The 115,343-nt window shown below is 44.3% G+C and carries 103 protein-coding genes, 1 riboswitch and 2 other annotated features (2 of these 106 only partly in view); of the genes, 62 read left to right on the top strand and 41 right to left on the bottom strand.

Translation table 11 applies throughout. The annotated features are described in order from the left end of the window. Window positions 1-1,087, top strand: partial view of an NAD(P)/FAD-dependent oxidoreductase gene (locus tag OCV44_RS09575; RefSeq protein ID WP_139684500.1) — the 3' portion only. It extends 203 nt beyond the left edge of the window; only the last 1,087 of its 1,290 coding nucleotides appear in the window; its start codon lies beyond the left edge, outside the window; the stop codon is at window positions 1,085-1,087. Window positions 1,088-1,200: 113 nt separating this feature from the next. Here the strand turns inward: OCV44_RS09575 and OCV44_RS09570 are convergent, their stop codons facing one another. The 4 genes from OCV44_RS09570 to OCV44_RS09555 form a co-directional block, all read right to left on the bottom strand. Beyond that, window positions 1,201-1,746, bottom strand: a complete 546-nt coding sequence (locus tag OCV44_RS09570) for a GNAT family N-acetyltransferase (RefSeq protein WP_139684501.1) — start codon at window positions 1,744-1,746, stop codon at window positions 1,201-1,203. A 151-nt stretch (window positions 1,747-1,897) separates the two neighbouring features. Then, on the bottom strand, window positions 1,898-2,665 hold the full coding sequence (locus tag OCV44_RS09565) for a peptidoglycan binding protein CsiV (protein WP_139684502.1): 768 nt from the start codon (window positions 2,663-2,665) through the stop codon (window positions 1,898-1,900). Between the two features lie 63 nt (window positions 2,666-2,728). Then, window positions 2,729-6,190 carry a transcription-repair coupling factor gene (gene mfd, locus OCV44_RS09560; protein ID WP_139684503.1) on the bottom strand — a complete coding sequence of 1,154 codons (3,462 nt, stop codon included), beginning with the start codon at window positions 6,188-6,190 and terminating at the stop codon, window positions 2,729-2,731. A 6-nt stretch (window positions 6,191-6,196) separates the two neighbouring features. After that, window positions 6,197-6,766, bottom strand: coding sequence for a PilZ domain-containing protein (locus OCV44_RS09555; RefSeq protein ID WP_139684504.1), 570 nt, complete (start codon window positions 6,764-6,766; stop codon window positions 6,197-6,199). 227 nt (window positions 6,767-6,993) lie between these two features. On the opposite strand from OCV44_RS09555, the gene lolC reads away from it, so the two are divergent. From lolC to lolE, 3 genes are read left to right on the top strand one after another with little or no spacing between them, the layout of a single operon-like run. Beyond that, a complete protein-coding gene (gene lolC, locus OCV44_RS09550) occupies window positions 6,994-8,202 on the top strand; it encodes a lipoprotein-releasing ABC transporter permease subunit LolC (RefSeq protein ID WP_170213711.1) in 1,209 nt (402 codons plus the stop codon). Continuing rightward, entirely contained in the window at window positions 8,195-8,887 is a 693-nt protein-coding gene (gene lolD, locus OCV44_RS09545; RefSeq protein WP_065112160.1) for a lipoprotein-releasing ABC transporter ATP-binding protein LolD, read from the top strand. The genes lolC and lolD overlap by 8 nt, the downstream gene beginning before the upstream one ends. Further along, window positions 8,888-10,132, top strand: a complete 1,245-nt coding sequence (gene lolE / locus OCV44_RS09540) for a lipoprotein-releasing ABC transporter permease subunit LolE (RefSeq protein ID WP_139684506.1) — start codon at window positions 8,888-8,890, stop codon at window positions 10,130-10,132. A gap of 212 nt (window positions 10,133-10,344) precedes the next feature. On the opposite strand, the gene OCV44_RS09535 is transcribed toward lolE, so the two are convergent. Next, a complete protein-coding gene (locus OCV44_RS09535; RefSeq protein WP_139684507.1) occupies window positions 10,345-10,857 on the bottom strand; it encodes a DUF2062 domain-containing protein in 513 nt (170 codons plus the stop codon). Window positions 10,858-11,072: 215 nt separating this feature from the next. Between OCV44_RS09535 and OCV44_RS09530 the strand changes: the two genes are divergently transcribed. The 11 genes from OCV44_RS09530 (at window position 11,073) to pyrF (ending at window position 22,463) form a co-directional block, all read left to right on the top strand. Beyond that, window positions 11,073-13,205 (top strand): DNA internalization-related competence protein ComEC/Rec2, encoded by a 2,133-nt coding sequence (locus tag OCV44_RS09530; RefSeq protein WP_390903458.1) that lies wholly within the window; start codon window positions 11,073-11,075, stop codon window positions 13,203-13,205. 31 nt (window positions 13,206-13,236) lie between these two features. After that, complete coding sequence (msbA, locus tag OCV44_RS09525) at window positions 13,237-14,985, top strand: lipid A ABC transporter ATP-binding protein/permease MsbA (protein ID WP_139684509.1); 1,749 nt, start codon at window positions 13,237-13,239, stop codon at window positions 14,983-14,985. Between the two features lie 14 nt (window positions 14,986-14,999). Next, entirely contained in the window at window positions 15,000-16,007 is a 1,008-nt protein-coding gene (lpxK, locus tag OCV44_RS09520) for a tetraacyldisaccharide 4'-kinase (RefSeq protein ID WP_135444826.1), read from the top strand. After that, the gene (locus OCV44_RS09515; protein WP_139684510.1) at window positions 15,988-16,167 is read left to right on the top strand and encodes a Trm112 family protein; all 180 of its coding nucleotides are present in this window, start codon (window positions 15,988-15,990) and stop codon (window positions 16,165-16,167) included. Before lpxK ends, OCV44_RS09515 begins: the two co-directional genes overlap by 20 nt. Beyond that, on the top strand, window positions 16,167-16,913 hold the full coding sequence (gene kdsB / locus OCV44_RS09510; protein ID WP_009847141.1) for a 3-deoxy-manno-octulosonate cytidylyltransferase: 747 nt from the start codon (window positions 16,167-16,169) through the stop codon (window positions 16,911-16,913). Before OCV44_RS09515 ends, kdsB begins: the two co-directional genes overlap by 1 nt. 278 nt (window positions 16,914-17,191) lie before the next feature. Beyond that, window positions 17,192-17,872, top strand: a complete 681-nt coding sequence (cmk, locus tag OCV44_RS09505; RefSeq protein WP_017104105.1) for a (d)CMP kinase — start codon at window positions 17,192-17,194, stop codon at window positions 17,870-17,872. A gap of 106 nt (window positions 17,873-17,978) precedes the next feature. Then, on the top strand, window positions 17,979-19,649 hold the full coding sequence (rpsA, locus tag OCV44_RS09500; RefSeq protein WP_012604398.1) for a 30S ribosomal protein S1: 1,671 nt from the start codon (window positions 17,979-17,981) through the stop codon (window positions 19,647-19,649). 121 nt (window positions 19,650-19,770) lie between these two features. Then, window positions 19,771-20,055, top strand: a complete 285-nt coding sequence (gene ihfB / locus OCV44_RS09495; RefSeq protein ID WP_010439923.1) for an integration host factor subunit beta — start codon at window positions 19,771-19,773, stop codon at window positions 20,053-20,055. Between the two features lie 129 nt (window positions 20,056-20,184). After that, entirely contained in the window at window positions 20,185-20,457 is a 273-nt protein-coding gene (locus OCV44_RS09490; protein WP_012604397.1) for a LapA family protein, read from the top strand. Between the two features lie 12 nt (window positions 20,458-20,469). Then, window positions 20,470-21,645: a lipopolysaccharide assembly protein LapB gene (gene lapB, locus OCV44_RS09485; protein ID WP_122046370.1), complete on the top strand. Its 1,176-nt coding sequence runs from the start codon at window positions 20,470-20,472 to the stop codon at window positions 21,643-21,645. Window positions 21,646-21,767: 122 nt separating this feature from the next. Further along, window positions 21,768-22,463: an orotidine-5'-phosphate decarboxylase gene (gene pyrF / locus OCV44_RS09480; protein ID WP_008224291.1), complete on the top strand. Its 696-nt coding sequence runs from the start codon at window positions 21,768-21,770 to the stop codon at window positions 22,461-22,463. A gap of 101 nt (window positions 22,464-22,564) precedes the next feature. Here the strand turns inward: pyrF and miaE are convergent, their stop codons facing one another. Together miaE and OCV44_RS09470 are read right to left on the bottom strand one after the other, a co-directional pair. Further along, window positions 22,565-23,359, bottom strand: a complete 795-nt coding sequence (gene miaE, locus OCV44_RS09475) for a tRNA isopentenyl-2-thiomethyl-A-37 hydroxylase MiaE (RefSeq protein WP_281279098.1) — start codon at window positions 23,357-23,359, stop codon at window positions 22,565-22,567. A gap of 103 nt (window positions 23,360-23,462) precedes the next feature. Next, entirely contained in the window at window positions 23,463-24,227 is a 765-nt protein-coding gene (locus OCV44_RS09470) for a hypothetical protein (protein WP_009848859.1), read from the bottom strand. 322 nt (window positions 24,228-24,549) lie between these two features. Here OCV44_RS09470 and cysB point away from each other — a divergent pair, with 322 nt between their 5' ends. Then, complete coding sequence (gene cysB, locus OCV44_RS09465; RefSeq protein WP_009848858.1) at window positions 24,550-25,524, top strand: HTH-type transcriptional regulator CysB; 975 nt, start codon at window positions 24,550-24,552, stop codon at window positions 25,522-25,524. Window positions 25,525-25,693: 169 nt separating this feature from the next. After that, on the top strand, window positions 25,694-26,896 hold the full coding sequence (locus OCV44_RS09460; protein WP_139684511.1) for a methyltransferase: 1,203 nt from the start codon (window positions 25,694-25,696) through the stop codon (window positions 26,894-26,896). Between the two features lie 194 nt (window positions 26,897-27,090). Here OCV44_RS09460 and ald read toward each other — a convergent pair whose 3' ends face one another. Beyond that, window positions 27,091-28,215, bottom strand: coding sequence for an alanine dehydrogenase (ald, locus tag OCV44_RS09455; protein WP_017107652.1), 1,125 nt, complete (start codon window positions 28,213-28,215; stop codon window positions 27,091-27,093). A 156-nt stretch (window positions 28,216-28,371) separates the two neighbouring features. On the opposite strand from ald, the gene lrp reads away from it, so the two are divergent. The 5 genes from lrp to serS all read left to right on the top strand — a co-directional run bounded on the left by lrp (window position 28,372) and on the right by serS (window position 35,691). Continuing rightward, window positions 28,372-28,866, top strand: a complete 495-nt coding sequence (gene lrp / locus OCV44_RS09450) for a leucine-responsive transcriptional regulator Lrp (protein WP_004734558.1) — start codon at window positions 28,372-28,374, stop codon at window positions 28,864-28,866. 163 nt (window positions 28,867-29,029) lie between these two features. Beyond that, window positions 29,030-32,149, top strand: coding sequence for a DNA translocase FtsK 4TM domain-containing protein (locus OCV44_RS09445; RefSeq protein ID WP_139684512.1), 3,120 nt, complete (start codon window positions 29,030-29,032; stop codon window positions 32,147-32,149). Between the two features lie 75 nt (window positions 32,150-32,224). Next, entirely contained in the window at window positions 32,225-32,821 is a 597-nt protein-coding gene (gene lolA, locus OCV44_RS09440; protein WP_139684513.1) for an outer membrane lipoprotein chaperone LolA, read from the top strand. A 64-nt stretch (window positions 32,822-32,885) separates the two neighbouring features. Further along, entirely contained in the window at window positions 32,886-34,241 is a 1,356-nt protein-coding gene (locus OCV44_RS09435) for a replication-associated recombination protein A (protein WP_281279099.1), read from the top strand. 142 nt (window positions 34,242-34,383) lie between these two features. Then, window positions 34,384-35,691, top strand: a complete 1,308-nt coding sequence (gene serS / locus OCV44_RS09430; RefSeq protein WP_139684515.1) for a serine--tRNA ligase — start codon at window positions 34,384-34,386, stop codon at window positions 35,689-35,691. Window positions 35,692-35,801: 110 nt separating this feature from the next. Here serS and OCV44_RS09425 read toward each other — a convergent pair whose 3' ends face one another. Together OCV44_RS09425 and bioA are read right to left on the bottom strand one after the other, a co-directional pair. Next, complete coding sequence (locus tag OCV44_RS09425; protein ID WP_139684516.1) at window positions 35,802-37,469, bottom strand: response regulator; 1,668 nt, start codon at window positions 37,467-37,469, stop codon at window positions 35,802-35,804. A gap of 465 nt (window positions 37,470-37,934) precedes the next feature. Beyond that, window positions 37,935-39,218, bottom strand: a complete 1,284-nt coding sequence (bioA, locus tag OCV44_RS09420) for an adenosylmethionine--8-amino-7-oxononanoate transaminase (protein ID WP_139684517.1) — start codon at window positions 39,216-39,218, stop codon at window positions 37,935-37,937. 158 nt (window positions 39,219-39,376) lie between these two features. Here bioA and bioB point away from each other — a divergent pair, with 158 nt between their 5' ends. From bioB to bioD, 4 genes are read left to right on the top strand one after another with little or no spacing between them, the layout of a single operon-like run. Further along, entirely contained in the window at window positions 39,377-40,429 is a 1,053-nt protein-coding gene (gene bioB, locus OCV44_RS09415) for a biotin synthase BioB (protein WP_009848820.1), read from the top strand. Then, the gene (gene bioF / locus OCV44_RS09410; RefSeq protein WP_139684518.1) at window positions 40,416-41,627 is read left to right on the top strand and encodes an 8-amino-7-oxononanoate synthase; all 1,212 of its coding nucleotides are present in this window, start codon (window positions 40,416-40,418) and stop codon (window positions 41,625-41,627) included. Before bioB ends, bioF begins: the two co-directional genes overlap by 14 nt. Beyond that, window positions 41,628-42,431: a malonyl-ACP O-methyltransferase BioC gene (bioC, locus tag OCV44_RS09405; RefSeq protein WP_139684519.1), complete on the top strand. Its 804-nt coding sequence runs from the start codon at window positions 41,628-41,630 to the stop codon at window positions 42,429-42,431. It begins immediately after the preceding gene. Continuing rightward, the gene (gene bioD / locus OCV44_RS09400) at window positions 42,428-43,111 is read left to right on the top strand and encodes a dethiobiotin synthase (RefSeq protein ID WP_139684520.1); all 684 of its coding nucleotides are present in this window, start codon (window positions 42,428-42,430) and stop codon (window positions 43,109-43,111) included. The genes bioC and bioD overlap by 4 nt, the downstream gene beginning before the upstream one ends. A gap of 114 nt (window positions 43,112-43,225) precedes the next feature. On the opposite strand, the gene OCV44_RS09395 is transcribed toward bioD, so the two are convergent. Further along, window positions 43,226-43,432, bottom strand: coding sequence for a hypothetical protein (locus OCV44_RS09395; RefSeq protein WP_139684521.1), 207 nt, complete (start codon window positions 43,430-43,432; stop codon window positions 43,226-43,228). A gap of 237 nt (window positions 43,433-43,669) precedes the next feature. Here OCV44_RS09395 and htpX point away from each other — a divergent pair, with 237 nt between their 5' ends. Further along, the gene (gene htpX, locus OCV44_RS09390) at window positions 43,670-44,533 is read left to right on the top strand and encodes a protease HtpX (protein WP_139684522.1); all 864 of its coding nucleotides are present in this window, start codon (window positions 43,670-43,672) and stop codon (window positions 44,531-44,533) included. 333 nt (window positions 44,534-44,866) lie between these two features. Here htpX and purB read toward each other — a convergent pair whose 3' ends face one another. The 3 genes from purB to mnmA form a co-directional block, all read right to left on the bottom strand. After that, a complete protein-coding gene (purB, locus tag OCV44_RS09385; protein ID WP_139684523.1) occupies window positions 44,867-46,237 on the bottom strand; it encodes an adenylosuccinate lyase in 1,371 nt (456 codons plus the stop codon). 143 nt (window positions 46,238-46,380) lie between these two features. Beyond that, window positions 46,381-46,998 (bottom strand): high frequency lysogenization protein HflD, encoded by a 618-nt coding sequence (gene hflD, locus OCV44_RS09380; protein ID WP_009848813.1) that lies wholly within the window; start codon window positions 46,996-46,998, stop codon window positions 46,381-46,383. Window positions 46,999-47,045: 47 nt separating this feature from the next. Beyond that, the gene (gene mnmA / locus OCV44_RS09375; RefSeq protein WP_139684524.1) at window positions 47,046-48,182 is read right to left on the bottom strand and encodes a tRNA 2-thiouridine(34) synthase MnmA; all 1,137 of its coding nucleotides are present in this window, start codon (window positions 48,180-48,182) and stop codon (window positions 47,046-47,048) included. Between the two features lie 203 nt (window positions 48,183-48,385). Between mnmA and OCV44_RS09370 the strand changes: the two genes are divergently transcribed. Together OCV44_RS09370 and OCV44_RS09365 are read left to right on the top strand one after the other, a co-directional pair. After that, window positions 48,386-48,655, top strand: a complete 270-nt coding sequence (locus OCV44_RS09370; RefSeq protein WP_004734567.1) for a hypothetical protein — start codon at window positions 48,386-48,388, stop codon at window positions 48,653-48,655. 102 nt (window positions 48,656-48,757) lie between these two features. Beyond that, the gene (locus OCV44_RS09365; protein ID WP_009848810.1) at window positions 48,758-50,062 is read left to right on the top strand and encodes an inosine/guanosine kinase; all 1,305 of its coding nucleotides are present in this window, start codon (window positions 48,758-48,760) and stop codon (window positions 50,060-50,062) included. A gap of 166 nt (window positions 50,063-50,228) precedes the next feature. Here OCV44_RS09365 and OCV44_RS09360 read toward each other — a convergent pair whose 3' ends face one another. Beyond that, window positions 50,229-50,639 (bottom strand): H-NS family histone-like protein, encoded by a 411-nt coding sequence (locus OCV44_RS09360; RefSeq protein ID WP_139684525.1) that lies wholly within the window; start codon window positions 50,637-50,639, stop codon window positions 50,229-50,231. A 376-nt stretch (window positions 50,640-51,015) separates the two neighbouring features. Further along, window positions 51,016-51,193, top strand: a riboswitch (Lysine riboswitch). 112 nt (window positions 51,194-51,305) lie between these two features. On the opposite strand from OCV44_RS09360, the gene OCV44_RS09355 reads away from it, so the two are divergent. The 9 genes from OCV44_RS09355 (at window position 51,306) to hisIE (ending at window position 60,583) form a co-directional block, all read left to right on the top strand. After that, window positions 51,306-52,898: a Na+/H+ antiporter NhaC family protein gene (locus OCV44_RS09355; protein ID WP_139684526.1), complete on the top strand. Its 1,593-nt coding sequence runs from the start codon at window positions 51,306-51,308 to the stop codon at window positions 52,896-52,898. A 189-nt stretch (window positions 52,899-53,087) separates the two neighbouring features. Further along, window positions 53,088-53,223: a sequence feature (His leader region), on the top strand. Window positions 53,224-53,276: 53 nt separating this feature from the next. Continuing rightward, entirely contained in the window at window positions 53,277-54,173 is an 897-nt protein-coding gene (gene hisG / locus OCV44_RS09350) for an ATP phosphoribosyltransferase (protein WP_004734571.1), read from the top strand. Next, complete coding sequence (gene hisD / locus OCV44_RS09345; RefSeq protein ID WP_102420519.1) at window positions 54,173-55,492, top strand: histidinol dehydrogenase; 1,320 nt, start codon at window positions 54,173-54,175, stop codon at window positions 55,490-55,492. Before hisG ends, hisD begins: the two co-directional genes overlap by 1 nt. A 9-nt stretch (window positions 55,493-55,501) precedes the next feature. Beyond that, entirely contained in the window at window positions 55,502-56,542 is a 1,041-nt protein-coding gene (gene hisC / locus OCV44_RS09340; protein WP_139684527.1) for a histidinol-phosphate transaminase, read from the top strand. Window positions 56,543-56,672: 130 nt separating this feature from the next. Next, window positions 56,673-57,761 carry a bifunctional histidinol-phosphatase/imidazoleglycerol-phosphate dehydratase HisB gene (gene hisB, locus OCV44_RS09335; protein ID WP_017098159.1) on the top strand — a complete coding sequence of 363 codons (1,089 nt, stop codon included), beginning with the start codon at window positions 56,673-56,675 and terminating at the stop codon, window positions 57,759-57,761. A 24-nt stretch (window positions 57,762-57,785) separates the two neighbouring features. Next, a complete protein-coding gene (gene hisH / locus OCV44_RS09330; RefSeq protein ID WP_008223538.1) occupies window positions 57,786-58,400 on the top strand; it encodes an imidazole glycerol phosphate synthase subunit HisH in 615 nt (204 codons plus the stop codon). A 43-nt stretch (window positions 58,401-58,443) separates the two neighbouring features. Continuing rightward, window positions 58,444-59,181 carry a 1-(5-phosphoribosyl)-5-[(5-phosphoribosylamino)methylideneamino]imidazole-4-carboxamide isomerase gene (hisA, locus tag OCV44_RS09325; RefSeq protein WP_012604374.1) on the top strand — a complete coding sequence of 246 codons (738 nt, stop codon included), beginning with the start codon at window positions 58,444-58,446 and terminating at the stop codon, window positions 59,179-59,181. Then, window positions 59,163-59,936, top strand: a complete 774-nt coding sequence (gene hisF / locus OCV44_RS09320) for an imidazole glycerol phosphate synthase subunit HisF (protein ID WP_004734577.1) — start codon at window positions 59,163-59,165, stop codon at window positions 59,934-59,936. Before hisA ends, hisF begins: the two co-directional genes overlap by 19 nt. Further along, window positions 59,933-60,583, top strand: coding sequence for a bifunctional phosphoribosyl-AMP cyclohydrolase/phosphoribosyl-ATP diphosphatase HisIE (gene hisIE / locus OCV44_RS09315; protein ID WP_017098160.1), 651 nt, complete (start codon window positions 59,933-59,935; stop codon window positions 60,581-60,583). Before hisF ends, hisIE begins: the two co-directional genes overlap by 4 nt. Before the next feature lie 209 nt (window positions 60,584-60,792). Here hisIE and OCV44_RS09310 read toward each other — a convergent pair whose 3' ends face one another. The 4 genes from OCV44_RS09310 to OCV44_RS09295 all read right to left on the bottom strand — a co-directional run bounded on the left by OCV44_RS09310 (window position 60,793) and on the right by OCV44_RS09295 (window position 64,077). Then, the gene (locus tag OCV44_RS09310; protein ID WP_017098161.1) at window positions 60,793-61,305 is read right to left on the bottom strand and encodes a YchJ family protein; all 513 of its coding nucleotides are present in this window, start codon (window positions 61,303-61,305) and stop codon (window positions 60,793-60,795) included. Window positions 61,306-61,423: 118 nt separating this feature from the next. Then, a complete protein-coding gene (locus OCV44_RS09305; RefSeq protein ID WP_139684528.1) occupies window positions 61,424-62,641 on the bottom strand; it encodes an EAL and HDOD domain-containing protein in 1,218 nt (405 codons plus the stop codon). Window positions 62,642-62,764: 123 nt separating this feature from the next. Beyond that, window positions 62,765-63,499: a UDP-2,3-diacylglucosamine diphosphatase gene (gene lpxH, locus OCV44_RS09300; protein WP_139684529.1), complete on the bottom strand. Its 735-nt coding sequence runs from the start codon at window positions 63,497-63,499 to the stop codon at window positions 62,765-62,767. Window positions 63,500-63,582: 83 nt separating this feature from the next. Then, complete coding sequence (locus OCV44_RS09295; protein WP_004734582.1) at window positions 63,583-64,077, bottom strand: peptidylprolyl isomerase; 495 nt, start codon at window positions 64,075-64,077, stop codon at window positions 63,583-63,585. Window positions 64,078-64,267: 190 nt separating this feature from the next. Between OCV44_RS09295 and cysS the strand changes: the two genes are divergently transcribed. Together cysS and OCV44_RS09285 are read left to right on the top strand one after the other, a co-directional pair. Next, the gene (gene cysS / locus OCV44_RS09290; RefSeq protein WP_139684530.1) at window positions 64,268-65,653 is read left to right on the top strand and encodes a cysteine--tRNA ligase; all 1,386 of its coding nucleotides are present in this window, start codon (window positions 64,268-64,270) and stop codon (window positions 65,651-65,653) included. A gap of 97 nt (window positions 65,654-65,750) precedes the next feature. Further along, window positions 65,751-66,329 (top strand): thymidine kinase, encoded by a 579-nt coding sequence (locus OCV44_RS09285; RefSeq protein WP_086049696.1) that lies wholly within the window; start codon window positions 65,751-65,753, stop codon window positions 66,327-66,329. A 165-nt stretch (window positions 66,330-66,494) separates the two neighbouring features. Here OCV44_RS09285 and OCV44_RS09280 read toward each other — a convergent pair whose 3' ends face one another. The 3 genes from OCV44_RS09280 to OCV44_RS09270 form a co-directional block, all read right to left on the bottom strand. Next, window positions 66,495-67,175 carry a YdcF family protein gene (locus tag OCV44_RS09280; protein WP_139684531.1) on the bottom strand — a complete coding sequence of 227 codons (681 nt, stop codon included), beginning with the start codon at window positions 67,173-67,175 and terminating at the stop codon, window positions 66,495-66,497. Continuing rightward, on the bottom strand, window positions 67,168-68,022 hold the full coding sequence (locus OCV44_RS09275) for an NAD(P)H-binding protein (RefSeq protein ID WP_139684532.1): 855 nt from the start codon (window positions 68,020-68,022) through the stop codon (window positions 67,168-67,170). The genes OCV44_RS09280 and OCV44_RS09275 overlap by 8 nt, the downstream gene beginning before the upstream one ends. Window positions 68,023-68,136: 114 nt before the next feature. Next, window positions 68,137-68,367: a TIGR02647 family protein gene (locus OCV44_RS09270; RefSeq protein ID WP_017060280.1), complete on the bottom strand. Its 231-nt coding sequence runs from the start codon at window positions 68,365-68,367 to the stop codon at window positions 68,137-68,139. Window positions 68,368-68,626: 259 nt separating this feature from the next. Between OCV44_RS09270 and OCV44_RS09265 the strand changes: the two genes are divergently transcribed. Further along, complete coding sequence (locus OCV44_RS09265; protein WP_139684533.1) at window positions 68,627-69,931, top strand: ATPase; 1,305 nt, start codon at window positions 68,627-68,629, stop codon at window positions 69,929-69,931. Between the two features lie 362 nt (window positions 69,932-70,293). Beyond that, window positions 70,294-71,136 (top strand): formate transporter FocA, encoded by an 843-nt coding sequence (focA, locus tag OCV44_RS09260; protein ID WP_009848790.1) that lies wholly within the window; start codon window positions 70,294-70,296, stop codon window positions 71,134-71,136. Window positions 71,137-71,471: 335 nt separating this feature from the next. On the opposite strand, the gene OCV44_RS09255 is transcribed toward focA, so the two are convergent. After that, entirely contained in the window at window positions 71,472-72,266 is a 795-nt protein-coding gene (locus OCV44_RS09255) for an ABC transporter permease (RefSeq protein ID WP_139684534.1), read from the bottom strand. Between the two features lie 436 nt (window positions 72,267-72,702). On the opposite strand from OCV44_RS09255, the gene torE reads away from it, so the two are divergent. From torE to torA, 3 genes are read left to right on the top strand one after another with little or no spacing between them, the layout of a single operon-like run. Further along, window positions 72,703-72,882 (top strand): trimethylamine N-oxide reductase system protein TorE, encoded by a 180-nt coding sequence (gene torE / locus OCV44_RS09250; protein ID WP_135382786.1) that lies wholly within the window; start codon window positions 72,703-72,705, stop codon window positions 72,880-72,882. Between the two features lie 53 nt (window positions 72,883-72,935). Further along, window positions 72,936-74,120, top strand: a complete 1,185-nt coding sequence (gene torC / locus OCV44_RS09245; protein ID WP_135382787.1) for a pentaheme c-type cytochrome TorC — start codon at window positions 72,936-72,938, stop codon at window positions 74,118-74,120. Window positions 74,121-74,144: 24 nt separating this feature from the next. Beyond that, window positions 74,145-76,604 (top strand): trimethylamine-N-oxide reductase TorA, encoded by a 2,460-nt coding sequence (gene torA / locus OCV44_RS09240; RefSeq protein ID WP_139684535.1) that lies wholly within the window; start codon window positions 74,145-74,147, stop codon window positions 76,602-76,604. 296 nt (window positions 76,605-76,900) lie between these two features. Here the strand turns inward: torA and OCV44_RS09235 are convergent, their stop codons facing one another. Next, on the bottom strand, window positions 76,901-78,115 hold the full coding sequence (locus tag OCV44_RS09235) for a putative manganese transporter (RefSeq protein WP_086049689.1): 1,215 nt from the start codon (window positions 78,113-78,115) through the stop codon (window positions 76,901-76,903). Between the two features lie 201 nt (window positions 78,116-78,316). Here OCV44_RS09235 and OCV44_RS09230 point away from each other — a divergent pair, with 201 nt between their 5' ends. Together OCV44_RS09230 and OCV44_RS09225 are read left to right on the top strand one after the other, a co-directional pair. Next, window positions 78,317-79,222 carry a manganese-dependent inorganic pyrophosphatase gene (locus tag OCV44_RS09230; RefSeq protein ID WP_086049688.1) on the top strand — a complete coding sequence of 302 codons (906 nt, stop codon included), beginning with the start codon at window positions 78,317-78,319 and terminating at the stop codon, window positions 79,220-79,222. A 149-nt stretch (window positions 79,223-79,371) separates the two neighbouring features. Further along, the gene (locus OCV44_RS09225) at window positions 79,372-79,761 is read left to right on the top strand and encodes a DUF2750 domain-containing protein (protein ID WP_004734596.1); all 390 of its coding nucleotides are present in this window, start codon (window positions 79,372-79,374) and stop codon (window positions 79,759-79,761) included. A gap of 122 nt (window positions 79,762-79,883) precedes the next feature. Here the strand turns inward: OCV44_RS09225 and OCV44_RS09220 are convergent, their stop codons facing one another. From OCV44_RS09220 to pspF, 7 genes are all read right to left on the bottom strand, one after another. Further along, window positions 79,884-80,663: a DUF2927 domain-containing protein gene (locus OCV44_RS09220; protein WP_139684536.1), complete on the bottom strand. Its 780-nt coding sequence runs from the start codon at window positions 80,661-80,663 to the stop codon at window positions 79,884-79,886. A 35-nt stretch (window positions 80,664-80,698) separates the two neighbouring features. Continuing rightward, complete coding sequence (locus OCV44_RS09215) at window positions 80,699-81,481, bottom strand: peptide ABC transporter ATP-binding protein (RefSeq protein WP_086049686.1); 783 nt, start codon at window positions 81,479-81,481, stop codon at window positions 80,699-80,701. After that, on the bottom strand, window positions 81,478-82,479 hold the full coding sequence (locus OCV44_RS09210; protein WP_139684537.1) for a peptide ABC transporter ATP-binding protein: 1,002 nt from the start codon (window positions 82,477-82,479) through the stop codon (window positions 81,478-81,480). The genes OCV44_RS09215 and OCV44_RS09210 overlap by 4 nt, the downstream gene beginning before the upstream one ends. After that, a complete protein-coding gene (gene sapC, locus OCV44_RS09205; RefSeq protein WP_139684538.1) occupies window positions 82,479-83,366 on the bottom strand; it encodes a putrescine export ABC transporter permease SapC in 888 nt (295 codons plus the stop codon). The genes OCV44_RS09210 and sapC overlap by 1 nt, the downstream gene beginning before the upstream one ends. Further along, the gene (locus OCV44_RS09200) at window positions 83,353-84,315 is read right to left on the bottom strand and encodes an ABC transporter permease (RefSeq protein ID WP_086049684.1); all 963 of its coding nucleotides are present in this window, start codon (window positions 84,313-84,315) and stop codon (window positions 83,353-83,355) included. The genes sapC and OCV44_RS09200 overlap by 14 nt, the downstream gene beginning before the upstream one ends. Continuing rightward, window positions 84,315-85,937: an ABC transporter substrate-binding protein SapA gene (gene sapA / locus OCV44_RS09195; RefSeq protein WP_139684539.1), complete on the bottom strand. Its 1,623-nt coding sequence runs from the start codon at window positions 85,935-85,937 to the stop codon at window positions 84,315-84,317. Before sapA ends, OCV44_RS09200 begins: the two co-directional genes overlap by 1 nt. A 102-nt stretch (window positions 85,938-86,039) precedes the next feature. Next, window positions 86,040-87,062, bottom strand: a complete 1,023-nt coding sequence (gene pspF / locus OCV44_RS09190) for a phage shock protein operon transcriptional activator (protein ID WP_139684540.1) — start codon at window positions 87,060-87,062, stop codon at window positions 86,040-86,042. A 316-nt stretch (window positions 87,063-87,378) separates the two neighbouring features. On the opposite strand from pspF, the gene pspA reads away from it, so the two are divergent. The 9 genes from pspA to OCV44_RS09145 all read left to right on the top strand — a co-directional run bounded on the left by pspA (window position 87,379) and on the right by OCV44_RS09145 (window position 96,304). After that, window positions 87,379-88,050, top strand: a complete 672-nt coding sequence (pspA, locus tag OCV44_RS09185; protein WP_010440091.1) for a phage shock protein PspA — start codon at window positions 87,379-87,381, stop codon at window positions 88,048-88,050. 14 nt (window positions 88,051-88,064) lie between these two features. Further along, on the top strand, window positions 88,065-88,298 hold the full coding sequence (gene pspB / locus OCV44_RS09180) for an envelope stress response membrane protein PspB (RefSeq protein WP_139684541.1): 234 nt from the start codon (window positions 88,065-88,067) through the stop codon (window positions 88,296-88,298). After that, window positions 88,291-88,677: an envelope stress response membrane protein PspC gene (gene pspC / locus OCV44_RS09175; protein WP_139684542.1), complete on the top strand. Its 387-nt coding sequence runs from the start codon at window positions 88,291-88,293 to the stop codon at window positions 88,675-88,677. The genes pspB and pspC overlap by 8 nt, the downstream gene beginning before the upstream one ends. 158 nt (window positions 88,678-88,835) lie before the next feature. Then, window positions 88,836-89,870, top strand: a complete 1,035-nt coding sequence (locus OCV44_RS09170; protein WP_139684543.1) for an efflux RND transporter periplasmic adaptor subunit — start codon at window positions 88,836-88,838, stop codon at window positions 89,868-89,870. Between the two features lies 1 nt (window position 89,871). Beyond that, the gene (locus OCV44_RS09165; protein ID WP_139684544.1) at window positions 89,872-90,957 is read left to right on the top strand and encodes an efflux RND transporter periplasmic adaptor subunit; all 1,086 of its coding nucleotides are present in this window, start codon (window positions 89,872-89,874) and stop codon (window positions 90,955-90,957) included. Beyond that, window positions 90,950-94,060, top strand: a complete 3,111-nt coding sequence (locus tag OCV44_RS09160) for an efflux RND transporter permease subunit (protein ID WP_139684545.1) — start codon at window positions 90,950-90,952, stop codon at window positions 94,058-94,060. The genes OCV44_RS09165 and OCV44_RS09160 overlap by 8 nt, the downstream gene beginning before the upstream one ends. Before the next feature lie 78 nt (window positions 94,061-94,138). Beyond that, window positions 94,139-94,705, top strand: a complete 567-nt coding sequence (locus OCV44_RS09155) for a DNA-3-methyladenine glycosylase I (protein ID WP_139684546.1) — start codon at window positions 94,139-94,141, stop codon at window positions 94,703-94,705. Window positions 94,706-94,814: 109 nt separating this feature from the next. After that, the gene (locus tag OCV44_RS09150; RefSeq protein WP_139684547.1) at window positions 94,815-95,840 is read left to right on the top strand and encodes a winged helix-turn-helix domain-containing protein; all 1,026 of its coding nucleotides are present in this window, start codon (window positions 94,815-94,817) and stop codon (window positions 95,838-95,840) included. After that, a complete protein-coding gene (locus OCV44_RS09145) occupies window positions 95,831-96,304 on the top strand; it encodes a hypothetical protein (RefSeq protein ID WP_139684548.1) in 474 nt (157 codons plus the stop codon). The genes OCV44_RS09150 and OCV44_RS09145 overlap by 10 nt, the downstream gene beginning before the upstream one ends. A gap of 85 nt (window positions 96,305-96,389) precedes the next feature. Here OCV44_RS09145 and OCV44_RS09140 read toward each other — a convergent pair whose 3' ends face one another. Both OCV44_RS09140 and cls read right to left on the bottom strand, forming a co-directional pair. Next, on the bottom strand, window positions 96,390-97,574 hold the full coding sequence (locus tag OCV44_RS09140; protein WP_139684549.1) for a cystathionine beta-lyase: 1,185 nt from the start codon (window positions 97,572-97,574) through the stop codon (window positions 96,390-96,392). 182 nt (window positions 97,575-97,756) lie between these two features. Next, window positions 97,757-99,211 carry a cardiolipin synthase gene (cls, locus tag OCV44_RS09135; protein ID WP_139684550.1) on the bottom strand — a complete coding sequence of 485 codons (1,455 nt, stop codon included), beginning with the start codon at window positions 99,209-99,211 and terminating at the stop codon, window positions 97,757-97,759. A 367-nt stretch (window positions 99,212-99,578) separates the two neighbouring features. Between cls and OCV44_RS09130 the strand changes: the two genes are divergently transcribed. The 5 genes from OCV44_RS09130 (at window position 99,579) to OCV44_RS09110 (ending at window position 106,137) form a co-directional block, all read left to right on the top strand. After that, window positions 99,579-101,012 (top strand): sodium-dependent transporter, encoded by a 1,434-nt coding sequence (locus OCV44_RS09130; RefSeq protein WP_012604350.1) that lies wholly within the window; start codon window positions 99,579-99,581, stop codon window positions 101,010-101,012. Between the two features lie 188 nt (window positions 101,013-101,200). Further along, window positions 101,201-102,817: a methyl-accepting chemotaxis protein gene (locus OCV44_RS09125; protein WP_139684551.1), complete on the top strand. Its 1,617-nt coding sequence runs from the start codon at window positions 101,201-101,203 to the stop codon at window positions 102,815-102,817. Between the two features lie 203 nt (window positions 102,818-103,020). Then, the gene (locus OCV44_RS09120; protein ID WP_139684552.1) at window positions 103,021-103,719 is read left to right on the top strand and encodes a TIGR01621 family pseudouridine synthase; all 699 of its coding nucleotides are present in this window, start codon (window positions 103,021-103,023) and stop codon (window positions 103,717-103,719) included. Window positions 103,720-103,727: 8 nt separating this feature from the next. Then, on the top strand, window positions 103,728-104,681 hold the full coding sequence (locus OCV44_RS09115) for a class I SAM-dependent methyltransferase (RefSeq protein WP_139684553.1): 954 nt from the start codon (window positions 103,728-103,730) through the stop codon (window positions 104,679-104,681). Between the two features lie 133 nt (window positions 104,682-104,814). Next, window positions 104,815-106,137 carry an IS4-like element ISVbsp1 family transposase gene (locus tag OCV44_RS09110; RefSeq protein ID WP_261900919.1) on the top strand — a complete coding sequence of 441 codons (1,323 nt, stop codon included), beginning with the start codon at window positions 104,815-104,817 and terminating at the stop codon, window positions 106,135-106,137. Window positions 106,138-106,198: 61 nt separating this feature from the next. Here the strand turns inward: OCV44_RS09110 and OCV44_RS09105 are convergent, their stop codons facing one another. From OCV44_RS09105 to OCV44_RS09070, 8 genes are all read right to left on the bottom strand, one after another. Beyond that, entirely contained in the window at window positions 106,199-107,518 is a 1,320-nt protein-coding gene (locus OCV44_RS09105; protein WP_390903446.1) for a dicarboxylate/amino acid:cation symporter, read from the bottom strand. A gap of 309 nt (window positions 107,519-107,827) precedes the next feature. Next, on the bottom strand, window positions 107,828-108,634 hold the full coding sequence (gene trpA, locus OCV44_RS09100; RefSeq protein WP_065204853.1) for a tryptophan synthase subunit alpha: 807 nt from the start codon (window positions 108,632-108,634) through the stop codon (window positions 107,828-107,830). Continuing rightward, window positions 108,634-109,824 carry a tryptophan synthase subunit beta gene (gene trpB / locus OCV44_RS09095; RefSeq protein WP_010438034.1) on the bottom strand — a complete coding sequence of 397 codons (1,191 nt, stop codon included), beginning with the start codon at window positions 109,822-109,824 and terminating at the stop codon, window positions 108,634-108,636. The genes trpA and trpB overlap by 1 nt, the downstream gene beginning before the upstream one ends. 166 nt (window positions 109,825-109,990) lie before the next feature. Beyond that, window positions 109,991-111,442: a bifunctional indole-3-glycerol-phosphate synthase TrpC/phosphoribosylanthranilate isomerase TrpF gene (gene trpCF / locus OCV44_RS09090; RefSeq protein ID WP_139686147.1), complete on the bottom strand. Its 1,452-nt coding sequence runs from the start codon at window positions 111,440-111,442 to the stop codon at window positions 109,991-109,993. Window positions 111,443-111,462: 20 nt separating this feature from the next. Then, window positions 111,463-112,458 carry an anthranilate phosphoribosyltransferase gene (trpD, locus tag OCV44_RS09085; protein ID WP_065608541.1) on the bottom strand — a complete coding sequence of 332 codons (996 nt, stop codon included), beginning with the start codon at window positions 112,456-112,458 and terminating at the stop codon, window positions 111,463-111,465. A 9-nt stretch (window positions 112,459-112,467) separates the two neighbouring features. After that, a complete protein-coding gene (locus OCV44_RS09080) occupies window positions 112,468-113,058 on the bottom strand; it encodes an aminodeoxychorismate/anthranilate synthase component II (protein ID WP_010438041.1) in 591 nt (196 codons plus the stop codon). Window positions 113,059-113,060: 2 nt separating this feature from the next. After that, the gene (locus OCV44_RS09075) at window positions 113,061-114,650 is read right to left on the bottom strand and encodes an anthranilate synthase component 1 (protein ID WP_139686146.1); all 1,590 of its coding nucleotides are present in this window, start codon (window positions 114,648-114,650) and stop codon (window positions 113,061-113,063) included. Between the two features lie 125 nt (window positions 114,651-114,775). Continuing rightward, window positions 114,776-114,890, bottom strand: a sequence feature (Trp leader region). Next, the gene (locus tag OCV44_RS09070; protein WP_009848753.1) at window positions 114,837-114,962 is read right to left on the bottom strand and encodes a trp operon leader peptide; all 126 of its coding nucleotides are present in this window, start codon (window positions 114,960-114,962) and stop codon (window positions 114,837-114,839) included. (Overlaps the previous feature by 54 nt.) Before the next feature lie 120 nt (window positions 114,963-115,082). On the opposite strand from OCV44_RS09070, the gene rnm reads away from it, so the two are divergent. Further along, window positions 115,083-115,343, top strand: partial view of an RNase RNM gene (gene rnm / locus OCV44_RS09065; protein ID WP_139686145.1) — the start only. 609 nt of this gene lie beyond the right edge of the window; the window shows 261 of its 870 coding nt (coding positions 1-261); it begins with the start codon at window positions 115,083-115,085; its stop codon lies off the right edge, out of view.

The raw sequence follows: 115,343 nt of genomic DNA, 5'->3' as shown, positions 1-115,343 counted from the left end.
AAAAAACCATTGCTTTGATTTCCAAATGGGCAGCCTGAACGATATCGATCGTGAACGTAAAGTGATTGCGTTGAGCGAGTTGACTGATGAGCACGGTGAGTTGCTGATGCCAAGCCGTGAACTTGAATACGACATTCTTGTAATGGCGTTAGGTTCAACGTCAAACGACTTCAATACTCTAGGCGTTCGTGACAACTGTATTTTCCTAGATAGCCCAGAGCAAGCACACCGTTTCCGTACAGAAATGAACAATCAGTTCTTAAAGCTTCATGCTAAGAACGGCCAAGGTACCGTAGACATTGCTATTGTTGGCGCTGGCGCGACCGGTGTTGAGCTTTCTGCAGAACTGCACAACGCGGTTAAAGAGCTTCGTACTTACGGCTTTGGTGATCTAGATTCAAGTAAGCTGAACGTTAACCTTGTTGAAGCGGGTGAGCGTATTCTTCCAGCTCTACCTCCTCGTATTTCTAGCGCGGCACATTCTGAGCTAACAAAGCTTGGCGTAAACGTGCGTACAACGACAATGGTTACACAAGCTGATGCTGACGGTCTAACGACCAAAGATGGTGAGAAGATCCCAGCACAGATCATGGTATGGGCTGCGGGTATCAAAGCACCAGATTTCATGAAAGATATCGGTGGTCTTGAGACGAACCGTATCAACCAGTTGGTGGTCAAAAATACGCTGCAAACTACGCTTGATGACAACATCTTTGCTATCGGTGATTTGGCGCAATGTACACAAGCGGATGGTTCGTTTGTTCCACCGCGTGCACAAGCGGCTCACCAAATGGCAAGCTGCGCATTTAGCAACATCATTGCTAAGCTGAACGGTCGTGACCTGAAAGACTACATCTACAAAGACAAAGGCTCACTGGTTTCACTCAGCCGTTTCTCTACGGTAGGTAGCTTGATGGGTAACCTGACTAAAGGTTCGATGATGGTTGAGGGGCGTATTGCTCGTATGGTTTACATCTCTTTGTACCGAATGCACCAGATGGCACTGCACGGCTTAATCAAAACATCACTGATGATGTTGGTTGGTCGTATTAACCGTGTCCTTCGTCCAAACCTAAAGCTTCACTAATCAGTTAGGCTATTTTAAATAGCATTACGCTGATAATAAAAAAGAGCTCTTCGGAGCTCTTTTTTGATCGTGTCGCTTACGTGCTATCAGTAGTAGTGAGCCAATTGAAGCTGTTAAGATATTGGAGGTAGCACAGAATAAACCACGCCATCTTTCGGTTTACCGTTAAAGATAAAGCGATTCTTAGCAATGGCTTCACGTTCAGCGCCACACTTCTCGATCAGCTTTTGGCTGGGTAGATTCTCTGTATCACAGATAATCTCCAAACGCGTCAACTTGAGCATTGCGAAGCAAAATTCAAATAGGGCAAGCATGGCTTCTTTCGCAATCCCTTTTCTCTGAAATGGATCACCCACCCAATAACCTAAACTGGCCATATTAAAGGTGTGGTAAAGCTCATTTATAGCCACCATACCGACTAACTTTTCGCTTTTTCGTTCGAAAATACCAAAGCCAAACGCATCGGCTTTCACCCAGTTTAAGCGAGTCGCCAGAATGAATTTCTCGGCCTCGACGGTAGAAAATTCGTCGTGGCACCAGTCGAGCCATGGCAATAAACTCGGGGAAGATTTGACCAGTTGAGCAAATTCTTGAGCGTCCGAGGCTTCAATGATTTTGAGGTTGAGGTGTTGCGTATTTATTTGAAAGTCAGGGCTCATAGGACGTACCAAGTAAATGCTAGGATAGTAAGTACCGCGTGAATATAGCCTGTACTAATAAAACGCCCTCACAGTGGAGGGCGTATTGAATGCATCAAGTTCCGTTCTCTATAAGAATAGCGGAGTTACTCAGCTATTCTTATTACACTAATTATTGCGCCACGCGTCGAACTTGAATCACCATTCCAAGAAGTGGGTGGTCAAGATAGTGAGTTTCTGTACTGCGCATACGACGTTTTTGGTCCATGCGGTAGCTCTTAAGGAACTCTTCGACTTCAACGGTCGGAGAAATCTCAGTTAGGTTGCCCACTTGAACGTTGCTTTCGGCGCCACTTACGGGTGAATCTAGCTCGATTTGTTGCTCTTGAAGAGTCACTTCACGAACGCTTGGCGCTTTTAAGTCCAAGGTCGTTTCAGCGTATAGGTAGTGCTGAACATAGATTTGCAGCTTGCCATCTAACTCGTAAAGCGGCTTATCGATAGTCTCTTCTTGAAAACCATCCGGATTTGATGCAGTTACTGCACCTTTCTCAGAGCCGTCGGCATTAAATTGTTTAGAGAAATCTTTACCTGCTTGAATGTGGAAAACTGGTGCTGAGCTCTTACCTTGGTCACCTTGACGCCAAGCGGTATGCATCAGAACTTCAAAGCCTGCGTGTTTGCGTAGCTTATCTTTCTGAGGTGTTAACTTGTATTCCGAGTAAGGCAGCATTTGTACGCCTTTCTTTGCTCGGTATTGGATATCTTGAAATGAACCAACGCGCTCAAGTGAAATCTGAGGCTGTGTGTTTGGCCAAGATTCGTTCACCTTCTCTGCATCAACAGCGCGCTTAAAAATGATCACTTCTATATCAAATTGTCTCTGCGCCAAACTTGGCAGTGAGACGAACAATAGTAGCAGTGGGATCAGTCTTTTCATTTTTACTCCGTCTTCCAGCCGATTTATCGGCTGGATAATTTATATGTGCAAGTGGATTGGGTCTTATGCTGAAGGCAGCAAGTTCTGTCTGAATTCGCCCAATAAATCACTAACAAATTGAATTCGTTTCCGTCTGTCGACCAATGGTATCGTAAACTTGAACTTTGTTGGTCCTTCCATTGAAAACTTTTGCGGTTGAGATTGCAACAGTTTAACAAGGTAGGCCGGGTTTATGTCAGCATCTGGGTAGAATTCTAAGAATCCGCCCTTATCGTGAGCCTCAATTTTCTTCGCTTTGATAGAAGCCGCGGCTAATTTTAGCTCTGAAACTGACAACAAGTTCTTGGTAGCATCTGGTAGAAGGCCGAAGCGATCAATTAACTCGACTTTCAACTCGGCCAATTCGTCGGTGTCACTCACACTCGCAATACGCTTATAGGTAGACAAACGTGTATTGATGTCTGGGATGTAGTCATCAGGCAACAGTGCTGGCAGGCGCATCTCAATTTCAGTTTGTTCACGCAGTAGGTCATCAAGCGATGGCTCTCTACCTTCTTTCAATGCTTCAACCGCTTGTTCAAGCATCTCCATGTAAAGCGTAAAGCCAACCGACTGGATTTGACCACTCTGTTCATCACCGAGTAGTTCACCTGCACCACGAATCTCTAAGTCATGGGTTGCTAGCGTAAAGCCTGCACCTAAGTCTTCAAGGGAAGCAATGGCGTCTAATCGCTTGACGGCATCTTTGGTCATTGCTTTCGGGGGAGGTGTTAACAAGTAGGCATAAGCTTGGTGGTGAGATCGACCCACACGCCCACGCAATTGGTGCAGTTGCGCTAAACCAAGGTTATCGGCTCTGTCCATTAATATGGTATTTGCCGTTGGTACGTCGATACCTGTTTCTATGATGGTTGTACACACTAGCAAGTTAAAACGCTGGTGATAGAAGTCATTCATGATGCGTTCTAGCTCTCGCTCTCGCATCTGACCATGGGCAACGGTGACACGCGCTTCTGGAATCAGTTTTTGCAGTGACTCAGCCGTCTTTTCAATCGTGTCGACTTGGTTGTGCAGGAAGTAAACTTGACCACCACGCATGATTTCACGCAGTACTGCTTCTCTGACGATGGCATCATCATTTTCTCGAACGAAGGTTTTTATCGCCAAGCGTCGTGCTGGTGGTGTGGCGATGATTGATAAGTCACGCATGCCGCTCATCGCCATGTTCAATGTTCTCGGAATCGGTGTGGCGGTGAGCGTTAGGATATCGACATCCGCACGCATTGCTTTTACTTTTTCTTTCTGGCGCACACCGAAGCGGTGTTCTTCATCGACAACCAACAAGCCAAGATCTTTAAACTTGAGGTCACTAGAAAGTAACTTGTGAGTACCCACTAAGATGTCGACTTTACCGTCGGCAACATCTTGCATGATCAATTTCTGTTCTTTAGCCGACTTAAATCGCGACAGCACTTCGACACGTATCGGTTGGTTCGCGAAACGGTCGCGGAAGTTTTCAAAGTGTTGCTGAGCAAGTAGGGTGGTTGGAACTAACACGGCTACTTGTTTGCTGTTATCGGTACAAACGAATGCTGCGCGCATTGCGACTTCGGTTTTACCAAAACCAACATCACCACACACCAAACGATCCATGGCTTTTGCTTGGCACATATCCGACATAACGGCATTAATTGCCATTGCTTGATCATCGGTTTCTTCAAACGGGAAGCCTGATTTGAAGGTAGCGTACTGACCACGATCTAATACAAATTTATAGCCCGGCTTGAGCTCACGTTTGGCGTAAACATCAAGCAGTTCGGCTGCAACGTCACGGACTTTCTCTGCGGCGCGTTTACGAGCTTTTTGCCATGCTTCACCGCCAAGTTTGTGTAGCGGTGCGGAATCTTCAGCGCCACCAGAGTAGCGGCCGATTAAGTTCAGAGATGCAACTGGTACGTAGAGTTTGGCATCATTTTGATACTCAAGCGTTACGTATTCGGTTTTCATGCCACCGGCTTCTAGAGTTTGCAGGCCGATGTAGCGACCAATACCGTGGTCTATGTGAACAACAGGTTGACCCGGTTTAAGTTCGGCTAAGTGACGAATGACAGTGTCGCTGTTAACGCTTTTCTTGTCTTTCTTACGACGTTGTACAACGCGATCACCTAACAGGTCGCTTTCACAGACAAGGGCGATGTTTTGTTCTTCGTGGATAAAACCATGCTCAGCCGAACCTAGGATCAGGGTGAACTTATCTTTACCTTTAATCGCCGCGTCGAGGTTTTCAACTTCGCTTGGACGAACTTTGATGCCTCGAAGCAATTCACTTAGTGCTTCACGGCGGCCTTCAGACTCAACCGAAAAGACCACTTTGCCGTCGAAGGCTTCAGTGAACTTTCTTAGTTTAGACAAAGGTTCTTTATTCTGATGTTGAACGCTGAGATCAGGCAGAGACACAACCGGAAGGTTGGTACGTCCCGCTTTTTCCTCTATTGAATCTAAGTTCAGATTGACTTGTGGCTTCTGCTTGAAGTGCGCGAACAGCTCGTCTTTCTTCAGCCACAGTTGTTCAGGTTTCAGCAGTGGTCGTAATGGGTCAACACCGCGCTGTTCGTATCGATGAGCAACATCTGTTAGGAATGAATCTACGGCAGTCTCGACATCACCCAGAATCAGGAGTTGCGCTTCATCGGCAACATAATCAAACAAGGTTTCGGTGTGATCGAAGAACAGCGGTTGCCAATACTCAATACCAGCTGGCCATGTGCCTTTAGAAACTTGCATGTAGACAGATTCTGGTTCACGGCGCGCATCGAACTGTTGGCGCCAGCGAATACGAAAATCTTCACTCGCCGTTTCCGAGGTTGGGAATTCGTGAGCAGGCAGCAGGCGAATCTCTGAGATATCTTCGATAGAGCGCTGGTTTTCAGGATCGAAGGTGCGGATGGTGTCGATTTCGTCATCGAAGAAGTCGATACGATACGGATCTTTACTGCCCATTGGGAACAGGTCGAGAATTGAACCACGGCTTGCGTATTCACCCGGGCCAAACACTTGGTCAACATAGCGATAGCCCGACTTTTCGAGCTGCAGACGTAATTTCTCTAGTGAATAGAGATCGCCTGTTTTCACCATTAACGTGTGTTGAAGCAAAAAGTCACGCGGTGACTGGCGCTGCAATAATGTGCTGATCGGGACGATTGTGATGCCATCTTTTAGCGTTGGCAACGCATAAAGTCGCGCGATACGATCTGAAATGATCTCTTGGTGTGGCGAGAAGCTATCGTATGGCAGTGTTTCCCAGTCTGGGAACAACGCGACTTCATGTGCCGTAAACTGCTCAATTTCAGATTGAAGCTTAAGTGCAACTTGTGGATCCGGTACAGCCAATACTGTATGACTGTTATGCTGCTCTGCGAGTTTAGCGATAGCAAGCGCGAGAGACGAACCGACTAGGTTACCGATGTGCTTTTTGTCACCGGCACCTTTGAGCTTAGGTAGTGTAAAAATGGATTGTTTTGTCATGTCTATTTACTTGTTATCTCGTTCTAGAGAGCGTTGACGTAAGAGCTTTTGTTGTTGATGAAGCGCAGCTTTGATCAGCAAGTCTTGGTCAGTATCACGAAGATGAGCATATTTGAATTTGATTTCGAAGCCTGAATCTTTAGGTTCGCTCGCGAAGACCTCCGCGTAGCAGTAGATAGCCGCGGCAGGGTGCTCGATAAAGAGCTTGGCTTTAACTAAGCGACCCGCTTCGATATCTGTTTTCGAAAAACAAGAGAACTGACTCGCGCCAAATGAATACGTATGGGTACGAAATTGTTCATCATCTTGTTGCGATAGCATAAAGCTCAACAAGAGGTTTAATTTTGAATTTTGTGCATCCAACAAACTGATGACATTCTTCAAGTCGCTGTTTTTCAGTTCAGCTCGAGCGCTGTCAGCAAGTAGATCCAATTGGCTAAATTCACTTGCCACGATAAACGGGGCTGGGATCTCAGATTCGAATTGAATTTGAGAAGGTAAAGTGAAGCCGCTGTCCATTGGTTCAATATTCGCGGTGAGGCTGTGGTGAACGGTGAAAAACTCTTGTTCTGTCATGCGTTAGTTCCTTGAAGTGATCTATTGATTATCGCTATGTGGCCGCAGTAATCAAGGTCAGTTAATTGAAAGTCTCAAATAGTTGTTTGAAATTTGGCTATTTGACAAGGTTCTGTTTTTCAAGCCTAACTAATTGAGTTAATTCACTCTATATTTTCAATTAACCCCTACACAGTAACAGCAATACCCGTTACATTAACCCGCATCCCCTTTAGATGGTTCAAAGTATGTTTCATCCTATTTCATTGTTTGTTGGCCTGCGTTATTTGAAAGGCCGTTCAGGTGATCGCTTTAGCCGTTTTGTTTCTTATATGTCGACAGCCGGAATCACCATTGGTGTGCTGTCTTTGGTTACTGTTTTATCGGTAATGAATGGATTCGAAGCGCAGTTAAAAGACCGAATTCTTGGTGTTCTTCCTCAAGCCGTGGTTTACGAGCAAGGAGGCACAACGTCACTTTCTGCTCAAGCACCTAGCTTTGCGGAGCAAATGTCGCTCAATGGCCACGTAGAACCTATTGTTCGTAGTGAAGCGGTGATCCAAAGTCCTGCTCAGTTATCAGCAGGGCTATTGATCGGTATTGAACCCAATTCAGATGACCCTCTTCAGAATCATTTAATTGCCGGCAGATTGTCTTCACTTAAAGCGGGTCAGTATCAGTTATTTCTTGGTCATACTTTGGCGAGAAACTTGAAGGTATCTATGGGGGACAAAGTTCGCCTAATGGTGACCAGTGCCAGCCAATACACGCCGTTAGGACGTATTCCAAGCCAACGAAATTTCACAGTAGCCGGTATCTTCAATACAGGCTCTGATATCGATGCCCAATTGATGGTGACAAATATCAAAGATGCAGGGCGTTTAATGCGTTACAAGTCTGATACGATTTCAGGCTGGCGATTGTTTTTTGATGACCCGTTTGAAGTGGCAGAACTATCCAACCAACCGCTACCTGAAGGTTGGTTATGGAGTGATTGGCGTGATCAACGTGGCGAGTTATTTCAAGCCGTTCGTATGGAAAAAAACATGATGGGCTTGATGCTGGGTCTGATCATCGGAGTAGCAGCTTTCAATATCATTTCTGCACTCATCATGGTGGTGATGGAGAAGCAATCCGAAGTCGCCATCTTAAAAACCCAAGGTATGCGTGATGGTCAAGTCATGGGTATCTTCATGGTTCAAGGTGCAAGTAGTGGTGTGATTGGCGCGTTATCTGGTGGCATTCTTGGCGTGATCTTAGCTTCGAACCTCAATACTATTTTAGAGACGATGGGTGTTGCTCTGTTCTCATTTGGTGGACAGCTGCCAATATTGATTAACCCAATCCAAATTGCGGTTGTTGTGGTTTTGGCTATTGCACTTAGCTTGATTGCCACTGTTTTTCCTTCTTATCGTGCATCTTCTGTGAAACCTGCTGAGGCCCTTCGTTATGAGTAATTTTCTTCAATGTAATGATATCCGTAAAACGTACCGCGAGGGTTCGTTGGATACCGAAGTCCTAAAAGGTGTCAGCTTCGAAATAGAAAAGGGTGAGCTAGTAGCAATCATCGGTACCTCTGGGTCGGGTAAAAGTACCTTGCTACATATTCTAGGTGCATTGGATGATGCTTCCGACGGCAGCGTGAGCTTTCTCGGGCAAGACTTAGCGTCTTTGAGTTCGAATAAGCAGGCGAAGCTTCGTAATCAGCATCTAGGCTTTGTGTATCAGTTCCATCATCTTCTTTCGGACTTTTCAGCGTTAGAAAACGTAGCGATGCCGCTGTTGATTGGTGGTGAAAAGCCAGCGAAAGCTAAACAAGAAGCACAACGTCTGTTGGATAAAGTTGGATTGAGTCATCGTGTTGACCACCGACCTTCAGAGCTTTCTGGCGGTGAAAGGCAACGAGTGGCAATTGCTCGTGCATTGGTGAACAAGCCTGCGCTAGTGTTGGCGGATGAACCGACTGGTAACCTAGACCACAACACAGCACTGTCTATTTACGATTTAATGCGTGAACTAAACCGTGAGTACGATACCGCCTTTTTGGTTGTGACTCACGATGGTGAACTTGCAGGTAAGATGGATCGCCAGCTTCATATGCAAGACGGTTTGCTGGTTAACGTAGAAAAAGAGGAGAGTTAGGTGTTTTCTTCTTTATCTCTATTGATAGGTGGTCGATTTAGCCGAGCGAAACAACGAGACAAAATGGTGTCGTTTATCTCCTTGTCTTCGACAATTGGTATCGCTGTCGGCGTCGCAGTGATCATTATTGGCTTATCTGCGATGAATGGCTTTGAGCGAGAGCTTGAGTCACGCGTGCTTTCTGTTATCCCGCATGGGGAATTTGAGGGAGTCAATGAACCTGTGACACGTTGGGAGCATGTGATCGAACAAGCGACTCAACATGATGATGTTGTAGCGGCTGCGCCTTATGTTAAAATTACCGCGCTTGCCGAAAAGGGCAAAGAACTAAAGGCGATTGAAGTCAGAGGCGTTGATCCACAACTTGAGCAACGAGTCTCAAGCCTATCGAGTTTTATCGATAAGCAAGCTTGGAGCGAGTTTAAGGCAGGGCAACAACAAATTATCTTGGGTTCAGGTGTCGCTAATGTGTTGGGTGCGAAAGTCGGTGATTATCTGACTTTAATGATTCCAACGGTTAACGGTTCTGTGAAGGTTCAGGCGCCAAAACGTGTTCGAGTGAAAGTGGTTGGCTTGCTGACGCTTAATGGCCAGATAGACCATAGCTTGGCTCTGATCCCGATTGGTGATGCACAAGTTTACGCAAACCTAGGCGAGGCAGTGACAGGTGTTTCTTTAAAAGTGACCGATGTTCTGAACGCGAACTCTATTGTGCGCGAAGTGGGGAACCAGCTTGATGTGTATGTGTACCTGCGCAGTTGGCAACAGAAGTTTGGCTTCTTGTATCGAGATATTCAGTTGGTTCGCACCATTATGTATCTGGTGATGGTACTGGTTATTGGTGTTGCTTGTTTCAATATTGTCTCGACGCTAATGATGGCAGTAAAAGACAGAGCATCGGAGATCGCAATCTTAAGAACCATGGGTGCATCAGACGGCCTTGTTAAACGCATCTTTGTTTGGCAGGGCGTATTCTCGGGTGTGTTAGGCAGCTTAGTTGGGAGCGCGATAGGTGTCTTGGTCGCGCTTAATCTCACTACGCTTATCAAAGGGCTCGAAAGGCTAGTCGATCACCAGTTTTTGTCCGGTGACATCTATTTTGTCGACTTTTTGCCATCACAACTTGATATGACGGATGTTGTTGTGGTTTCAGGTACAGCGATTGTATTAAGCCTATTGGCGACATGGTACCCAGCATCACGAGCAGCAAAGTTAAACCCTGCCTCGGTGCTTAGCTCGAAGTAATGCGCTTAGTAATACGTCATGTAGCGCGATAGACAAATGGCATACAAAAAAAGGATCCCTGATGGGATCCTTTTTTATTGAATTCAATTCGTGTTCTTTACGACTTTGGTTACATACCAATATTGCGGAGTTCTGCGGTTCATCTGACTTTAACTTGTGTGCGGTTTAAGTGAAGCGCATACAAGCATAGATTACATGGCAAGGAAAAGTTATCAGTACCTTGCTTGACGCTTCTTCCAACTTCTTACTACTGAGTAACGCCATAACCCGCGAATACCAAAGTAGCCAATCATTGCTGAAACCACACCACAAATCAAACACCCCAGTAGGAAAGGAGGTCCGATGGTATTCATTTGCGCCAAGATGAAGTCCCAAGACAATTCGAAATGAAAGGCTTGAGGTGGCACATGCATAACAAACGCCCCAACTTTATAAGCAAAGTAGAAGAGAACGGGCATAGTGACCGGGTTACTGATCCAAACAAGTGTGACAGCCAAAGGTAGGTTAACGCCACATGCGACAGCAAGGCCAGCAGACATAATCATTTGGCTTGGTAGAGGGACAAACGCCATGAATAACCCAACAGCGAATGCGCCAGCCGCAGAGCGACGATTAAGGCACCATAAGTTGGGGTTGTACAAAACATTGCCAAAAACTTTCAATGCTTTCTGACGCTTGATTAGCTCATGGTCAGGCATAAATCGTTTGATAAACTTTCTTGGCATAGGAGGAAGCTACTCTCTTGTTTAACACTTGGTTCTTGATTTCATTTGCTGCGACAGTTGTGTCTGCCAGCTTCTGGCCTGTGATGCCACATTGGGTTTGGGCATCATTGATGCTGTTGTTACTGCTAGCATCAACAAAGTATAGCGTTTTCCGGAGTGCAAGAGGTCTAGCAACAGCATTGATACTAGTTATCTGCCTAGGGAATACGATTGAAATACAAACGAGTCGCTTATTTCAATCAGGGCAGAATACTACCATAAATGCTTCGGTTGTTAGCCTTTTTAGTGAAAATAGCCACGGTTTTGAAAGCGTAATAGTAGCTAGATCAATTGGCGGCGAAAAATTAATCTTTCCTCAATTGATAAAATTACGTTTGTTTACTCCTTTTAAGTTAACGCTCGGAGATGATGTCAATTTATCGGTGTATATAAAGCCTGTATGGGGCAAGCTCAATGAAGCTGGCTTCGATCTAGAAAAGTATTTGTTTAGTGCCGGTGTGGTTGCCAATGCAATTTATAGAACCGATACCGCATATCGCATTCATACCAATAGCAACTTACGGTCCTATTGGTTTGAAAACAGTCTTGAAAGGTTAAGTCAACTGGCAAATCAAGACCTCATTATGGCTTTGAGTTTTGGTTATCGAGACCTTATTCACTCTCAGCGTTGGGACTTACTTAAAAGCAGTGGTTTGATTCACTTGATGGCTATTTCGGGGCTGCATATTGGGATTGCCTTTGGTATCGGCTATCAAGTAGGAAAGGTATTCAGGTTACTATCATCTTCACTTCTTTGGTTGCCCACAATATTCGGAGTCGGCTTAGCCTATTTCTACAGTTGGTTTGCTGGGTTCACGCTGCCCACCTTGAGAGCTTTGGTGATGTGTATTATCGCCAGCTATTTCTTGTGGCGTGGGCAAAATATCAGTTTGTTTCGGTATGTCGCCTTAAGTCTGTGCGTGGTTCTGCTAATTTGGCCATTTTCAGCATTATCGAGTAGCTTCTGGTTGTCTTTTGGTGCGTTAGGTGCCGTTCTTTACATTGCGTTAAATAGTCAGTCATCCGATTCAAACTCAACATTTATCGACCGAGCACTGCAGCTCTTCAAGATTCAGTTAATGCTGACATTCCTGATTGCTCCCTTTTCGATGCTGTTCTTTAATGGGGTCAGCTTAGTCTCTGTTTTCTACAACTTGCTCCTTTTACCTTGGGTGTCGATGGTGGTTATTCCACTATTGTTCCTGGCAATGTTCTTTAGCTTAATATTGGCGCCAGTATCAGGTGGCGTTGGCTTAACTACATTCAACAATGGTTTGTCTGAACAATTATGGATGTTGGTCGACTTATCGCTTGAGCCTCTCGTATTTAGTCTTCCTTTCTCTGAACGATTTTGGTTTCAAGTGGATAATCACACGATTGAGTTGTCTGTATTCCTCATCTTGTTTTTCGGTTTTGTCAGTCGATATTTCAAGCGAGCACTATCTATATTGATTATTACAGTGTTTGTACTGTGGTGGGAGTTTGGCAAGCCTCAACAAGACAAACTAACTATCGATATCTTGGATGTTGGGCACGGGTTGTCTTTGCTCTTAGAAAAGAACAATCAGATTATTGTTTACGATCTTGGTAACGCATGGCCGGGAGGTTCCATTGTCGAGTCCTTACTGATTCCCACTTTAAATCAGAGGGGGATTCATGAGTTGGAGGGTGTAATAGTGAGTCACTTCGATTCAGATCACGCAGGTGGTTATCCGGCGTTACTTGAAAACTATAATCCTAAGTGGATAAGAGCCAGTCAGAATATCAGTCAACAAACACAATCGACCGTTCAAGTTCAGTCTAAAATTCAAGCATGTATTTTAGGTGAAGCATGGAACTGGCAAGGGGTTACTTTTGAGGTGTTGTGGCCTCCCAAACAAGTGAAGAGGGCGTATAACCCACATTCGTGTGTGATCAGGATTTTTGCCCCCGATTTAGAGTTCTCGATGTTACTTACTGGTGATATTGAATTGGTCAGTGAGTGGTTACTTGCTCGTGAAGGTGCTCAGCTTCGAAGTGACGTTATGCTTGTTCCGCACCATGGCAGCAATACGTCTTCGATCGCGCGTTTTATTGAGGCCGTTTCACCTCAGTTAGCGATTGCTTCTTTAGCCAAAGGCAATCAATGGGGGATGCCGAGTGAATCTGTTATTGAACGTTATCGCGACGCGGGGAGTGCTTGGCTTGATACTGGAGAAAGCGGCCAAATAACCATCGGTATTGGTCAAGAAGGTTGGCAATATCATGAGATTAGAGAACAACAAGGCAGACAGTGGTATAGGCAGATGCTCCGTAAGGGAGTAGAATAGGAAGATTATTGTGAGAAAATTAAGCGATTCTATGTCAACACAAACAGATGAAACTACCTGGGTCACATTTAAAAGACTTTGGACTTATATTCGACTATATAAGGCCGGCCTTGGTGTTGCGGTTATTGCGCTTATTATAAATGCTGTCACTGACACCTACATGATTTCCTTGCTAAAGCCGTTACTTGACGAAGGCTTTGGTAATGCAGAATCTGACTTTTTACGTACGCTCCCTCTCATTATCTTTGTCATGATGTTCGTTCGTGGCATTAGTGGTTTTGTTTCAACCTATTGTTTGAGCTGGGTCTCAGGCAATGTGGTCATGGAAATTAGACGTAAAATCTTTAGCCATTTCATGCATATGCCAGTTTCTTTTTTTGATAAAGAACAGACTGGTGCGCTGCTATCTCGAATTACTTACGATTCAGAGCAAGTCTCAGCGGCAACCAGTAAAGCATTAGTCAGTATTGTCCGTGAAGGCGCAAGTATTATTGGCCTACTGACGCTGATGTTTTGGAATAGCTGGCAGTTGTCTTTGGTGTTGTTCGCTGTCGCTCCTCTTGTCGCGTGGGCAATCAGTATCGTGTCGAAGCGATTCAGAAAGATCTCTAAGAACATGCAAACCAGTATGGGTCACGTTGCTTCTTCTGCAGAACAAATGCTGAAAGGACATAAAGTGGTTCTAACGTACGGTGGACAAGATCTAGAAAAACACCGCTTTGACCAAGTTAGTAACCAAATGCGCCAACAAAGCATGAAGTTAATCACTGCTCAAGCGGCCGCTAACCCAATCATTCAGATGATTGCATCACTTGCAATCGTTGTTGTTCTATTCCTTGCTAGTGTTGATTCAATTAAAGCAGAGCTTACTCCCGGTACGTTTACTGTTGTGTTCTCGGCGATGTTTGGTTTATTACGCCCACTAAAAGCACTGACTAACGTAACGTCTGAATTCCAACGTGGTATGGCAGCGAGTACGACCCTATTTGGTTTGATGGATCTAGATACGGAACAAAATAAAGGTACGTTGAAGCCTGAAACCGTAACGGGTGAAGTTGCCGTAAAAGATGTGACATTTACTTACCAAGGTGCAGAGAAAGCAGCGCTTGATAAGGTCAGTTTTAATATACCGAAAGGTAAGACTGTCGCACTTGTCGGCCGATCGGGTTCGGGCAAGAGTACCATTGCCAACCTGTTTACTCGTTTCTATGACGTAGACTCAGGCTCTATCGAACTTGATGGTCACGACATTCGTGATTATGAATTGAGAAACCTACGTGAGCACTTCGCTCTTGTTTCTCAGAATGTGCATCTATTTAACGATACGGTTGCGAACAACATCGCTTACGCAGCTGAAGAACAGTATTCACGTGAACAGATCGAACACGCGGCTAAACTTGCGCATGCAAGTGAGTTTATCGAAGGCATGGAAAATGGCATCGATACAGTTGTTGGCGAGAATGGTGCAAGTCTTTCTGGTGGTCAAAGACAGCGTATCGCGATTGCACGAGCTCTATTGAGAGATGCACCTGTTTTGATTCTTGATGAGGCGACATCTGCACTGGATACCGAGTCAGAAAGAGCGATTCAATCTGCGTTAGAAGAGCTGCAGAAAGACAAAACGGTATTGGTTATTGCACACCGACTTTCTACTATCGAACAAGCTGATGAGATTCTTGTGGTCGACGATGGCCACATTGTTGAAAGAGGTGCACACGCCGAGCTTATCGCCCTTGATGGCGCTTATGCACAACTACACCGAATTCAGTTCAGCGGATAAGATTAGGTCTTGTTGTGATCGAAAAAATTTGGTTTAACAATCACCCATTAAAATACTTTCTCTGGCCGCTATTGTGGCCATTGAGTCTGTTGTTCAAAATGATCAGCGGTCAACGTCGTGACGCTTATCTATCGGGGAAGAAAGAGACCTATCGTCCGCCTTTACCCGTGATTGTTGTGGGTAATATTACCGCTGGCGGTAATGGCAAAACACCGGTTGTGATTTGGTTAGTCGAGATGCTTCAGGCTCACGGTTTTAAGCCAGGCGTTGTTTCTCGAGGCTATGGGGCGAAAGCACCAAACTATCCGTTAGTGTTGGATGAAAACACGCCAGCAGAGCACTCTGGTGATGAGCCTCGCTTGATCCGTAAGCGAACTGGTGCGCCTGTAGCGGTTGACCCTGTGCGCGCAAACGCAGTAAAGGCTTTACTGAGTGAAGGGGTGAATGTCATCATCACTGACGACGGCCTTCAGCATTACGCACTTGAACGCGATATTGAATTTGCTGTTATCGACGGTGCGAGACGCTTTGGTAGTGAGTGTCTAATTCCTTTGGGCCCATTAAGAGAGCCTATATCTCGTTTAGATGACGTAGACTTTTTGGTTAATAATGGCGGTAAAGCGCACGGGCGAGAGTTCTCGATGTCTTTACTTCCAAGCCAAGCGGTTAACCTGAAGACGGGTCAGAAAAGGTCTGTGGCAGAATTACAAAAGCTGGTGGCTTTTGCTGGTATCGGTCACCCACCACGCTTTTTTAAAACATTGGAAAATCTTGATGGTGATGTGGTTTATACGCAGGGCTTCGCCGACCATCAAGATTTTGATAAAGATGAACTTCATGCCTTAGCAAAAAAAGGTATGAATATGATTATGACAGAAAAAGACGCTGTAAAATGCGAAGAGTATGCGCAAGACAACTGGTGGTATCTTCCAGTTTCTGCGCAGTTCAATGAAGATTCGCAACAGCAAATTTTAAAAAGAATAAAAGAGGTTATGGAATACTATGGATCACCGTCTGCTTGAGATCGTTGCTTGCCCTGTATGTAAAGGTAAACTAACTTTTGACAAAGATAAGCAAGAGCTTGTTTGTAAAATTGATCGCCTTGCTTACCCAATTAAAGAGGGTATTCCTGTTCTTTTGGAACCTGAAGCTCGCAGCGTTTCAATGGATGAGGGTAAGTAATGTCTTATACGGTTGTTATACCTGCAAGATACCAATCGAGCCGTTTACCAGGGAAGCCACTTGCTGACATTGGTGGAAAGCCGATGATTCAATGGGTATACGAACAGTCAATGAAGGCGGGTGCCGATAACGTTATTATCGCTACCGACGACGCTCGAGTTGAAAAAGCGGCCAAAGCATTTGGCGCGACCGTTTGTATGACATCACCTAATCATGAATCAGGCACTGAGCGCCTCGCTGAAGTGATTGAAGTCATGAAGATTCCTGATGATCATATTATCGTGAATGTTCAAGGTGATGAGCCTCTGATTCCACCTGCGATCATTAATCAGGTTGCGAATAACCTTGCGAACAGTACAGCACCGATGGCAACGCTCGGTGTGGAAATTACTCATGCTGACGAAGTGTTTAATCCTAACGCCGTAAAAGTTGTGACCGACAAAGATGGGTATGCCCTGTACTTTAGCCGAGCGACTATTCCTTGGGATCGCGATGCTTACGCGAACAACGGTACAGCTGCTGAATCTCCACTGCTTCGTCACATTGGCATTTACGCTTACCGTGCGGGTTTTATTAACACCTATATCAACTGGGAACCAAGTACCCTTGAGCGTATTGAGTGCCTAGAGCAGCTACGTGTACTTTGGTACGGTGAAAAAATCCATGTAGACGTTGCGGCAGAAGCACCTGCAGCTGGTGTTGATACGCCAGAAGACCTAGAAGCTGTTCGAGCTATTATTGGCTAAGCGTCTTTTAGCGACTACTTCTTTGCTCTACAAAAATGCAAAATCATGAGCCTTGCTTATCGCGAGGCTTTTTTATGTCTAAAGAGAAGCGAATGACAGCCTTATTTATCTAAGTTAACGGATATTGAGTTGGTTGCATGGGTTTCTGTATCATCCCCCCGGAATTATCTGAGATTTACCTCGCTCGACTTGCAAATTTTCTCTATAATATGCCGCCTATAAAGTAGTGGCGAATCGCTAGTACAGAATAAAACTTACGACAAAACGTGGAGTAAAAGATGCCTTCTCAAAGCCCAGTGATTACGGTTGATGGACCAAGTGGTGCAGGTAAAGGTACCCTGTGTATGTTACTAGCGGATAAGCTAGGCTTTCATCTTCTAGACTCAGGCGCGATCTATCGCGTATTGGCTTTAGCGGCAATTCACCATGGCGTGGATACTGAATCAGAAGATGCTTTAGTACCGCTTGCAACTCACTTAGATGTTCAGTTTATCGCTGAAGGTGAGCTAGTGAAGGTTATCTTAGAAGGCGAAGATGTGTCTGGTGAACTTCGTAAAGAAGAGACGGGCATGGCGGCTTCAAAAGTCGCTGCTTTACCTCGCGTTCGTGAAGCTCTACTTCGTCGTCAACGCGCATTCAGCGCGGCGCCGGGTTTGGTTGCTGACGGTCGTGACATGGGAACGGTTGTGTTTCCTGAAGCTGAAGCGAAAATATTTTTAGATGCAAGTGCTGAAGAGCGCGCGAGTCGCCGCCTTAAACAGTTGCAACAGAAGGGGTTAGATGTTAAATTTGACGACCTTTTGAGCGAGATCCAAGAGCGAGACGATCGAGATCGTAATCGCCCAGTGGCGCCACTTCGCCCTGCAGAGGATGCTCTAGTGCTTGATTCCACCTCAATGAATATTGAACAGGTAGTCGAAAAAGCACTACACTATATTGAATCGAAACTGGCTGGGTAATTTCGCCGAGCTAGTACGAACGTTGGTCGCAAGGATGATGACCGGCGAATTTATCAACCCCATGCGGTAGGATACCCATGGACGTTTAATTATTGAAGATTAAATAATGACTGAATCTTTTGCTCAACTCTTTGAAGAGTTTCTATCTGAAACTGAATTCCAACAAGGCAGCATCGTTAAAGGTACTGTAGTAGCTATCGAGAACGGTTACGTTCTTGTAGACGCTGGTCTTAAGTCTGAATCTGCTATCCCTGCTGAACAATTCAAGAACGCTGCTGGCGAACTTGAAGTTGAAGTTGGTGCTGAAGTAGACGTAGCTCTAGACGCTGTTGAAGATGGTTTCGGTGAGACTCAACTTTCTCGTGAGAAAGCTAAGCGTCACGAAGCTTGGATCGTACTTGAGAAAGCTTGTGAAGAAGCTGAAACTGTTGTTGGTATCATCAACGGTAAAGTTAAAGGCGGTTTCACTGTTGAACTTAACGGTATCCGTGCTTTCCTTCCAGGTTCTCTAGTAGACGTACGTCCTATCCGTGACACTGCTCACCTAGAAAACAAAGAGCTAGAGTTCAAAGTAATCAAGCTAGACCAGAAGCGTAACAACGTTGTTGTTTCTCGTCGTGCTGTTATCGAATCTGAAAACAGTGTTGAGCGTGACGAACTTCTTGAAACTCTACAAGAAGGTACTGAAGTTAAAGGTATCGTTAAGAACCTTACTGACTACGGTGCATTCGTTGATCTTGGCGGTGTTGACGGTCTTCTACATATCACAGATATGGCTTGGAAGCGCGTTAAGCACCCATCAGAGATCGTTAACGTTGGTGACGAAATCCTAGTTAAAGTTCTTAAGTTCGATCGTGAGCGCACTCGTGTTTCACTAGGTCTTAAGCAACTTGGCGAAGATCCATGGGTAGCAATCGCTAAGCGTTACCCAGAAGGTCACAAGCTTTCTGGTCGTGTTACAAACCTAACTGACTACGGCTGCTTCGTTGAAATCGAAGAAGGCGTTGAAGGTCTAGTACACGTTTCTGAAATGGATTGGACTAACAAGAACATCCACCCTTCTAAAGTTGTTAATGTTGGCGACGAAGTTGAGGTTATGGTTCTTGATATCGACGAAGAACGTCGTCGTATCTCTCTAGGTCTGAAACAGTGTAAAGCTAACCCATGGCAGTCATTTGCAGAAATGCAAGCTAAGGGCGACAAAGTTACTGGTAAGATCAAGTCTATCACTGACTTTGGTATCTTCATCGGTCTAGAAGGCGGTATCGACGGTCTTGTACACCTATCTGACATTTCTTGGAACGCTGCCGGCGAAGAAGCTGTACGTGAATACAAGAAAGGCGACGAAATCTCTGCTGTTGTTCTAGCAGTAGATGCAGAGCGTGAGCGTATTTCTCTTGGCGTTAAGCAAATGGAAAACGACCCGTTCAACGCATACGTTGCTGACAACAAGAAAGGTGTTCTTGTAAACGGTACTGTAACTGCAGTTGACGCTAAAGGCGCTACTATCGAGCTAATCGAAGGCGTTGAAGGCTACCTACGTGCTTCTGAAGTTTCTCGTGACCGTATCGAAGATGCATCTCTAATCCTAAGCGTTGGCGACAGCGTTGAAGCGAAGTTCACTGGTGTAGACCGTAAGAACCGCGTAATCAACCTATCTATCAAAGCTAAAGATGAAGCTGATGAGCAAGAAGCAATGGCTTCACTGAACAAGTCTGATGAAGGCGCGTTCGGTAACGCAATGGCAGACGCATTCAAAGCTGCTAAAGGCGAATAATAGCTTCTCGTTAAGAGAATTATAGCTATCTAGCCAAGAAAGGAGCCGTAAGGCTCCTTTTTTTTTGCTTATTTTTCCTATAGGTCTATAATTTCTAAAAAGAAAACCAACGAGGGTAACTATGACTAAGTCTGAATTGATTGAAAGACTGTGCGCTGAGCAAACGCATCTTTCTGCAAAAGAAATTGAAGACGCTGTAAAAGACATTTTAGAGCATATGGCTTCAACACTAGAAAGTGGTGATCGAATCGAAATTCGCGGCTTTGGCAGCTTTTCTCTGCATTACCGTGAACCTCGTGTTGGACGTAATCCCAAAACTGGTGACAAGGTTGAGTTGGAAGGTAAATACGTTCCTCACTTTAAACCAGGTAAAGAGCTACGCGAACGAGTAAACTCAGGGTTGTAGGCTACTTATCGGAATTAAGAAAAGCGGCATACTATAATGTATGCCGCTTTTTTATGACCATAATATGGTGGTCTGATTAGTAATTTTCCTGCATAATCGTACAGCTAACTAATCAATGAGTGATGAACTATGAAAATTATAAAAATAGTCGCTGTTATTGCACTTTTCCTAATGGCACTGGCTTTAGGCTCTCAAAACCAAACAATTGTGAATTTCAATTATTTGCTAGCGCAAGGTGACTTCCACCTGTCAAGCTTGCTAGGTGTTGTATTCGTTTCAGGTTTTGCTCTTGCCTGGTTAGTCTTTGGAAATATGCACATGCGATCTCAACTAAAAATTCATCGCTTGAAGAAGCAACTCAATAAGCAATCAAAGCAGGTCGCTGCTGAAACTAAAGCTTAAAGGCCATATTTGATGTTAGAGTTACTGTTCTTACTTTTACCTATTGCAGCCGCTTATGGTTGGTATATGGGTAATCGTAACGCTCAGCAAGAAAAACAAAAGCAATCACACCAGATCTCCCGCCAATACGTGACGGGTTTGAACCTATTACTGTCAGACCAATCTGACAAAGCGGTTGATCACTTCATTGAGCTACTGCAAGTAGACAATGAAACCATCGATACTCACTTGGCTTTGGGCAATTTGTTCCGCTCAAGAGGTGAAGTCGACCGCGCTATTCGTATTCACCAAAATCTTATCTCTCGGTCTGGGCTCACCCTCGACCAGAAAAACCTCGCACTGCAGCAATTAGCTAAAGACTATACGGTCTCAGGCTTTCTTGATCGCGCAGAGAAAATTTTTGAACAGCTTGTAGAAGAACCTGATCATAAAGAAGGCGCTTTACAGCAGTTGGTTGCCATTTATCAGCAAACGCGAGAGTGGAATAAAGCGATTCATTACGGAAATATCTTAGTTAAGCTAAGCAAGAAGAAAATGAAGACGCGTGCGATGGTTGCACACTTCTGGTGTGAGCTCGCGATGCAAGAGCAAGCCGACGGCAACCGCCCTAAAGCGCTTCAGCACTTTAAGAAGGCCCTTTCAGAAGACCCTAAATGCGTTCGAGCCAGTATTGCTTTAGGAAAATTCCATTTAGCTAATGAAGATTATCACAAGACAATTACTTATTTAGAGTCAGTTCTCGAGCAAGATATCGACTTCATTAGTGAAGTCCTGCCAACGCTTGCTGAGTGTTACCACAAACTTGGACAAGAAGCGCAGTTGGTCGAGTTCCTTAAAGCGTGTATTCAGAAGAAAGCCGGTGTTTCCGCTGAGTTGATGCTGGCTCAACTCGTTGCCGACCATGAAGATGTTGGCTCTGCTCAAGAGCTACTGACAAAGCAGCTTGTTAAAAACCCAACCATGAAAGGTTTTTATCGATTAATTGATTATCACCTAGAGGAAGCGGAAGAAGGTAGAGCCAAAGACAGCTTAACAACGCTTCAATCTATGGTTGGTGAACAACTCAAGGTTAAGCCTCATTACCGATGCCGTCAGTGTGGTTTCTCAACTCACTCAATGTATTGGCACTGCCCTTCATGTAAGGGGTGGGGAACGATCAAGCCTATTCGTGGGCTTGATGGTGAATAGATTTGTGGTCATTTTAAGACCAAATTATTAATTGCAGCTTTCGGGCTGCATTTTTATGACTGTTATTTATGGCCTGATTGGTATAAATATTTTGTAGAAAGTTAATTGCGTTAGGAGATGAAATGAACGACCAAAAAATCATTGTAGCATTGGATTATGATAACCAAGCGGATGCGTTAGCCTTTGTCGATCGTATTGACCCAGCATCTTGCCGCCTAAAAGTTGGCAAAGAGATGTTTACTCTGTTTGGCCCTGAATTTGTTCGTGAATTACATAAACGTGGTTTCTCAGTATTTTTAGACCTTAAATTCCACGATATCCCGAACACATGTTCAAAAGCAGTACGTGCTGCCGCTGAACTGGGCGTGTGGATGGTGAACGTACACGCGAGCGGTGGTGAGCGTATGATGACGGCTTCACGCGAAATCTTAGAACCATATGGTAAAGATCGTCCATTGTTAATCGGTGTGACGGTACTAACCAGTATGGAGCAATCTGACTTAGCGGGTATCGGTCTGGATCTAGAGCCACAGCAACAAGTGATGCGTTTAGCATCTCTGACTAAAAACTCAGGCCTAGACGGTGTTGTATGTTCAGCACAAGAGGCTTCTTTGCTTAAAGGGGCACTTGGTCAGGAGTTCAAGCTAGTTACTCCGGGTATTCGCCCTGTAGGCGCTGATGTTGGTGACCAGAAGCGTATCATGACGCCTTCTAAGGCGATTGAGTCAGGTTCTGACTATCTTGTTATCGGTCGCCCTATTACTCAAGCAGCAGACCCTGCAGCAGTACTGGCTGAGATAAACGGTACGCTAGCTTAAGTTTAAGATCGCGATATGAATAAAGAAGGCCAGCAAATTGCTGGCCTTCTTATTTGTATACAAGATACAGAATTGGTCTGGAGTTGACTTATTCTACTGGCTTAAACCGGAGCGCCACTATGAAACTTAAAGTCGCTGTCTTCTGAAGTGATAAGTTCAGCTTCAACTTGCGCAAAATGAGCAATACGCTCAGAGATATCTTTCCCTGCGATTTGTTCCGCGAGTTCAAGATAGTCTTGATAGTGGCGAGCTTCTGAACGAAGTAGAGATACGTAAAACTTCTCCATATCTTCTTCTAAGAAAGGAGCCAGTTTAGCAAAGCGTTCACAAGAGCGAGCTTCAATAAAGGCGCCGATAATAAGCTTATCAACCAGAGCATCAGGTTCGTATGTTTTAACTTGCTTGATTAAACCCTTAGCGTAGCGACCCGCCTCGATCGGTTGATAAGTCACGCCTTTTTTTACCATTAATTCCATCACTTGGTAGAAGTGATGCAGCTCTTCTTTGATCAGCAATACCATTTTATCGATCAAGTCAGCACCGTAATTGCAGCCTTCTTTCGCTGTAATTTGCTTTGATACATTGCTTTTACCACGTAGAGACTCTAAGTCTCCGATACGACGGTAAGCAAATTGCTCGTAGGGCAAGATCCATTCATTTAGTTGCTTTGCACTCTCTTTATCAACCGCATACTTACGAATAAGGAACAAAGCACTCTGTGCCGCTTTAAGTTCACAAAGCATATGATCGCGTAGAATGATGTGGAGATTTTCTGGATTTTTGGCTTCAGCTATCCATGAATCTGGCGTTTCAGCTTTAAGGAAAGAGTGGATTGGAGCTAATAGTTCTTGATACATGGTAAGGGCAGGTTTGTTGATAATGCGGGATTTTATCACAGCTTAAGAGATCTCCCTATACGGAGAAAGGAAATTCCGCAGGTACAAAAAAGGCCGCTAATTTAATGTAAATTGAGCGGCCTTTAAGTGTTGGGTTAGAGCGTTACCATTTTTTCTTCTGACCGAATAGAGCATCCATGTCATCTTCACGCTCTTTCGATTCCATCTGCTGTAAATCTTCTGCGTTTTTATTTAGGCGCTTCTGATCAAGATCGTCAAGCATCTGCTGGAGCTTATCTTTCGCTTGATTGGAGTATGCGTCGTTTTTAGTGGCTAATGCATCGATGCCTTTGCGCAACAGTTGAATCGCTGTGCCAGGCTGTCCACGAGATATCGAGTCATTTGCACGTTTGATAACATTCTCGATGTTGATGCGAATTTGGATTGTTTCTAAGCGAGCGTTTTCAACCACAAAAGCTTGAGTATTAAAACGTCCTTTATTGTGCTCGTTACGAACCGTGTCACGCAAGCGTTTAACTAGCTTAAGCATCATGATTGCTTGTTTGTCACTACTAGGCATGCGAAAAGCGGTGCTTTCGCCCCCTTGGTGGTTCTCTTTAAGCTGCGTGATTTGTTGCTTTACGCTTTCGATGCGTTGGGCAAGCTGCTTATTTTTAGGATCGAGTTCATACATATTAACTAATGCATCAAGAATTCGATTGTTTAAGCATATAAGAAGATCTTGGCTAAACGGCATGTGGTGAGCATTGCCAATTAACTCTTCTGTTCCATCTATAATGGTTAGATAACGAGAAGCTTCCTGTTTCTTCGTTGTTTCTACCTTAACTTTGTATTGAAGCATGATGTTGTAGCCTAAAACCAACACCAAAAGCACGGCTACCAAGGCGATTATTAAACCAATATTCATATATTTGTGTCTGCTTATTGTTTTCTATAGCTAACTAGAGAGGATACACGATTCCATTGTGTATAGGCACTTGTAAATTACAATTTTTGATTATCTCTTGTTGAGCGCAATCGGCAATCAAAATTTACTAACTAATGTGTGAGAATGAGGAGTGGCTTACAAAGCGTCAGTGATATTTTTATTTGTTACGCTTTAAAAGCTCGATATTTCTGTCATTTTAGTTCTCGAAGCGTTATAACTATTAATTATATTACACGAGACTATAACGCTCTATTTGCAAATAAGTTAGCGCAGAAATGAGTAAAGGATTACGAGGTTAGATATGAAGTTACAGCAACTGAAGTACATTGTTGAGGTTCTAAACCATAACCTAAATGTTTCAGCGACAGCAGAGAGTTTGTACACATCTCAGCCCGGCATAAGTAAACAGGTTAGATTACTTGAAGACGAGCTAGGCATTCAAATATTTGAGCGTAGCGGTAAGCATTTAACTCAGGTTACACAAGCCGGTGAGGATATTATTCGTATCTCTCAAGAGATTTTGGCTCGTGTTGAGAGTATTAAAGCGGTTGCGGGTGAGCACACTCATCCTGAGATGGGCACATTGAATATTTCAACCACTCATACTCAAGCTCGTTATGCACTCCCTGATGTGATTAAAGGTTTCACGGCGCGTTATCCAAAAGTGTCGCTTCACATGCATCAAGGCACGCCAAGCCAGATGTCAGAAGCGGTAGCTAAGGGTACAGCGAACTTTGCGATTGCAACGGAAGCGCTACACCTTTATCAAGATGCAATTATGCTGCCTTGTTATCATTGGAACCGTTCGATCGTGGTAACGAAAGATCACCCTCTTGCACAGAAACGAAATATCTCGATTGAAGATCTTGCCGCTTATTCTCTCGTGACTTATGTATTTGGTTTTACTGGCCGTTCCGAGCTGGATACAGCATTTAACAAAGTAGGCTTAACACCGCGTGTTGTGTTTACCGCGACGGATGCTGATGTGATTAAAACTTATGTTCGGATGGGGATCGGGGTGGGTGTAATTGCAAGCATGGCGATTGACCACGAGCAAGATACAGACTTAGTTGCTATTGACGCGAGCCATCTATTTGGTGCTAGCACCACAAGTATTGGCTTTAGAAAAGGCACTTTCCTGCGTTCTTACATGTTTGACTTTATGGAGCGTTTTGCACCGCACTTAACTCGCCCAGTAGTTGAGCAAGCTATTTCTTTGAAATCGAATGAAGAGATCGAAGAGATGTTTAAAGACATCGACTTACCCGTTCGCTAAGGGTCATAGTTTTACCTAGATTCCTAATTCGGCCTGTTTAAAGGCCGTTTTCATTTAAGCTCATTTGTGGTTGGCTTGCTGATAGGTTGCCTTTATATAACCTCAGTTTGTAACGTTCCTTTCTATTTTGGCCTCTTACCCCTACAATCCTCGCATCATAGGGGGAAGCATGCATTCACGATTCAAAAGACTCGATTCATTTTTGCTAGATCACCAGATTTACTGGCGTTCAGAGCCTTTTCACCTATGCCAAACTCATGATCAGCCATGGACAGACGTGAACCTTCCGCTTGTCGATTGGTTAGATGGCTTGAGTATTGAACGCATTCAAACGTTAAAAGAACAGCCTCAAGTTCTTATTTCGGAACTTATGCGTTTTCTCCCAGGGTTAGAGAATGCCAATCAACACATCCAGTTTGATAATTCGGCTTTAGTTGGTATTGATCTTCCGCGTGGTACTGCCGATGGTATTCCCGGCAGAAAGCTGCAACAAATCGTCGCGATGGGTGAGGCTTCATTAAAAGGCCATCATGGTAAAGAGTGGCTTGAATGGTGCTCTGGCAAAGGCTTTCTCGGTCGAATCTTATCTCAGCAGTCAGATCAAAAGGTCACTAGCTTTGAGTGGCAACAGTCACTGTGTGAAAGCGGGCAAAAGATTGCAGATACTCAACATCTAGATATGAGCTTTGTTCAAGGTGACGCGTTTTCAAAAGATGCAGATCGGGTGTTTAACTCAAATCAACATGCTGTTGCTCTTCATGCTTGTGGTGACCTTCATGTCGAATTAGTGAAAAAGGCTGTTTCACATGGGCTTCCTGCAGTCACCATTTCGCCATGTTGCTACCACCTTATTCGCGATGAAAGCTACCAAGCGATGTCATCCGTTGCGAAAAACTCCGCATTAACGTTGAGCAAGAGCGATTTAAGAATCCCGCTTCAAGAAACCGTCACCGGTGGTGAAAGGGTCAAGAGACACCGTCAGTTAGAAATGAGTTACCGTTTGGGTTTTAGCAAGTTGCTTAAGGCTGAACTTGGTGTCGACGAGTACATGCCTGTACCAAGCATCAAGAAATCAGAGCTATCCGAAGGCTTTGAATCATTTTGTTGCTGGGCATCTGAAGTGAAAGAGCTATCGCTTGGTTCAGGTATTGATTTTGACTCTTATTTGGTTCAGGGCGAAGCGCTTTTCTGGGAAATGGAAAAGCTGAGTTTGGTTCAGCAAGTCTTTAGACGACCTTTAGAGATATGGTTGGCCTTAGATCGTGCCATCTATCTACAAGAGCAAGGCTATGAAGCTACGATTGAAGAGTTTTGTGAACGCAGTATAACACCAAGAAACCTATTGATTCATGGGGTTAAGTTCGAGCGGTAGCGGTAAACAGCACTGGTACGCGTTTTTACGAGCTAAAATCATAAACGCAAAACAAAGTCATAAATGAAAAATGAAGCTATAAATACAAAAAAAGCCAGCACGACATAATGTCGTACTGGCTTTTTGTTTAATGTGTATGAGTTAACTGAACGCTTCAACGAGAAGGTTATTGCGTTCAGTTAGTCATTACATCATTAGTTAAACATTGCGATTGCTTCTGCAGGCGCTACGTATTCTAGGTCAAAGCTCTCTGCAACTTCTTTACAAGTCACTTTACCGTGGATTACGTTTAGACCTTCTAGGAAACCTTCATCAGATAGAAGTGCTTCGCGGTAGCCTTTGTTCGCTAGCTTAACAATGTAAGGAAGTGTTGCATTGTTTAGTGCGTAAGTAGAAGTACGAGCAACGGCACCTGGCATGTTAGCAACACAGTAGTGAACTACGTCATCAACGATGTAAGTTGGATCGGCGTGAGTTGTAGCGTGTGAAGTTTCAAAACAACCACCTTGGTCGATTGCAACATCAACAACCGCTGAACCTGGCTTCATCTTAGCGATGTGATCTTTTGTAACAAGTTTAGGAGCGGCTGCGCCTGGGATTAGTACTGCACCAATCACTAGGTCTGCTTCTAGAACATGCTTCTCAATAGCGTCTTCAGTAGAATAAACCACTTTTGCGCGACCTTGGAATTCTTCATCAAGACGACGAAGCGTATCTACGTTGCGATCAAGGATGGTTACGTCTGCGCGAAGGCCAACAGCCATACGTGCTGCGTTAGCACCAACAACACCGCCGCCAACAACAACAACTTTCGCTGGCTCAACACCAGGAACGCCGCCAAGAAGAAGACCACAACCACCGTTAGATTTTTCTAGTGTTTGTGCACCTGCTTGAATAGACATGCGACCAGCGACTTCAGACATTGGTGCTAATAGTGGCAAGCGACCCATATTATCTGTTACAGTCTCATAGGCTACGCAGACAGCTTTGCTCTTGATTAGCTCTTCCGTTTGTGGAAAATCTGGTGCAAGGTGTAAATAGGTAAATAATATTTGCCCTTCACGAAGCATAGCTCGCTCGACAGCTTGAGGTTCTTTAACCTTTACAATCATCTCTGCTTTCGCGAAAACGTCAGCAGCAGTAGGAAGAATGGATGCGCCTACAGCGATGTAATCATCGTCTGAAAAACCGATACCAGTACCGGCATTGGTTTCAACAAAAACTTGGTGACTATGTGAGATTAGTTCTCTCACGCTAGCAGGGGTCATACCAACGCGGTATTCGTGGTTCTTGATTTCCTTAGGTACGCCAATGATCATCCTGACTCCTTATTATATTATGGTTGTTTTATCTATGTGTAGGGTAATTCTGTCGAATTAATATCTAGTATAGATAGGTTCAGGTAGAATTTGATACCGAATATTAAAAAGTTGTAGTATATTTTTTTGCAAGGAAGTAATAAGGTGGAATAAAAAATGGCAGACAATTATAAGAAGCCGTCCAAGGAACTAGATCGTATTGACCGCAACATTCTTAATGAGTTGCAAAAAGACGGTCGTATCTCAAACGTTGAACTCTCAAAACGAGTAGGACTTTCTCCAACTCCATGTCTTGAGCGTGTTCGTCGTTTAGAGCGTCAGGGTTACATTACTGGGTACACAGCATTGCTGAACCCACAGTACCTTGATGCTTCACTTTTAGTGTTTGTTGAAATTACGTTGAACCGTGGTGCGCCAGATGTGTTCGAACAATTCAACACCGCTGTGCAGAAGCTAGATGACATCCAAGAGTGTCATTTGGTGTCGGGTGATTTTGACTATCTTCTAAAAACACGTGTATCTGATATGGGTGCTTATCGTAAGCTACTGGGTGATACGTTGCTTCGTCTACCAGGCGTAAACGACACTCGAACTTACGTTGTAATGGAAGAAGTGAAACAAACCAATCAACTTGTGATTAAAACTCGTTAATCATTGTTGGTGAAATGAAAGAAAGCGGACATTTGTTCCGCTTTCTTGCTTTCTGGAATTGGGTTTTTCTGTTTGATATGGTTAAATCAACAGTAGTTTCATTGAAACGAGCGGCTATTGCCGCTCGAGATGTTTTTATCCCGTTTAATTATTAAGTTGGTTTATGTTCAAGCAGAGCAGTAATAAAGTAGAAACAATCATTAAAACGAGTGAAGAGCCTCAGTCTCCTCGTTTAAGTGGTTCTCAACGTCTAAAAGAGTGCAGCCTAATTCTAGGTGTTCTCTTCTCTATTCTACTTGCCGTTGCGTTATTAACTTTTAGTCCTGCTGACCCATCATGGTCGCAAACGGCTTGGGGTGGTGATATTCAAAATGCAGGTGGTTACGTAGGTGCATGGTTGGCGGATACGCTTTTCTTTGTGTTTGGATCTTTAGCTTATCCTTTGCCTATCTTGGTGACTGTTGCTGCGTGGGTACTGTTTCGTAAACGTAATGAAGATGAGCAGATCGATTTCATGCTGTGGGGTACTCGTTTATTAGGGCTCACGGTCCTCATTCTTACTAGTTGTGGTTTAGCTGATATCAACTTCGATGATATTTGGTACTTTTCATCAGGTGGTGTAGTCGGTGATGTATTAACAAGTCTTGCACTTCCAACGCTCAACGTTCTGGGCAGTACGTTGGTTCTTCTTTTCTTGTGGGGCGCTGGCTTAACTCTATTAACGGGCATTTCTTGGTTAAGTATTGTTGAATGGCTAGGCGAGTGTGCAATCAAATTCTTTACGTCAGCCGTTAATAAGGCGCGCGGCCAAGATCAAGAGCTGCTTGAACCTCAGTTAACCGAATCAGCAGACCGCGAGTTAATTGAAGAACGTAATCACGCGCCTATCTACCGCGATGTTCCTGCTATCGGAAATAATGATCTAGAAGATAGCGCTATAGAAGGCTCTAAACAAATAGAACAAGAGCAGCTTGAGCCCACGATGAGCTTCTCTGCAACCAATGATTCTTCAGAGAAGATTGAAGAGTCGTCAGACAATACAGCAACACCGAAGCGCCATTACAATATTCACATGCCGGTCGAAGCTCCTGCGCAAGAACCGATTCCTGCAGCACCGGTTTACCAAGCGCCAGAAGAACCTTTAGAAGACGGTATTGAGCGCTCGAAGCAGTTGAATGCAACGATAGAGCAACTAGAAAACGCGGCAATGTATGAAGATGATCTTGCTGAGCAGGAGCAGGTTGACGCGCATGAATCTCAGATCGCGTATCAGCAATACATGCAGGATGAGCAACCAGCAGTTAATCCGACTGAAACGGTTGTTGAAAGTGTAGAACCAGCAATGGATAGCTCACCAGAAGTAAATGACGAGTTCGATGCTGAAGATGTGCAACCAGAATCTTTATATGCTTCGCCAGTGGATGAAACAGAAGAAACAATCGAAGACGACTCTTCAGTGCAAGCATCTCCGTTTGATATGGCGGAAGAGCAAGATGAACAAACTTCAGTGTTCCAACCGGTATCGATTGAAGATGTTAATACTGAGCAACAAGAGCCTTTCGCTGCCCAGCAAGGTAATGCGGAGTTTGAGCAAGCTAACGAACAAACTGAAGAGCTTGCTGTTGATCTTCCATGGGAAGAGGTCACGGAAGATGAGTCTGCGCACCAAGACCAAGACCAAGACCAAGATGTAGCAGCATTCCAAAATCTGGTATCTGAAGCGCAAGCGAATATGGCGGCGACACAAAACCCGTTCTTGGTACAGCAAGATGTGAATTTGCCCAAACCTGCCGAGCCATTGCCAACACTTGAGCTGTTGTTCCACCCTGAAAAACGTGAAACCTTTATTGACCGCGATGCACTAGAGGCGATTGCTCGTCTTGTTGAATCGAAGCTAGCGGACTACAAGATAAAGGCAGATGTGGTTGATATCTTCCCTGGCCCTGTCATCACTCGATTCGAACTCGATCTGGCTCCTGGCGTGAAAGTGAGCCGTATTTCTGGTCTTTCTATGGACTTAGCGCGTTCACTTTCTGCATTGGCAGTGCGTGTCGTAGAGGTAATACCGGGTAAACCTTATGTTGGTTTGGAATTGCCGAATATGAGCCGTCAAACCGTATTCTTCTCCGATGTGGTAGGTAGCCCTCAGTTCCAAGAAGCGACGTCACCAACGACCGTTGTTCTAGGACAAGATATTGCAGGTGAAGCGGTTATTGCTGATTTATCGAAGATGCCACACGTACTGGTTGCAGGTACCACCGGTTCTGGTAAATCTGTGGGTGTGAACGTGATGATCTTGAGTATGCTTTACAAGGCATCGCCTGAAGACGTTCGTTTCATCATGATTGACCCGAAAATGTTGGAATTGTCTATCTATGAAGGTATTCCACATCTATTGTCTGAAGTCGTTACCGACATGAAAGATGCGTCTAACGCCCTTCGTTGGTGTGTTGGCGAAATGGAACGTCGTTATAAACTGATGTCGGCACTTGGTGTTCGTAACATTAAAGGCTACAACGACAAATTGAAGATGGCTGCGGAAGCGGGTCACCCAATTCATGATCCTCTGTGGAAACCGGGCGACAGCATGGACCCTGAAGCACCATTATTGGAAAAACTGCCTTACATCGTAGTTGTCGTCGATGAATTCGCCGATTTAATCATGGTAGTTGGTAAGAAAGTTGAAGAATTGATTGCTCGTTTGGCACAGAAAGCGCGTGCGGCGGGTGTTCACTTGATCCTAGCGACTCAGCGCCCGTCAGTGGATGTTATTACGGGTCTTATTAAAGCCAATATCCCGACACGTGTAGCCTTTACCGTATCAACCAAAACAGACTCTCGAACCATTCTTGACCAAGGTGGTGCTGAGTCACTGCTTGGTATGGGTGATATGTTGTACTTACCACCGGGTTCAAGCCACACAACTCGTGTACACGGTGCATTTGCATCTGATGATGATGTTCACGCGGTCGTGAACAACTGGAAAGCTCGAGGTAAGCCAAACTATATTGAAGAGATTACTAACGGCGACCAGACCCCAGAAACACTATTGCCGGGTGAGAAGATGGAAGGCGATGAAGAAGTCGATCCTCTGTTTGATCAAGTTGTCGAACACGTGGTTCATTCACGCCGCGGTTCTGTTTCTGGTGTACAACGTCGATTCAAGATCGGCTACAACCGTGCCGCACGAATTGTCGAGCAATTAGAGGCTCAAGGTATTGTCAGTGCTCCAGGACATAACGGTAACCGAGAAGTCTTGGCGCCAGCGCCACCAAAAGATTAGTTCCAGTAGGAACTCATAACTATTCAGTCGGTCAAAACCAAAACATGACCGACTTATGTTCTAACAGGATTATTGATGAAAAAAGTATTCGCACTTTTATTTATGAGCTTCTCAGTATTTGCTTCTCCGAAAGAAGAGTTGAGTAGCCGCTTGTCGCTGAATGCAGGTTTTAGCGCTGACTTTAAACAAGTCGTAACCAGCCCTGATGGCGATGTTGTGATGGAAGGCGAGGGCACAGTAGAGATTGCACGCCCTAGCTTATTCCGCTGGGAAACAACTTTCCCTGATGAAAACCTATTGGTCTCTGATGGTCAAAGCTTGTGGTACTACAGCCCGTTCATTGAGCAAGTGAGTATTTACTGGCAAGAACAAGCCACATCGCAAACGCCATTTGTATTGCTGACTCGTAACCAAGCAAGTGATTGGGATAACTACAATGTTGCGCAAACGGGTAACCAATTTACGCTAACGCCAACGGCTGTGGACTCTAATCAGGGCGATTTTCAGATTAACATCACCGAGAAAGGCATTGTTCTGGGCTTTAATGTGATTGAACAAGACGGCCAAAAAGGTGAGTTTACCTTTAACAATGTTGACTTAGGTAAACCAGCAGCAGACCGCTTTACTTTTGTGGCGCCGGAAGGTGTCGAGGTCGACGACCAAAGAAACTGATCTAAACAAGCAGATCGTTTGGTAGTACGTCGATAGGCATTAATGCCATCAATGAATCAAGAGATTGCAATTGAGTAATTACAGCTTAGATTTTGCAGGGGACGAAGATTTTCGTCCCCTTGCTGCTCGTATGAGGCCTGAAACTGTCGAACAGTACATCGGTCAGCAGCATATATTAGGTCCAGGTAAACCACTTCGCAGGGCATTGGAAGCGGGCCATATTCACTCCATGATTTTATGGGGGCCTCCGGGCACCGGTAAAACCACGTTGGCAGAAGTAGCAGCAAACTATGCTAATGCTGAAGTTGAGCGCGTATCAGCGGTAACCTCGGGTGTTAAAGACATTCGTATCGCGATTGAAAAAGCGCGTGAAAACAAACAAGCAGGGCGCAGAACGATCCTGTTTGTAGATGAAGTTCATCGCTTTAACAAAAGTCAGCAAGATGCCTTCTTGCCACACATTGAAGATGGCACCGTGACCTTTATCGGCGCGACGACAGAAAACCCATCCTTTGAATTGAACAACGCTTTGTTGTCGCGTGCGCGTGTTTACAAGCTGACTTCGCTTAATACCGATGATATCTCGCTCGTCATTCGCCAAGCGATTGAAGACAAGCAGCGTGGTCTGGGTGATGTGTCAGCTGATTTTGCTGATAACGTTTTAGATCGCCTCGCTGAACTGGTCAACGGTGATGCGCGTATGTCGCTCAACTATCTTGAGCTTTTATATGACATGGCAGAAGACAACGACAAAGGCGAGAAAGCGATAACCTTGCAGTTGTTAGCTGAAGTAGCTGGCGAGAAGGTTGCTCGTTTCGATAACAAGGGTGATATTTGGTACGACTTGATCTCCGCTGTTCATAAGTCGATTCGTGGTTCAAACCCTGACGCGGCTTTGTATTGGTCAGCAAGAATGATTGCAGCGGGTTGTGACCCTTTGTATATCGTAAGGCGTTTATTGGCGATTGCTTCTGAAGATATTGGCAATGCTGATCCAAGAGCAATGCAGGTTGCAATGTCGGCTTGGGATTGTTTCACTCGAATTGGTCCTGCCGAAGGTGAGCGTGCGATTGCTCAGGCGGTTGTCTATTTAGCGTGTGCACCAAAGAGTAACGCGGTTTACACAGCTTGGAAGCAAGCCTTAACGGATGCGCATAATCTTCCTGAATATGAAGTGCCTCATCATTTAAGAAATGCACCCACAACTTTGATGAAGGACATGGGCTACGGGCAAGAATACCGTTATGCTCATGACGAACCAGGTGCCTACGCGGCTGGAGAAAAGTATTTGCCGCCAGAAATGGGCGAAACACAATACTATTTCCCAACAAAACGAGGCTTAGAGACCAAAATTGGCGAGAAGCTAGATTATCTGGCGGATTTGGACGCAAAAAGCCCACAAAAACGCTATGAAAAGTAGTCTTTTTTGGATATCGTTACCTAGTCATAAAATTTATATTAAATCGTTAAAAATTGGTCGAAATAGCACCAGTTTTAGGGGTTTAGCAGTGATTCAGTAGCAAACTACTGAATATTCAAATAACTAAAGCATAGGATTAGCAATGCTGGATTCTAAATTACTTCGAGCTGAGCTGGATGAAACAGCGGCAAAATTAGCACGTCGAGGCTTCGCCCTTGATGTAGAGACAATTCGTGAACTTGAAGAAAAACGTAAGTCCCTTCAGATGAAAACTGAAGAGCTACAAGCGTTACGCAACTCTCGATCGAAGTCCATTGGTCAAGCGAAAGCAAAAGGCGACCATGAAGAAGCTGAGCGTATCCTTGCTGAAGTAGGCAACTTAGGCGCAGAACTAGACCAAGCTAAAGTAACATTGGCTGAGCTTCAATCTGAGCTAGAAACGATCACAATGTCGATTCCTAACCTACCTGACGCAGACGTGCCTGATGGTAAAGATGAAGACGACAACGTAGAAGTTTCTCGTTGGGGCCAACCTAAGACTTACGACTTCGAAGTGAAAGATCACGTAGATCTTGGCGAAATGTCTGGTGGTCTTGATTTTGCTAGCGCAGTTAAAATCTCGGGTTCTCGTTTCATCGTGATGAAAGGCAAATTTGCACGTCTACACCGTGCTATTGCTCAGTTCATGTTGGACCTTCACACTGATGAGCACGGCTACACAGAAATGTACGTACCGTACCTAGTGAACCACGATAGCCTATACGGTACTGGTCAACTTCCTAAGTTTGGCGAAGACTTGTTCCACACAAGCCCGCTAACTGAGCAAGTAAGTGACGTACCTCTTAAAACGCTATCGCTTATCCCTACTGCGGAAGTACCAGTGACGAACATGGTTCGTGACACGATTACTGATGAAGCTGAACTGCCACTTAAGATGACGGCTCACACGCCATGTTTCCGTTCTGAAGCGGGTTCTTACGGTCGTGACACTCGTGGTCTTATCCGTATGCACCAATTCGACAAAGTTGAACTAGTACAAATCACTAAGCCAGAAGACTCTATGGCGGCGCTTGAAGAGCTAACAGGTCACGCTGAGAAAGTACTTCAACTTCTAGAGCTTCCTTACCGTAAAGTGATTCTATGTACGGGTGACATGGGCTTCGGTTCTGCGAAAACTTACGACTTAGAAGTATGGGTTCCAGCACAAGAGACTTACCGTGAAATTTCTTCTTGTTCAAACATGTGGGATTTCCAAGCGCGTCGTATGCAAGCTCGTTTCCGTCGTAAAGGCGAAAAGAAACCTGAACTTGTACACACACTAAACGGTTCTGGTCTTGCTGTTGGTCGTACTATGGTTGCTATTCTTGAGAACAATCAAGAAGCTGATGGCCGTATTGCTATCCCAGCAGTACTTCAACCATACATGGGCGGCGTAACGCACATTGGTTAATACCAATTTAGGCTTATCGAATTTAGATTAATCTATCTCGCTAGAATTGTTAAAAGGCTTTGCTGTAATGGCAAAGCCTTTTTTGTATGCGGACGTTGTTTGAATAGAAGCTACATATATGAGAAGGCAGCCTCGGAAGTATTGTTTGCTTGTTTCCATGCCAAATCAGCTTGCTTACATGCCAGAAGCGCCTTTCGGTAATAGTTTTGATAGTTGCTTTGTGTCAGCTCCTCCATCGTATAAAGCTGTGTGATCACTTCGTCACATTGCTTGATGATGGTTAGCACTTGTTTTGCACCCATTGAGTCAGGCCAAATCACAGAGAGCAGTTTGATCGTGTTCATACATACGTTCTTGATCATCGGACATCGTTTATGAATATCTAAGTAAGCCACAAGCACCTGTTTGTAGTCTGACTTTGCTCGTTTTATGCCGATATTCTTCTCTTTGAGCCAGTTCATTTTTGCAGTGTTGCGATGTTTCATCTCACTGCACATCGTTATCTGACTTGAAACCACTGTCTCGTTCGCTGTTTTCACTATCAACATGCTGCAACGGTTTTCAGCGATTTTGAACTCGTTTTCACAACTCATCCTATCCAATAACCATGCATGGTGATAAATCACTGGAAATGCGTCAAAGTCATTCTTGTCGTGTAATGCGGTTAGTATAGTGACTGCTTTTTGATATTGGTTAGCTTCCATCGCGATGTGAGCTGCGATAAGTGCTAAGTCAGTTTGAAGCCTTGCTCTTGCCTCGGTAGGGATCTTCGAAATTAAGTAATTGACGTGACCCAAATTCGCTTGCTTATCGATACCATCTGAGGCGCAATAGAGTAAAAATCGTATATGATTTAGCTTCATATACAGGTTGTCTCGAAAGGTATCCTTATTGATTTGCACATAGTTTTGGTAGTGGAATAGCGCTGTTTTAGTATCGTTTACCGATAAGCATAGATTTGCGATTGCCAGTTCTCTCTCAGAATTACCTGGTGTTAGTTTACTCGCTAACTTGAAGTGAGCAATGGCTGCCGGAACCTTATTGCTGATCAGGTTTACTTGAGCTGCTTGGTCTCGATACAAAGTGCAGGTTGGTGCAGAATTGATCAAACTTTCAATCATCGACTGTGCTTCGCTAAGCTGCCCCAAATTCGCAAGGCTGTTTGCTAATCCTGCTTGAGCCCAATCAAAACTGCCTTCATCTATCGCTTTCTGATAGACATTCTTGGCTTCCTCGTAGAGCTCTAGTTTTGATAGAAAGCTCCCTCGAAATTGCTGGATTGTTGCGAAGTATTCGGGATGAAACGCGGCAAGCCCTTCGCAATGCTCTAGGCCCGCTTGATAGTTATTCTCTCTCTCAGCTTTATAAATGTCTTGTAAAATCAGCTTCTTCCTTAAGGAACTGGTGATGCGCTGCTTTAGAGTTTCGCGGTTAAACGGTTTTAACAAATAGTTGTCAGGTCGTAGTTCAAGGATAGGGCGTATCGATAGAGCTGAATTTTCACCTGTAACAAGAATAAATATTCCGTCATCTTTTAATCTGTTGGCTTGCTTTAATTCTTCAAATAGCTGTTTGCCGTTGATCGTGTTACCAAAGTTATAATCACAAATGATGACATCAAAAGTTGTGTCATTCGTGATGGTCATTGCAACACGAGGCGATTTCGCAATGGCAATCAAACGTTCTGAAAAACCAATATGAACCAGCATGTTACGAATGGTTGATAACACTATCGTTGAGTCATCAATGATAAGTGCATTTAGTTGGGTTAATTTCATGCTTACTTTAAATTATTTACTGACGTGAATTACGTTGCTATTACGGATTGTCTTGATGTCATGCAGGATCGACAAAACAAGAAGCGCTAGGTTTCTACTAAGTTGATATTAGTTTTCGCTAAAATTGGATTCTTTTTTTTGCGAAGATTTTCATCTTATTAGCGTTAAAAATATTGGCTGTTTTGATTCTGAAATGAACTCGAATAAGGAAGATCATTCATAATGTTCAGTACCAAAATGGCGCGTATTTTATGACGGCTCTTTACCCGATAGGTAATACTCTTTTGCTAATTGTTTTTGTGGAGAGGATTAAATTTATTTGTGGGGATTTTAGAGATCAAATCAAATATAAAACAATGGCTTGGGAGGTGTTGGTTGTTTGGTTTTTCGCGTGAAGAGTAAGCCGCCGTTGGCATTTATGGGCGGCTTATAGATGTTTGGTATTTCTTAATGGTGTTTGTTAAATCAATTTGGCTTGAAACAAGCAGATTGTCGGAGTGCTTTATCGATGGCTGCAACGAGCTGCTCGATATGCTCTGGCTGGCTGATGAAAGGAGGCATCATATAAATCAATTTACCAAATGGACGGATCCAAACACCTTGCTCAACAAAGTGCGCTTGGATGGTTTCCATGTCGACAGGTGTGTGTGTTTCAACGACGCCAATCGCGCCCAACCAACGAACGTCTTTAACCAGTTCATGCTCGAGTAGAGGCGGCAGTAACTCAGAAAAGAGTTTTTCAATCTGATGAGTCTGATTTGTCCAATGACCTTGCTCTATGATGGACAAGCTTGCTGCACCTACTGCACAAGCTAAAGGGTTGCCCATGAAGGTTGGTCCGTGCATAAAGCAACCGGCTTCACCGCCACATACCGTGTCGGCGACTTCTTTACTCGCAAGCGTCGCTGACAGCGTCATGTAACCGCCAGTTAACGCCTTGCCTACGCATAAAATGTCCGGTTGAACATCGGCATGCTCACAGGCGAACAGTTTCCCTGTGCGGCCAAATCCGGTCGCAATCTCATCTAAGATCAGTAAGACGTTGAATTCATCACATAGCAAGCGAACTTGTTTTAAGAACTCGGGGTGGTAGATGCGCATACCGCCAGCGCCTTGAACGATGGGTTCTAAAATCACCGCTGCGACTTCTTTGTGGTGCGCTGTTAGCTTCTCTCGAAAGCTATCGATGTCACTTGAGTTCCAGTCATCCCAAAAGCCCGTTTTGGGCGAATCTGCAAAAATGTGTTCAGGCAAAAAACCTTTGTAGAGGCTGTGCATCGAGTTATCCGGATCTGTCACCGACATTGCCGCGAAGGTATCGCCGTGGTAGCCATCTCTCAGTGTGAGGAATTTTGAACGAGGTTGCCCTTTAGCATGCCAGTATTGCAGCGCCATCTTGAGGCTAACCTCTACCGCGACTGAACCTGAATCGGCCAGGAATACATGTTCTAGATTACTTGGCGCTAGGTTCAAAAGCTTCTTACATAAATCGATAGCTGGCTGGTGGGTGATACCACCGAACATAACGTGCGAAACCTTATCGATTTGGCTGTGAGCTGCAGCATTGAGCTCTGGGTGATTGTAACCGTGGATGGTTGACCACCAAGACGACATGCCATCAATAATTCGTTTTCCGCCTTCTAATTCTAGGTAAACACCGTCTGCGTTGGTGACTGGGTAGCAGGTCAGAGGTGTCAACGTTGATGTATAAGGATGCCAGATATGCTGGCGGTCAAAGGCGAGATCCATAGTAACTTCCATTCTTTTGCGGCTAAAAAATAACCAGATGTAAACTTTTGATATTATCAATGTGTTGACAGTCTAAAGCTTGTCGGTAGACTATCCAAGCATAAATACAATCTCTATTGATAGAGATGTAACATCAAATAATAAAAAAGGATCGACACGTGGAAGTTCGTCATGACTGGACAGTTGCTGAAGTAAGAGCACTGCTTGAAAAACCGTTTATGGATTTAATGTTTGAAGCTCAAGTGGTTCATAGACAGTACCAAGAGCACAACCACGTGCAGGTGAGTACGCTGTTATCGATTAAGACAGGTGCTTGTCCTGAAGATTGTAAGTACTGCCCTCAAAGTGCTCACTACCGAACGGATGTCGACAAAGAGCGCTTGATGGAAGTAGAGCGTGTTTTGGATGCTGCACAAAAAGCCAAGAACGCGGGTTCAACTCGTTTCTGTATGGGGGCGGCATGGAAAAACCCGAAAGAGCGCGATATGCCTCACCTAACTGACATGATCAAAGGTGTGAAAGGCATGGGTCTAGAAACATGTATGACACTAGGCATGTTAACGCCTGATCAAGCAGGTGAGCTAGCGGATGCAGGTTTGGATTACTACAATCACAACCTTGATACGTCCCCTGAGTTTTACGGCAGTATCATTACTACTCGTACTTACCAAGATCGCTTAGATACCCTATCTCACGTACGTGATGCTGGTATGAAAATCTGTTCTGGCGGTATTATTGGTATGGGCGAAAGTACCAATGACCGTGCTGGTCTGCTTGTCGAACTGGCTAATCTTCCTGTGCACCCTGAAAGTGTTCCAATCAACATGCTCGTAAAAGTGAAAGGCACACCGATGGAAAACGTCGATGATGTTGAGTCTTTCGACTTCGTCAAACTGATTGCGATTGCTCGCATCATGATGCCAATGTCTGCGGTTCGTCTATCTGCAGGCCGTGAGAATATGAATGAGCAGATGCAGGCGATGTGTTTCATGGCTGGCGCGAATTCTATCTTCTACGGCTGTAAGCTACTGACTACGCCAAACCCAGATGAAGACACGGATATGCAGCTGTTTAAGAAGTTAGGTATTAACAGCCAACAAGTGGCTCAGAAGCCGGATGAAATTCAAGAAAACGAACTGTTAGATCAAGTGGTGGAGCGCGTTGCCGCTCGCCCAACGAAAGACGACATGTTCTACGATGCCACTGTTTAAATCTCGCATCAAAAGTGCCCTTGCTCATCGCTGTGAGCAAGGGCTAACTCGTCAACTTAAGGTGTTAGAAAACAGTAATGGTCCTTTGCTTATGAGCGAAGGTTCTAGCTTCATTAATTTTTCGAGTAATGACTATTTAGGCTTGGCAAACGATCCTGAGCTGGTGAATGCGTGGCAAACTGGACTTTCTCGGTATGGCGCTGGCAGTGCGGCATCGCCATTGGTCACGGGTTTTAGTCCTGCTCATCGAAATTTAGAGGCTAAGCTGTGCGAATGGCTTGGCTTTGAACGTGCCATTCTCTTTAGTTCTGGTTTCAGTGCTAATCAAGCGTTGTTGTTTTCTCTGCTCGAGAAAGACGACTCTCTATTGCAAGACAAGCTCAACCACGCCTCTTTGATGGAAGCGGGGATGATTTCACCTGCAACCATGAAACGCTTTAAGCACAACGACACGCAGCACCTAGAGTCGCTCTTGAGGCGCACTCCACAATCCTTGGTTGTGACTGAAGGTGTGTTCAGCATGGATGGGGATCAAGCGCCTCTCAACCAGGTATTTAACTTGACTAACCAATACGACAGTTGGTTGGTGGTTGATGATGCCCACGGTATTGGCGTATTAGGTGATAACGGGGCAGGGAGTTGCAACGCCGCACAAATCTCACCTGATATCTTGGTGGTGACCTTTGGTAAAGCATTTGGCCTTTCTGGTGCTGCGATTCTTTGTTCGTCAGAAGTGGGTGATTACTTAACTCAGTTTGCGCGTCATCATGTGTATTCGACGGCAATGCCACCTTCACAAGCGGTGGCTTTGTCTCATGCATGTCAGATGATTCAAACGCAAGAGTGGCGTCGTGAGAAACTCACGGAGCTAGGCGCGCTCTATGCCGAGCAGATGAGTGGCGTGAAAGGTTTTATTGATACTCAGACGCCGATCAAGCCATTTTTAATCGGCGAAGCCCAAGCTGCACTATCTATTGCCGAAGAGTTGAAGCGTAACCAAGTTTGGGTAACGGCAATAAGGCCACCAACGGTGCCTATTGGGACTGCTCGTTTACGTATTACCTTAACGGCCAATCACAATCAGGAACAGATTCTTCAGTTAACTAACTCTTTGCTTCAAGCAATAGAGCGAAGCAACGAGTCTGTAAGCAAACCTAGCATAGAATCAAGCTTTGAATTAAAGAAAGAGGCTCAGTAAATGTCACAAGAAGCAGTAGTGGATAATTACGTAGGCCAAGACAAGAGTGCGATTGCCGAAGCCTTCGGCAAAGCAGCAACAACCTATGACAAACACGCTGAATTCCAGCGAGATGTTGGTCACCGACTGCTGGATAAGTTACCGAGTGACCTCTCTGGATTAAAGGTGCTCGATTTAGGTTGTGGTACTGGTTATTTCTCACAGCAATTGGTGGAACGAGGCGCTGAAGTGGTATGCGCAGACCTTTCTGTTGGAATGTTGCAAAAAGCCGAACAGCGCTGTGGCGCAATGGTCTCTTTATATCGACAAGCTGATGCCGAGCTATTGCCATTCGAAGATGGGGCTTTTGATATTGTTTTCTCAAGTCTTGCGTTGCAATGGTGTGACGATTTATCGTCGCCTCTGAGGGAGATGAGGCGTGTCACCTCGCTTGGAGGGCGTGTTGTTTTCTCAACTTTGCTTGATGGGTCACTGTTTGAACTGAAAAAGTCATGGTCAAAAATTGACACACATCAACACGTTAACCATTTTATTACAATCAATCAGGTAAAAATTGCGTTAGCGCAATCTAGCTGTACTGCTCATCAACTAGACTTGCCCACCATCACCGTTTGGTACGACACTGCGTTTGAACTGATGCGCGACCTTAAAGGTATCGGCGCTAATCACGTAAGTGGTCGCTCACAAGGTTTAACAAGTCGCCGCATGTTGCAGCTTGTTGAACGGGAATATCGAGAGTTTAAAAACCATCAAGGTTTCTTACCAGCAACATATCAAGTTTGTTTAGGGGTTATTCAATTATGATTGATGCATTATTCATTGCAGGTACGGATACCGAAGTGGGAAAAACTGTGGTTTCAAAAGCGATTCTTCAAGCTTTAGCCGCACAAGAGTTATCAACAATTGGCTACAAGCCAGTTGCCGCAGGGTGTGAACAACTCCCTGAAGGGTTACGTAATAGTGATGCGTTGCATCTTCAAGAAGCGGCAACGCAAGACATTGCTTACGAAGACGTTAATCCATATGCGTTGTTGCTACCATCATCACCACACATTGCAGCAAAGCATGATGGTGTCGTGATTGATGAAACCGTATTATCAGCTAAGTTGGCAGAGCATAAGCAAAACTCTGACATCGTGTTAGTTGAAGGTGCTGGTGGTTGGCGTGTACCGGTTTCTGATGATGAATATTTGTCTAGCTGGGTCAAAAAAGAGCAGCTGCCTGTGGTATTGACGGTTGGTATTAAGCTTGGCTGTTTGAGTCATGCACTGCTAACCGCAGAAGTGATTCGTGCTGATGGACTGAACCTAGTGGGTTGGGTTGCAAACCGCATTAACCCAGGTACTGAACATTACGCCGAAATTATAGCGATGCTTGAAGACAAGCTAGGTGCACCGAAGTTAGGCGAAATTCCGTATGTGCCAAGAGCAAAGTCTAAGAACATTGGTAAGTACATTAATGTACAGCCATTGCTTGATCTTTAAACTTCGAGTTATACGTTAAACAAGAAAAGGGCTGCGATTGCAGCCCTTTTGCTTTGTTAAGCCTTTGACCATTAGCTTATAAACAGCTGGTCTTTTATATCAGCAAACTAGGGATTAATGTTCTTTGGTAAGTCCCATTAGTGCTTGCTGTGTTTCTGTGATTTTTGCCTGCGCCGTTTGCGGAGTTAGGACCCCAATCTGCTTTTTTGCTTCTTCTTCAGTAATCCCTAGGTGACAGCACAGTAAATCGATAGCCATTTGAGTGTTAGTACCTTCAACCATGATTTTTCCCTTTTGTACATGGACTAGCCAATAATTCATCTGAAGCCACTCTAAACGGATTGTTATGCCGACACCATACGACTTAGGTCTAATAGACTAGGGGTAAGCCGAATAGGGTCTCGTAATCAAATGTTGCAATTTAATGCTTAACCTTGTTTTCTTAATCTAAGACTATATGTATAAGTAAGGATAAGTCTTCAAGGTTGGAATAAATTGCTGTCTGCCTTGTCTATAATAATAAGTTTTATAAAAACAGCTTTCATGCGGAGATAAGTAATGAAGCGAGTAATGTTGTTCCTTGCAACCAACCTAGCGGTTGTAATGGTACTAAGTGTTGTTCTTAATATTGTATACGCAGTTACAGGTATGCAACCTGGTAGCCTATCAGGCTTATTGGTGATGGCTGCAGTATTTGGTTTTGGCGGCTCATTCATTTCGTTGATGATGTCAAAGAAAATGGCGCTACGCTCGGTAGGCGGCATGGTCATCGAAAGTCCACGAAATGAAACAGAACATTGGTTGATGGAGACGGTAAGCCGTCAATCTCAACAAGTTGGTATTGGTATGCCAACAGTGGCGATCTACGACTCGCCAGACATCAACGCATTCGCGACGGGTGCTAAGCGTGACGATTCATTAGTCGCAGTCTCTACGGGTCTGCTACACAACATGACGCGTGATGAAGCTGAAGCGGTATTAGCGCATGAAGTGAGCCACATCGCAAACGGCGATATGGTGACCATGACGTTAATGCAAGGTGTAGTGAACACGTTCGTTATCTTCCTATCTCGTTTCATCGCCAACATTGTTGCGTCGAATGACAACGAAGAAGAGGGCGGCAGCAACATGATGGTGTACTTCGGTGTGTCTATGGTGTTGGAATTGGTATTTGGTTTCTTAGCAAGCTTCATTACGATGTGGTACAGCCGTCATCGTGAATTCCATGCCGATGCAGGTGCAGCGAACCTAGTGGGTAAAGAGAAGATGATTGCAGCGTTAGAGCGCCTAAAGGTGAGCCATGAGCCACAACTAGAAGGCTCTATGATGGCATTTGGTATCAATGGTAAGAAGTCTCTAACAGAGCTTCTAATGAGCCACCCACCGCTAGACAAGCGTATTGCGTCTTTACGTAACATGTAATTTCTAACACAAGCTGCTGTCGTTAAGCGGCAATATGTATTCTAAAGGCTTCCTTCGGGAGGCCTTTTTTGATCTTGGCATTCAAGAGAGTAAGTCTCTGGGAGTGATGTATCCGGGGATATGTGCCTGGTGATAGAGGGTTACTGGTGATGAAGCATTGGGATATTTATTGGTTGATATTGGACGGACTGATATGAGCAGGGCAATGATACTGGGTTGCCTTGTATTATTTTGCTGACGGTTCTTGCTTGTGATCAATACACTTTGTTCCGCTCAACAAAAAGGCTTCCACATGGGAAGCCTTAGTCTATTCTGTGATTCGAATTTCGAATCTTACAGCTTGTCAGTTAGCTCGATAGCTTGGCCGATGTAGTTCGCTGGCGTCATCTCTTTTAGACGTACTTTTTCGTCTGCAGGGATTTCAAGGCCGTCGATGAATGCACGCATACCTTCGCCATCAACACGCTTACCACGAGTTAGCTCTTTTAGCTTCTCGTATGGCTTCTCGATGCCGTAACGACGCATTACTGTTTGTACTGGTTCTGCTAGTACTTCCCAGTTCTTGTCTAGTTCAGCAAGTAGTGCAGCACGGTTAACTTCTAGCTTGCTAATACCTTTCAGAGTTGAAGTGTAAGCAATGATAGCGTAACCAACACCAACACCTAGGTTACGAAGAACCGTAGAGTCAGTAAGGTCACGTTGCCAGCGAGAAACTGGAAGTTTTTGTGCTAGGTGGCTAAATACTGCGTTAGCTAGACCAAGGTTGCCTTCAGAGTTTTCGAAGTCAATTGGGTTAACTTTGTGCGGCATTGTAGAAGAACCGATTTCGCCAGCAATAGTCTTCTGCTTGAAGTGACCAAGAGCGATGTAGCCCCAAACGTCACGGTCGAAGTCTAGAAGGATTGTGTTGAAACGAGCAATAGCATCGAATAGCTCAGCGATGTAATCGTGAGGTTCGATTTGAGTTGTGTACGGGTTCCAAGTTACGCCAAGAGATTCAGTGATGAACTCTTCGCTGAACTGGTGCCATTCCACTTCAGGGTATGCAGAAAGGTGTGCGTTGTAGTTACCTACAGCACCGTTGATTTTCGCTAGGATCTCAACGTTTTCGATTTGCTTGTATTGACGTTCCATACGGTACGCAACGTTAGCCATCTCTTTACCCATAGTAGAAGGAGAAGCTGGCTGACCGTGTGTGCGAGACAGTAATGGAATATCACGGTACTCGTTCGCAAGTGCTTTGATAGCATCAATTACGTTACGGATTTCTGGAAGAATCACTGTGTCACGAGCTTCTTTAAGCATAAGCGCGTGAGATGTGTTGTTGATGTCTTCAGAAGTACATGCAAAGTGAATAAATTCGTTTACAGCGTGAAGTTCAGGAACGCCAGCAACTTTCTCTTTCAAGAAGTACTCAACCGCTTTAACGTCGTGGTTAGTCGTGCGCTCGATCTCTTTGATACGTAGAGCATCTTCTTCACTGAAGTTAGCTGCTAGTTCATCAAGAAACTGGTTAGCTTCTGCACTGAACGCTGGTACTTCTTTGATTGCATCTGTAGCTGCAAGCTTTTGTAACCAACGAACTTCAACGATAGAGCGGTACTTTAGTAGGCCAAACTCACTAAAGATGCTGCGTAATGCAACAGTCTTGCTTCCGTAACGGCCGTCTACTGGTGAAACAGCAGTCAATGCTGACAGTTCCATGGTGTTCTCCTGAATTGAGTTTTCTAAATTTTGAGAGGTTTATACCAGTAACAATCTCAATTGTCACGCATATTGCGCAATCGTTTGCGTGAGAGTTGTATTGATACAAAAAACAAGCTCGCGACCAGGCGCGAGCTAATAAATTACATGCGAGCTAGCAGGATTTGAGCCTGCTCGATCATCTTCTTGCGACCGAAGATAAGGTGGCGACGTTTACCGCCAACTTGACGCCATAACACAGCGCTTCGAATTCCAGATAGAAGGAGTGCGCGGACCTTATGTTGGCTCGACGTCTGTTGAAGTACAGCTGGCGTACCAGAAACCTGAATACGCGGGCCGATAGGGCTCACAACATCAAGGTAGATGCTCGCTAGGTTGCTGATCATTTGCTCGTCAAACAGATCAAAGTGTTCAGTTTGACGTTCTGCAGTTTGAATGCGATCGCCAAGCTGAGACATAGAGTCGTTACGAGAAGATAGCTTACGCTCAAGTGCCATCAAGCTGATAATATAACGAGTAATATCGCTACCAGCTGGAGTACTATCGATACCTTTTACTAAGCACTCAAGGCCAAGCTTTAGGTTCGCTTCACGTCCAAATACGCCCACGGTGTTCGCTGGGTTGGTATTTAAAATGGCACTGAGTGAAGCTTCGAAGGCATCTTTATCACAATGGCCGTCTTTCGCTACTTGTTGAACCAAAGCCACAGCTTGGCAAATTCCAGCGAAAGCAATAGTACGGTCATAAAGTGTATTAGCCACGTAGTAACTCCTAGTTGTCTTCTATTGTTTGTGGTTCGTTTTATTGGTTAGATGCGCTTTTCAATGATACCACCACCAAGACATACGGTGTCTAGGTAGAACACTGCTGATTGACCTGGGGTCACCGCAATTTGTGGTTCGTCAAAAATAACCTTAATGTTTTCATCATCAATTGGGATGATTGTACAAGGAATATCGGTCTGACGGTAACGTGTTTTTACCGTGCACGTCATAACTTCAGTAATTGGTGTGCGATTTACCCAATGAAGCTGAGAAGCGATCAAACCTTCTGATTTTAGAAGAGGGTGGTCTTTACCTTGTACCGCTATCAGGACATTACGCTTAAGATCTTTTTCACCAACAAACCATGGTTCTTCATTACCGCCGCCACCTTTAGTGCCGCCGATATGTAGACCTTTACGCTGACCTAGCGTGTGGTACATCAAACCTTGGTGTTGACCAATCACTTGGCCTTCTGGTGTCTCGATGTTACCCGGTTGAGCGGGTAGGTATTTGCCTAGGAACTCAGTGAACTTACGCTCACCAATGAAGCAGATACCTGTTGAATCTTTTTTCTTCGCAGTGATCAAGTCTTGCTCTTCAGCAATGCGTCGCACTTCTGGCTTCTCTAATTCACCCACAGGGAATAGGCTGCGTGCCACTTGATCTGAGCTTAACGTATAAAGGAAATAGCTTTGGTCTTTATTGCCGTCTAGGCCACGTAGCATTTCTGGTTTTACGCCAGCATCAAGCTCTTCTTGAGTTGGGAAAGTACGACGAACGTAGTGACCCATCGCAATGTAGTCTGCGTCTAATACTTCATCCGCAAACTCTAAGAATGCTTTGAATTTGATTTCTTTGTTACAAAGAATATCTGGGTTAGGAGTACGACCTGCTTTGTATTCAGCAAGGAAGTATTCGAATACATTGTCCCAGTATTCTGCAGCAAAGTTGATAGTGTGAAGGTGGATACCTAGTTTGTCACATACCGCTTGAGCATCAGCAAGATCTTCAGCTGCCGTGCAGTATTCTTCGTTATCGTCTTCTTCCCAGTTTTTCATGAAAAGGCCTTCTACCTGATAGCCTTGTTGCTGAAGAAGATACGCCGATACTGACGAATCTACACCGCCGGACATACCGACAATTACTTTCTTTTCGCTGTTTCCAGAGCTGATATCTGACATGTCTAAACACCGTTACTATTACTTGGTCGCAGATTCTAACAGAAAGAGAAACGCCGTGACAGATCCGAGACTGGAATCACAGTTTCATTTGCACAAATAGTGCGCTGACTTCGTTAGAGAATCGCATGAACGCGAGGAGACTCGCTAGGATGTCAGATCTATATGTGGCATAGTCGCTCAAAATCCAAGACCTGAGATGAAAAATGTCTGAACAAAATGAGTTTATGCAAGAAGAACAGTTGATCGAGATTATCGAAAACCAACTTGAAGATGGCCAACCTGTGAAAGTGAAAGAGACGTTGATGCGTTTAATGATGACAGGTACTCCTCGTGAAGAGGCGATTGCGGCTATGGCATGTGCACTGGCTATTGAAGTATTTGATGTAATGAAAAACGGTGCAGAGTTTAATCAAAAACGTTACGCCGAGCATTTAGGCATGCTGCCTGATCTAAGCTTTATGGAAGGCGAATAAAAAAATAACGTAGCAAACGTTTGCTATAGTTTGAGAGATTGCCGCGTTAAATATAGCGCGGTAGAATCCGCCACCTATTTCCCCTTGACTTAGACTAGCCCTATGAAATTCCCTGGACAACGTAAATCAAAGCACTATTTTCCGGTTCACGCTCGTGACCCTTTAGTAAGCCAAGCTCAAACGAGCAAAAGAATGTCACGTACTCATATAATCGGTATTGACCAAACTTTGGTGGATATTGAAGCAAAGGTGAGTTCTGAGCTAATCGAAAAATATGGCTTAAGTAAGGGGCACTCTCTGGTTATTGGTGATGAAGCTGCTGAATCTTTGTATCAAGAATTAAAAGAACAGTGCCTGATTACCAATGAATACGCTGGTGGCACAATTGGCAATACATTACACAACTATTCAGTATTGGCGGATGACCGTTCAACACTATTGGGTGTAATGAGCCAAGATATTAAAATTGGTAGCTACGGTTACCGCTATTTATGTAATACATCAAGCAGAATGGATCTGAACCATTTACAAGGGGTAGATGGCGCAATTGGTCGCTGCTTTGCATTAATTACAGAAGATGGTGAACGTACTTTCGCAATTAGCGAAGGTCAAATGAACCAACTAAAACCAGAAAGCATCCCTGAAAAGATCTTCAAAAGTGCTTCTGCTTTAGTATTAACCGCTTATTTAGTTCGTTGTAAGCCAGGCGACCCTATGCCTGAAGCAACAATGAAAGCGATCGAATACGCGAAGAAATACGATGTGCCTGTCGTTTTAACACTTGGTACTAAATTCGTTATTCAAGATGATCCAGAGTTTTGGAAAGATTTCCTTGAACAACATGTAACCGTTGTTGCAATGAATGAAGACGAAGCTGAAGCATTAACTGGTGAAAGCGATCCTCTTGCTGCTTCAGACAAAGCACTAGATTGGGTAGACTTGGTTTTATGTACAGCAGGTCCTGTGGGCTTGTTTATGGCGGGTTACACTGAAGATGCAGTGAAGCGCGAAACATCATTACCTTTGTTACCAGGATCGATTGCTGAATTTAACCGTTATGAATTTAGCCGTCCTGCACATAAAGACTTATGTGAAAATCCAACGAAAATCTATTCACATATCGCACCTTACATGGGCGGCCCAGAAAAGATTAAGAATACTAATGGTGCCGGTGATGCTGCATTATCTGCGCTATTACATGATATGGCGGCTAATAAGTACCATAAAGAAAATGTGCCTAACTCAAGTAAGCATCAGCATTCATTCTTGACGTATTCTTCTTTCTCACAAGTTTGTAAATATTCAAACCGTGCAAGTTATGAAGTATTAGTACAGCACTCGCCACGATTATCTCGAGGCCTTCCTGAAAGAGAAGACAGTCTAGAAGAGGCGTACTGGGAAAGATAAGGTATTTTTTGATTTCTATTTCTAGTAGTGAAATATAAAAAAGGCTCCGAAAGGAGCCTTTTTTGTTTCTGTATATATTGAAGCCGTAAATAATACTTTAGTCGACTTAAATATTAATTCTATTGCTTAGTGGGTTATTGATTATTCACTTAGCAAACACGATGCCTTAAAGAGCAAACTCTTCTAGAGATTTACCAGCATCTAGTTGTTCTTGGATAGCTGAAGGCGTACGGCCTTGACCAGTCCAAGTTTTCTCATCGCCATTGCCATCTACATATTTGTATTTCGCTGGGCGAGGAGCACGTTTAGATTTTGTTGTTTTAGATTTTGCTTCACCAGAAAGTGCAGCAATAAGATCGGCAACATCAATACCGTCTTTTGCAATTTGTTCTGCGATAGCAGAAAGCTTAGCTTCTTGCTCTGCTTTTGCTGCGCGTTCTTCAGCTTCAGACTCTTGACGTTCTTGTACAACAATAGTCAGCTTGTCTAGCGCTTCTTCAAGTTGCTCAAGAGTTAATTCACGTGAGAACGCACGAAGGCTACGGATATTTAATAGAGTTTTTGTTAATTCAGACATGATATTTCCCATCAAGGTAAACTAAATAATCCTCCTAATAATAAACAGAGCTCAAGAATAAAACAAATAGTATTTCTTCTATTAGTTATTTAAATAAAAAAGTGAGACGAGACGTTTAAGTGAAAAGATAGACCTCTAATGAAATTATAATAACTATAAGGAATATCTTAATAAAATTAGGTGATATTTGATATGTGTTAGGTGGAGTAATCCACAAAAGTTGACTATTCTTCTATTGATTACTTCATTAACAAAAAGCTATTTTTCTCGGAATGATATGTTGCATTGTTGCTCTTGATGGGTACAATTGCGACTACCTGATGCGGTGCTTTGGTTAATCTGTTGCTAAACTTTGGTTTCAACGGTTAATAATGTTACCGCACGTAGAGGTGCAATTATAAAAAGTAGTTTTCGTTGGGGTGATGCCAATGAATGGAAATGAAAGGTGTAATTGCCGAAGTCAATTGTATATCTAAGCAATTTGCTGGGGTTGTGCTTAATAGGTACAACACTGCCATAGTCTTAATTTTAAACTATGGAGCGCTACTGTAGGGTTGGGTGAAGTGTTCACTTCCCTTTCGCTTAGTTCAACATGAGCTTGATAAGCCGTATCAAGTTTATCTGCAGTAGATCTCTAGCCAAATAAAAAACTGGTTTTTGAAGATCATGAATTTAATAGATTTTGCAACATCGCCTTTATCACTGCTTCCTCCCTTGGTTGCCTTGACTCTTGCTATTGTTACCCGCCGTGTATTAGTTTCCTTGGGTGTCGGTATTGTTATGGGTGCGATTCTACTTGCTGACTACTCAGTAGGTAACGCAGCTAGCTACGTCTTTACTAAAGTATCTGGTGTTTTCATCGAAGATGGTGGCATTAACACTTGGAACATGAGCATCGTCGCTTTCCTAATTATTCTTGGAATGACAACGGCATTATTAACACTTTCTGGCGGCACTCGCGCATTCGCTGAGTGGGCACAGTCTCGTGTTAAGAGCAAACGTGGCTCAAAACTACTTGCTGCATTCTTAGGTGTATTCATCTTTGTTGATGATTACTTCAACAGCTTAGCGGTAGGTGCTATCTCCCGCCCTGTAACTGACCGCTTCTACGTATCTCGCGCTAAGCTAGCTTATATCCTAGACTCAACTGCTGCTCCTATGTGTGTGATCATGCCTGCTTCTAGCTGGGGTGCTTACATTATCACTATCATTGGTGGCATCTTAGTGACACACGGTGTGACAGAGTATTCTGCACTGGGTGCTTACGTTCGCCTTATCCCAATGAACTTCTACGCTGTGTTCGCGCTATTAATGGTGTTTGCTGTTGCGTGGTTTGGTTTAGATGTTGGTAAAATGCGTGAGCATGAGATTGAAGCTTCTCAAGGCCGTGGCTTTGAAGGCGACAATGATCAAAAGCAAGCGCACGATCTAAACGAAGAGCTAGATATTCAAGAGAGCGAAAACGGTTCTGTTTCTGATCTCGTAATGCCAATCGTAGCGTTAATTGTAGCGACGGTTGCTGCAATGCTTTACACGGGTGGCCAAGCGCTTACTGCTGATGGTCAAGCATTCAACTTACTTGGCGCATTTGAAAATACGGATGTAGGTAAGTCTCTGGTTTACGGTGGTGTTATTGGTTTACTCGTTGCGCTAGCAACGGTATTCAAACAGAAACTGCCTATGGCTGATATCGCAAGAACAATGTGGATTGGTGCAAGCTCTATGTTTGGCGCTATCCTTATTCTTGTGTTTGCATGGACGATCGGTTCAGTTATCGGCGACATGAAAACAGGTTCGTACCTATCATCTTTAGCGACGGGTAACATTGATTACCACTGGCTACCAGTTATCTTGTTCCTTCTTGCAGGCCTAATGGCGTTCTCGACAGGTACATCATGGGGTACGTTCGGTATCATGCTACCTATCGCAGGTGACATGGCTGCAGCCTCTGATATCGCGCTAATTCTGCCTATGTTAAGTGCGGTTCTTGCGGGTTCTGTATTTGGTGACCACTGTTCTCCAATCTCAGACACAACGATTCTGTCTTCTACAGGTGCTCGTTGTAACCACATTGATCACGTATCGACTCAGCTTCCTTATGCGCTGTCTGTGGCGTTCGTATCGTGTATCGGCTTCATCACACTAGGTATGACATCATCAACTGGCATCGCATTCGGCGCAGCATCTCTAACGTTTGTGGCAGTATGTTTTGCATTAGCTTATTTCTCACGTTGTAAGATGGCAACGTGTAAAAGCTGATCATCACTTGATTGAATAATGAGAAGGGAGGCGTTTGCCTCCCTTTTTTTGTGCTCGTTAATTTAATTTTAAATTTCGTGAAAAAAGTTCGAATAAATGGTTGAAAAAGGGTGTCAGCTTAGTTAGTGTGGATACAAGACAGCAAACAACCTAAGAGCTGATAAGTATGCGTAAATTAGTAATGAACATTCATCACCATCATCACCCTATCTAGTCTTTCGGGGAGATTTACGTATACCCGGGAGCAAGAATTCTCCCGGAGGTTAAGTCAAAGAATTTAGATTTAAACCCTCGGGACGACAAAGTCTTCCGAGGGTTTTTTAGTTTTAGCACTTTTAAATAATCAATAAATTCAAATATTTGCACAGGGATATAGCAATGCAGACACAACGCCTAAGAATCGCAATTCAAAAGAAAGGTCGCTTAAGTAAAGAGTGCCAAGATCTACTTAAAAAATGTGGTGTTAAATTTAACATCATGGGTGAGCGTTTAGTTGTTCATTCACTAAATATGCCAATCGACTTGTTATTGGTTCGTGATGACGACATCCCAGGCCTTATCATGGATGGTGTAGTTGACCTAGGTTTCATCGGTGAAAATGAACTAGAAGAAGTTCGTCTAGACCGTGTTGCTCTTAAAGAGCCTTCAGAATTCCGCACGCTACGTCGTTTAGACTTCGGTGGTTGCCGCCTTTCTATCGCGATCAACAAAGATGAAGAGTACAACGGCCCACAAGATTTAGCTGGCAAACGTATCGCGACCACTTACCCACAATTACTGAAAGCCTACATGGACGAGCAGGGTGTTGAATTCAGCGCTTGTATGCTAACGGGCTCAGTTGAAGTTGCGCCACGTGCTGGTCTAGCAGACGCTATTGCCGATTTAGTTTCTACAGGTGCGACACTAGAAGCGAATGGCCTAAAGGAAGCAGAGGCTATCTTCCAATCTAAAGCAACACTGATTCAGCGTGTTGGTGAGTTCGATGCAGACAAAACTGCTCTGATTGAAAAACTACTGACTCGTATGCAGGGTGTTCAACAAGCAAAAGAGTCGAAGTACATCATGCTTCACGCACCAACATCTCAGCTAGAGCAAATCAAAGCATTATTGCCTGGCGCTGAAGATCCTACGGTTCTTCCACTATCAACAGACAAAGACAAAGTTGCGGTTCACCTTGTAAGTACAGAGAACTTGTTCTGGGAAACAATGGAACAGCTGAAAGAGTTGGGTGCAAGCTCAATCCTAGTATTACCAATCGAAAAAATGATGGGGTAGTGACGATGAGAACCGTTGTTTGGCAATCTTTAAGTGAATCACAGCAAGACTCGGTACTAGAGCGTCCAGCTATTACTGAAGGTGCAAACATCACAGCGACTGTTTCTGATGTGATTGCAAAAGTACGAAATGAAGGCGATGCCGCACTTAAAGAACTGACTGAAAAGTTCGATCGTGTGACTCCAGAATCCATTCGAGTTAGCTCGACTGAAATTGAAGAGGCATGTGCTCGTTTAACACCAGAAATGAAGCAAGCGTTAGAGCAAGCTTATAGCAATATTGCTAAGTTTCACGAAGCTCAGAAGCCTCAGCCCATTAAGGTTGAGACACAGCCAGGCGTTGTGTGTGAGCAAGTGACACGCGCTATTAATACTGTTGGCCTTTATATTCCGGGTGGCAGCGCGCCACTTCCGTCAACGGTTCTTATGTTAGGTGTACCCGCTCAAATCGCGGGTTGCCGCAAGGTTGTGCTTTGTTCACCTCCGCCCATCGCGGATGAAATCTTGTATGTCGCGAATCTTTGTAAAATCGATGAGGTTTACAATGTTGGTGGCGGTCAAGCCGTTGCTGCCATGGCTTACGGTACTGAAAGTGTTGCTAAGGTCGATAAGATCTTCGGTCCAGGTAACGCTTACGTAACGGAAGCGAAACGCCAAGTAAGTAACGACTTCCGTGGCGCTGCGATTGATATGCCTGCTGGCCCGTCTGAAGTGTTAGTGATTGCAGACGAAACTGCAGATGCTGACTTCATTGCTGCTGATCTACTGAGCCAAGCGGAACACGGACCAGATTCACAGGTTGTATTAGTCACACCATCACCAGTTGTTGCCGACCAAGTAACCGATGCGGTTCAGAAGCAACTGAAAGAACTGTCTCGTGCGAACATCGCTCAGCAAGCATTGGCTTCAAGCCTAATCATCATTGCTGAATCGATCACTCAAGCGATTGCAATTTCGAACTTCTACGGTCCAGAGCACTTGATTGTTCAGACCAAGAACCCACGTGAATTGCTGCCGTTACTAGACAATGCAGGTTCAATCTTCCTTGGTGACTGGTCTCCAGAGTCGGCAGGTGACTACGCATCAGGAACAAACCACGTGCTGCCGACCTACGGTTACACCAAAACCTATTCAAGCCTAGGTTTGGCTGATTTCTCTAAGCGTATGACAGTACAAGAGCTAACAGCCGATGGTTTGAAAGGCCTAGCGCCAACAGTAGTAACCATGGCGGAAGCCGAAGGCTTGGATGCACACAAACGCGCTGTGACTATCCGAGTTGAAAAATTAAATCGAGTTGAAAAGTTAAATAAAGCGAAATAAGGGTAGAGCATGGAAAAGTTAGCAAGAAAGCAAGTTCAGGCTCTGACACCTTATTTGTCTGCAAGACGCATTGGTGGCAGCGGAGATGTATGGTTGAACGCCAACGAATCTCCGTTTGATAACGAGTACAGCCTAAATCTGACTCGACTTAACCGCTACAGCGAGTGCCAGCCTAAAGAGCTGATCGATGCTTACGCTCAATACGCTGGCGTGACATCAGAGCAAACGCTGACAACACGTGGTGCTGATGAAGGTATCGAGCTTTTGATTCGTGCGTTCTGTGAGCCAAACGAAGACGCTATTCTTTACTGCCCACCCACTTACGGTATGTACGCAATCAGTGCAGAGACGATTGGTGTTGAGCGTAAAGTGGTGCCTCTGACTTCTGAATGGCAATTGGATCTTCCTGCTATTGAAGCTCAACTTGACAACGTAAAAGTGGTGTTTGTTTGTAGTCCAAATAACCCAACAGGTAACTTAGTTAACCGTAAAGACATCGTTAAACTGCTTGAAATGACACAAGACAAAGCGATTGTGGTGATGGATGAAGCGTATATCGATTTCTGCCCTGAAGCATCAACGGTGGATTTGCTTGCTCAGTATCCGAATCTAGCGATTCTTCGAACTCTCTCGAAAGCATTTGCTTTAGCGGGTTTACGTTGTGGCTTTACGCTAGCGAACAAAGAGCTTATCGATGTATTGTTAAAGGTGATTGCTCCTTATCCAGTGCCAATCCCTGTTGCTGACATTGCCGTTCAAGCACTTTCAGAGCAAGGACTAGCGCGTGCTAAGTTCCAAGTTCTGGATTTAAGTGCTAACCGAGCGTATTTACAAGCAGGTCTATTAGGTATGCCTCAAGTGACGGTATTTGATGGTTGGGGTAACTACCTACTGGTTAAATTCCCGAACGGCGATGAGTTATTTAAAGCGGCTTGGGATACGGGCATCATTTTGCGTAATTCACCAATTGAAGACTGTGTTCGTATTAGTATTGGTAATCGCGAAGAGTGCGAAAAGACACTTGGATTCATTCGTAACTTTTATCAGTAACGAAAGGTTTACCAGTAATAACATTTGCCAGTTTGAGTGGATTAATTGCAGGCTGGCAAGTGAAACCAATATTTTGGGTTAGCGTTGATTTTAGCTAGGCCAGCAGATTTAAAATTAAAAGGAAGTTCAAGTGAGTAAACAACAGAAAATACTTTTTATAGACCGTGACGGCACCTTAATTGTTGAGCCGCCAGTTGACTTTCAAGTAGACCGTTTAGACAAACTAAAATTCGAACCGTTAGTGATCCCTAGCCTACTTGCACTGCAAGATGCAGGTTATCGCTTAGTGATGGTGACTAACCAAGATGGTCTAGGCACAGATAGCTACCCGCAAGAAGAGTTCGATGCTCCACATAATATGATGATGGAGTTCTTTGAGTCTCAGGGCGTTAAGTTTGATGATGTTCTAATCTGCCCTCACTTTGATGAAGACAACTGCTCTTGCCGCAAGCCTAAGCTGGGTATGGTTAAAGAATACCTACAAGGCGGTAAAGTTGACTTCCAAAAGTCAGTCGTGATTGGCGATCGAATGACGGATCTTCAACTTGCTGAGAACATGGCAATTCGTGGTATCCAATACGGACCAGATGCGCAAACTGAAGGCACGCTTAACTGGCCACAGATCGTTAAAGATCTGACGGTTAATGCTCGTGTTGCTGAAGTGGTTCGTACCACTAAAGAAACCGACATTAAGGTAGCCGTAAACCTTGATGAAACCGGTGACAACAAGATTGATACTGGCATGGGTTTCTTCGATCACATGCTTGATCAAATCGCGACACACGGCGGTTTCCAAATGAACCTGACTGTGAAGGGCGACCTGCACATTGATGATCACCACACAGTAGAAGATACCGCACTTGCTTTAGGCCAAGCATTGAAAGATGCATTAGGCGATAAACGTGGTATTGGCCGCTTTGGTTTCAGCCTACCAATGGATGAGTGTTTGGCTCAGTGTGCGCTAGACCTTTCTGGCCGTCCATACCTGAAGTTCGATGCTAAATTCAGCCGCGAGCAAGTGGGTGACCTTTCAACAGAGATGGTGGTTCACTTCTTCCGTTCTCTAACCGATACATTGGCTTGTACGCTACACCTTTCTTCTGACGGTAATAATGATCACCACATCATTGAGAGCCTATTCAAAGCGTTTGGCCGTACTCTTCGCCAAGCAATCAAAGTTGAAGGTAACGAGTTACCAAGCAGCAAAGGCGTTCTGTAAGGCTAACGTTAGCAAGGAAAAACAATGAAAGATCAAAAAGTCGTTATTATTGATACTGGTTGTGCCAATGTTTCCTCGGTGAAGTTTGCGATTGAACGTCTAGGCTACGCAGTTGAAATTTCAAAAGAACCAGAAGTTGTTCTTGCTGCCGATAAGCTATTCCTACCCGGTGTAGGCACAGCAAGTGAGGCAATGAAGAACTTGCAAGAGCGCGACCTTGTTTCTCTTGTGAAGCAAGTAGAGAAGCCCCTGCTAGGTATTTGTTTAGGTATGCAGTTGTTAGGCAAATTGTCTCAAGAGAAAGGCCAAAAAGCTGACGAGTTAGTTGAATGCCTAGGATTGTGTGATGGCGAAGTTCGTTTACTTGAAACGGGTGATTTGCCATTACCACACATGGGTTGGAACACAGTAACCGCGACACCTAACCACCCTCTATTCAAAGATATTGAAGAGGGCGAGTACTTCTACTTTGTACACAGCTTCGCAATGCCAGTGGGTGACTACACAATCGCACAATGTGATTACGGCAATCCGTTTACTGCCGCAGTGCAAAGTGGCAACTATTATGGTGTTCAGTTCCACCCAGAACGTTCGTCAAAAGCTGGCTCTAAGCTGATTCAGAACTTCTTGGAATTGTAATAAGGATTTGGCAGCGGCTAACGTTGCCCTATAAGGAATGTAAATGATTATTCCCGCGTTAGATTTAATTGAAGGCCAAGTAGTTCGCTTATTCCAAGGGGACTACGGGCAAGTAACAGAATACAAAGTAGACCCAGCAGAGCAGTTTAATCTGTATCACCAAGCTGGCGCTGGCTGGCTGCACCTTGTTGACTTAACGGGCGCAAAAGACACAACGGCTCGTCAGTTAGACTTGATTGCTAAGCTCCTTGCTAGCACGCCTGCGAACATCCAGATTGGTGGTGGCGTGCGTAACGAACAAGATGTCGTTGATCTACTAGAAGCTGGCGCACAGCGCGTTGTGGTTGGTTCTACGGCAGTTAAGCAACCTGAGTTGGTTAAAGGTTGGATGGAGAAGTACGGTGCGGAAAAAATCGTGCTGGCTCTGGACATCAATATTGACGAAAGCGGCACACGTAAAGTCGCGATTTCAGGTTGGCAAGAAGATTCAGGCGTGACCATTGAAGCGCTAATTGAAGATTACCTCACGGTTGGCCTTAAACACGTTCTGTGTACTGATATTTCACGTGATGGCACGCTAGAAGGGTCAAACGTAGAGCTCTATGTTGATCTCTGTAAACAGTACCCACAAGTGCAATTCCAATCATCGGGTGGCATTGGCAGCCTAGCTGATATCGAAGCACTTAAAGGCAGCGGCGTTGCGGGTGTGATTGTTGGTCGTGCACTGCTTGATGGCAAGTTCACCGCAGAGGAGGCATTTGCATGTTGGCAAAGCGAATAATCCCTTGTTTGGATGTCCGTGATGGACAAGTGGTTAAGGGCGTTCAATTCCGTAATCACGAAATTATTGGTGACATCGTTCCGCTAGCACAACGCTACGCAGAAGAGGGCGCTGATGAATTAGTATTTTATGACATCACCGCATCAAGTGATGGCCGTGTGGTCGATAAAAGCTGGGTGAAACGTGTAGCAGAAGTGATTGATATTCCTTTCTGTGTGGCTGGTGGTATTAAGTCTGCGGAAGATGCAGCACGCATTCTTGAGTTTGGTGCAGATAAAGTATCCATCAACTCGCCTGCATTGGCTAACCCACAGCTAATCACTGACCTAGCTGATAAGTTCGGCGTACAGTGTATCGTTGTCGGTATCGATTCATACTTCGATAAAGAGACGGGTAAATATCAGGTTTACCAATTCACAGGCGATGAAGCGCGTACCAAAGCAACCAAGTGGGAAACCAAAGATTGGGTGCAGGAAGTACAGAAGCGTGGCGCCGGTGAGATCGTGTTAAACATGATGAACCAAGATGGCGTTCGCAACGGCTATGATATCGACCAGTTAAATATGGTACGTTCGGTGTGTAATGTACCCCTGATTGCATCAGGTGGCGCAGGTGCAATGGAACACTTTGCTGAAGCTTATAAAAAGACCAACGTGGATGGAGCACTTGCGGCTTCGGTATTCCACAAACAAGTCATCAATATTGGTGAACTTAAACAGTATTTAAAACAACAAGATGTAGAGGTGCGACTATGAGTTTTGAACCCGTAAGCTTATCAAAAACAGAAGTAGGCGCATTGTCAGAGCGTATTGATTGGGAAAAAGTCGATGGCTTAGTGCCAGCGATTGTTCAAGATTACCAGTCTAGCCAAGTGCTGATGATGGGATACATGAACCCAGCAGCACTAGAGAAAACAGGCGAGACTGGCCAAGTGACGTTTTTCTCTCGCACCAAAGAGCGCCTTTGGACGAAAGGTGAAACGTCAGGCAACGTATTGCAACTGCACAACGTCGCCTTGGACTGTGACAGCGACACCTTACTGGTTAAAGTTAATCCCATTGGTCCAACGTGCCACACAGGTACAACAACGTGTTGGGATGGAGACAAGCAAGAAGAGTCTCAGATGGTGTGGCTTCATCAGCTTGAGCAGCTATTGGCTGCCCGCAAGGACGCCGATCCTGAATCTTCTTATACTGCCAGTCTATATGCCCGTGGCACCAAGCGTATTTCGCAAAAAGTGGGCGAAGAAGGCGTTGAAGTCGCGCTTGCGGCGACGTCGGGCGATAAGGCGGAGTTAGTGTGTGAATCAGCAGATTTGATTTACCACCTAATGGTTCTTCTTCAAGATCAAGGCTTATCGATGGATGATGTGGTAAACAAGCTGAAAGAGCGTCATAAGTAAGCTCTCTTTAGATTAATAGAACCGCGTAAAAGACAGGCAAAAGCCCCGCAAACAAACATGTTTACGGGGCTTTTTAGTTTTTTAATTTTCAAGATTTCAAGATTTCTAAGCCCTACGTCACTTTTCTAACCTCTGACTTTGCGTCATTCCGAGGAGCCTAAGCGACATCAGGAATCTCTTCTCTTAATCTGACTTCTTAGTCGAACGAGTTACCCGCAGCACTTCTTGTATTTCTTACCACTGCCACAAATACACGGATCATTACGGCCGATTTTAAAGCTCTCAACGGTTTGATTTAAGCGTGGGTCAATTTCTGGTTGTGTAGTTTGTTCCTGCTCTGGGAAGGTACCATCAATGTAGTACCAAAGACCGTCTTGACGTATAAAGCGAGAGCGTTCTTGCATGCAGTATTGTGCGCCTTCTTCATTGAAGTAAGCTTTAAACTCAACAAAGCCTTCGTCTTGGTGCGAGCCTACCGCAGTATCGATGACTTCTAGTCCTGCCCAATCACTGTTGATAGATTCGGCAATACCTTCTCTTTGCGCTTCTGCGTTGCAGCTAGGGTGGTAAGTCGCAACAACATAATCCACCAAACCAAGTACATGTGCAGAATAACGTGAGCGCATCAATTGCTCGGGTGTTTCAACGGCACTGTGGTTAAGGTGTGCTGATTTACAGCACTGTTGGTAAGTGTTTTTGCTACCGCATGGGCATAAAGACATAGTCAAATCCTGTAAAAATGGCCTCTATTAAGAGGCCATAAATGAATGCGTGGGAGTTTACCAAGAAACGATCGCTCACCAAAGCTGAGTTTCTATTGAAATCCTTGTGTAACGTGAGCTATTTCGAAGTAGAGCACAGCAGATCTTGAGTCCAAGAGGTTGCTTCGTCATAAGCTTGACCTAGCTCAGCTTCGTTGAGTTTGAGCAACTTACGGATGCGCGTTACTTCATCCCAGCGAGCTTGTTCATAAGCAATGACCATCGCCAAAATGGCACCTAGCACACCTTTACGTTGTATCAAGGCTTGTTTAATTTCATCATCGATCGGCACCGAGTCCAATACTTTTTCCAAAGGCAGATCGAATAGGGAGTCAAGCAGCGAAAACATGCCGGTTAAAAAGGCTTGTCCAGGCTCGACCTTAACATTCATTTTTTTGACCAAGAGTTCACATTGACGTGCGCGTATCACAGCTAAACCATAGAGTGAGTCTGGCTTATCTTCTTTCGCGGATGCGATAGCAACCAGTGAAACTAACTTACGTAGCTTCTGTTCACCAAGATAAACAAGCGCTTGGTGGAATGAACGAATCGGTGTTGATGAGCCACCTGCGGAGTTTACGTATGAAAGCAGCTTATACGACATGGTCATATCAAGGGTAATCAAACGCTCTACTTCGGCAAAGTTGATAGGATCGTTGGCAATCTCTTTCAACAGTTGAACAATGGTTAAAAAAGCAGGGTTCAATGCTCGCGTTTGGATCATTTCCGGTTTGCTAAAAAAGTAGCCTTGAAAATAGGTAAACCCAGCTTGGATCGCTTCTTGATATTCTTCGTGCGTTTCTACTTTCTCTGCTAGAAACTCGATATTCAACTCTTTCAGAGTGTTCATGAACATCGCTGCTTTAGCAATTGAGATCAAACGTATGTCGAACTTGATAATTGATACGTAGGGTAAGAAGCGTTTCCATGCTTTGCTCGGCACAAAGTCGTCTAACGCGATCGTGTAACCCGCATTATAAATTGTGATGATTGCTTCTAGCAGTTCGTCTGTTGGCTCACAGTCTTCCAACACCTCGACAACTAGGCTCTCTTTTGGAAACAGAGTTGGGACTAGGTTAACCAAGCTTGCATAAGGGAAATTAACGAACCCAAGCTTATCGCCCAATGTATTATAGTGGGTAGATAAGAAGTGATCGGAAAGCAAACGGCTAGTAGCGAGTTCGGGCTCTACTTCAGGGAAAGTGTTCTTAGGACCATCCCTAAATAGCAACTCGTAACCTATGGTCTTCTTGTCTGCATCGAGTATTGGTTGACGCGCTACGTATGAATATTTCAACTTGGTACTGTGTTCGGTTTATTTTTGATAGACAGATGATAGCTAATTTAAGAAAAATTACCATATACAATAGAAGAAAATCTGACCGATGATAATAATAAAAGTGAAAGTTTAACCGTGATGCTAAAAGCGATTGCCAAACGCTCGATTCTGTAGTTCAAAACCTTGCGAGGTGAAGACCAGAACTGATCCCTGAGTATACCAATCACCAAGTACGATACGGGTTTTACTGCAATTGCTGGCACTGAATGTGTGTATGTTTGGGCGGTGAGTATGACCGTGGATCATCAAATCGACATTGTGTTGTGCCATCACATTTTCGACTTCTTGCTGTGTTACATCCATGATGTCGAGAGATTTGGTTTGCTTGTCATCTTTGATATCAGACTGAACCTTGGAGACAATTTTCTTTTTAATAAAAAATGGAATTCTATTAAAGACCCATTGTAACCAGGGTTGATGAACTTTTTCGCGAAAGGCGAGGTACTTTACATCTTCGGTACACAGAGTATCACCATGCAATACCACCGCTTTTTGTCCGTAGACATCGATAGTTGATACTTCATCTAGAAGTTGCACACCTGTTTGTTTCGCAAATTTTTTGCCAACTAAAAAGTCGCGGTTACCTTGTGTGAAATAACAAGGCACGCCAGTGTTAACTAAGTCTATAAACGTTTGGCGAATGGAATTCGCGAACTCACTCTTATCGTCATCACCAATCCAGAATTCGAAAAGGTCACCTAACACGTAGAGTGCGTCCGCTTCTACGGCCTCGTTCTTCATGAAGGTTAAGAAGCAGTCAGTGATGTCTTGTCGTGACGGAGCAAGATGTAGATCTGATATAAAATATGTTTTCATAGGTCTAAAAAAAGGGAGCGATTCGCTCCCTGTATCCTGATTTATCGGTTCATCAATTATTAATATTAATCGAAAGCGATGAATTAAGCTTCGATTGTAGTGCCAGTGATGATCACTTCTTCTAGCGGTACATCTTGGTGCATACCCATAGAGCCTGTGCTAACACCTTTGATCTTGTTTACGATGTCCATGCCTTCAACAACTTCTGCGAATACACAGTAGCCCCAACCGTCTAGGCTTTCGCTGCGGAAGTTTAGGAAAGAGTTGTCGTTAACGTTGATGAAGAACTGAGAGCTCGCTGAGTGCGGTTCCATAGTACGAGCCATTGCTAGCGTACCCACTTTGTTCGCTAGGCCGTTGTTTGCTTCGTTCTTGATAGTCGCACGAGTTGTTTTTTCTTTAAGGCCAGAAGTCATGCCGCCGCCTTGAACCATGAAACCATCGATAACACGGTGAAATAGTGTGTTGTCGTAAAAACCGTCACGGCAATACTGTAGGAAGTTTGCGCTTGTTTCTGGTGCTTTTTCTTCGTTAAGTTGAACTTTGATGTCACCAAAATTTGTGTGAAGGATGATCATGATTGTTACCTTACTGTCTTTTTAATATGAAGTTCGAATTCTAGCGCATGTTGGCAGACTTTCAAATCACCAAATCATTAACTTAACTCGGATGTTTGAGGCAATTCCTGCTTTTGGGGATTACCTATTAAGGTATGACTTGTTATACTGCGAACTTATTTTTGATTAATCCATAAAATAGATAGAGATCATGCTGAAGATATATAACACGCTCACAAGACAGAAAGAGGAATTCAAACCAATTACAGCTGGCAAAGTCGGTATGTATGTCTGTGGGGTAACCATATACGATCTCTGTCATATTGGTCATGGCCGTACGTTCGTTTCTTTCGACGTAGTAACTCGTTACCTTCGTTACCTTGGTTATGATTTGAACTTCGTTCGTAACATTACTGATATCGATGACAAGATCATCAAACGCGCTAATGAAAACGGCGAGTCTTGTGACTCTCTGACTGAACGCCTGATCGGTGAAATGCACGCGGACTTCGATGCATTGAACATGAAACGCCCTGATGTTGAGCCTCGTGCGACTGAATTCATCACAGAGATCATTGAGTTAGTAGAAAAGCTAATTCAACGTGGTTTTGCCTACGTTGCAAGCAACGGCGACGTGATGTTCGAAGTTAAGAAGTTCGACGAGTACGGTAAGCTTTCCAAGCAAGACCTTGACCAGCTTCAAGCTGGTGCTCGTGTTGACATCGATTCAGCAAAACGTAGCCCGTTAGATTTCGTTCTTTGGAAGATGTCTAAGCCCGGTGAACCTACGTGGGAATCACCATGGGGTCCAGGTCGTCCGGGTTGGCACATCGAATGTTCAGCAATGAACTCGTCTATTCTTGGTAATCACTTCGATATCCACGGTGGTGGTTCAGATCTACAATTCCCGCACCATGAGAACGAAATCGCACAATCTTGCTGTGCACATGGCACCCAGTATGTGAATACTTGGATGCACAGTGGCATGGTGATGGTAGACAGAGAAAAAATGTCTAAGTCACTGGGTAACTTTTTCACTATCCGTGATGTTCTTCAGCATTACGATGCAGAAACAGTACGTTATTTCCTAATGTCTGGTCACTACCGTAGCCAACTGAACTACAGCGAAGATAACTTAAATCAAGCTCGCGCATCACTAGAGCGTCTCTATACATCACTTCGTGGCCTAGATGTTACTGCTGCGCCTGCTGGTGGTGAAGAGTACGTGACTCGTTTCTCTACAGCGATGAACGATGATTTCAACACACCTGAAGCTTATTCAGTGCTGTTTGAAATGGCTCGTGAAATCAACCGTATCAAGACTGAAAGCATCGAGAAAGCAAGTGCACTAGGTGCATTGATGCGTGAACTGGCAGACATCATCGGTATTCTTCATCAAGACCCAGAAGCTTTCTTGCAAGGCGATGCGGCAAGTAACGATGACGAAGTCGCTGAAATCGAAGCGTTGATAAAACTGCGCAACGACTCTCGTGCTTCGAAAGATTGGGCAAATGCCGATCTTGCACGTGATAAGCTGAACGAGTTAGGTATTGTTCTGGAAGATGGCCCAGAAGGTACGACTTGGCGTCGTAAGTAAATCTGATAAGAAGGGCTGATTTTCAGCCCTTTTTTCTAGCAAAAATTCTCAAATTTCACCTTTTTATCTTCAACTTTTAATTAACAGGAATATTTCTGTGGCTCAGATGTATTTTTATTACTCGGCAATGAACGCGGGTAAATCGACAACGCTTCTTCAATCTTCATTCAATTACCAAGAGCGTGGTATGACGCCAGTGATCTTTACGGCTGCATTAGATGATCGCTATGGCATCGGTAAAGTGAGCTCACGAATTGGTCTGCAATCTGAAGCTCAACTTTTTAAGAACGACACGGATATGTTTGACGCGATCCAAAAGCTTAATGAAGAAGAAAAGCGTCATTGTGTCTTGATCGATGAGTGTCAGTTTTTGTCGAAAGAGCAGGTTTACCAACTAACAGAAGTGGTCGATAAACTGCATATTCCTGTACTTTGCTACGGTTTGCGTACCGATTTCTTGGGTGAACTGTTTGAAGGTAGCCGCTACTTGTTGTCTTGGGCTGACAAATTAGTAGAACTTAAAACAATTTGTCACTGTGGCCGTAAGGCTAATATGGTAATTCGTACCGACGAGCACGGTGTGGCGATTGCTGAAGGTGACCAAGTGGCTATTGGTGGCAATGATCAATATGTTTCTGCTTGCCGTTTGCATTATAAAGAAGCGTTAGGTAAATAAGCAGCAATAAGTCGGTATTGCTAAAATCAACAGCGTTAAAATTAGAAAACGGTGACCTGGTGTCACCGTTTTTGTTTATTGAGCCGGTGTTTTGCTTTCTTCCAAGCCGAGCTTTTGTTTTATTCCAAGCAGAGCTTCTATTTTATTCTCAGTCGAGCTTTTGCTTTATTCGAAACCGAGATTCTTCAATACGTGATAGGCGCGGTCAACGTCGTCAGGGACGGGCATTTCAATCTGAAAGCCTTTGGCTGGGTACGATTTGATTCGTTCAAAATCAGCAATTAGAGCGCCTAGCACCATGTCTAATGGTAACTCTTCATTAAAGTAATCATCCCAATTCTGCCATTGCGATGTCACTGTTATCTCGGAAGTATCGTCAGGCCATTGTTTACTGAACGTGGCGTAAGTGCGTTTCTCCATGAAGGGCTTCTGAACTAGGGTAAGCCTTTTTGGTGACAACCCTAGCTCAGTCAGTAACTCGTGGGTAAATCGTACATTTTCTCCAGTGTTTGTTGCATGCTTCTCAATGATAATGTCTGAGTCTGGCACACCACAGTCTCTAGCGATAGAAGCGAACGTTTCTGCTTCTGAACGCTCAAAGCTCCCTTCTATAAAGCACCCTTCTGTAAAGCGTCCCACACCACCAGAAAAAACGATGTAAGGCGCTATCTTTTGATGATAGAGCTCGGCTGCGTATTCAGCAACGCGAGTGTCGTTACTGCACAGCACAAAAATACAGTCTGAAGGCGTAATCTTGTGACCCATAGACATAAAGTTCCAAAGGGTGTCGACTGAGCGATGCAGTTTTATATTGGGATTTTTCTTAGCTGTAGATAGCTCAGTCATAAAGCGCGTCCAGTGTGGATTCGAATTTAAACGAGTAACCTAAGTCGAGAATCTTTTTCGAAGAGATCAGTTTGTCTGGCGTGTCGACAATAGGGGGGAGTCGCTCGCTGCTATTGGCACTTTTCAGTGCTGCTGCATAGAACTCTGCTTTGCTCACCGTATTCGGTGTGGTGACGTTGACCACTTCGTTGTGCAGTTGATTGATAGCAAAATCAATCGCGCCAATCGCATCGTTAAGGTGAAGCATATTGGCAGGAGCTTGAGTACTAACCTGCTTCAATTTACTTGCAAACCTCGATGGGTGACGGTTCGGGCCAATCAATCCACTAAAGCGAAGAATGATGTAGTCGATGCCACAATCAATCACGGACTGTTCCGCTTGCAACATGACTCGCGCATTATCGGAAAATGAAGATGCGAGCTCGTTGCCTGAGGTTGAAAGGGAGAGTGAAGCATCCAGTTCGTTCAACACGCCAGGTTTAGTTGGGTATACGGTTGTTGAACTGACCATGATGAGCTTCTTAACGTTGGCCTTTTGACACGCATTGGTGAGTTGCTGCCAGTATTCAGCGTACCCTTGTCCTGCTCCTTTTCTAAAGCCTGGAGGGAAGCTACCAATCACTATCTCAGTGTTGTTTTCGAGTAACAACGAATAGAGTTCACCGATAGTCTCATCTGGCTTTGATGAGTCAAAACTAAACACTTCGCATGGAATTCGTTTGTTGCCAATAGCGTCTGCACCGGCTTGGGTAGTCTTCGTAACGACGACTTGGTTACCATGTTTGGCAAAATGATCCGATAAGGGCGCACCAACCCAGCCTGCACCAACAATAAATATAGAAGCCATGTGTTCCTCACAACTGCAAATGACGGATTTATGATAAGCCTAACAAAGCTCTGCCCAAAAATGAAAAAACTCCACGGCCGAAGCGAGTGGAGTTTTTACTAGAAGCGTGGGATTTTAGTTCAGTACGCGAAGTAGTTTGTCTGCGCGTTCTGCCATTTCGATACCTTCATCTGTTAGATAACCGCCGTCTGGCTGAGTGCAAAGGTTCTTTTCGAATAGGCGCTTAACAGCGTCTTGAGTTTCTTGAGCAGCCTCTTGATGAACTTTAATTCCAGTAGCTGCACTACTTACATCAAATTGAAGAAGGAGGTTTAAATCAGCAATATGTTCAGCGTTGTACTTCATAATTAACCTATATATTCATAACGTTCTCTACCTCCACCTTAGTGCGCATTCACGGCTCAGGCAATAGCAAATAAATAGAATTGATAAGTGATACCAAATTGAATGATTAATCAACGCATGGTGGGTTTATTTTAGTTATATTGCGTGATTTTAAGCCACTTAAATTCTGAGCGATGTTTATTGCGAAGTGGTTGTAATATATTGTGTGACTAGAAAGATATTGCATCCAGCTAATATTGTATAAAAAGGAAACGCTTCAGTGAGAGTGAACAAAGTAGCATTAATGAGCTGTATGCTATTTGCTATCTCAGGTTGTCAAAGTACACCCTCAGAGCAGACAGGCGCGAACCAAACCACAAATAACAATGAATCAACAGTAGAGGTCCGTTCATTTCAGTCTGTCCAAAACGTTTACTCCGAATGGGAGGCTAAGCTTGAAGACCATGCTCAATTGTCTCTCTATGCACCAGAGAATTACCATGAACTGTTAGATGCTTGGAACGATACTGAAAGTATTTATGCAGACTTACTGAAAGATGAAACACGGTTAACCAAGAGTTACTCGATTTTTTCGACACTAACTTATGCTGAAGCCTTTGATGAAAAAATCGCGTTGATTCGGTCAAATTATGACTCGATTTTAGTGTTAAAGGAGAAGGCTGACAGAGTATTGGCCGACTCAATAGTGCAAATGGATTACTTAAAGTTTCTTGGTGCAGACACTATGTTTGCATCGAGCTACAAGCGCTTGTATTCAGAATACAGCGAGCTGTTTGAGTATGTACTTGTCGATGAACTTGAAGACGCTCAAGAAGCACAGGTAGAATTTCTTAATAACGCGAGCTTGTTAGAAGTTAAGGTGGCACATAAGAAATACATCGAACCTTTAAAGGACGAGTTGGAGTTCTTGGAAGATGAAGATTTTGATGATGTTGTTCCATTGACGTTTGCTAAGGCAGCATCTCAAATTGCTTTGGCAGAAAGCCAAGTGAAAGCAAGTCCCCGTGAAAAGTCGATCATTGAAGACGCGGTTCACGCTGCTAAGTTCGAATTAAACCACGTGCGCAGTGTCGCTCATGAAGTTAAAGTGCTTTCGAGTATTAAAGGTGACAGATTCGAACAATCGGTTTTGAATGCTGAGAATCAGCTATTGAGCATTTCACGAGTGGTTAATAATGAAGATCACCGCGATGTTGTATTGCGTCTTCAGTCTCAGAAAATTGTAGCGAGCGTTAAAACGTTAAAAAGTTCAGATATGACAGCGTCATTAAAGTCAGAAATTGAGACTTTGACTGAGCAACTCACTAAATTAGAAAGTGAGAATCAGAGGCAAGCACAGAAATTGGTTGAAGCGACTAAGCACAACCAATTGTTAGATGATCAGATTACCAAGGGTGATGCTCATATAAAGAGCTTAGAAGAGTTAGTCGATAGTTTGAAAAGCTTGAGTGGTAAAGTTGCCAGCGAAAGTGACTCTGATGTGATTCTTCCTAGTATTGAATCCAGCCTAGAGGATACGCCTCTCGAACAATCATCAGAAGAAGTGGTTGAGCCTTCGGTTTAGTAGGACTAATTTCTTTATTTGTGATTGAGTTAAAAGCGCCTAAGGGCGCTTTTTTACGTTCTGTTGATCTATGTCAAAATCTGGAAACAAAAGTGTTCACCGAGTTACTATAACGTACGTCATCTCTTTGATTTTAACGTAACTTGTTGATATTTATAGGTGTGTTATTTTCTATGCTGATAACTAATCATTCAGTAGGGTTTTATTTTTACTACTAAAGTCGTATGAATTTGGAATAACTTGAACTAATTCCTTTCAACAGGATTGTGAGAGGCATTGCGAGCTCAAAATAGCTCTTGAATTCAGAAATGAAAGAGAGGATTATCGCGCTCCCGACGACATGTTTCAAAATGTAAATCATCATGAATCTAAACCAATTCGACTCATTATTACCGCCACAAATGGCTGAGCGCGCTGCAGATATTGGCGTAGGTAAAGCAACCAAAGATCCAATCAAATCTTTTCTCCTAGCGATTTCTGCTGGCATACACATTGGTATCGCGTTCGTGTTCTACACAATCGTGACTACTGGCGCTGGTGATTTACCGTGGGGTATTACTCGCTTATTGGGTGGTCTAGCGTTTAGCTTAGGCTTAATCCTTGTTGTTGTTACTGGCGGTGAACTGTTTACCAGCTCGGTGTTGACGCTTGTTGCTCGCGCAAGTGGCAAAATTACGTGGCGTACATTAGTTAAGAACTGGACCACGGTTTATGTAGGTAACTTGATTGGCGCACTGTTGCTGGTGGCATGTATGCTTCTGACTAAACAGTACATGTTCGACCATGGACAAGTGGGTTTGAATGCCATGGCGATTTCCCAACACAAAATGCACCATGATTTTATCCAAGCTATTGCGCTTGGCATTATGTGTAATGTATTGGTTTGTATTGCGGTGTGGATGACGTTTAGTGGACGCACACTGACTGACAAAATTGCGGTCATGATTTTACCTGTTGCGATGTTCGTATCCGCTGGTTTTGAGCACTGTATTGCGAACATGTTCCAAGTTCCTTTAGCTATCGGTATCAAAACATTTGCTCCCGCTGAATTTTGGACAATGACAGGTGCTAACCCTGCGGACTATGTTGATCTGAACATGATGGACTTTTTGATGAATAACTTGCTGCCCGTTACTATCGGTAACATCATTGGTGGCGGTATTTTTGTTGGCATGTGGTACTGGTTAATCTACCTACGCGACTAATTCGACTACTCGATTAGCCCAGTTTACGCGATTAACTTGGACGCAGTGAAAACACTGAACTGACTTATGACATTAACAAGACGGTCTGCATTGCAGGCCGTTTTTTATTTGTGGAAAACCTACAGATTCATTTCCAAAATTATCATGTGAATGCTCAATAGTGCTTATCACCATATGTGTATATGTCTTTGAAAACACCGAAAGATCAACGGTGATGATCTTTTCCTAGGCGGGAATGGACAAAAAAGGATCTATATTGTTTTGGTTATCCACAATTTCTGTGGATAACCTGTCTCAAATTCAGTGAGTAACCAGATCTAAGTCGAGTAGGGAGGCTATTTCGAAGGCTGTATTTGCGCGAGAACTCGCCCTTCTTTGGTTAGAGAAGTTTTCAATGATAGGTGGAGTGCGAGAGCCAAAGAGCAACTCATCATCACGAAGATAGCCAACATAATCATCAACTGATACTTAATCGCGATCATCGGTGATGCACCTCCTAAGATTTGTCCTGTCATCATTCCTGGTAGTGTTACTAAGCCTGTGGTTGCCATAGAGGCCATAATCGGTGACATCGCTTTCTGTATCGCATTACGAACAAAAGGCGCAGCAGCATAGGAAGGAGAGGCGCCTAAAGCGATAGCAGCTTCGTACTCTGATTTCTGCGTTTCAAAAGCCCCAAACAAGTTCTGCAATGCCACGATATTACTGCTTAAGCTATTACCTAACAGCATCCCTGCAATAGGGATAAGGTACTGCGCGTTAAAAACCGGTGTCGGTTTAATGATGAAAAAGCAGATAAACAAGACAATAGGTACACAAGTTACAGCAAGGCTAACGGCTATAGGCGCTAAAAGTAGGTTTTTTGGGAGCCTAGATTTTTCAACAATTGAGCTTGCCCCAACGATGATCATTGCAAATAACCACAGTAAATTGACCCATAAACTATTCAAGGTGAACAAGTATTCTAGGTAAAGTCCCACTAGAAATAGCTGAATAACCATACGAATTATGCTGACAGAAGCCTCTTTGCCAAGGCCGAGTTCTAACTTGTGGTTAATGGTAATGGGTAGCAAGAGAAGTGAGCTGAAAAACAATAACTGCCACCAAGATATATCAATAACGTCTTGCATAATGATTCCTTTTTAGTGGTCTCCATCATATCTGAAAGTGCCAAATGATGCATTTCAACTGTAAAGTCACCAATTCGAAAAACGATCAATTATTTAACAAACAAAATACAAAATAGTGGTTGTTTGAGGCTTTTTTGGCTACTACTTAGTAGGTAAAAAGTTAAAATCGGTTGTCAAATGGTTGCGCAAATGTTGGCTTTTAACATTTGTGAAATATACTTAATTCTTCACATTTGTTAATACTTTTTAATAACTTTGTTTAACTGAAAACAAGTTTGGATGACCTCAAAAAAGTACTGATTAGCAAGGGTTATAACAGGTGATTTGATTGAACCCTACTTTGTGTATGGTCTAAAATTTGTTGTTAGATACTCAAGAACTTTAGCCCCATAGAATGGGTTATTCGAAATTACTAAATACAAAATAGGCAAAATGTATGAGTGATGTTAATAAAATTGAAACTAGCGAAAAAAGCTCGTTGGAATGGAAGTCTTTCCTCTTCATCGCGGTGGTTCTCTTCCCAATATTAAGTGTGGCTTTTGTAGGTGGTTACGGCTTCCTAGTTTGGGCGCTGCAAGTGTTTGTATTCGGACCTCCTGGTGCTCATGGCATGTAATGCTTTGAACTTAGACCCACTTTTTAGATTGAAATTTTTAAGAGAGCTAAAACATGAAATCATTTTTAGTTAAATTATGGCGCACAATGACTCGCCCTGCAGTACACATCAGTCTTGGTGTGTTGACCATGGGTGGCTTTATCGCCGGTGTTATTTTCTGGGGTGGTTTTAATACTGCGTTAGAAGCAACGAACACAGAAGAGTTTTGTGTAAGTTGTCACACAATGCGTGACAACGTTTACGTAGAGCTACAAGAAACAGTTCACTGGAAAAACACTTCTGGTGTACGTGCTACTTGTCCTGACTGTCACGTTCCACATGAATGGACAGCAAAAATTGCCCGTAAGATGCAAGCCTCTAAAGAAGTATTTGCTCAAGTATTTGGTGATCTAGATACACCTGAGAAATTTGAAGCTCGTCGTATCGAATTGGCGAAGCACGAATGGGATCGTTTCTCTTCGAACAAATCTCTAGAGTGTAAAAACTGTCACAACTACGATTCAATGGACTTTGAAAACATGCGTCCAACTGCGCGTATTCAAATGAAGAATGCAGCAGAGCGTGACCAAAGCTGTATCGACTGTCACAAAGGCATTGCGCATAACTTACCGAAAGACATGGACACGTCAGGTGGCATGATTGGCGAGCTTGAAGCATTAGCGTCAAATACTGATTACTCAGAAGGTAAAGAAGTTGTGAGTGTTCGTCACTTACCAGTGTATGAAGATGCTGAGATGACAGTGGAAGCGGGTCTACTTAACCCTGCATCAAACGTGAAGGTTGTTGCTGATAAAGGCGACATGATTCAAGTTGAAATTGCGGGTTGGCGTAAAGCGAAAGGCTTTGGTCGCGTAATTCAAGAAGACTTTGGCTTGAACATCGCCGTTGCTTCACTTCTTAAAGAAGCAGCACTGAGCGATGCAATCGTAGAAACATTTGAAACGAAAGAAGACGATTTAACGGGTCTTCCTTGGCAACGTGTTAACGCGAAAGTGTGGATGAAAAAAGAAGCGATGCTAGGTGATGTTGCTCCTATCTGGGAAAAAGCAGAAGAAGCGTACAAAACTAACTGTTCAGTTTGTCACACACAACCAGATGAAGCTCACTTCACCGCTAACGGTTGGCCTGGCATGTTCGACGGTATGCTTGCGTTCGTAAACTTCGACAGAGACAGTGAAGCTCTTGTTCTGAAGTATCTACAAAAACACTCTTCAGATTTTGCTGAAGGCCACCACTAATAAGCGTTAGACGGAGTAATTTAAATGGCTATTACACGAAGAAGTTTTCTTAAAGGTGTAGCAACAACAAGCGCAGCGTCTGTGATTGGTCCAAGCTTATTGGCGTCGACAGCAAATGCAGCAGAAACAACAGGAACTTGGAAAGTATCAGGTTCTCACTGGGGCGCATTCCGCGCCCACATCTACGCGGGTAAAGTTCAAGAAATTAAACCTCTTGAGAGCGACACTAACCCAACAGATATGATTAACGGCATTAAAGGGATTATTTACAGCCCTTCACGTGTTCGTTACCCAATGGTTCGCCTAGATTGGTTGAAGAAGCACAAGTACAGCGGAGAAACGCGCGGTAATAACCGTTTCATCCGTGTGACTTGGGATGAAGCATTAGACTTGTTCTACCGTGAATTAGAACGCGTACAAAAAGATTACGGTCCTTGGGCGCTTCATGCGGGTCAAACTGGCTGGCGTCAAACGGGTCAATTCCATAGCTGTACTAGCCACATGCAACGCGCAGTGGGTATGCACGGTAACTTCATCACCAAAGTAGGGGACTACTCTACAGGTGCTGGCCAAACAATTTTGCCATACGTTCTAGGTTCAACAGAGGTGTACGCTCAAGGTACGTCTTGGTCTGAAATCTTAGAAAACGCTGACAACATTGTACTTTGGGCGAACGATCCCGTTAAAAATCTGCAAGTAGGTTGGAACTGTGAGACTCACCAGTCTTTCCCATACCTAGAGCAGCTAAAAGAAAAAGTAGCGAAAGGTGAAATCAACGTTCTTTCTGTTGACCCAGTAAAAAACAAAACACAGCGTTACTTGAACAATGACCACATGTACATTAACCCACAAACTGATGTGGCGTTCATGTTGGCCGTTGCTCATACACTGTACACAGAAGATCTACATGACAAGAAGTTCATTGAAACTTACTGTCTAGGCTTTGATGATTTCATCCAATACGTAATGGGTGAAACCAAAGACAAAGTTGTTAAGACTCCTGAATGGGCTGAGGAAATTTGTGGTGTAGACGCCGATAAGATCCGTGAGTTCTCACGTATGCTTGTGAACGGTCGTACTCAAATTTTGATGGGCTGGTGTATCCAGCGTCAAGAGCACGGTGAGCAACCATACTGGGCGGCAGCGGTTGTTGCAGCTATGGTTGGTCAAATTGGCCTACCTGGTGGTGGTATCTCTTACGGTCACCACTACTCTGGTATCGGTGTGCCTTCGACTGGTTTTGCTGCGCCGGGTGGCTTCCCACGTAACGTGGACACAGGTCAAAAACCTAAATGGGACAACAACGACTTCAATGGCTACAGCAAGACTATTCCTGTTGCTCGTTGGGTTGATTGTATTCTTGAACCGGGTAAAGAGATCCGATACAACGGCTCTAAAGTGACACTGCCTGATTACAAGATGATGGTTATCTCTGGTAATAACCCTTGGCACCACCACCAAGATCGTAACCGTATGAAGAAAGCGTTCCGCAAACTTCAAACTGTTGTGACAATTGAATTCGCTTGGACAGCAACATGTCGTTTCTCTGACATCGTACTGCCAGCTTGTACTCAATTTGAGCGTAACGATATTGATGTATACGGTTCGTACTCAGGTAAAGGCCTGATTGCAATGCACCGTCTAGTGGATCCTCTGTTCCAGTCTAAAACTGATTTCGATATCTTTACTGAGCTATCGCGTCGCTTTGGTCGTAACGAAGAATATACACGCGGCATGGACGAAATGGAGTGGGTTCGCTCGCTTTACGAAGACTGTCGTAACGCAAACAAAGGCAAGTTCGATATGCCTGAGTTTGATAAGTTCTGGGAACAGGGCGTACTAGACTTTGGTGAAGGTAAACCTTGGGTTCGCCATGCTGATTTCCGTGAAGACCCAGAGATCAATGCATTAGGTACACCTTCAGGTTTCATCGAAATCTCTAGCCGTACTATCGATCGAATGGGCTATGAACACTGTCAAGGCCACCCAATGTGGTTTGAGAAGACAGAACGTTCTCATGGTGGTCCTGGCTCTAAGAAGCACCCATTTTGGTTGCAATCTTGTCACCCAGATAAGCGTTTGCACTCACAAATGTGTGAATCAGAAGAGTTCCGTGCTACCTATACTGTTCAAGGTCGTGAGCCTGTTTACATCAACCCGATTGATGCAAAAGAGAAAGGCATTAAAGATGGCGATTTAGTTCGCGTATTCAATGACCGTGGACAACTTATGGCTGGTGCAGTGTTGAGCGATAGCTTCCCTCGCGGTGTTATTCGTATTGAAGAAGGTGCTTGGTACGGCCCTCTAAACGAGAAAGACGGTGCTATCTGTACATACGGCGATCCAAACACGCTAACTCTTGATGTAGGCTCTTCTGAACTTGCTCAAGCTACATCTGCGCATACTTGTATCGCTGATTTTGAGAAGTTCACTGGCAAAGTTCCACCAGTAACATCATTTGGTGGTCCGATCGAAGTTGCTTAAGTCTCGTACTTAAGAATTAAGATTAAAGCTTGAATTAAAGCCCCTGTAAGTACTCTTACAGGGGCTTTTTGTTTTTCTGGTGTACTGTCCTTAGATTTCTAACAAGACTTTGTCAGAGAACTGCTGGAGGTGTTGTGAGAAGGGATGTCACGTGTCGCTCGAGCTCAACTGTAGAAGTAATGCCGTAAGGAATGAAAGGCCAAAAGAATCTGTTGTAGGACTTAGATCGACGCAAACAAAAAGGCCGATACAAAGTATCGACCTAATAGAAACCTATGGAATTGAATCAGCTTGAGTTAAACCTCGAACATAAACCAATAACCGTATGCACAGATTAATGCGGGTATGCCTGAATATAATGTGGCCACAAGAGCCGCTTTAGGTGCCATTGCGATGGCTGGGAATAAAGCGTCACCATCATTGGATATTGCGTTACCGACCTGAGCTGAAAGTGGCAGTGCACCTGAAAGGTAAAGGCTAGTTACCAACAATTGCGGACCACACCCCGGTAGTAAACCCATCAACACACCCGCCAGGGGGAGCATCATGCCCCAGCTTGAGAATAGCGTCGCAAAATCGACATTTGCAAGCACAGAGCCAAATTCGAAGAACAGAAAAGCGACCACCACCCATGCTGTGACAAAGTTTGTATCTTGAGCGGTTTTTTGTAGTGGGTGAGAACCTAGACATTTATCATCTTCACTTACCGCCGATTTGTAATCCTCAATTTCACGAGTAAGACCCCACAAAAACATCGAGCTGATCAGCAGAATCGTTCCCGTCCATTCCATGAACATTTCAGGCAGTGAGAGCAACTGGTTTACATCGACTTGAAAAGAACCAAGTAGAGCAACCGCAGCTCCCGGAATAATAAGCACTGACCACAGGTAACCCTGAAGATTTATCGCTTTTTTAGAGACAGGGTTTTGATCTTGAGGTTGTGAGGCACAGCTTTTTTCTGCTTCATTTTTCTCTGCCTGTTTCGGGCGTAAAAAGTCGTCTGCGTGAAACAAGTTTATGATTCGTCCTGAGGCGGTACCCACGATTACACCCATCGCCATCATGGCTAAACCTGTTTTGGGTTCGCTAGCAATTAACAGGAAGGCCGCGTCACCCATGGTTGAGACGAGCACGGCAACAACCGCACCAAATCCGAGTTTGCCTGAAATAAATTGTGTGGTGACCACAATCGCACCCCCACAGCCTGGCAATGCCCCCATTAGCGCGGCGAATACAACTTGGTTCGAACGAGATTGATGGACGAGCTTATTGAAGACGTTGTCTTTGTTGATGTATAGACTCAGCCAGTGGTAAATCGCCAAGGTTAGCGCAACGTAACATGACACTGCCCAGAAGGCGTCAGACAAGGTCGTTACTGTCAATTCTCGAGTGGCAGGCGCTGCAACTAGGGCCGCAAGTGAGATAGGTAAAAGTAGGCGCTTAAAAGACAGTGAAAACTGAGTCGTTTTCGCAGCGCTGCTGCTTGGCAAAAAAGAGATTAGTCGATCCATAAATGTCACTCAAAATTTGTGTATTAAGATAATCATATACGAATGATAATAATTATCAATTGCATTCGTTGTTTTTTTATCTTTTGTTACCAATGGCTAAACCCACGAAACATGACCAATCTAAAAAAATGAGGTAAAGTATGCCTAATAAAGAGAGACTCTAAAGGTAGAGTCATAATTGTTAGTGTAATAGGAAGAAACATGATTTTAGTTGTTGGTCACAAAAACCCTGATAGTGACAGTATTTGTAGTGCGTTAGTTGCAACTGAGCTTCTTAAAGCTCGTGGCGAGGAAGCGACACCAATTCGCCAAGGCGAGATCAACCGCGAAACTCAACACATTCTAGAAGTGGCTGGCGCTGAGTCTCCAGAGCTTCGTACTTCTGTTGCTGGTGAGAAAATCTGGCTAGTAGATTACTCAGATCTTGCACAAGCACCAGACGATGTAGCTGATGCTGAGATCGTAGGTATTGTTGATCATCACCGTCTAGGCGACGTGATGACAGTTAACCCTATGGAAGCTTGGATCTGGCCTGTTGGCTGTACAAACACAGTACTTTTCAACATGTTCAAGATTGAAGGTCACGCTATCTCTCAACAAATTGCTAAACTGATGATGTCTGCAATTCTTTCAGACACAGTGGGTTTTGCTTCTCCAACATGTACTCAAAAAGACAAAGACGCGGTTGCTGAGCTTGCTGAAATCGCTGGTGTGACTGACGTTGATGCATTCATCAAAGCGCTTCTAATCGCTAAGACAAACATCGAAGGCCTATCTGCTGCACAACTAGTAGAAAAAGACCTTAAAGGCTACCCGTTCAACGGTCGTGATGTTGTTGTTGGTCAAGTTGAGCTTGCGACTCTTGAGCAAGTAGACGGCATGATCGAAGCTCTAGAAGCTGATCTTGAAGCGCGTTGTGAGAAAGATGGTCTAGCGTTCGCTGCAGTAATGCTAACAGACATCACTACTGCGCAGACTCGTCTTCTATACAAAGGTGAGTGGGCTGATAAGCTGGTTAAATTCGAGAAAGACGGTGTATTGATGATGGAAAATACATTGAGCCGTAAGAAGCAAGGTTGGCCTTGGCTTCAGGGCGAGCTTGTTTAATCAAGTCGCTTAATTATAAACGCCTGCTTATCTAGCAGGCGTTTTTCTTTGAAGTAGACTTTCTTCTTCATCGATAATGTTTGAAGTTAAAAACACTCGGCGTAAAATAGCTTTAAGAACAAAGTTACTGACTAAAGTAGGAAATTGAGATGACTACACAGCTAGACGATAAAAAAATCGCTGAAATCAATAAGTATACGGGTGAGCAACGCCTGAAGTACTGTGTGAAAGAAATCGTAGCGAACCGTGAAGTATGGATCTTAACCGATGAACACGGTTGTGTAATGCTGAACACAGAAGATGAAGACTGTGTTCCTGTATGGCCAAATCAAGAGTTTGCGGAGTCTTGGGCGACGGGTGATTGGTCTGAGTGTAAAGCGGAGTCTATTTCACTAAACAAATGGCATAGCCGTTGGACTAACGGTCTAGAAGACGACGAGCTTGCCGTTGTTGTGTTCCCGAACGAACAGGAAGAAGGTGTTATCTTGTTCCCGGATGAGTTCGACTTCGAATTGAAAAAGCAGGCTGCTAAGCGCTAATACTTTTTTGTTCAAGTAACGTAATAACGCAGTAACACAGCAACATCGTAATTCAGCGTTGCCTTTTGAGGCAGCGCTATATTCCTACTGCTCCCGTCTAAGCTATTTTCAACGTATTTTCGTTAGTACCCAATCAATTGATACAAGGGTGCTTGTTGAGCGGCTTTAGAAGCTTGCTGAAGTACATCTGTTTTGCTGTATCTCTTCAATATCTTTTGAACAATGGGCTTTGCTTCTGCTTCGGTCATTCCAACCTTTAATTCCGGTTCATACAGTAGTTTTAGCAGCACCACATCTAGTGGTGATAATAAGTCTTCAGGCGTGTAGTCATTGAATATAGAAGGGTAGGCTTTGTCTGAGTCATTGGGTAACCCAAGTACCTGTGTGATTTCTTCAACAATACATGCGACCAGCTTACCTCGCGATCTTGCTTGATCAACTGGAATAATAACCCCTGCGTAAACAATCTCACCTGTAGAATTGGTTCGATAACCCGCAGTGCAAATAGCATTATCTAAATGCTGAGTTGATCTGAGTTTGAGTATCGATTTCGCTTCAGATACCCACTGACTCTGCTTTGTGTATATCCATTTCACGTTCGCTTCAGACTCTTTTTTTACAATTGTTATAGGGTGCTGGGTGACTTCGGACAAATGTTGAATGTGCAGTTCCGTGAGCTCCTGATGCAGCTCTTCATCACCCACTCGATGATCAACCCATACCTTGATAGGCTGTTTCCATTTTGCGAGTGGCTTATTGCCTTGCGAATATTCGTGTTGAAGTGCGACGTGATAAAAGGTTGTTTCGACGAAGGTTCTATCTAGCCAGGTAAGAGGTGTGCTCGCTGCGTTAAAGGACAGCAGCGCCAACAAGAGGGAAAGCATTGAAGCGGTTGGTAACATATCTTTCCCCTTGCTGAATATCGCGCGATCACAGCTTAATGGTTTGGTGCTTTATAGAAATGGCTCTCAACTAACCTTTGTGTGATTTGGTGAGTCGGGTTGGTCAGGACTTCATGCGTTTCGCCACTTTCAACCACATTGCCTTCGTGCATGACGATGATCTTATCGGTGATGTGTTTAACAATGCCGATGTGTTGAGAAACATAAACGAATGATACGCCCATCTCTTCTTGAAGTTCTAAGAACAGATTGATGATTTGCGAACGCATCGCCATATCCAAACCATTCAACGCTTCATCAGCAACAATAATGGAAGGCTGAAGTATCAACGCACGAGCCAAACAAACTCTTTGCTTCTGGCCTGCGGCAAGCATCTGAGGATAGAAGTAAGCATGTTCTGGTAAAAGCCCAACACGTAACAATGTGTCCTTCACGCGGCGCATACGAGCTTCTGGTGGCATGTTGGTGTTTCGCTTCAATGGCCCTTCAAGGATTCGACCAATCTGGATGCGCGGGTTTAGCGAGGTGTTCGGATCTTGGAAGATCATTCGAATCAGTTTACAGCGAGTTGAGTAGTCTTTGTGTTCTAGCTTTTCGCCGTTTACTCGGATCTCACCCGCTGTTGGCTCTACCATACCCGCTAACATTCTTGCCAATGTTGATTTTCCTGAACCATTCTGACCGATAAAACCAATCGTCTGCCCCGCTTCAAGGGAAAAGCTAACCGGTTTCACTGCCTGGTGAATCTTTTTACGGAAAAGACCAGAGCGAGTCGTAAAGTCTTTAGATAAATCACTGACTTCTAATAATGCACTCATGATTTCTTTTTCTTCTCCATATTCAGCGGGAAATGGCAGTTAAATTTGTGGGTCTTTATGCGTTTGGTATATGGTATTTCGACACACTGTCTTTGCGCGTATGGACAACGAGGACCCAGTCGACAACCAATCGGAAGGTGCTGCAGCGGCGGAATTGAGCCTGGTAAAGATTGCAATTTTTCTTTATGGGGAATCCAGTCATTAAAGTCGGGCATCGCTTTTAACAGTGCGACAGTGTAAGGGTGCTTTGGTACATCCAATAGTTTTGCCGTATCTGCTGACTCAACCGACTGACCGCAGTACATCACCGTGATTCTTGTTGCCCATTGAGTTATGGTCGTTAAATCGTGCCCGATGAGAAGAATCGTCGTGTTATGTAGTTGATTCATTCGGCTCAATAAGCGCAATATTTGAGATTGCGTGATCGGGTCTAAATCGTTGGTTGGCTCATCGGCTATTAGTACTTTTGGCTTGGCAGCAATCGCCATGGCGATCATGACTTTTTGACACTCACCATCCGTTAGCTCATAAGAGTAACTATCCATTAGGTGAGAGTGATTTTTGATACCCACTTTATGCAGTAATGCTATTGCTTGCTTTTTTCGCCACTTAAACCTTTGCCACCATCGGCCTTCAAATGAACGCGAAGGGATCGCCTCTATCAGCTGTCGTCCCACTTTTTCGGAAGGGTCAAGACACGTCGATGGTTCTTGGAAGATCATCGCGATATCGCGAGCGATCACACGGCGTCGTTCTTTGGGCGTCAGTTGTAGCAGGTCGATATTACCTAGGCGCATTCGGTCGGCAGACACTTTCCAGTTTTCTTTGCAAACACCAACGATCGCTTTTGCAACCAAGCTCTTACCAGAACCTGATTCACCTACTAAGCCACGAATTTCACCCTCATTGAGGGTAATACTCATTCGGTCCACGGCTTTAACCATCCCTTGAGGGGTCTCAATCTCGATAGTTAGATGTCGAATATCAAGTAACGGCATTATTCGATTCCTGCATTTAGCGCTTGGCGAACACCTTCACCGACGAGGTTAATCACGATCACTGTAAACATAATGGCTAAGCCGGGTAGGGTGACTGTCCATGGCGCAAGGTAAATTAACTCTACAGAGTCACCCAAAATTGAGCCCCATTCAGTACTCGGCGCTTGAGCGCCAAGCCCCAAGAAACCCAAAGCCGTGATATCAAGAATAGCGACTGACAATGCCAGTGTAATTTCAAGTGCCACCACGGTAAGAATATTAGGAAGGATTGAATTCCATAACAGGTAGAAGTCATTCGCACCATCGAGGCGCGAAGCTAAAATATAGTCTTTTTCTACCTCAGCGTGCACGGCAATGTACACCGAACGAATAAAGCGCGGAATCAATGCCAAACACAAGGCAAGCAAGATATTAAACTCGCCAAAGCCAAGAAACGCCACGAAGATAATCGCGAGTAGTAGCGACGGAATCGACATAACGGTATCAAGCAGGTGGTTTAGCGTACTTGATAGCAACCCACGAGTCATACCCGCAAGTACACCAATCAGACAACCAATCACGGCAGCGATAAAGGTAATCACGACTGCGGCACCAAACGTCAGTTGAGAGCCAATAATCAGACGGGATAGAATATCTCGCCCTAAATCATCAGTACCTAGAAAATATTCAACTGTTCCAGAAGGATCCCAAGAGGGAGGCGTTAATAGGTGGCCCGTTTGCTCTTGAGCATCATGCGGTGCTAACCATGGTGAAGTGATAGTGATCAGAATGATCAATACCAAACACCACAGGCCAAACATAGCGAGATTATTGCCACGAAAGCTGCGCCAGAAACGCTCGAACTGGGTTGGAATCTGTTCTTCTTGGTAGACGTTATTTGTTAGCATACCATTCCTTCCTTACCAGAGGATTGACCATCGCGCCCAGTAGATCAGACAGTATATTCGCGGTCAAAACCAAGGTTGCCACCACAATTACGCCAGCTTGAATAGAAACGTAATCTTGATTAGATAATGCATCCAGTAACCAGCGGCCAATGCCCGGCCAGTTAAAGATAGACTCGGTGATGATCGCGAGCGTTAACATACTGGAGAGTTGAACGCCGACCTTAGGAATAATCGGTGGTATTGCATTTCTTAATACGTGTTGAGTGACGATCTCTCTTGTTGAAAGACCTTTGATTCGTGCTGCGCGGATGTAGTTTTGAGCCATCACTTCGGCTACGGATGCTCTCATGAGTCGGATAACCTGAGTTGTTGGAGCGAGCGCCAAAACAAGACAAGGTAACGCCATGTGGTCGATTACGCTCTGTAGGGCGTGTGCTCGATAGTTACCTTCGGCAAAAAAGGCATCAATCATCGCGAAACCAGTGACGTGTTCAATTTCGTAAAGTAGATCGTATCGCCCCCCAACAGGGAACATCTCAAAGTGCAATGAAAACACCATGATCATTAGTAATGCGACCCAAAATATAGGTGCTGAGTAACCTGCCATTGAAGTAAACGATATGGTGGTATCAACAAACTTGCCTTGTCTCATACCAGCAATTGTGCCGAAAGGGATGCCGATAAACAGTGCGAGTAAAAAAGCAAAGAAGCACAGTTCTAACGTCGCAGGGAATACCACGGCCAACTCATCGATGATAGGCACGCCGTGTTTGCTCAGGCCGAAGTTCAGTGTCGACAATTCCGCTATATAGCTAAGCCAACCGGGCCAAAAATCTTGAATAGCCCAAGGTGAGGTTTGATCCAGTCGGAGTAACGAAAAGCCGACGATAGTTAGGATCGCAAGCGTGATAACGAAGAGGTTGATACGTCTTAATGTATACCAAAACATCAGCGCACCTCTCTTCTTACTTGGTCAAAAGGTTGAGCATTAAAAGGGCTGTGTTTAAAACCCGTTAGCGAACGATCGTGCACGCGGAATTGCACGCCATGCGCAAGAGGGATCACAGGAACTTCTTCATTGAGAATGTTTTGGGCTTGTCGATATAAGTTAACACGGTGCCTTTGTTGATTGATTTCTAATGCCAAGTCGAGAAGGAAATCAAAGTCTGAGTTGCACCACATAGAGACGTTTAATCCTGCGCGTTCTGAGCTACATGAGAGAAGTGGACGTAAGAAGTTGTCTGGGTCGCCCGTACTGCCAATCCAACCTGTGAGTAACAAATCTGTTGAGGAAATTGAAGACAGCTGTGTTCGGTCAAATCGGTCGTCGGTATAGAGTTTCAATTCAATACCAATATCAGCCAAGTTTGCTTGGATCAGTTCTGCCGTTTTTCTTGGACTTGGATTGTATGCGCGTGGCTCTAGTGGCACCCACATTGAAAGCTCTAACCCCGGTTCTACACCGGCCTCTCTAAGAAGTGCGATCGCGTAGTTTCGATCATAGCGAACTTGAACGCTGTCTTTTTGATAAGCCCAAGAAGTAGGGGGAAGTAACGTGTAGGCTTTTGTACCGGTACCGTAGTACACAGAATCAAGAATATTCTGACGATTGATAGCCAAGTTCAGTGCTTTACGCACTCGTGAGTCACGCAGTGCTGGATGCTCAGTGTTAAGCGCGATGAAAGAGACATTGACTGCAGGCGTGGCGGAAATCTTCAACTCTTCATGTGCTTGAATAATAGGGATCTGACTCGAAATCGGTGAGTTCAACACGTCACACTCACTGCGTAGAAGTTTGGCAAGTGTTCCTGTTCCACGTTGTGATGTATCAAACACTACTTGGTCCATTTGTACGGCACCTTTCCAGTAATGCTTGTTTTTTTTCAAGCGTACAAGATCGTTGATTTGGTATTCATCTAAGTAGAAAGGGCCGGTGCCAACGGGCTTGGAGTCCATTTCATTTTTCTCATCCGTAGCAATGAGCTTGTTGGCATATTCTTTAGAATGAATGACCGCATAGCTGGTGGCGATATTGTTGAGGAATGAATTGTCTGGACGACTTAATTGGAATTTCACCGTTAGGTCATCGACCGCCGTGATTTCAACAATCAGGTTTTGAAAGTCGATGCCTGCGAACCATGGATATAAACCGCCGCCCACATAATGAAACGGGTTTGAACTATCAATGATACGTTCAAAACTAAAGACTACATCCTGTGCATTCATACTGCGGGTTGGGGTAAACCAATCTGTGGTTTGAAACGCAACATTAGGGCGCAGCTTGAAAGTGTACTCTGTACCTGATTTATCGACAGACCAGCTTGTTGCCAAGTTCTGTTTTGGTCGGTAAGTCATAGGATCAAGAGTGAGCAGGGTATCGAAAATTTGAGGGCTCAGTGATTCTGAGGTAATGCCACTATCAACCAATTGTGGATTGAAGGTACTAGGATTACCTTGGCCGCAATAAATGAAGCCTTTTTCACGGATTTGCTCGTGAGTGACACTCTCACCACATCCAGCTAAAAAGCTCAGCGTGCAGATGCTCAGTGATAGTCTTATTAGTGCTTTCATAAAAAGAAATACTTTTCGAAACGAGGCGTTAGAGGAGCCTCAAGATCCGGACAATTTAACATTTTATTTATTCGGCTCCAAATAATAATCAAGTGTGGATAGCTATTTATCGTTTGCTTGTCCGACAATCGAGTACTTCCTCACCATTCCTCGTAATTGGTTGTAGGTTAATCCAAGTAATTCAGCGGCTTGTTTCTGGTTATACTTACTCTGTTTTAGGGCTTGATTGAGTAGCTTGATGTCTTGTTGTTCTTGCCATGCTTTGTAATCAAGCGGCAAAGAAAACGAGTGCTCTAATGAAGTATGGCTGTTAGACGGCTCATTGTCAGTTTCGTGCGCGGAATCTTGCTCTGTTTTCCATGCGGGTTTAAATGGGTTAAACACTAAAGATTCAACAGGATATGGGTTTTTTCCGTGTTGATAGATAGCACGCTCAATGACGTTTTTGAGTTCTCGCACATTTCCCGGCCAAGAATAATCCAATAGTGCTTCAACAGCAGCTGGAGCAAAACCGACAAACAGATCCAACTCTAATTCTCGACACATCTTAATCGCGTAGTATTCTGCTAGCAGCGTGATGTCTTCTTTTCGCTCGCGAAGAGGAGGAATAGTAATGACGTCAAACGCCAATCTATCTAATAAATCGGCTCTAAATTCGCCCTTTAACGCCATGTCTGGCAAGTCGGCATTAGTCGCACACACCAGTCTTACATTGGCACTTAGCGCCTTTTGTCCACCGACACGTTCATATTGCCCGTATTCAATAACACGTAACAGCTTCTCTTGAACAGCAAGGGGAGTGGTCGCCAGCTCATCTAAGAATAAAGTCCCACCTTCAGCCCTTTCAAAGCGACCTTGATGACGCCCTTTCGAACCCGTAAAGGAGCCAGATTCATGACCAAACAGCTCTGAATCAATTAATCCTTCACTGAGTGTTGAGCAGTTCAGTGAGATTAAGGGTTGATCCCAGCGCCTTGAAAGGTAATGCAACCTTTGAGCGATTAGCTCTTTACCCGTACCGCGTTCACCAATGATCAGAATCGGTCTTTCGATTGGCGCGAGTTGAGACACCTTATCCAAAACAGAGAGAAAGCTAGGGGATTCACCAATGAGGTTCTGCTGCATAACGGGTCCTTGTATGGTCTGATTTCCAATGGACGTGAATTAGAGAGCTTTATTTAAATCACTTGATGTAAATAGCATTAATCACGGTGCCGTAGTGGTGAAAAATACCAATACTTGGCTAAATTCATCATAGCATGGTTGGGGTTAATCACCATTTTATTGTAAGTGTTTGATAATAAATGGCTTAAAAGTTGGCATGCTACTTGGATTACTTATGGTAGGTTTAACAACAAACGTAGATTTTTGAGCAAGTGGATTGAAAAATCGAAAAACGATTTAAAACCTATTTGCCACTATTGCAATTAAGGAGTTTCTTATGGGTATTTTTTCTCGCTTTGCAGACATTGTAAATTCAAACATCAGTGCACTATTAGATAAGGCTGAAGATCCTGAAAAGATGATTCGCCTCATTATTCAAGAAATGGAAGACACGCTGGTTGAGGTTCGTACCAATTCAGCGAAAGCCATTGCAGACAAAAAAGAGCTAGCGCGTAAAGTTGAAGCTATCGAAACTCAGATTTTAGATTGGCAAAATAAAGCGACACTAGCTCTAACTAAACAACGTGAAGATTTGGCTAGAGCGGCACTAATCGAAAAGCAAAAACTGGAAGACATCATCAAGAGCCTTCATACCGAGCAAACCTTGGTTCATGAAACCATCGAAAAGCTAACCAGTGAGATCGGCAAGCTTGAAACCAAAATCGCCGAGACTCGCGCAAAGCAACAAGCATTAATGATTCGTAATAATGCGGCGAGCAATCGTCGTGATGTTCAAAAACACTTGCACTCAAGCAAAACCAACGAAGCAATGGCGAAGTTTGAACAATTCTCGCGTAAAGTGGATGAATTAGAAGCTGAAGCGGACGTTTACGCTAAAACGGGTAACGCAAAATCTCTAGACCAAGAGTTTGCTGAGCTACAAGCTCAAGATGAAATTGAAAAAGAGCTGGCGAAACTGAAGCAACAAGTTGAAAACCGCGATAAATAATTTAGGAGTTGTCTATGTCAACATTTCTAGTTGCAGGTCCACTGATTGTCTTTTTGATCTTCGTGGCACCGCTATGGTTATTCTTACATTACCGCAGCAAGAAGAAATCCAGTAATGGTCTTTCAGAAACAGATCTTGAGCGCTTGCATAAGCTTTCTGAGCAAGCAGAATCGATGCAAGACCGTGTAAAAACGCTAGAAAAAATACTGGATTCGGAGTCGCCTAACTGGAGACGAAACTATGAGTAGAGAACTTTATCGCGATCCGATTAACGGTAAATTGTCTGGCGTGTGTGCGGGGTTAGCGAACTACTTTGGCCTTGAAGTGTGGTTGGTTCGCATCTTGGTTATCTCGGCGGCACTGCTTGGTGGTAGTTTCTTGGTGTTGTTAGCGTATTTAGCTTTGACATTCATGCTGGAAAAACAGCCACCTCAGTATGTCGATCAGATGAAAGCCAAACAAGAGCACACGCTGAAGCAAAAACCGTGGGAAAAAGGTCAAACGGCAGAGTCTTTATTGGGCACTTTAGAGGGTGATTTCCAGAAGTTAGAGACCAGTGTACGTAATATGGAAGCTTATGTGACCTCGGACACTTTTAAAGTCAACCGTGCCTTTAAGAACATTTAGTTTCGCGCCCTACCAAACATTAGAGAGCGGCTTAGGATTATGTATCCCAAGCCGTTATTTTTTTTAATAATTTTGTCTAAATAAATCTTACGATAACTGGTAAGTTACATGTGATTAATCTATGTTATAAAAATATTTGTAGATATGGATGATCACTAATGTATAGAGCCTCCGTTGTCCTTTTGACAGCCTTAGCTGGGCTGTCTGGGTGTGGTAAGGAGCTTCCTCCCGTACCTGAACCTGATTCTAGACCCGCCAAACTCTTCACTGTCTCTGTCGGTAATAACGCCTTTGAACGTAGCTTTCCTGCCACCACTGAAGCCGGTGACAAAGCGGTACTTGCATTTCGTGTTCCTGGGCTACTTCAGACTATCGATGTCACATCTGGCCAACAGGTTACCAAAGGTGATGGGCTTGCAACGCTCAACCCTGATGAATATCAGTTGCTAGAGAAGCAAGCGAGAGCCAACTTTAAGCTGGCCGATGTTCAATACCAACGTTCAATTAAGTTGCGTAAAGATCGCGTCGTGTCTGAGCAAGACTTCGATCAAGCGAAAGCGAATTACAATTCTGCCAAAGCGGTGCTTAACCAAGCAAAAGCGAACCTTCGCTATACCACTTTGGTTGCGCCTTACGATGGAACGATTTCCATTATTCCCGCTGAAAACCATGAATACATCGCAGCCAAGCAAGGTGTGATGAATATTCAAACCAATCAAATTCTTAAAGTCGTATTCTTATTGCCCGACCAACTTATTACGCGCTTTTCTTCAGGGTTTGAGACAGATGCAACCATGGTTTTTGATGCTTTCCCTGAAAACTCTTACATTTTAACCTTCCAAGAAGTGGATACAGAAGCCGACCCTACAACAGGCTCGTACAAAGTCACTATGGTAATGGAAAGACCAACTGATGTCGGTATTTTGCCAGGTATGTCTGGCACGGTTAATTTAGTTTCAGCGTTAGCCGCGGCAACCAAAATTCCAACATCAGCAATGATCACCGATGGAGATGATGTCTCTGTGTGGCGTGTGAATAACGACGGTATTGTTGAAAATGTCTCAATCGTCATCGATGAAAAACGTCATATTGTGTCTGGGTTGAACGACGGTGATCGTATTGTGACTTCTGGCGTTAATGGCCTGGAATCGGGCGTTAAAGTTCGAGAGTGGATCAAGGAGAGGGGGCTATAACATGAAAACACTTAAAGTGGCTGCTGGCCTGTCGTGTTTGGCCTTACTGACGGCTTGTGAAGACAAACAAGTCGTAGAAGTGAATAACACACCCTTGGTTAAAGCTATCGAGATTTCAGTCATCGACTTTAGCGATAAACTCTATTTCCCTGCGGTAGCGAACGCTGCTGAGAAAGCTCACCTCAGTTTCCGAGTGGCTGGTGAAATCTTCAAGCTAGATGTGAAAGAAGGTGAACGTGTTTCTAAAGGGGACATCATTGCAGAGCTTGATCCTACCGATTATCAATTGGATGTCGACAATGCTCAGGCGCGTTACACGGTAATCAACAGTCAATACAGACGTTCGAGTCCGCTAGTGAAGAAAGGGCTCTTAGCGAAGTCACAGTTTGATGAAATTGCTGCTCAACGCCAGATCGCTTATGCCGAGTTGGAACTCGCAAAACTGCGCTTGTCGTTCACCAAACTTCGTGCCCCTGTGGATGGGATCATTTCACGTGTCAGTGTCGACCAATATGAAAATATTCAGGTAGGCCAGCAGGTCGTGAACATTCACAGCGTCGAGGATGTTGAAGTCGTTATCCAGTTACCTGACCAAATCTATGTGAACCAACCGAGTGAACAATTGCTTGCGAATATTGAAGCTGTGGTAAGAGTACCCAGTGGCAATGAATATACTGCGGGTATTAAAGAGTTCACTACTGAACCCGATCCAAGCACCGGCACATTCACGGCCACGCTTGTACTACCTATGCCGAAAGATGACCTGATTCTGGACGGTATGGCCGTTGAAGTAACGTCAAATGGACGTGACATCGGATTGGAGCTAAAAGCCGGAGTCCTTATCCCAATTGAAGCGGTGTTTAATGCTGATGGGGATGAGTTAACTAGTCAAGACTCTTATGTGTGGGTGCTTAATGACGACAATACCGTATCTAAACAGCAAGTCGTGTTAGGAAAGGCGAATCAGAAAACATTGCAGATAATCAAAGGATTAGAAATGGGGCAGCATGTCGTTGTTGCAGGCGTATCGCGATTGCGAGATGGGATGACAGTGGAAGTATTGTCTCAGGAGACGAACAATGAGTGAAGTAAATAACAAGCCCCAAGATGACGATCAACAGGGTGATGATCAGATCACAGGTGTTGCTTCTTACTTTATACGTAACAAAGTCATTAGTTGGATGCTGTCCCTGATCTTTCTTATTGGTGGTGTTTCTGCATTCTTCGGTTTGGGGCGTTTAGAAGATCCTGCCTTTACCATCAAAGATGCGATGGTCGTGACCTCTTATCCAGGAGCCACGCCTCAGCAAGTGGAAGAAGAAGTTACCTACCCATTAGAGAAAGCAATTCAACAGCTAACCTATGTTGATGAAGTTAACTCTATCTCTAGCCGTGGCCTGTCTCAGGTTACGGTAACGATGAAGAATAATTACGGCCCTGATGATCTTCCGCAAATTTGGGATGAACTTCGTCGAAAAGTGAATGATCTGAAAGGTCAACTGCCGCCTGGAGTCAATGATCCTCAAGTCATCGATGATTTCGGTGATGTTTACGGTATTTTGTTGGCGGTGACGGGAGATGGCTATAGCTACAAAGAGTTACTGGATTACATTGATTACCTAAGGCGAGAGCTAGAGTTAGTCGATGGCGTCAGTAAAGTCTCAGTTTCAGGTGAGCAGCAAGAGCAAGTGTTCATTGAGATATCGATGAAGCGGATTAGCTCTCTGGGTCTGTCTCCAAATACTGTGTTTAACCTTTTATCGACTCAAAATATTGTATCCAGTGCGGGTGCGGTAAGGATTGGTGACGAGTACATTCGAATTCATCCAACAGGAGAGTTCCAGAATGTTGAACAGCTCGGTGATTTGATTCTTACAGAAGGTGGCGCTCAAGGGCTTATCTATCTAAAAGATGTGGCGAATGTAACTCGTGGTTATGTTGAAGTACCAAGTAACATCATTGGCTATAACGGCAAGCTCGCACTTAACCTTGGTGTCTCTTTTGCGCAAGGTGTGAACGTGGTCGCAGTGGGTGAGGCCTTTGACCGAAGACTTGCCGAGCTGAAATATCAGCAACCCGTTGGTATAGATATATCTGAGGTTTATAACCAACCCAAAGAGGTAGATAAGTCGGTTAGTGGTTTTGTAGTGAGTTTAGGACAAGCGGTTGCGATCGTCATCGTGGTGTTACTGTTCTTCATGGGACTACGATCGGGACTGTTGATTGGCTTGATCTTGCTGTTGACTGTTTTCGGTACCTTCATTTTCATGCAGTACTTCAAAATCGATCTTCAACGTATTTCACTGGGCGCGTTGGTTATTGCCTTAGGGATGCTGGTGGATAATGCCATTGTGGTGGTGGAGGGGATATTGATCGGCACGCAGAAGGGGCGAACCCGGATGCAGGCCGCCACTGATATCGTGACCCAAACTAAATGGCCCCTGCTTGGTGCAACCGTGATTGCAGTCACCGCGTTTGCTCCAATTGGTTTGTCTGAAGATTCAACGGGCGAATACTGTGGCACCTTGTTCACGGTGCTATTGATTTCTTTGATGCTGAGTTGGTTTACTGCCATCTCGCTCACGCCGTTCTTTGCTGACATGTTCTTCAAAGGTCAGAAAGTCGACCCAGATAACGAAGGTAAAGACCCATATAACGGGATGGTTTTTGTTATCTACAAAAACTTCCTTGAGTTCTGTATGAAGCGTGCGTGGTTAACCATGTTTGTGTTGGTGCTTGGTTTAGGCGCGAGCGTTTATGGTTTTGGCTTTGTAAAACAAGCTTTCTTCCCATCTTCAACCACCCCAATGTTCCAAGTCGATGTCTGGATGCCGGAAGGTACGGATATTCGGGCGACCAACACCAAGCTCAAAGTATTGGAAAGTTGGTTAGCAGAGCAGGACGAAGTTGCTCACATCACGACAACAGCGGGTAAAGGTCTGCAACGTTTCATGCTGACTTATGCCCCAGAGAAAAGTTATAGCGCATACGGTGAGATAACGGTTCGTGTTAAAAATTACGAGGTACTTGAAGGCTTGATGCTGCGTTTCCGTGAACACGTAAACGGTCAGTTCCCTGAAATTAATTACAAACTTAAGCAGATCGAATTAGGTCCTGGTGGCGGCGCGAAAATTGAAGCGCGAATTGTGGGTTCTGATCCAACGGTTTTACGTTCAATCGCAGCTCAAGTGATGGATATCATGCGTGCTGACAATGGATCGTTTAACGTCCGTCACGATTGGCGTGAAAGAACTAAGGTTTTAGAGCCTCAGTTCAACGAGAGCCAAGCGCGTCGTTATGGTATTACCAAATCTGATGTGGATGATTTCCTAGCGATGTCTTTCTCTGGTAAATCGATCGGTGTGTACCGTGATGGGACTACTCTAATGCCTATTGTTGCTCGTTTGCCTGAAGATGAACGTGTCGATATACGTAACATCGAAGGCATGAAGATTTGGAGCCCAGCATTAAGTGAATACATCCCGCTACAACAAGTAACATTAGGCTACGAATTGGAATGGGAAGATCCACTGATCATCCGTAAGAACCGTAAGCGTATGCTGACGGTAATGGCGGATCCTGACCTACTGGGTGAAGAGACGGCATCAACTCTACAGAAACGCTTACAACCACAGATCGAAGCGATTGAGATGCCTCCGGGTTACTCATTGGAATGGGGTGGTGAATATGAGTCGTCAGCAGATGCACAAGCGTCACTGTTCACAACTATGCCGTTGGGCTACTTGTTCATGTTCTTAATCACGGTGTTCTTGTTTAACTCAGTGAAAGAGCCTCTGATTGTTTGGTTAACGGTACCACTCGCCTTGATAGGGGTGACGACAGGCTTGCTAGCCTTGAATACACCATTCGGCTTTATGGCGCTGTTGGGCTTCCTGAGTCTATCTGGGATGCTTCTGAAGAACGGTATCGTACTGCTTGATCAAATTGAGATTGAGATGAAGTCAGGTAAAGACCCATATGTAGCGGTTGTTGATGCGGCATTGAGTCGTGTACGTCCGGTATGTATGGCGGCTATCACAACGATTCTCGGTATGATCCCATTGTTACCGGATATCTTCTTCAAACCAATGGCGGTAACCATTATGTTTGGTTTGGGCTTTGCCACCGTACTGACGCTAATTGTGGTACCTGTGCTGTATCGTCTATTCCATAAAATTGAAGTCTCGTAAGGCGAGAGAGTCTTTGAATTAATGCCCCTGTTTAGGGGCATTATCATTTCTGAGTGATTTAAAATAGGTAGCAATAACATGGAAACAAACACTGAAGATAGAACGTGTGCATGGGCACTTAAACACGAACTGGAAAGGGAGTACCACGACGCAGAGTGGGGCGTGCCTGTTTATGATGACCAAGTTCTGTTTGAGTTCATTACCCTAGAAGGCGCTCAGGCGGGTCTTAGTTGGATTACGATACTCAAAAAGCGCGAAGGCTATCGTGCTGCATTTGATCATTACGATCTAAACAAGTTAGCCGAATTGAATGAAGACAATGTGCCACACGTCATAGAGAACTTTGATGTGGTTAAGCACAAAGGCAAGATTGCCTCTGTTTACGGTAATGCTCGAGCAGCGCTTGAACTCCAGAAAGAATTTGGATCTTTATCAAATGCTTTATGGCAATTTGTCGATAACAAGGTTCTTGAAAACCACTGGACAGAGATGGCTCAAGTTCCAGCTTCTACCGAGCAATCTAAAGCGATGAGTAAGTTTTTAAAAAAGAGAGGCTTTAAGTTTGTAGGGGAAACAATCTGTTACGCGTTTATGCAAGCGACAGGCATGGTCAATGACCATTTAGAAGGTTGTCCACACAAATAAAAATGTTATTTCTTGCTGCGAATTAATTGTGTGAAAATTGAAAAATTCACTGGTCATTTATAAACTTTTAAATATTATATGCGACCAAATTCAAATGTAGACAACGATAGTGAATCAACAAAACTACCAAATATGTGATGCTAACTATGATCCCTTGCTTAGGCAGTTTATGCGTGAGGATGGCCACGTAGAAACTATCGCGCCGCTAGAAGGTAAAGTGTTCCTATTCTTGCTTGAAAATACAGGCGAATGCATTGAGCGAGGCCTGATCTTTGATAGATGTTGGGGGGATGTGATTGTCTCTGAACAAGCGTTGACCAACGTGATATCTAAGCTTAGAAAAACACTGAACAGAGCGACTTGTGGTTGCGCCACGATTCGTACCGTCAGTAAAATGGGGTATTCTCTGGAGATAGAGGAACCATCTCAACCTCAAAACACAGAGCCTAAAGCGACAGTCCCAGAGGCGGGTATATTATCAGAGACTCCTCAAACGATAGGATTATCGCAAGCCGAACTTAACCCGTCATCATCAATAACGACAAATCAAACACAAACCTCAGGCGAATCACCGGAGGAAAAGCCGCAAGATGAGCACGCTCAGGTTATGCCCATATCAGCAACACGAAGCGTTGAAGGCGACATGGAAATACCATTGTCTACAGGCAGCACTAGTGATTCAGTCAACGCTGCACCGTCAAGCTTTAAGCTTTTTGTTCATCGTCATTTAGCCTGTGTGGGTTACTTTTTAGCCTTTACCTGCGCGGTAGTCACTTTGTTTAATGTCTTTCAAGCTTACTATCAGCCATTGCCATATTTTGTTGATCAAAATGAGTATCACGACAGCTTCGTAGATAAAACCAATCACTACTTTTTCCATATCGTTCGTAATGAAATCTATTCATTGCCCGCGATCACTCAAAAACTTACAGATGTGATACCTAGCCACTGTAATGTTGATGTTTTTGTGCGTATTTATCCATCTGTCAATCAACCTGAAAATGATGCTTTATATATGCTAATTGAGAGAAAGGATGGCGAGGCTCTTAATTACTTGTCATCTATTTTTGAAATAGAGTCATCTTTTGATTCGTTTGTGAATTATATGGCTCAAAGGAGTTACTTTTGCGAATAATTGGTTTGTTATTGGTATTAGCACTCACCGCTGCAAGTTTCATGATTGATAGGAACGTATTGGCGGGCACTCGTTGGCACTGTAAAACGATCAAAACGGGTTTTATGACGCAGGCATTTCAACCTTATCAATCCTTGTATGAACGTATGACTTTTACCTTTCAATCTGATAATACGTTTATGATTGCAGAGGCGGTGACGATTGAAGAGAAGGATGGTCAGGTGAGTAAATTGGAGCACCATTCCTCAGGTCGTTATTCGTTAGAAGATGGTGAGTTGTCTATCTCTATCATTGATTATTCGCCGACAACTGAAACTGATGATCCTGTTATTAATCGAGAGTATAGTTCGTATGAGGGGCTGAATATTGATTACTCAGTTGTTGTCACCGATGACTCACTCTATTTGTTTAATAAAAATCGTTTCGAAATCTTTAATTGGGTATGTTTTAAGGTTCAGAAGTAGCTAAATAACGTCTATATATATGAATTGACTTAGCTAAATAGGCAGGTTTACCCTGCCTTTTTGGGGGACTTATTGGTTGCTTTACCTAAACCAAGGCGTTGTAACGCTCTAGTCCAGCTTCTAGATCCGCAATCAAATCATCGACATCTTCTAAGCCGATATGAACACGAATCAAAGTACCTTCGAAGTTTGGATTTGATACCGTTCTTAGGCTGTTAAAGCTGCTCGGTTCGTTCGCTAGAATCAAGCTTTCAAATCCACCCCACGAGTAACCCATACTAAAGTGCGTCATACCATCAAGCAGAGCTGTTGTTGCTTTTGTGTTTGAGTTCTTCAGTACGAAAGAGAACAAACCATTACCGCCAGTGAAGTCTCGTTTGAAGAATTCATGGCCTGGGCAAGATTCAAGCGCAGGGTGACGAACGTGGTCAACCTCAGGACGGGTTTCTAGCCACTTCGCTACTTTTAAACTGCTCTCCGCGTGTTGGCGTAGACGAACATCAAGAGTGCGGATGCCGCGAAGCCCTAAGTAAGCGTCATCTGGCGAGACACATTGCCCCATCAAGTAACTCTGTTCTCTTAGTTGATCCCAACATTTCTCGTTGGCGACCGCAGTCCCTAACATCACATCAGAGTGACCCACTATGTACTTGGTTGCTGCTTGAATAGAGATATCAACGCCAAAATCGAACGGTGAGAAGTTCACACCGGCTGCCCAAGTGTTATCTAGCATAACGATGATGTCATGTTCATGAGCAATCCGCGCGAGCGTTGGAATATCTTGCACTTCCATGGTGACTGAACCCGGAGATTCGGTAAACAGCACTTTGGTGTTTGGCTTTATAAGGTCTTTAATGCCTTCGCCAATCGTTGGTTCGTAGTAAGTCGTCTCTACACCCATCTTTTTCATGATAGTGTCACAGAAATCACGAGTGGGTTCGTAACAGGTATCGACCATCAGAATATGGTCACCTGTTTCAACAAAAGAGAGAATGGCATTCGAAATGGCTGCCGTACCACAAGGGTAGAGTGCGCAGCCTGCGCCACCTTCAACTTCAACCATAGCATCTTGAAATGCGAAATGAGTGGTGGTGCCACGGCGTCCGTAGAAAAGTGTCTTGTTAGCGCGATTAATTGTCGCTTTGCGTTTCTCTTCTACTGTGTTGAACACGACAGTTGAAGCGCGTTGTACTGGTGGGTTAACGACACCATTAGTCCACTTCTTATCACGACCTGCAGTGATCAGTTTAGTGGTTTTGTTCTCGGACATGCTGTGAATTCCTTATCAATCGGTTATGTCCTATTTAAAACATGCCAAGCGCCTTTAAAGCAAGAGGAGAGCGGGAGTTTTTGCGCTTTTCTTTCGCTTTTTAACCTTCCACGTCGTTTAGAGTGAAAGGTTCAGATCAGACAGGTTACGAGTGATGAGTCACCGTGGGCCAATTGACTGGATTACAGTAGCGGGTTGAACAAGTAGAACAGCCTCTCGAAGAAGCGGTTACGTAGATTCCTCTGTTCCCAATGCTCCAATTCCACTGGATGAGATGATTCAATATAGGATTGCTGTAAATCAAACAGTTGCTTGGTGAAGTGTACGTCGTCAACGGCAAGGGTCACTTCAAAGTTGAGCCACAAACTACGCATGTCGATATTGACCGTTCCGATCAAGCAAAACTCTTCATCAATCACTACCGATTTGGTGTGAAGAAGCCCGCCGTAAAACTCATATATTTTCACACCGGCTTCAAGTAGTTCTGTATAAAAGGCGCGAGAAGCCCATTTAACCATTAATGAATCGTTGTTATGTGGAATGATCAACTCTACGCTGACACCGCGTTGTGCTGTCATTTTCAGTGTTTCTAATAAGTCGGCACTTGGGACAAAATAAGGGGTAGTGATACGTACAGAACGATTCGCCTGATTAATCGCAATAGTTAGGACTTGCAGAATCAAATATTCAGGCATACCCGGTCCAGATGGCACGACTTGTACTGGATGATGCGTCATTATTTCTTCAACCGGACACTCAGGTAAATCAGGAAGAATGCGTTCACCTGTTTCCACTTCCCAATCCCAACCATGAATTGCTGACAGCACATTAACGGTTGGTCCCGTGACGCGAACCATGACATCAATCCATTGGCCGACCCCCGAACTCTGTTTGAAATGGGCTGGATCAACCATGTTCATTGATCCGGTATAGGCGATGGACTCATCAATCACGATGATTTTACGGTGCTGCCTTAGATCGAGACGGCGTAAGAAAATACGCCAAGGGCTTACTTCCAATGCTTGGACTACGTGAACACCAGCGTCTTTCATCATTGAGCGCCAGTGGCTTTTGAAAAAGCGCGGGCTACCTGCAGAATCAAGCAAGACTTTAACATCAACGCCACGCTTCGCTGCTCGAATAAGTGCGGAAGCTACGGAATCTGTTAATCCACCGGGGTGCCAAATATAGAAAACCATTTTGATACTGGTCTGGGCGTTTTCTATATCTTCGATAATGGCGTGTAGGATCTCATTAGGAGAAGCTTGCAGTGAAAGTGTGTTTCCGCTGAGAGCTGGAATACCCATCCGATTGTTACAAAGCTCATCAATTTTGTGGATAGGAGAGCCGACCTTACCTGGAAGGTGGACTTGGCAATCATTTAATTGGCGGAACCAATCACCAAAAGGCGTAAACATGCGATGTGCTCTTTCAGCCCGCTTTCTACCTAGGTTTAGCTCGCCGAAAAGGAAGTAACAAGCGACGCCAACAATAGGGATAATGTAGATAACCATCAACCATGCGAGAGAAACGCTGACAGAGCGTCGTTTTAGTACGACACGAAAAGTCACACCGGCGACAAGGACCCAGTATAAAGCGACAGAAGCTAAAGTTAAAAAATGGTAGAGCTTTTCCACATTGAATACTCGAAAAAAGAGACACTTAGATAGTAATGCTATTTTACGGATATGGGAATTTAAGGAATCAACTATTTACAAAATAGAGCAAAAGCTGTAAACAGGTTAAAGTTGTTAAGTTTTAGTTAACTTAAGACGAATGCAATTGTTTTGTATGAAAAATCGGCATTTAACCATAAAGATTTACGTTGATAACGAAATATATACGGTTCGGGCTTCCAATTGTATTCTTAAACTGGTTTACTTGCTAGACAACGAGCGTCAATCAAATCTTTTAATGGTGTAAATTATTATATACACCTTATCTTTTAATGACGCCACACAAAGCAAAATACAACATCACATAACACAAAAGTTTGGAGTAAACGTGGCTACTAGTAATACAACCACTACACCCCGCGATACCTGGGGTTCGAAATTAGGATTCGTAATGGCTGCAGCAGGTTCTGCTGTTGGCTTAGGTAACATCTGGAAATTCCCATACACAGCAGGTGAAAGTGGCGGCGGTGCATTCGTTGCAATTTATCTGTTTTTTGTAATCTTCATCGGTTTCAGTGTGATGCTGACTGAATTTGCGATTGGCCGTCATACGCAAAAATCAGCAGTAGGTGCATTTAAATCAACTGACCGTCGCTGGACGTTCGCTGGTGTTATCGGTGTAGTCAGTGGTCTACTTATCATGGGTTTCTACCCTGTAGTAGGCGGCTGGTCTATCGCATACATCGGTAAAATTGCTGGTGGTTTACTAGATGCACCTGAAGCAATCGGTGACAGCTTCGGTGGCTTTATCTCAAACCCAGTTCAACCACTTATGTGGATGGGCTTGTACCTACTACTTAACGTTGTCATCGTTATGAAGGGTATCTCTGGTGGTATCGAGAAAGCGGGCAAGATCCTAATGCCACTTCTGTTCATCATCCTTATCGTGGTATCAATTAAAGGCCTAATGCTTCCGGGCGCGATGGCTGGTCTTGAATTCCTATTCAGCCCTGACTTCTCTAAAGTAGACAGCGGTGTAATTCTAGCTGCACTAGGTCAAGCATTCTTCTCACTAAGTCTTGGTATGGGTTGTATGTTGACATACGGTTCTTACCTTAAGAAGAAAGAGAACCTAGTTCAGACAACAGCAATGGTTACGGCAATGGATACAGGCGTTGCCATCCTAGCTGGTGTTGCAATGTTCCCTGCAATGTTCGCATTCGGTATGGAACCTGCTGCTGGTCCTGGTCTAGTCTTCGTTGTTGTTCCTCAGCTGTTTGCTGAAATGGGCGGCGTAGTTGGTCTTCTCTTTGCTCTTATGTTCTTCGTTGGTCTGAGTGTTGCGGCACTGACTTCTTCAGTATCTCTACTTGAAGTTGTGGTGTCTTACCTTATCGATGAGAAAGGCATGAAGCGTGTAACAGCTGTACTGTCTGCAAGTGTAGTAATGGCGATTCTATGTATCTTCGCTTCTCTATCACTTGGTGGCTTCGGTCCAACGCTGTTTGGTACTGGCGCATTCGATATCTTCGACCTACTAACGGATAAGATCTTCCTAGCTGTTGGCGGTATGTTGGTATGTATCTTCGCTGGTTGGAGACTAAACCGTGCTGACCTAGAGAAAGAAATCACTAACGACGGTGAAGTATCTTTCCCTCTATTCGGTCTATGGTACACACTCGTTAAGTACATCATCCCAGTCGCTATCGCTATCGTAGCGTTCATGGGCATCTCTTCTGGCTTCGACAGCGGTAAAGGTGCAATAATGCTATTAGGTATTGGTATTATTGCCGGCTCTGCGCTTATCTCTAAGAAGCTATAATTCTTAGAAATTCTAATCGCAAACTAAAGTTAATTGATAAACGGGAGCCATTGGCTCCCGTTTTTTATGTGATTGACTTATTTATTTTCGAAAAATAAACACACCATTCCCTAAAGTTATCAATGTGGTAGCCGATATAGTTTTTGGTAAGGCTATATCGGCCTGTATTTTTTTTAGGTAGGTGTTCTGTGAAATTGTCAGTGAGAAAAAAACTATACTTGGGTTTTGGATCTATATTGGCGGTGCTTGTCACGTTAGTAGGGATTGTATCGGTAGAAGTTATTGGGGCTCACAATAGCTCTGATGAGATTAGAATGGATGATGTCCCAGGAACGGTTACCTACCTTATATTGATCGATGAAGCTGGTGATGTTTACCGTGATGCTTTGGGTGCGGTTGTTCAGGGCGGTAATGCGCTCAATGATTATCGAGCTAATAAGACTCAATTTTCTCAAGCAATTGAAGAAGCAAAGCGTTTAGAGAGTAAAGGCTCAGAGGACCATCGTCGTGTTCAGCGAATTGAAGAGCTAATGGGGCGCTTTACTCAAGAGTTTGAATCGAAGCTCGTACCTATGCTTAATGACGAAACTGCATTGTTATCAAATATCCAACAGCTTCGCTCTTTGTATGAGAGTAATCTTATCCCGATTGAGAATTTGCTTGATCAAGCATCTGAAAGTGAGATTGCTGATACGGAGCGAGCTCTGCTAAGACTAACGGATTCGTTTATTACAATCGAACGCACGATTATGGTGTTGACTGCGGTTGCGATTGTGTTTGGTTGCGTAATTGCGTTTGTATTGTCTAGCTCTATTACTAATCGCTTAACTCGTGTAGAGCAAGTTGCACGACGCGTAGCAAATGGTGATCTGACGGCTGGAGATATTGTTGATGATTCTGGTGATGAGTTGGCTGATCTTGCTCAATCGATCAACCAGATGCAAAAGTCATTGGTCGATCTCCTCGGTTCTATCTCATCAGTGACTACCCAAGTTCAATCCGTTACTGGTGAGCTATCATCAATCAGTCACGACATCGTATCTGGCGCCTCTGCTCAAGCAGATAAAGCGACCTTGATAGCGACTGCGGCAGAAGAGTTAAGCTTGACCATTTCGGAAGTAGCGCAACAAGGCACTTCTACTTATGAAGAAGCGCGCCGCTCAGAAACGTCAGCAGAAGACGGTCGTAAAGTGATTGTGGAGATGGTTGCGAGCATCCAACAAGTGTCTACTCAAATGAGCGACATGTCGTTACAAATGAACACATTGGGTTCACATGGCGAGCAGATTGGTAGTGTTATTAAGGTAATCGAAGATATCGCTGAACAAACCAACCTCTTGGCTCTGAATGCGGCTATTGAAGCGGCACGTGCTGGTGAGTTCGGTCGTGGTTTTGCGGTGGTTGCTGATGAAGTTCGAGCGTTAGCTGAGAGAACGACTAAAGCAACACAAGAAGTGTCCGGTATCATCCAATCTATTCAATCAGGTACTCAAGAAGCGGTGACTTACACGCAAGATAACTGCCGCCTGGTGGAAATTGGTGTTGAGCAGAGCTCGGGTGCCGTGACGGCACTAGAAGCGATTGTTAGTGGTGCTGGCAATGTACAAAGCATGGTTAACTCTATCGCGACAGCAGCAGAAGAGCAGACAGCGGTGACAAGAGAAATCGCAGCGGATATTACGGCAATCAGTGATATCTCTGAACAGTCATTACAGTTAGCGACTCGCAGCTCTGAGAACACATCAGGTTTGAATGCTAAAGTTGCTGAGCTAGAAGGCTTAGTAGGTAAGTTCAAACTTGCTTAGAGCTTAGAGCTTAGAGCTTAGAGCGGATCATAAGTCTAGAACATAAGCTTAGAGCTAATCGATTAAAGATTTACCAGTGAAAGCTGGCTATTAAAACATAAGCCCAAGGAATCAATGTTTATTGAATCCTTGGGCTTTTTCGTAGCTGGAATCTGGGTTCAGACACGGTATACTCCACGTTCTACAATGGAGCTAGCCTTTACATGTTCGACATTCTTCTGAATCACTCTGATTTTTTACTCATAAACAAACATCCAGGCGTCAGCGTCCATAAAGACGATGGCGATACCATGTTATTGCAAGAAGTTGCTAAGGCAATCAATGAGCCGAAGCTATACTTAGTCCATCGTCTCGATAAAATGACGTCAGGAATTCTACTGCTGGCAAAAAATGCCCCGGCAGCGAGTGAGCTTTCACAGTTGTTTGCAAAGCGTGAAGTTGAGAAATATTACCTTGCGATAGGCTCCAAGAAGCCCAAGAAAAAGCAGGGACTGATTTCAGGAGATATGGAGCGTTCACGACGCTCAAGCTGGAAGCTACTGACAACCAAAGAAAACCCAGCGATTACCCAATTTTTATCTGCAACGGCTGAACCCGGTGAGCGTCTAATTTTATGTAAACCCTATACGGGGCGAACTCACCAGATCCGCGTCGCGATGAAATCGATCGGTTCGGCCATTGTTGGTGACCCTATTTACAATCCATCGAGTGAGGCCGACAGAGGTTATCTGCATGCCTTCGCGATTCGATTTACCTATCAATCACAAGCCTACGAATATGTCTGTGATCCAAGAAGTCTCAACTCTTTGGGTGAGAAGTGGCATCAAGATATCGTGTCTAATGGTTTAGACAACTGGCTTGAACCTTGGTCATTAACTTGGCCAAAGCTAAACACTAAGTGAGTGAAATAATGGAAGCATCAGCTTTACCTCTGTTTTTTAGTCATATTGAACAGCAACTTAATGAAGTGCCGAACGAACTGCGTCGTATTTTTCACGGGCGTGGTAAGTTCTGGCCGGGCCTAGATCAACTGACATGTGATTGGGTTGATGGGCAGTTATTGGTTAACGTATTCAAAGAGGTGGATGACGAGTTCTTATCATTTCTTAAAGCAGGACTGGTTGATTTGACCAATAAAGACATCTGGCAGGCAAAGCTGGGTACAAGTATTGTGCTCCAACACCGTTATGCTGATGGCGCACCTTCTGAAGTGTTGTGGGGAGAGTTAAACGACTCACCAGTCGTGGTTGAACATGGGCTTAAGTACCAACTAGATATAGGCCGTAATCAGAACTTTGGTCTGTTCCTTGATATGCGTAATGGGCGTCAGTGGGTACAAGACAATGCCGAAGGTAAGAATGTTCTTAATCTGTTTGCATACACTTGTGGGTTCTCTGTAGCAGCTATTGCTGGTGGCGCTCGTCAGTGCATGAACGTAGACATGTCTCGCGGCTCACTAAATAAAGGCCGTGATAACCACCGTTTGAATGATCACGACATGCGCTCAGTGAACTTCCTTGGCTATGATATCTTTAAGTCGTGGGGAAAAATCAAGAAGGGTGGCCCTTACGAGCTCGTTATCATCGACCCGCCTTCGTTCCAAAAAGGCAGTTTTGCTCTAACCAAGGATTATAAAAAGATCTTACGTCGTTTGCCTGAGCTTCTAACTGAAGGCGGTGAAGTGATTGCTTGTGTTAACTCACCAGCAGTGTCACCAAACTTCCTGATTGAGACTATGGCAGAAGAAGCACCAAGCGTTGAGTTTATCGAGCGTTTAGACAATCCACCTGAGTTTGTCGATGTCGACCTCGATTCAAGTTTGAAAGTCCTGAGATTTAAAATTAACGTTTCTGCAGACGCTTAACTTAAGGTAAAAAAATATCAACGTTTGAAAGTAAAAAAGCCACTCAATGAGTTAATGCCGATCGTTTAAGAAGACTTGAACGATCTTGCAGTTAGCAGATAATCCCCATCAACAACGTTGATGGGGATTTTTTATGCTTGAACAAGAATTAGCAATGGCACACGAGACCATTGAAGATGCCGACAATTATGAATCTGTCGTCGACGCCATTCAGATTGAGTGGATAGAACAAGCTCTTCTTGAAACCAATAAAGCGAGCATAAGACGACGCCGACTTCCCGCTCAGCAAGCTGTCTGGTTAGTTATTTGGATGGGGCTGCAACGCAACATGTCTATCAAAGAGGTATGCAGTTCATTAGACATTGCACTTCAGCCTAAACCTGAAGATAGCTGGTCTCGTGTTGCACCCAGTGTCCTAACTGATTCACGCCGACGTCTAGATGAGAGTCCGTTAGCGGCTCTGTTTCACACAACGGTAAAGGCTTGGAACGGAGATATCCTTCAACAAGACAAAGACTTAGAGCTTAATGTTCTTGCTGTCGATGGAACAACATTTCGGTGTCAGGATTCCCCAGAGAACGCTGAACAATTTGGGTTCATCTCCAAAAAATTGAAACCTTACCCTCAACTTCGTTTAGTCGCTTTGATGTCAACAGAAACTCGAATGATTATGGGGGCGGCTTTTGATGGTTGTCATGTCGGTGAAACGACCTTAGCTAAGCGCCTATTCAATGACATCCCCGCACACTCATTGACCTTATTTGATCGTTGTTATTTCTCGGCAGACCTTTTGCTGTCCTGGCAAGAGAGTGCGGAAAATGCGCACTGGTTAATGCCTGCAAAACGTAAACTACGCTATGAAGTGTTGGAGAAATATGCGGAGAACGACATGCTTATCTCAATGCCTATCTCTCCTCAAGCTCAACGGCAGAATCCGAATTTACCCGCACGTTGGGAAGCCAGATTAGTCCTATATCAAGAGCCAAAAGGTGAGATAAAAGGTTTTATTACTTCACTTACAGACCCTAGTAAATACTCGCTAGAAAGCCTGCTGCGTATTTATTGGCAACGCTGGGAGATAGAAGAAGGTTATGGTGAAATTAAACAGACTCAACTGCAAAGTCACGTCACTTTACGAAGTCGTTTTTCTGCCGGTGTGAAGCAAGAGCTTTGGGGCGTATTACTTGCCTATAACTTAGTGCGATTAGAGATGGTTAAGATAGCTTCAGAAGCCGGGGTTCGAGCGACTAGGGTCAGTTTTACCGCCGCAATTAACCTTATTGATGCGCAATTACGTTGGTTAGCTTTAAGTCCAGACGGAACTCTACCTGTAAAACTGAAAAGGATGAGAGAAAGTTTGAGTCACTTCATTCTTCCAGATAAAAGAAAGGACCGAACGTTTCCACGTTCAGTCCTCTTTGTCCCAGCCAAATATCCGTTCAGATTCAAGCAGTAATGCTTATCCGAACGGCATTAACTCAATGAGTGGCTTTTTGGTCTTTAAGTTTCTAAGAAGTTTAAGCTTGTTGTTTCTCTAGCTCAGCTTCTTTCACTTCGTCTTCGATTAGAGAGTCAACGATGACTGCACATGCTGCATCACCAGTGATGTTCAGAGCCGTACGAATCATATCGAAGACACGGTCTAGAGCGAACAATAGAGGTAGACCTTCGATAGGGATACCTGCCGCCAGAAGAACCGCAACCACTAGGAAAGAAGGACCTGGAACACCTGCTTGACCAACTGCGCCTAGGGTAGACGTTACGATGATAGCAACGTAAGCGCCCATAGAAAGGTCGATGTTGAATAGCTGTGCGAAGAAGATAGCAACTAGGCCGTAGTAAATTGCGTTACCAGACATGTTTATCGTTGCGCCAAGTGGCAGAACGAATGAAGCCGTAGAGTTACGAACGCCAAGTTCTTTCTCTACCGTTTCCATTGTTACTGGCAGTGTCGCCATTGAAGAGGCTGTTGATAGTGCAACCGCTTGAGGCTTCTTCATCGCCACTAGGAACTTCTTCGCTGAAGTCTTAGTGAAGATTTGAATCATCAGTGGGTAAGCAATAAAGCCGAAGATTAGGATCGCAGCGATGTAAACAATAAACAGTTTGAACACAACCATAAGTGCGCCGAAACCGAAAGTACCTACTGCTTCTGCCATTAGGCCGAATACGCCAAGTGGTGCGATGATCATAACCTTGTTGATCATCCAAACCATAGCGTCAACAATCGCGTTTACGCCATTGATGATAGGGTCACGTTTTTCTTTTGCTTGTTTAGAAATCGCAATACCGAAGAATAAGCAGAAAACGAGAATTTGCAGAATGTTTGCTTCATTCAGTGATTGGAAAACGTTGGTTGGGATCATTCCAGTGATGGTTGCCCAGAACGTAGGAAGTTCGCCTTTTGCAGCGTATTCTGAAGAGAACATGCCTTCAACGCCAGAAACATCGATACCACGACCCGGTTCGAACACTTCACCCATTACAAGCGCTAGTGCTACAGCAAGTGCAGACGTTAGTGCAAAGTAACCCAGTGTAGTTACACCAACTTTACCAGCCGATGAACTATTACCTAGACCAGCAGCACCTGAAATTAGGGCAACTGCGACTAGAGGAATAACCAGCATCTTGATCAAGTTGATGAAGATAGCACCCAGTGGAGCGAACATTGTTGCGCTTTCACCCATCATCGCGCCGACTGCGGTACCGATGATCATTGCAATAACGACTTGAACGCCGATATTGCTTAGTAAATTCTTTTCTTTTAACACTTCCATAACCTCTGTGCTACTAAATATAAAAATCCCAGAACTACCCACCAATGTGCGATGTGCCATTGGTGAATTATTTCGTGAAGAGTTTTACACGTATCCTTTACATTTATCAATATGAGCAGAGATGAAAGGCTACTAAAAATGAGTAATTAAACATTGTTTGGTGTTTTTTTAAGCCCAAGCAAACGTTTGCTTGTTGCGGGGGTATTGTTTTTTATAAATAACAGTGATGGATTGGTTTGGTGTTATTGTTGTGCTACAAGTTTGTTTTGAAGAGGTTTTAGAACAATCGTTTAACATTAAGGATCGTAGGAAGGGTGTTGTAGAGAGCCTCCCTCTAGGTGAAATCTGATCCTAGAAGGAGGTTTTTTGTTATTTCTGTGTTGCCGCTTTCATTGGCGTTACAAATTCAGCAAGGGCTTTAAGCATTGCTTCAGGTTGCTCTACGTTGTTTTCAATGATCTTTACAACAGCTGAGCCAGAGATCGCACCGGCAGCGCCAGCTACAATCGCTTCTTTCACTTGTTCAGGAGCCGAGATGCCGAAACCAAGCAGTGCTGGTGGCGCATCGAACTTGTTCAAGCGATCAAGCAGTGCCGTTACTGGCATGTTTGCTTTTGTTTCAGCACCCGTTACACCAGAACGCGAAAGTAGGTAGGTGTAACCACCACCTAGCTCAGAAACTGATTGAAGCGTTTCATCGCTTGCAGTTGGTGGAGCAATAAAGATTGGGTGAACGCCAAACTTTTCAGCTGCAGCAACAAACTCGCCGCTTTCATTGGTTGGTACATCAGCAATTAATACTGAATCGATACCTGCGTTTGCGCAGCGTTCGTAAAAATTTTCTATACCACGTGCGTAAACCAAGTTCGCGTACATCAGTAGGCCGATTGGTAGCTCTGGGTATTTAGCACGGATTTGACCAATAAGATCGAAGCACACATCTGGCGTTACTTTAGAATCTAAAGCACGAATGTTCGCACCTTGGATTGTTGGGCCATCTGCAAGCGGATCTGAGAATGGGATACCAAGCTCAAGTGCGTCAGCACCCGCTTCAACTAGCGTTTCCATGATCTTAAGAGATTGCTCTGGGTTAGGATCACCAACCGTTACGAATGGTACAAATGCGCCCTGATTCTTTTCAGCTAAGCGAGTGAAGAGTGATTGATAGCGATCCATTATAATGCTCCTTTCTCTTTAAGAATGTCGTGTACAGAGAAAATGTCTTTGTCACCACGACCAGATAAGTTAACGACTAATAGCTGTTCTTTCTCAGGGTCGTCGTGAGCCATTTTAACAGCATGAGCCACAGCATGAGATGACTCTAACGCTGCGATAATACCTTCTTTACGTGCAATCAATTGGAACGCTTCTAGTGCTTCGTCATCGGTCACGTTGTCGTATTCAGCACGGCCAATCGCATTTAAGTGCGCGTGTTGAGGACCAACTGATGGGAAATCTAGACCCGCAGAAACAGAGTAAGACTCTTCTACTTGGCCGTTCTCATCTTGCATCAGTGGTGCTTTCATACCGAAGAAAATACCTGTTTTACCGTGTTTAAGTGGTGCGCCGTGTTGGTCGGTATCGATACCTTTACCAGCAGGCTCTACACCGATTAGGCGAACAGATTCTTCTTCAATGAAATCAGCGAACATGCCGATAGCGTTAGAACCACCACCTACGCAAGCGATAACGGCATCAGGAAGGCGACCTTCACGAGCTAGAATTTGGTTCTTCGTTTCTTCACCAATCATACGTTGGAAATCACGAACGATGGTTGGGAATGGGTGAGGGCCCGCTGCAGTACCCAATAGGTAGTGCGCGTCTTCGTAAGTTGCAGACCAGTCACGTAGTGCTTCGTTACATGCATCTTTTAGCGTTGAAGAGCCAGAATGAACAGGAATAACCTCTGCGCCCATTAGCTTCATACGGAACACGTTCGGGCTTTGACGTTCAACGTCTTTTGCACCCATGTAAACACGACACTTAAGGCCTAATAGAGCACACGCTAGAGCAGTCGCAACACCGTGTTGGCCCGCGCCTGTTTCAGCGATGATTTCTTGCTTACCCATACGTTTTGCCAGCAGCGCTTGACCAAGTACTTGGTTTGTCTTGTGAGCACCGCCGTGAAGTAGATCTTCACGCTTTAGGTACAGTTTGGTTTTTGTACCTTTAGTCAGGTTACGTGTTAGCGTTAGTGCCGTTGGACGACCAGCATACTCTTGAAGAAGCGTCATGAATTCACTGCGGAACTCAGGATCGGCTTGTGCATCGATAAATGCTTGTTCTAGTTGGTCTAGTGCTGGTACTAGGATCTGCGGTACGTATTGACCACCGTATTCACCAAAGTAGGCATCGAGTTTAGCCATTGTGTTATTCCTTCAATTCTATCGATGTGTATTCACACCAAGTCATTTTATCTTGTTTAAGCTTCGCAAAGGCAAAGCTTACGAATTAGTTTTGAGATTCTGCTTTCTAGCTTCTAAGTTCTGGGCTCTAGATTTCAAGTTCTAGGTTTTAAGTTCTAGAACCGAACTAGTAATTACGAATCGCTGCAAAAGCACGTTGCAGTTTGTCTGCGTCTTTTTTACCCGGAGCCGATTCAACGCCAGAGTTTAGGTCTAATCCTAAGCAACCCAACTTAGCCGCTTGGTTAGCATTTTCTGGGTTTAGGCCACCCGCTAACATGATTGCGCTTTGGTTGTTGATTAGGCTCCAATCGAACGCTTGGCCAGTTCCGCCAGTTTGAGAACCCACTTTAGTATCTAGTAGGTGACGAGTCACATTGCTTTGAAGTAATTCTGGTAGCGAGCTTTTAGCACCGGAAGCGTCGCCAGAAGTAACACCGTAAGCTTTCCAAATTTCAACATTTTCAGGTAGAGATTGTTTTAACTCATCAACAAACGCTTGAGACTCATCACCGTGCAGTTGCACCGCAAATAAACCTAGCTCAGAAACCGTTTTCACAACGTCAGTAACGCTATGATTTTGGAACACACCCACGTAGTTCAGCGGTGCGCCGCTCATAGTTAAACGAGCCGCTTCGATATCCACATGACGCTTAGATGCTTCAACGAAAATCAGACCACCGAATACTGCACCGGCTTGATAAGCCTTTGCTGCATCGTCAGAGTGAGTTAAACCACACACCTTATTTTCACCGAGCGTTACTTTACGCACTGCAAGCTCGAGGTTCTTTTCTGCCATTAGAGAGCTGCCGATTAGGAAGCCATCTGCAAACGTTGAAAGGTCACGAACTTGTTGGTGTGTGTAGATGCCAGATTCTGAAATCACAACAGCGTTTGGAGCCAGTTCGCGTATCAGCGGAGCCAACTCCTTAGTACGGTTCAGATCCGTCGAAAGGTCACGCAGGTTACGGTTATTAATACCGATCACTTTTGCTTTTAAAGCGACTGCGCGATGAAGTTCTTCTTCGTTGCTGACTTCGGTAAGTACACCCATGTTGAGTGAGTGAGCGACTTCAGCAAGTGCTTGGTATTCTTCGTCATCTAATACCGATAGCATCAACAAGATAGCATCAGCAGAGTAGTGACGAGCTAGGTAAACTTGGTAGGTATCAACCATAAAGTCTTTACACAAAATAGGTTGTTTAGCAATGCTGCGAACCTTTGGTAAAAACTCAAAGTCACCTTGGAAGTATTTCTCGTCTGTCAGCACTGAAATTGCGTTGGCGTGGTTGTTGTACACCGATGCAATGTAGTCCAAATCAAACTCGTCACGGATTAAACCTTTTGACGGAGATGCCTTCTTACATTCAGTGATGAAAACTGTTTGTTCGCCGCTCAATGCATCATAAAAGCTGCGGTCTGTTACGGTTAACGTTGCTTTAAACTCGTCCAATGGTTGAGTCTGCTTACGCGCTTCAACCCATTGGTATTTATCACGAACGATTTTTGCTAGTACTTCCGCCATTTCAGCTTCTTTGACTGAAACGTGGGTCGACAATTTATCGGTAGTCTGTGTCATGTTGTTTGTCTCGTCGTTCGTTAGGCGTGTGCAGCAAGCTTTTGTACAAGCTCGTACGCTTTGCCAGAGTTCATCGCGTCAATCGCTTGTTGTGCGTTGGCTTTTAGATCTTCGTGACCAAATAGACGCATCAGTAGCGCAACGTTCACGGCTACTGCGCCAACTTGAGCATCAGTGCCTTTGCCCGTCAGGATATCGGTTGTGATGGCTTTGTTCTCTTCTGGCTCGCCGCCCTTGATTGCTTCAAGAGGGTGAGTGTTCAGGCCAAAGTCTGCCGGTGTCACTGTGTACTCGTGAATTTTTCCATCTTTAATTTCAGCAACGATTGTCTCGCCATGAATAGCCACTTCATCAAGGCCGCTACCGTGCACAACCGCAGCACGCTTCATGCCCATTTGCAGCATGGTTTCCGCGATAGGGCGTACTAGCTCTTTGCTGTAAACACCCATTAACTCGATGTTAGGGCGAGCAGGGTTAATCAGTGGACCAAGGATGTTGAAGATCGTGCGCGTTTTCATTGTTTGACGAACAGGCATCGCGTGGCGTACACCAACGTGATATTGCGGAGCAAATAGGAATGCTACGCCGAGCTCGTCGACTGCAGTGCGCGTGTCTTCTGCCGTCATCGCTAGGTTAATACCGAACGAATCCAGTAGGTCAGAAGAGCCTGATTTGCTTGATACGCTGCGGTTGCCGTGCTTGGCTATTTTTAAACCACACGCTGCTGCTACAAATGCAGAAGTCGTCGAAATGTTGATGGTGTCATGACCGTCGCCACCTGTACCTACGATGTCAGCGAAATCGTAATCAGGACGTGGGAACGGGTTTGCATTGGCAAGCAGTGCTTTCGCCGCACCTGCGATCTCATCGGGCGTTTCGCCTTTGATTTTCAATGCAGTCAGAGCCGAAGCCATCAGGATTGGATCGAGTTCACCCTTGATGATGACATCAAATAACTGTTGGCTTTCTTCTTGAGTAAGAGACTGCTGTTCGTAAAGTTTATTAATCTGTTCCATGATCGTTTCCTATATCGTCTTTTTCTCAAGAGCCCATTCTATAGCGTTCGCTAGAAGCGTTGCACCGTAGGTCGTCATAATTGATTCAGGGTGGAATTGGAATCCACAAACCTTGTCTTGTTCTTGAACCACAGACATCACCAAATCATCGACTTCAGCGGTCACCGTTAGGCTATCGGATACATGCGTTGCCACTAAAGAGTGGTAGCGAGCAATAGCCAGTGGCGAAGGTAAGCCTTGGTAAGTCGCATGGTTCTGGTGTTCCATCATCGACACCTTACCATGAATGATTTCGCCAGCGCCTGCAACGGTGCCGCCGTAGGCTTCAACAATCGCTTGGTGGCCTAAGCAAATTCCAATCATTGGTACTTTGCCTTTTAGCAATTGAATCAGCTCTGGCATGCAACCCGCATCTGCTGGAGCGCCAGGGCCTGGCGAAAGCAGTGCAACCGGGTTATCTAATTCGTTGATCGCCGCTTCAACTACTTTTGCAGGAATGTTGTTACGGTAAATTTTTACGCTGTGACCTAATGAACGAAACTGGTCTACAAGGTTGTATGTGAACGAGTCGAAGTTATCGATGAATACAATATCAGCCATGATTACGACTCCTTCTTGTTTGTTAAGTTTTTAGTATGAGCTGCTTGGATCGCTGAGATAACCGCTTGAGCTTTACCGCGAGTTTCATCCGCTTCGGCTTGTGGGTCTGAATCGAATACTACACCTGCGCCCGCTTGTACTTGTGCTACGCCATCTTCAACGTAAGCAGAGCGAATTACGATACACGTATCTAACGTGCCTTCACCTGTTAGGTAACCTACCGCACCGCCGTAGCTACCACGACGTGTTTTTTCTACGTCACGGATAAGCTGCATTGCGCGGATTTTTGGTGCGCCCGTTAGCGTTCCCATGTTCATACAAGCCTGGTAAGCGTGTAGGGCATCCAAGTCTTCACGCAGTTGACCAACAACACGAGAAACCAAGTGCATCACATGGCTGTAGCGGTCAACTTTCAGCAAGTCTGCTACGTGGCGAGTGCCAGCTTCTGCAATACGCGCTACATCGTTACGTGCTAGATCGACAAGCATCATGTGCTCAGCGTTTTCTTTCTTGTCGGTACGTAGCTCAAGTTCGATACGGCTATCGAGGTCGAAATCGATTTGGCCATTTGGGCGCTTACCGCGACGACGAGTACCCGCAATTGGGTAGATCTCGATTTGGTTGGTTTCGGTTTCGTATTTCAGCGCGCTTTCTGGAGAAGCGCCGAACAGAGTAAACAGCTCATCTTGCATGTAGAACATGTAAGGGCTTGGGTTACTTTGCTTGAGTTCTTTGTAAGCCGCCAGTGGAGCAGGGCAAGGCAGTGTGAAGCGACGTGAAGGTACCACTTGGAATACATCGCCTTTAACTACGTACTCTTTTAAGTCACGAACCGTTTGGCAGAAGTCTTCATCTGAAACGCTTGGTACCGCTTCAACATTGTCGAGTGGCGTAACTTCGGTGATGGCTTTCAATGACTGACATTGTGTTTGAATGTCGGCTAGGCGATCAGTTAATTGCGTTTTAATGCTTTCATCTTGAGCAAACAAGCTCGCATGAAGTAGGCCTTCGTTCTCTTGGTGGTCGAAACGCAATAGTGTTTCAGCTACGTAGAAGACAAAGTCAGGACAATTGTTGGTTGCTTCAGCATCACCTAGCGGTTCAAAGTTCGCCACGATGTCGTAAGCGAATAAGCCCGCCATGAATAGTGCGTGTTTGTTATCTGCGTCTTGCTCAAAGCTGTGCTGAACCAAACGCAGTGCATCAAATGAAGAGGCTTCTCTTAAACGTGAGTCTTCATCTAATTCATTGCTTGGCTCGACAAAAGTCAGCGTCAAAACGTTATCCGTAAGGTCAGATTTTATATCTGTTTTAACATTTTGAGTGAGGTGTTCGATAAGCGCTTGACCGTTTTCAGTCAACGCTTGAAAGGTTACTTCATGTCCGCGACATACGATGCGAACAGCAGAGTCGATAAGGAGTAGGCTTGTCAGGTTCTGTTTGGATTCAATCTCAGCCGATTCCAACAGCAAACTGTCTGTTTTGTTCTCACACAAAGTATGAAAAACGCTGGTTGGATCTTGCGAGTAAGGAACGGAAGAATTGATGACCTCAATGGTTCCCAGCTTTTTGATTTCAATGGCCTTGTTCACAAGACCTCCTTTATGATTCTTTAAATTTCCTGCCGTACATAGTCGCATAAAGATACCTTTCACCCAATCTAGAATATGGTCAATTCGTTGATTTGTTAGTCAGTTGAATGTGAGATGTTCGACAAATTAAAAAGCCCGCTATGAAAGCGGGCTTAGTGATAACTTTTTTATAAACAAAATGTTTAATTAGAAGTACACGTTAGCCCACCAAGAACTTGTCCAAGTGCGCCACCAATTAAGCTCTGAACTTGCTTCTACTGAAGAAAGTTCTAAAACTTTATCTTTATGGTTTTGGTTAAATTCTTGTAACATGGTGAACCTATCAAATGTGACACTTCGTATTTGTGTACTAGTTAACTAGTTTTCCGCTTGCGGGTCAAGTGTATTGACACAAATATAACGATAAAAATTGAAAACAATGAAAAAGAATATATGAGAATTGATCTACATAGTCATACAACAGCCTCAGATGGCCGACTTACTCCACCTGAGCTAATTGACCGAGCGCTTGGCTTTAACATCGAAGCGCTAGCGATTACAGATCATGACACGACTGATGGGCTTGCTGAAGCACGCAGCTATATTGCTGATAACAATCTTCCTATTCAGTTGATTAACGGCATCGAGATCTCAACCGTTTGGCAAAACAAAGATATCCATATTGTTGGGTTAAACGTCGATCCTGAATCACCA

The organism is Vibrio tasmaniensis (assembly GCF_024347635.1).
Classification (GTDB): domain Bacteria; phylum Pseudomonadota; class Gammaproteobacteria; order Enterobacterales; family Vibrionaceae; genus Vibrio; species Vibrio tasmaniensis.
Note: the sequence above shows the minus strand (reverse complement) of the source record. Positions and strands in the feature narration are given on the sequence as shown.

Excerpts from the sequence above, each read along its gene's own strand:
- OCV44_RS09230 (WP_086049688.1), top strand. The coding sequence starts at position 78,317 with ATGATTTTAGTTGTTGGTCACAAAAACCCTGATAGTGACAGTATTTGT.
- lpxH (WP_139684529.1), bottom strand. The coding sequence starts at position 63,499 with ATGAAAACATATTTTATATCAGATCTACATCTTGCTCCGTCACGACAA.
- OCV44_RS09070 (WP_009848753.1), bottom strand. The coding sequence starts at position 114,962 with ATGTTACAAGAATTTAACCAAAACCATAAAGATAAAGTTTTAGAACTT.
- OCV44_RS09295 (WP_004734582.1), bottom strand. The coding sequence starts at position 64,077 with ATGATCATCCTTCACACAAATTTTGGTGACATCAAAGTTCAACTTAAC.
- purB (WP_139684523.1), bottom strand. The coding sequence starts at position 46,237 with ATGGAACTGTCAGCATTGACTGCTGTTTCACCAGTAGACGGCCGTTAC.
- ihfB (WP_010439923.1), top strand. The coding sequence starts at position 19,771 with ATGACTAAGTCTGAATTGATTGAAAGACTGTGCGCTGAGCAAACGCAT.
- OCV44_RS09155 (WP_139684546.1), top strand. The coding sequence starts at position 94,139 with ATGGAAACAAACACTGAAGATAGAACGTGTGCATGGGCACTTAAACAC.
- OCV44_RS09110 (WP_261900919.1), top strand. The coding sequence starts at position 104,815 with ATGCTTGAACAAGAATTAGCAATGGCACACGAGACCATTGAAGATGCC.
- OCV44_RS09115 (WP_139684553.1), top strand. The coding sequence starts at position 103,728 with ATGGAAGCATCAGCTTTACCTCTGTTTTTTAGTCATATTGAACAGCAA.
- bioA (WP_139684517.1), bottom strand. The coding sequence starts at position 39,218 with ATGGATCTCGCCTTTGACCGCCAGCATATCTGGCATCCTTATACATCA.
- hisA (WP_012604374.1), top strand. The coding sequence starts at position 58,444 with ATGATTATTCCCGCGTTAGATTTAATTGAAGGCCAAGTAGTTCGCTTA.
- OCV44_RS09460 (WP_139684511.1), top strand. The coding sequence starts at position 25,694 with ATGCATTCACGATTCAAAAGACTCGATTCATTTTTGCTAGATCACCAG.
- torC (WP_135382787.1), top strand. The coding sequence starts at position 72,936 with ATGAAATCATTTTTAGTTAAATTATGGCGCACAATGACTCGCCCTGCA.
- OCV44_RS09425 (WP_139684516.1), bottom strand. The coding sequence starts at position 37,469 with ATGAAATTAACCCAACTAAATGCACTTATCATTGATGACTCAACGATA.
- OCV44_RS09120 (WP_139684552.1), top strand. The coding sequence starts at position 103,021 with ATGTTCGACATTCTTCTGAATCACTCTGATTTTTTACTCATAAACAAA.
- OCV44_RS09515 (WP_139684510.1), top strand. The coding sequence starts at position 15,988 with ATGGATCACCGTCTGCTTGAGATCGTTGCTTGCCCTGTATGTAAAGGT.
- lapB (WP_122046370.1), top strand. The coding sequence starts at position 20,470 with ATGTTAGAGTTACTGTTCTTACTTTTACCTATTGCAGCCGCTTATGGT.
- cysB (WP_009848858.1), top strand. The coding sequence starts at position 24,550 with ATGAAGTTACAGCAACTGAAGTACATTGTTGAGGTTCTAAACCATAAC.
- OCV44_RS09360 (WP_139684525.1), bottom strand. The coding sequence starts at position 50,639 with ATGTCTGAATTAACAAAAACTCTATTAAATATCCGTAGCCTTCGTGCG.
- focA (WP_009848790.1), top strand. The coding sequence starts at position 70,294 with ATGAATCTAAACCAATTCGACTCATTATTACCGCCACAAATGGCTGAG.
- kdsB (WP_009847141.1), top strand. The coding sequence starts at position 16,167 with ATGTCTTATACGGTTGTTATACCTGCAAGATACCAATCGAGCCGTTTA.
- trpCF (WP_139686147.1), bottom strand. The coding sequence starts at position 111,442 with ATGACACAGACTACCGATAAATTGTCGACCCACGTTTCAGTCAAAGAA.
- OCV44_RS09200 (WP_086049684.1), bottom strand. The coding sequence starts at position 84,315 with ATGTTTTGGTATACATTAAGACGTATCAACCTCTTCGTTATCACGCTT.
- pyrF (WP_008224291.1), top strand. The coding sequence starts at position 21,768 with ATGAACGACCAAAAAATCATTGTAGCATTGGATTATGATAACCAAGCG.
- OCV44_RS09555 (WP_139684504.1), bottom strand. The coding sequence starts at position 6,766 with ATGACAGAACAAGAGTTTTTCACCGTTCACCACAGCCTCACCGCGAAT.
- hisF (WP_004734577.1), top strand. The coding sequence starts at position 59,163 with ATGTTGGCAAAGCGAATAATCCCTTGTTTGGATGTCCGTGATGGACAA.
- OCV44_RS09570 (WP_139684501.1), bottom strand. The coding sequence starts at position 1,746 with ATGAGCCCTGACTTTCAAATAAATACGCAACACCTCAACCTCAAAATC.
- OCV44_RS09170 (WP_139684543.1), top strand. The coding sequence starts at position 88,836 with ATGTATAGAGCCTCCGTTGTCCTTTTGACAGCCTTAGCTGGGCTGTCT.
- lolD (WP_065112160.1), top strand. The coding sequence starts at position 8,195 with ATGAGTAATTTTCTTCAATGTAATGATATCCGTAAAACGTACCGCGAG.
- OCV44_RS09140 (WP_139684549.1), bottom strand. The coding sequence starts at position 97,574 with ATGTCCGAGAACAAAACCACTAAACTGATCACTGCAGGTCGTGATAAG.
- hisH (WP_008223538.1), top strand. The coding sequence starts at position 57,786 with ATGAAAGATCAAAAAGTCGTTATTATTGATACTGGTTGTGCCAATGTT.
- OCV44_RS09255 (WP_139684534.1), bottom strand. The coding sequence starts at position 72,266 with ATGCAAGACGTTATTGATATATCTTGGTGGCAGTTATTGTTTTTCAGC.
- OCV44_RS09235 (WP_086049689.1), bottom strand. The coding sequence starts at position 78,115 with ATGGATCGACTAATCTCTTTTTTGCCAAGCAGCAGCGCTGCGAAAACG.
- OCV44_RS09210 (WP_139684537.1), bottom strand. The coding sequence starts at position 82,479 with ATGCCGTTACTTGATATTCGACATCTAACTATCGAGATTGAGACCCCT.
- msbA (WP_139684509.1), top strand. The coding sequence starts at position 13,237 with ATGTCAACACAAACAGATGAAACTACCTGGGTCACATTTAAAAGACTT.
- OCV44_RS09165 (WP_139684544.1), top strand. The coding sequence starts at position 89,872 with ATGAAAACACTTAAAGTGGCTGCTGGCCTGTCGTGTTTGGCCTTACTG.
- mfd (WP_139684503.1), bottom strand. The coding sequence starts at position 6,190 with ATGACAAAACAATCCATTTTTACACTACCTAAGCTCAAAGGTGCCGGT.
- OCV44_RS09275 (WP_139684532.1), bottom strand. The coding sequence starts at position 68,022 with ATGGCTTCTATATTTATTGTTGGTGCAGGCTGGGTTGGTGCGCCCTTA.
- torE (WP_135382786.1), top strand. The coding sequence starts at position 72,703 with ATGAGTGATGTTAATAAAATTGAAACTAGCGAAAAAAGCTCGTTGGAA.
- OCV44_RS09395 (WP_139684521.1), bottom strand. The coding sequence starts at position 43,432 with ATGAATTATTGGCTAGTCCATGTACAAAAGGGAAAAATCATGGTTGAA.
- trpD (WP_065608541.1), bottom strand. The coding sequence starts at position 112,458 with ATGGAACAGATTAATAAACTTTACGAACAGCAGTCTCTTACTCAAGAA.
- OCV44_RS09225 (WP_004734596.1), top strand. The coding sequence starts at position 79,372 with ATGACTACACAGCTAGACGATAAAAAAATCGCTGAAATCAATAAGTAT.
- OCV44_RS09535 (WP_139684507.1), bottom strand. The coding sequence starts at position 10,857 with ATGCCAAGAAAGTTTATCAAACGATTTATGCCTGACCATGAGCTAATC.
- OCV44_RS09310 (WP_017098161.1), bottom strand. The coding sequence starts at position 61,305 with ATGTCTTTATGCCCATGCGGTAGCAAAAACACTTACCAACAGTGCTGT.
- lolC (WP_170213711.1), top strand. The coding sequence starts at position 6,994 with ATGTTTCATCCTATTTCATTGTTTGTTGGCCTGCGTTATTTGAAAGGC.
- pspF (WP_139684540.1), bottom strand. The coding sequence starts at position 87,062 with ATGCAGCAGAACCTCATTGGTGAATCCCCTAGCTTTCTCTCTGTTTTG.
- pspA (WP_010440091.1), top strand. The coding sequence starts at position 87,379 with ATGGGTATTTTTTCTCGCTTTGCAGACATTGTAAATTCAAACATCAGT.
- mnmA (WP_139684524.1), bottom strand. The coding sequence starts at position 48,182 with ATGTCAGATATCAGCTCTGGAAACAGCGAAAAGAAAGTAATTGTCGGT.
- bioD (WP_139684520.1), top strand. The coding sequence starts at position 42,428 with ATGATTGATGCATTATTCATTGCAGGTACGGATACCGAAGTGGGAAAA.
- lrp (WP_004734558.1), top strand. The coding sequence starts at position 28,372 with ATGGCAGACAATTATAAGAAGCCGTCCAAGGAACTAGATCGTATTGAC.
- bioC (WP_139684519.1), top strand. The coding sequence starts at position 41,628 with ATGTCACAAGAAGCAGTAGTGGATAATTACGTAGGCCAAGACAAGAGT.
- OCV44_RS09160 (WP_139684545.1), top strand. The coding sequence starts at position 90,950 with ATGAGTGAAGTAAATAACAAGCCCCAAGATGACGATCAACAGGGTGAT.
- torA (WP_139684535.1), top strand. The coding sequence starts at position 74,145 with ATGGCTATTACACGAAGAAGTTTTCTTAAAGGTGTAGCAACAACAAGC.
- cmk (WP_017104105.1), top strand. The coding sequence starts at position 17,192 with ATGCCTTCTCAAAGCCCAGTGATTACGGTTGATGGACCAAGTGGTGCA.
- trpB (WP_010438034.1), bottom strand. The coding sequence starts at position 109,824 with ATGGCTAAACTCGATGCCTACTTTGGTGAATACGGTGGTCAATACGTA.
- OCV44_RS09080 (WP_010438041.1), bottom strand. The coding sequence starts at position 113,058 with ATGGCTGATATTGTATTCATCGATAACTTCGACTCGTTCACATACAAC.
- htpX (WP_139684522.1), top strand. The coding sequence starts at position 43,670 with ATGAAGCGAGTAATGTTGTTCCTTGCAACCAACCTAGCGGTTGTAATG.
- bioF (WP_139684518.1), top strand. The coding sequence starts at position 40,416 with ATGCCACTGTTTAAATCTCGCATCAAAAGTGCCCTTGCTCATCGCTGT.
- trpA (WP_065204853.1), bottom strand. The coding sequence starts at position 108,634 with ATGGATCGCTATCAATCACTCTTCACTCGCTTAGCTGAAAAGAATCAG.
- ald (WP_017107652.1), bottom strand. The coding sequence starts at position 28,215 with ATGATCATTGGCGTACCTAAGGAAATCAAGAACCACGAATACCGCGTT.
- OCV44_RS09445 (WP_139684512.1), top strand. The coding sequence starts at position 29,030 with ATGTTCAAGCAGAGCAGTAATAAAGTAGAAACAATCATTAAAACGAGT.
- OCV44_RS09470 (WP_009848859.1), bottom strand. The coding sequence starts at position 24,227 with ATGAATATTGGTTTAATAATCGCCTTGGTAGCCGTGCTTTTGGTGTTG.
- OCV44_RS09565 (WP_139684502.1), bottom strand. The coding sequence starts at position 2,665 with ATGAAAAGACTGATCCCACTGCTACTATTGTTCGTCTCACTGCCAAGT.
- OCV44_RS09280 (WP_139684531.1), bottom strand. The coding sequence starts at position 67,175 with ATGACTGAGCTATCTACAGCTAAGAAAAATCCCAATATAAAACTGCAT.
- hisG (WP_004734571.1), top strand. The coding sequence starts at position 53,277 with ATGCAGACACAACGCCTAAGAATCGCAATTCAAAAGAAAGGTCGCTTA.
- hisIE (WP_017098160.1), top strand. The coding sequence starts at position 59,933 with ATGAGTTTTGAACCCGTAAGCTTATCAAAAACAGAAGTAGGCGCATTG.
- hisC (WP_139684527.1), top strand. The coding sequence starts at position 55,502 with ATGGAAAAGTTAGCAAGAAAGCAAGTTCAGGCTCTGACACCTTATTTG.
- lolA (WP_139684513.1), top strand. The coding sequence starts at position 32,225 with ATGAAAAAAGTATTCGCACTTTTATTTATGAGCTTCTCAGTATTTGCT.
- pspC (WP_139684542.1), top strand. The coding sequence starts at position 88,291 with ATGAGTAGAGAACTTTATCGCGATCCGATTAACGGTAAATTGTCTGGC.
- OCV44_RS09215 (WP_086049686.1), bottom strand. The coding sequence starts at position 81,481 with ATGAGTGCATTATTAGAAGTCAGTGATTTATCTAAAGACTTTACGACT.
- OCV44_RS09365 (WP_009848810.1), top strand. The coding sequence starts at position 48,758 with ATGAAATTCCCTGGACAACGTAAATCAAAGCACTATTTTCCGGTTCAC.
- sapA (WP_139684539.1), bottom strand. The coding sequence starts at position 85,937 with ATGAAAGCACTAATAAGACTATCACTGAGCATCTGCACGCTGAGCTTT.
- OCV44_RS09355 (WP_139684526.1), top strand. The coding sequence starts at position 51,306 with ATGAATTTAATAGATTTTGCAACATCGCCTTTATCACTGCTTCCTCCC.
- OCV44_RS09105 (WP_390903446.1), bottom strand. The coding sequence starts at position 107,518 with ATGGCACATCGCACATTGGTGGGTAGTTCTGGGATTTTTATATTTAGT.
- OCV44_RS09220 (WP_139684536.1), bottom strand. The coding sequence starts at position 80,663 with ATGTTACCAACCGCTTCAATGCTTTCCCTCTTGTTGGCGCTGCTGTCC.
- serS (WP_139684515.1), top strand. The coding sequence starts at position 34,384 with ATGCTGGATTCTAAATTACTTCGAGCTGAGCTGGATGAAACAGCGGCA.
- OCV44_RS09370 (WP_004734567.1), top strand. The coding sequence starts at position 48,386 with ATGTCTGAACAAAATGAGTTTATGCAAGAAGAACAGTTGATCGAGATT.
- sapC (WP_139684538.1), bottom strand. The coding sequence starts at position 83,366 with ATGCTAACAAATAACGTCTACCAAGAAGAACAGATTCCAACCCAGTTC.
- OCV44_RS09270 (WP_017060280.1), bottom strand. The coding sequence starts at position 68,367 with ATGAAGTACAACGCTGAACATATTGCTGATTTAAACCTCCTTCTTCAA.
- rpsA (WP_012604398.1), top strand. The coding sequence starts at position 17,979 with ATGACTGAATCTTTTGCTCAACTCTTTGAAGAGTTTCTATCTGAAACT.
- OCV44_RS09490 (WP_012604397.1), top strand. The coding sequence starts at position 20,185 with ATGAAAATTATAAAAATAGTCGCTGTTATTGCACTTTTCCTAATGGCA.
- pspB (WP_139684541.1), top strand. The coding sequence starts at position 88,065 with ATGTCAACATTTCTAGTTGCAGGTCCACTGATTGTCTTTTTGATCTTC.
- cysS (WP_139684530.1), top strand. The coding sequence starts at position 64,268 with ATGCTGAAGATATATAACACGCTCACAAGACAGAAAGAGGAATTCAAA.